107 protein-coding genes (2 of these 107 only partly in view) are annotated in these 114760 nt (G+C 67.6%); 56 read left to right on the top strand and 51 right to left on the bottom strand.

Translation table 11 applies throughout. From position 1 onward, the window contains the following. Positions 1–41, bottom strand: the 5' portion of a protein-coding gene (locus tag FHU31_RS27610) for a sensor histidine kinase (protein WP_167164051.1). It extends 1135 nt beyond the left edge of the window; only the first 41 of its 1176 coding nucleotides appear in the window; its start codon is at positions 39–41; its stop codon lies beyond the left edge, outside the window. Positions 42–67: 26 nt separating this feature from the next. Then, entirely contained in the window at positions 68–364 is a 297-nt protein-coding gene (locus FHU31_RS27605; RefSeq protein ID WP_167164049.1) for a DUF732 domain-containing protein, read from the bottom strand. Positions 365–469: 105 nt separating this feature from the next. Here FHU31_RS27605 and FHU31_RS27600 point away from each other — a divergent pair, with 105 nt between their 5' ends. Then, positions 470–1051 carry an HhH-GPD-type base excision DNA repair protein gene (locus FHU31_RS27600; RefSeq protein ID WP_090363491.1) on the top strand — a complete coding sequence of 194 codons (582 nt, stop codon included), beginning with the start codon at positions 470–472 and terminating at the stop codon, positions 1049–1051. 43 nt (positions 1052–1094) lie between these two features. Beyond that, complete coding sequence (locus FHU31_RS27595) at positions 1095–1244, top strand: DUF1059 domain-containing protein (RefSeq protein ID WP_167164047.1); 150 nt, start codon at positions 1095–1097, stop codon at positions 1242–1244. A 94-nt stretch (positions 1245–1338) separates the two neighbouring features. Here FHU31_RS27595 and FHU31_RS27590 read toward each other — a convergent pair whose 3' ends face one another. Together FHU31_RS27590 and FHU31_RS27585 are read right to left on the bottom strand one after the other, a co-directional pair. Then, positions 1339–2292, bottom strand: a complete 954-nt coding sequence (locus tag FHU31_RS27590; RefSeq protein ID WP_167164045.1) for an Rv1157c family protein — start codon at positions 2290–2292, stop codon at positions 1339–1341. A gap of 44 nt (positions 2293–2336) precedes the next feature. Beyond that, positions 2337–2954: a hypothetical protein gene (locus FHU31_RS27585; RefSeq protein ID WP_308204875.1), complete on the bottom strand. Its 618-nt coding sequence runs from the start codon at positions 2952–2954 to the stop codon at positions 2337–2339. A 143-nt stretch (positions 2955–3097) separates the two neighbouring features. Between FHU31_RS27585 and FHU31_RS27580 the strand changes: the two genes are divergently transcribed. After that, positions 3098–4363, top strand: a complete 1266-nt coding sequence (locus FHU31_RS27580) for a mannosyltransferase (protein WP_167164041.1) — start codon at positions 3098–3100, stop codon at positions 4361–4363. On the opposite strand, the gene FHU31_RS27575 is transcribed toward FHU31_RS27580, so the two are convergent. Then, a complete protein-coding gene (locus FHU31_RS27575; RefSeq protein ID WP_090363499.1) occupies positions 4308–4592 on the bottom strand; it encodes a 4a-hydroxytetrahydrobiopterin dehydratase in 285 nt (94 codons plus the stop codon). The two genes, FHU31_RS27580 and FHU31_RS27575, sit on opposite strands and share 56 nt — an antisense overlap. Positions 4593–4619: 27 nt before the next feature. Here FHU31_RS27575 and FHU31_RS27570 point away from each other — a divergent pair, with 27 nt between their 5' ends. Next, complete coding sequence (locus FHU31_RS27570; protein WP_167164039.1) at positions 4620–5027, top strand: (deoxy)nucleoside triphosphate pyrophosphohydrolase; 408 nt, start codon at positions 4620–4622, stop codon at positions 5025–5027. 7 nt (positions 5028–5034) lie between these two features. Here the strand turns inward: FHU31_RS27570 and FHU31_RS27565 are convergent, their stop codons facing one another. Together FHU31_RS27565 and FHU31_RS27560 are read right to left on the bottom strand one after the other, a co-directional pair. Then, complete coding sequence (locus FHU31_RS27565) at positions 5035–6165, bottom strand: PrpF domain-containing protein (RefSeq protein WP_167164037.1); 1131 nt, start codon at positions 6163–6165, stop codon at positions 5035–5037. Between the two features lie 142 nt (positions 6166–6307). After that, the gene (locus tag FHU31_RS27560) at positions 6308–7702 is read right to left on the bottom strand and encodes an SLC13 family permease (RefSeq protein ID WP_167164035.1); all 1395 of its coding nucleotides are present in this window, start codon (positions 7700–7702) and stop codon (positions 6308–6310) included. 198 nt (positions 7703–7900) lie between these two features. Here FHU31_RS27560 and FHU31_RS27555 point away from each other — a divergent pair, with 198 nt between their 5' ends. Beyond that, the gene (locus FHU31_RS27555) at positions 7901–8821 is read left to right on the top strand and encodes a LysR family transcriptional regulator (protein ID WP_167164033.1); all 921 of its coding nucleotides are present in this window, start codon (positions 7901–7903) and stop codon (positions 8819–8821) included. Between the two features lie 25 nt (positions 8822–8846). Here FHU31_RS27555 and FHU31_RS27550 read toward each other — a convergent pair whose 3' ends face one another. Together FHU31_RS27550 and FHU31_RS27545 are read right to left on the bottom strand one after the other, a co-directional pair. Continuing rightward, the gene (locus tag FHU31_RS27550) at positions 8847–9113 is read right to left on the bottom strand and encodes a hypothetical protein (protein WP_167164031.1); all 267 of its coding nucleotides are present in this window, start codon (positions 9111–9113) and stop codon (positions 8847–8849) included. Between the two features lie 71 nt (positions 9114–9184). Then, positions 9185–9346 (bottom strand): hypothetical protein, encoded by a 162-nt coding sequence (locus FHU31_RS27545; protein WP_167164029.1) that lies wholly within the window; start codon positions 9344–9346, stop codon positions 9185–9187. Between the two features lie 73 nt (positions 9347–9419). Between FHU31_RS27545 and typA the strand changes: the two genes are divergently transcribed. Continuing rightward, positions 9420–11321 (top strand): translational GTPase TypA, encoded by a 1902-nt coding sequence (typA, locus tag FHU31_RS27540; protein ID WP_167164027.1) that lies wholly within the window; start codon positions 9420–9422, stop codon positions 11319–11321. An 11-nt stretch (positions 11322–11332) separates the two neighbouring features. Here typA and FHU31_RS27535 read toward each other — a convergent pair whose 3' ends face one another. Continuing rightward, positions 11333–12658 (bottom strand): hypothetical protein, encoded by a 1326-nt coding sequence (locus tag FHU31_RS27535; RefSeq protein ID WP_167164025.1) that lies wholly within the window; start codon positions 12656–12658, stop codon positions 11333–11335. Positions 12659–13068: 410 nt separating this feature from the next. Between FHU31_RS27535 and FHU31_RS27530 the strand changes: the two genes are divergently transcribed. Beyond that, a complete protein-coding gene (locus FHU31_RS27530; protein WP_208411540.1) occupies positions 13069–14961 on the top strand; it encodes an ABC transporter family substrate-binding protein in 1893 nt (630 codons plus the stop codon). On the opposite strand, the gene FHU31_RS27525 is transcribed toward FHU31_RS27530, so the two are convergent. Further along, positions 14958–16205 (bottom strand): chloride channel protein, encoded by a 1248-nt coding sequence (locus tag FHU31_RS27525; protein WP_167164021.1) that lies wholly within the window; start codon positions 16203–16205, stop codon positions 14958–14960. The two genes, FHU31_RS27530 and FHU31_RS27525, sit on opposite strands and share 4 nt — an antisense overlap. A gap of 17 nt (positions 16206–16222) precedes the next feature. Between FHU31_RS27525 and mshB the strand changes: the two genes are divergently transcribed. Then, positions 16223–17098, top strand: a complete 876-nt coding sequence (gene mshB / locus FHU31_RS27520) for an N-acetyl-1-D-myo-inositol-2-amino-2-deoxy-alpha-D-glucopyranoside deacetylase (protein WP_167164019.1) — start codon at positions 16223–16225, stop codon at positions 17096–17098. Between the two features lie 202 nt (positions 17099–17300). Continuing rightward, positions 17301–17645 (top strand): hypothetical protein, encoded by a 345-nt coding sequence (locus FHU31_RS27515; RefSeq protein ID WP_208411490.1) that lies wholly within the window; start codon positions 17301–17303, stop codon positions 17643–17645. Here the strand turns inward: FHU31_RS27515 and FHU31_RS27510 are convergent. Beyond that, complete coding sequence (locus FHU31_RS27510) at positions 17642–18844, bottom strand: hypothetical protein (RefSeq protein WP_167164017.1); 1203 nt, start codon at positions 18842–18844, stop codon at positions 17642–17644. The genes FHU31_RS27515 and FHU31_RS27510 overlap by 4 nt on opposite strands. Before the next feature lie 184 nt (positions 18845–19028). On the opposite strand from FHU31_RS27510, the gene FHU31_RS27505 reads away from it, so the two are divergent. From FHU31_RS27505 to FHU31_RS27495, 3 genes are all read left to right on the top strand, one after another. Continuing rightward, a complete protein-coding gene (locus tag FHU31_RS27505; protein WP_167164015.1) occupies positions 19029–21599 on the top strand; it encodes a bifunctional FO biosynthesis protein CofGH in 2571 nt (856 codons plus the stop codon). Positions 21600–21683: 84 nt separating this feature from the next. Beyond that, positions 21684–22130, top strand: coding sequence for a DUF2231 domain-containing protein (locus FHU31_RS27500; RefSeq protein WP_167164014.1), 447 nt, complete (start codon positions 21684–21686; stop codon positions 22128–22130). Between the two features lie 91 nt (positions 22131–22221). Further along, positions 22222–22770 (top strand): YceI family protein, encoded by a 549-nt coding sequence (locus FHU31_RS27495; protein WP_167164012.1) that lies wholly within the window; start codon positions 22222–22224, stop codon positions 22768–22770. A gap of 61 nt (positions 22771–22831) precedes the next feature. Here the strand turns inward: FHU31_RS27495 and FHU31_RS27490 are convergent, their stop codons facing one another. Further along, positions 22832–24889, bottom strand: a complete 2058-nt coding sequence (locus tag FHU31_RS27490; RefSeq protein WP_167164010.1) for an NADPH-dependent 2,4-dienoyl-CoA reductase — start codon at positions 24887–24889, stop codon at positions 22832–22834. After that, positions 24847–25404 carry a PadR family transcriptional regulator gene (locus tag FHU31_RS27485; protein ID WP_167164008.1) on the bottom strand — a complete coding sequence of 186 codons (558 nt, stop codon included), beginning with the start codon at positions 25402–25404 and terminating at the stop codon, positions 24847–24849. The genes FHU31_RS27490 and FHU31_RS27485 overlap by 43 nt, the downstream gene beginning before the upstream one ends. Positions 25405–25647: 243 nt before the next feature. Between FHU31_RS27485 and fdxA the strand changes: the two genes are divergently transcribed. Together fdxA and dapC are read left to right on the top strand one after the other, a co-directional pair. Beyond that, positions 25648–25968: a ferredoxin gene (gene fdxA / locus FHU31_RS27480; RefSeq protein WP_090363523.1), complete on the top strand. Its 321-nt coding sequence runs from the start codon at positions 25648–25650 to the stop codon at positions 25966–25968. After that, positions 25965–27101, top strand: coding sequence for a succinyldiaminopimelate transaminase (gene dapC, locus FHU31_RS27475; RefSeq protein WP_167164006.1), 1137 nt, complete (start codon positions 25965–25967; stop codon positions 27099–27101). Before fdxA ends, dapC begins: the two co-directional genes overlap by 4 nt. A 56-nt stretch (positions 27102–27157) precedes the next feature. Here the strand turns inward: dapC and FHU31_RS27470 are convergent, their stop codons facing one another. Then, a complete protein-coding gene (locus tag FHU31_RS27470) occupies positions 27158–28081 on the bottom strand; it encodes a LysR family transcriptional regulator (RefSeq protein ID WP_167164004.1) in 924 nt (307 codons plus the stop codon). A 72-nt stretch (positions 28082–28153) separates the two neighbouring features. Here FHU31_RS27470 and FHU31_RS27465 point away from each other — a divergent pair, with 72 nt between their 5' ends. Next, entirely contained in the window at positions 28154–31585 is a 3432-nt protein-coding gene (locus tag FHU31_RS27465) for a bifunctional proline dehydrogenase/L-glutamate gamma-semialdehyde dehydrogenase (RefSeq protein ID WP_167164002.1), read from the top strand. Here FHU31_RS27465 and FHU31_RS27460 read toward each other — a convergent pair. Beyond that, positions 31582–32076 (bottom strand): Rv2253 family sensor-like surface protein, encoded by a 495-nt coding sequence (locus FHU31_RS27460; protein ID WP_167164000.1) that lies wholly within the window; start codon positions 32074–32076, stop codon positions 31582–31584. The two genes, FHU31_RS27465 and FHU31_RS27460, sit on opposite strands and share 4 nt — an antisense overlap. Positions 32077–32213: 137 nt before the next feature. On the opposite strand from FHU31_RS27460, the gene FHU31_RS27455 reads away from it, so the two are divergent. The 3 genes from FHU31_RS27455 (at position 32214) to FHU31_RS31920 (ending at position 35305) form a co-directional block, all read left to right on the top strand. Further along, the gene (locus FHU31_RS27455; protein ID WP_167163998.1) at positions 32214–33242 is read left to right on the top strand and encodes an alpha/beta fold hydrolase; all 1029 of its coding nucleotides are present in this window, start codon (positions 32214–32216) and stop codon (positions 33240–33242) included. Between the two features lie 79 nt (positions 33243–33321). After that, positions 33322–33975, top strand: coding sequence for a class I SAM-dependent methyltransferase (locus FHU31_RS27450; RefSeq protein WP_167163996.1), 654 nt, complete (start codon positions 33322–33324; stop codon positions 33973–33975). 19 nt (positions 33976–33994) lie between these two features. Further along, positions 33995–35305, top strand: a complete 1311-nt coding sequence (locus FHU31_RS31920; RefSeq protein ID WP_167163994.1) for a hypothetical protein — start codon at positions 33995–33997, stop codon at positions 35303–35305. A 2-nt stretch (positions 35306–35307) separates the two neighbouring features. On the opposite strand, the gene FHU31_RS27440 is transcribed toward FHU31_RS31920, so the two are convergent. Beyond that, positions 35308–35802: an NUDIX domain-containing protein gene (locus tag FHU31_RS27440; RefSeq protein ID WP_208411533.1), complete on the bottom strand. Its 495-nt coding sequence runs from the start codon at positions 35800–35802 to the stop codon at positions 35308–35310. 74 nt (positions 35803–35876) lie between these two features. Between FHU31_RS27440 and FHU31_RS27435 the strand changes: the two genes are divergently transcribed. From FHU31_RS27435 to FHU31_RS27425, 3 genes are read left to right on the top strand one after another with little or no spacing between them, the layout of a single operon-like run. After that, on the top strand, positions 35877–37277 hold the full coding sequence (locus FHU31_RS27435) for an acyl-CoA synthetase (RefSeq protein ID WP_167163990.1): 1401 nt from the start codon (positions 35877–35879) through the stop codon (positions 37275–37277). After that, a complete protein-coding gene (locus FHU31_RS27430; protein WP_167163988.1) occupies positions 37274–37621 on the top strand; it encodes a VOC family protein in 348 nt (115 codons plus the stop codon). The genes FHU31_RS27435 and FHU31_RS27430 overlap by 4 nt, the downstream gene beginning before the upstream one ends. 44 nt (positions 37622–37665) lie before the next feature. Next, entirely contained in the window at positions 37666–38910 is a 1245-nt protein-coding gene (locus FHU31_RS27425; RefSeq protein ID WP_167163986.1) for a glycoside hydrolase family 27 protein, read from the top strand. Positions 38911–39000: 90 nt separating this feature from the next. On the opposite strand, the gene dapD is transcribed toward FHU31_RS27425, so the two are convergent. Next, positions 39001–39945 carry a 2,3,4,5-tetrahydropyridine-2,6-dicarboxylate N-succinyltransferase gene (gene dapD / locus FHU31_RS27420; protein ID WP_167163984.1) on the bottom strand — a complete coding sequence of 315 codons (945 nt, stop codon included), beginning with the start codon at positions 39943–39945 and terminating at the stop codon, positions 39001–39003. A 34-nt stretch (positions 39946–39979) separates the two neighbouring features. On the opposite strand from dapD, the gene dapE reads away from it, so the two are divergent. Together dapE and FHU31_RS27410 are read left to right on the top strand one after the other, a co-directional pair. Beyond that, positions 39980–41047 carry a succinyl-diaminopimelate desuccinylase gene (gene dapE / locus FHU31_RS27415; RefSeq protein ID WP_167163982.1) on the top strand — a complete coding sequence of 356 codons (1068 nt, stop codon included), beginning with the start codon at positions 39980–39982 and terminating at the stop codon, positions 41045–41047. Positions 41048–41126: 79 nt separating this feature from the next. After that, the gene (locus FHU31_RS27410) at positions 41127–42674 is read left to right on the top strand and encodes an ABC-F family ATP-binding cassette domain-containing protein (protein WP_167163980.1); all 1548 of its coding nucleotides are present in this window, start codon (positions 41127–41129) and stop codon (positions 42672–42674) included. Positions 42675–43176: 502 nt separating this feature from the next. On the opposite strand, the gene FHU31_RS27405 is transcribed toward FHU31_RS27410, so the two are convergent. From FHU31_RS27405 to FHU31_RS27380, 6 genes are all read right to left on the bottom strand, one after another. Next, complete coding sequence (locus FHU31_RS27405) at positions 43177–44172, bottom strand: ESX-1 system-associated protein (protein WP_167163978.1); 996 nt, start codon at positions 44170–44172, stop codon at positions 43177–43179. 183 nt (positions 44173–44355) lie between these two features. Then, the gene (locus FHU31_RS27400; RefSeq protein ID WP_167163976.1) at positions 44356–45513 is read right to left on the bottom strand and encodes an EspK C-terminal domain-containing protein; all 1158 of its coding nucleotides are present in this window, start codon (positions 45511–45513) and stop codon (positions 44356–44358) included. Positions 45514–46679: 1166 nt separating this feature from the next. Next, positions 46680–47666 carry an ESX-1 system-associated protein gene (locus FHU31_RS27395; protein WP_167163974.1) on the bottom strand — a complete coding sequence of 329 codons (987 nt, stop codon included), beginning with the start codon at positions 47664–47666 and terminating at the stop codon, positions 46680–46682. A gap of 128 nt (positions 47667–47794) precedes the next feature. Next, complete coding sequence (locus tag FHU31_RS27390; protein ID WP_167163972.1) at positions 47795–48562, bottom strand: hypothetical protein; 768 nt, start codon at positions 48560–48562, stop codon at positions 47795–47797. Positions 48563–48883: 321 nt separating this feature from the next. Next, positions 48884–49636, bottom strand: a complete 753-nt coding sequence (locus FHU31_RS27385; protein WP_167163970.1) for a type VII secretion target — start codon at positions 49634–49636, stop codon at positions 48884–48886. 9 nt (positions 49637–49645) lie between these two features. Then, positions 49646–50818: a hypothetical protein gene (locus FHU31_RS27380; RefSeq protein WP_167163968.1), complete on the bottom strand. Its 1173-nt coding sequence runs from the start codon at positions 50816–50818 to the stop codon at positions 49646–49648. Positions 50819–50865: 47 nt separating this feature from the next. Here FHU31_RS27380 and FHU31_RS27375 point away from each other — a divergent pair, with 47 nt between their 5' ends. The 7 genes from FHU31_RS27375 to FHU31_RS27345 all read left to right on the top strand — a co-directional run bounded on the left by FHU31_RS27375 (position 50866) and on the right by FHU31_RS27345 (position 56430). Beyond that, positions 50866–51429, top strand: a complete 564-nt coding sequence (locus tag FHU31_RS27375) for a cytokinin riboside 5'-monophosphate phosphoribohydrolase (RefSeq protein ID WP_167163966.1) — start codon at positions 50866–50868, stop codon at positions 51427–51429. A gap of 11 nt (positions 51430–51440) precedes the next feature. After that, positions 51441–53213 (top strand): long-chain-acyl-CoA synthetase FadD6, encoded by a 1773-nt coding sequence (gene fadD6 / locus FHU31_RS27370; protein WP_167163963.1) that lies wholly within the window; start codon positions 51441–51443, stop codon positions 53211–53213. Positions 53214–53330: 117 nt separating this feature from the next. Next, positions 53331–54161 (top strand): dihydropteroate synthase, encoded by an 831-nt coding sequence (gene folP, locus FHU31_RS27365; protein ID WP_208411489.1) that lies wholly within the window; start codon positions 53331–53333, stop codon positions 54159–54161. Beyond that, positions 54158–55099: a glucosyl-3-phosphoglycerate synthase gene (locus tag FHU31_RS27360; protein WP_090363563.1), complete on the top strand. Its 942-nt coding sequence runs from the start codon at positions 54158–54160 to the stop codon at positions 55097–55099. Before folP ends, FHU31_RS27360 begins: the two co-directional genes overlap by 4 nt. 73 nt (positions 55100–55172) lie before the next feature. Beyond that, the gene (locus FHU31_RS27355) at positions 55173–55526 is read left to right on the top strand and encodes a DivIVA domain-containing protein (protein ID WP_167163959.1); all 354 of its coding nucleotides are present in this window, start codon (positions 55173–55175) and stop codon (positions 55524–55526) included. Continuing rightward, positions 55523–56107, top strand: coding sequence for a DNA-3-methyladenine glycosylase I (locus FHU31_RS27350; RefSeq protein ID WP_167163957.1), 585 nt, complete (start codon positions 55523–55525; stop codon positions 56105–56107). Before FHU31_RS27355 ends, FHU31_RS27350 begins: the two co-directional genes overlap by 4 nt. 155 nt (positions 56108–56262) lie before the next feature. Further along, positions 56263–56430 carry a DUF3117 domain-containing protein gene (locus FHU31_RS27345; protein ID WP_003406247.1) on the top strand — a complete coding sequence of 56 codons (168 nt, stop codon included), beginning with the start codon at positions 56263–56265 and terminating at the stop codon, positions 56428–56430. A 34-nt stretch (positions 56431–56464) separates the two neighbouring features. Here FHU31_RS27345 and glgA read toward each other — a convergent pair whose 3' ends face one another. Next, complete coding sequence (glgA, locus tag FHU31_RS27340) at positions 56465–57667, bottom strand: glycogen synthase (protein ID WP_167163955.1); 1203 nt, start codon at positions 57665–57667, stop codon at positions 56465–56467. A gap of 142 nt (positions 57668–57809) precedes the next feature. On the opposite strand from glgA, the gene glgC reads away from it, so the two are divergent. Both glgC and FHU31_RS27330 read left to right on the top strand, forming a co-directional pair. After that, positions 57810–59024, top strand: coding sequence for a glucose-1-phosphate adenylyltransferase (glgC, locus tag FHU31_RS27335; RefSeq protein ID WP_090363567.1), 1215 nt, complete (start codon positions 57810–57812; stop codon positions 59022–59024). Between the two features lie 41 nt (positions 59025–59065). Next, entirely contained in the window at positions 59066–60253 is a 1188-nt protein-coding gene (locus tag FHU31_RS27330) for a diguanylate cyclase domain-containing protein (protein WP_167163953.1), read from the top strand. A 15-nt stretch (positions 60254–60268) separates the two neighbouring features. Here the strand turns inward: FHU31_RS27330 and FHU31_RS27325 are convergent, their stop codons facing one another. From FHU31_RS27325 to FHU31_RS27295, 7 genes are all read right to left on the bottom strand, one after another. Then, positions 60269–60862 carry a DUF4126 domain-containing protein gene (locus tag FHU31_RS27325; protein ID WP_167163951.1) on the bottom strand — a complete coding sequence of 198 codons (594 nt, stop codon included), beginning with the start codon at positions 60860–60862 and terminating at the stop codon, positions 60269–60271. 57 nt (positions 60863–60919) lie between these two features. Next, positions 60920–61117 (bottom strand): hypothetical protein, encoded by a 198-nt coding sequence (locus tag FHU31_RS27320; protein ID WP_167163949.1) that lies wholly within the window; start codon positions 61115–61117, stop codon positions 60920–60922. Between the two features lie 40 nt (positions 61118–61157). Further along, positions 61158–61832, bottom strand: coding sequence for a methyltransferase family protein (locus tag FHU31_RS27315; RefSeq protein ID WP_167163947.1), 675 nt, complete (start codon positions 61830–61832; stop codon positions 61158–61160). Between the two features lie 10 nt (positions 61833–61842). Continuing rightward, positions 61843–63468, bottom strand: coding sequence for an ABC transporter permease (locus FHU31_RS27310; protein WP_167163945.1), 1626 nt, complete (start codon positions 63466–63468; stop codon positions 61843–61845). A 29-nt stretch (positions 63469–63497) separates the two neighbouring features. Further along, positions 63498–64394: an ABC transporter ATP-binding protein gene (locus FHU31_RS27305; protein WP_167163943.1), complete on the bottom strand. Its 897-nt coding sequence runs from the start codon at positions 64392–64394 to the stop codon at positions 63498–63500. Continuing rightward, positions 64391–65050, bottom strand: coding sequence for a TetR/AcrR family transcriptional regulator (locus FHU31_RS27300; protein WP_167163941.1), 660 nt, complete (start codon positions 65048–65050; stop codon positions 64391–64393). The genes FHU31_RS27305 and FHU31_RS27300 overlap by 4 nt, the downstream gene beginning before the upstream one ends. Before the next feature lie 143 nt (positions 65051–65193). Then, positions 65194–65844 carry an O-methyltransferase gene (locus tag FHU31_RS27295; RefSeq protein WP_090363576.1) on the bottom strand — a complete coding sequence of 217 codons (651 nt, stop codon included), beginning with the start codon at positions 65842–65844 and terminating at the stop codon, positions 65194–65196. Positions 65845–66021: 177 nt separating this feature from the next. Between FHU31_RS27295 and sigE the strand changes: the two genes are divergently transcribed. The 4 genes from sigE to tatB all read left to right on the top strand — a co-directional run bounded on the left by sigE (position 66022) and on the right by tatB (position 69229). Continuing rightward, positions 66022–66786, top strand: a complete 765-nt coding sequence (gene sigE / locus FHU31_RS27290) for an RNA polymerase sigma factor SigE (RefSeq protein ID WP_167163939.1) — start codon at positions 66022–66024, stop codon at positions 66784–66786. Between the two features lie 88 nt (positions 66787–66874). Next, positions 66875–67270 (top strand): anti-sigma E factor RseA, encoded by a 396-nt coding sequence (rseA, locus tag FHU31_RS27285; RefSeq protein WP_167163938.1) that lies wholly within the window; start codon positions 66875–66877, stop codon positions 67268–67270. Between the two features lie 63 nt (positions 67271–67333). Next, on the top strand, positions 67334–68827 hold the full coding sequence (gene htrA, locus FHU31_RS27280) for a serine protease HtrA (RefSeq protein ID WP_167163937.1): 1494 nt from the start codon (positions 67334–67336) through the stop codon (positions 68825–68827). Positions 68828–68830: 3 nt separating this feature from the next. After that, the gene (tatB, locus tag FHU31_RS27275; protein WP_167163936.1) at positions 68831–69229 is read left to right on the top strand and encodes a Sec-independent protein translocase protein TatB; all 399 of its coding nucleotides are present in this window, start codon (positions 68831–68833) and stop codon (positions 69227–69229) included. A gap of 10 nt (positions 69230–69239) precedes the next feature. On the opposite strand, the gene FHU31_RS27270 is transcribed toward tatB, so the two are convergent. The 4 genes from FHU31_RS27270 to FHU31_RS27255 form a co-directional block, all read right to left on the bottom strand. Further along, on the bottom strand, positions 69240–70382 hold the full coding sequence (locus FHU31_RS27270) for an Mrp/NBP35 family ATP-binding protein (RefSeq protein ID WP_090363583.1): 1143 nt from the start codon (positions 70380–70382) through the stop codon (positions 69240–69242). A gap of 54 nt (positions 70383–70436) precedes the next feature. Further along, positions 70437–71687 carry a lytic transglycosylase domain-containing protein gene (locus tag FHU31_RS27265; protein WP_263988060.1) on the bottom strand — a complete coding sequence of 417 codons (1251 nt, stop codon included), beginning with the start codon at positions 71685–71687 and terminating at the stop codon, positions 70437–70439. Positions 71688–71771: 84 nt separating this feature from the next. After that, a complete protein-coding gene (locus FHU31_RS27260; protein WP_167163935.1) occupies positions 71772–72341 on the bottom strand; it encodes a DUF1003 domain-containing protein in 570 nt (189 codons plus the stop codon). Next, complete coding sequence (locus FHU31_RS27255) at positions 72338–73624, bottom strand: magnesium transporter MgtE N-terminal domain-containing protein (RefSeq protein WP_090363589.1); 1287 nt, start codon at positions 73622–73624, stop codon at positions 72338–72340. Before FHU31_RS27255 ends, FHU31_RS27260 begins: the two co-directional genes overlap by 4 nt. 25 nt (positions 73625–73649) lie before the next feature. Between FHU31_RS27255 and FHU31_RS27250 the strand changes: the two genes are divergently transcribed. Next, positions 73650–74615 carry an HpcH/HpaI aldolase/citrate lyase family protein gene (locus FHU31_RS27250; protein WP_167163934.1) on the top strand — a complete coding sequence of 322 codons (966 nt, stop codon included), beginning with the start codon at positions 73650–73652 and terminating at the stop codon, positions 74613–74615. Here FHU31_RS27250 and FHU31_RS27245 read toward each other — a convergent pair. Together FHU31_RS27245 and FHU31_RS27240 are read right to left on the bottom strand one after the other, a co-directional pair. After that, a complete protein-coding gene (locus FHU31_RS27245; protein ID WP_167163933.1) occupies positions 74612–75046 on the bottom strand; it encodes a DUF4190 domain-containing protein in 435 nt (144 codons plus the stop codon). The two genes, FHU31_RS27250 and FHU31_RS27245, sit on opposite strands and share 4 nt — an antisense overlap. Before the next feature lie 9 nt (positions 75047–75055). After that, a complete protein-coding gene (locus FHU31_RS27240) occupies positions 75056–75691 on the bottom strand; it encodes a DUF4190 domain-containing protein (protein ID WP_167163931.1) in 636 nt (211 codons plus the stop codon). 142 nt (positions 75692–75833) lie between these two features. Here FHU31_RS27240 and FHU31_RS27235 point away from each other — a divergent pair, with 142 nt between their 5' ends. The 6 genes from FHU31_RS27235 (at position 75834) to FHU31_RS27210 (ending at position 81321) form a co-directional block, all read left to right on the top strand. Next, positions 75834–76346, top strand: a complete 513-nt coding sequence (locus FHU31_RS27235) for a YflT domain-containing protein (protein WP_167163929.1) — start codon at positions 75834–75836, stop codon at positions 76344–76346. 123 nt (positions 76347–76469) lie between these two features. Further along, positions 76470–77837 carry an ABC transporter substrate-binding protein gene (locus FHU31_RS27230; RefSeq protein WP_208411487.1) on the top strand — a complete coding sequence of 456 codons (1368 nt, stop codon included), beginning with the start codon at positions 76470–76472 and terminating at the stop codon, positions 77835–77837. Further along, positions 77834–78724 carry a carbohydrate ABC transporter permease gene (locus FHU31_RS27225; RefSeq protein WP_167163926.1) on the top strand — a complete coding sequence of 297 codons (891 nt, stop codon included), beginning with the start codon at positions 77834–77836 and terminating at the stop codon, positions 78722–78724. Before FHU31_RS27230 ends, FHU31_RS27225 begins: the two co-directional genes overlap by 4 nt. Beyond that, positions 78721–79557: a carbohydrate ABC transporter permease gene (locus tag FHU31_RS27220; protein WP_167163924.1), complete on the top strand. Its 837-nt coding sequence runs from the start codon at positions 78721–78723 to the stop codon at positions 79555–79557. Before FHU31_RS27225 ends, FHU31_RS27220 begins: the two co-directional genes overlap by 4 nt. A 4-nt stretch (positions 79558–79561) precedes the next feature. Beyond that, complete coding sequence (locus tag FHU31_RS27215) at positions 79562–80731, top strand: ABC transporter ATP-binding protein (RefSeq protein ID WP_167163922.1); 1170 nt, start codon at positions 79562–79564, stop codon at positions 80729–80731. Beyond that, positions 80728–81321, top strand: coding sequence for a suppressor of fused domain protein (locus FHU31_RS27210; RefSeq protein WP_167163920.1), 594 nt, complete (start codon positions 80728–80730; stop codon positions 81319–81321). The genes FHU31_RS27215 and FHU31_RS27210 overlap by 4 nt, the downstream gene beginning before the upstream one ends. A gap of 18 nt (positions 81322–81339) precedes the next feature. On the opposite strand, the gene corA is transcribed toward FHU31_RS27210, so the two are convergent. Further along, positions 81340–82449 (bottom strand): magnesium/cobalt transporter CorA, encoded by a 1110-nt coding sequence (gene corA, locus FHU31_RS27205; protein WP_167163918.1) that lies wholly within the window; start codon positions 82447–82449, stop codon positions 81340–81342. Between the two features lie 212 nt (positions 82450–82661). On the opposite strand from corA, the gene FHU31_RS27200 reads away from it, so the two are divergent. Further along, positions 82662–83831, top strand: coding sequence for an NAD(P)-dependent malic enzyme (locus FHU31_RS27200; RefSeq protein ID WP_167163916.1), 1170 nt, complete (start codon positions 82662–82664; stop codon positions 83829–83831). 8 nt (positions 83832–83839) lie between these two features. Further along, the gene (locus FHU31_RS27195) at positions 83840–84679 is read left to right on the top strand and encodes a glycine betaine ABC transporter substrate-binding protein (protein WP_263988061.1); all 840 of its coding nucleotides are present in this window, start codon (positions 83840–83842) and stop codon (positions 84677–84679) included. On the opposite strand, the gene FHU31_RS27190 is transcribed toward FHU31_RS27195, so the two are convergent. Beyond that, complete coding sequence (locus FHU31_RS27190; protein WP_167163914.1) at positions 84676–85500, bottom strand: SDR family NAD(P)-dependent oxidoreductase; 825 nt, start codon at positions 85498–85500, stop codon at positions 84676–84678. The genes FHU31_RS27195 and FHU31_RS27190 overlap by 4 nt on opposite strands. Positions 85501–85604: 104 nt before the next feature. Between FHU31_RS27190 and FHU31_RS27185 the strand changes: the two genes are divergently transcribed. Then, positions 85605–85970, top strand: a complete 366-nt coding sequence (locus FHU31_RS27185; RefSeq protein WP_167163912.1) for a DUF732 domain-containing protein — start codon at positions 85605–85607, stop codon at positions 85968–85970. 65 nt (positions 85971–86035) lie between these two features. Here FHU31_RS27185 and FHU31_RS27180 read toward each other — a convergent pair whose 3' ends face one another. Together FHU31_RS27180 and FHU31_RS27175 are read right to left on the bottom strand one after the other, a co-directional pair. Then, on the bottom strand, positions 86036–89755 hold the full coding sequence (locus tag FHU31_RS27180; protein WP_263988062.1) for a multifunctional oxoglutarate decarboxylase/oxoglutarate dehydrogenase thiamine pyrophosphate-binding subunit/dihydrolipoyllysine-residue succinyltransferase subunit: 3720 nt from the start codon (positions 89753–89755) through the stop codon (positions 86036–86038). Between the two features lie 207 nt (positions 89756–89962). Then, complete coding sequence (locus FHU31_RS27175; protein WP_167163908.1) at positions 89963–90715, bottom strand: hypothetical protein; 753 nt, start codon at positions 90713–90715, stop codon at positions 89963–89965. A gap of 155 nt (positions 90716–90870) precedes the next feature. Here FHU31_RS27175 and FHU31_RS27170 point away from each other — a divergent pair, with 155 nt between their 5' ends. The 5 genes from FHU31_RS27170 (at position 90871) to FHU31_RS27150 (ending at position 95853) form a co-directional block, all read left to right on the top strand. Then, complete coding sequence (locus tag FHU31_RS27170; RefSeq protein WP_167163906.1) at positions 90871–92124, top strand: multidrug effflux MFS transporter; 1254 nt, start codon at positions 90871–90873, stop codon at positions 92122–92124. A 53-nt stretch (positions 92125–92177) separates the two neighbouring features. Next, complete coding sequence (locus tag FHU31_RS27165; RefSeq protein ID WP_167163904.1) at positions 92178–94124, top strand: MFS transporter; 1947 nt, start codon at positions 92178–92180, stop codon at positions 94122–94124. A 78-nt stretch (positions 94125–94202) separates the two neighbouring features. Further along, on the top strand, positions 94203–94631 hold the full coding sequence (locus tag FHU31_RS27160) for a helix-turn-helix domain-containing protein (protein ID WP_167163903.1): 429 nt from the start codon (positions 94203–94205) through the stop codon (positions 94629–94631). After that, complete coding sequence (locus tag FHU31_RS27155; protein ID WP_167163901.1) at positions 94628–95479, top strand: alpha/beta fold hydrolase; 852 nt, start codon at positions 94628–94630, stop codon at positions 95477–95479. The genes FHU31_RS27160 and FHU31_RS27155 overlap by 4 nt, the downstream gene beginning before the upstream one ends. Beyond that, on the top strand, positions 95476–95853 hold the full coding sequence (locus FHU31_RS27150) for a hypothetical protein (RefSeq protein WP_167163899.1): 378 nt from the start codon (positions 95476–95478) through the stop codon (positions 95851–95853). The genes FHU31_RS27155 and FHU31_RS27150 overlap by 4 nt, the downstream gene beginning before the upstream one ends. A gap of 60 nt (positions 95854–95913) precedes the next feature. Here FHU31_RS27150 and FHU31_RS27145 read toward each other — a convergent pair whose 3' ends face one another. The 3 genes from FHU31_RS27145 to FHU31_RS27135 are packed head-to-tail and all read right to left on the bottom strand — an operon-like array spanning position 95914 to position 101169. Continuing rightward, entirely contained in the window at positions 95914–97128 is a 1215-nt protein-coding gene (locus FHU31_RS27145) for an HNH endonuclease signature motif containing protein (RefSeq protein WP_167163896.1), read from the bottom strand. Between the two features lie 36 nt (positions 97129–97164). Further along, positions 97165–100572: a TM0106 family RecB-like putative nuclease gene (locus FHU31_RS27140; RefSeq protein WP_167163894.1), complete on the bottom strand. Its 3408-nt coding sequence runs from the start codon at positions 100570–100572 to the stop codon at positions 97165–97167. A 54-nt stretch (positions 100573–100626) separates the two neighbouring features. Beyond that, positions 100627–101169 carry an LppP/LprE family lipoprotein gene (locus FHU31_RS27135; RefSeq protein WP_167164396.1) on the bottom strand — a complete coding sequence of 181 codons (543 nt, stop codon included), beginning with the start codon at positions 101167–101169 and terminating at the stop codon, positions 100627–100629. A gap of 128 nt (positions 101170–101297) precedes the next feature. Here FHU31_RS27135 and FHU31_RS27130 point away from each other — a divergent pair, with 128 nt between their 5' ends. The 3 genes from FHU31_RS27130 to FHU31_RS27120 are packed head-to-tail and all read left to right on the top strand — an operon-like array spanning position 101298 to position 104882. After that, positions 101298–102989 carry a DEAD/DEAH box helicase gene (locus FHU31_RS27130; RefSeq protein WP_167163892.1) on the top strand — a complete coding sequence of 564 codons (1692 nt, stop codon included), beginning with the start codon at positions 101298–101300 and terminating at the stop codon, positions 102987–102989. Further along, positions 102986–104125, top strand: a complete 1140-nt coding sequence (locus tag FHU31_RS27125) for an acyltransferase family protein (RefSeq protein WP_167164394.1) — start codon at positions 102986–102988, stop codon at positions 104123–104125. Before FHU31_RS27130 ends, FHU31_RS27125 begins: the two co-directional genes overlap by 4 nt. 43 nt (positions 104126–104168) lie before the next feature. Beyond that, a complete protein-coding gene (locus FHU31_RS27120) occupies positions 104169–104882 on the top strand; it encodes a siderophore-interacting protein (RefSeq protein ID WP_167163890.1) in 714 nt (237 codons plus the stop codon). Here the strand turns inward: FHU31_RS27120 and FHU31_RS27115 are convergent. Next, the gene (locus FHU31_RS27115; protein ID WP_167163888.1) at positions 104854–105444 is read right to left on the bottom strand and encodes a TetR/AcrR family transcriptional regulator; all 591 of its coding nucleotides are present in this window, start codon (positions 105442–105444) and stop codon (positions 104854–104856) included. The two genes, FHU31_RS27120 and FHU31_RS27115, sit on opposite strands and share 29 nt — an antisense overlap. A gap of 1 nt (position 105445) precedes the next feature. Continuing rightward, on the bottom strand, positions 105446–106711 hold the full coding sequence (locus tag FHU31_RS27110; RefSeq protein WP_167163886.1) for a cytochrome P450: 1266 nt from the start codon (positions 106709–106711) through the stop codon (positions 105446–105448). Positions 106712–106829: 118 nt separating this feature from the next. Between FHU31_RS27110 and FHU31_RS27105 the strand changes: the two genes are divergently transcribed. Next, positions 106830–107438 carry an LGFP repeat-containing protein gene (locus FHU31_RS27105; RefSeq protein ID WP_167163884.1) on the top strand — a complete coding sequence of 203 codons (609 nt, stop codon included), beginning with the start codon at positions 106830–106832 and terminating at the stop codon, positions 107436–107438. A gap of 24 nt (positions 107439–107462) precedes the next feature. Here the strand turns inward: FHU31_RS27105 and FHU31_RS27100 are convergent, their stop codons facing one another. Then, positions 107463–107846 (bottom strand): STAS domain-containing protein, encoded by a 384-nt coding sequence (locus FHU31_RS27100; protein ID WP_167163881.1) that lies wholly within the window; start codon positions 107844–107846, stop codon positions 107463–107465. Positions 107847–107980: 134 nt separating this feature from the next. Here FHU31_RS27100 and FHU31_RS27095 point away from each other — a divergent pair, with 134 nt between their 5' ends. Further along, on the top strand, positions 107981–108544 hold the full coding sequence (locus FHU31_RS27095) for a YdcF family protein (RefSeq protein WP_167163879.1): 564 nt from the start codon (positions 107981–107983) through the stop codon (positions 108542–108544). Between the two features lie 66 nt (positions 108545–108610). Here the strand turns inward: FHU31_RS27095 and FHU31_RS27090 are convergent, their stop codons facing one another. The 3 genes in view from FHU31_RS27090 to FHU31_RS27080 are tightly spaced (at most 36 nt apart) and all read right to left on the bottom strand, a layout consistent with a single transcriptional unit that may run on beyond the window. Continuing rightward, the gene (locus tag FHU31_RS27090; RefSeq protein WP_167163877.1) at positions 108611–110953 is read right to left on the bottom strand and encodes an arylsulfatase; all 2343 of its coding nucleotides are present in this window, start codon (positions 110951–110953) and stop codon (positions 108611–108613) included. Between the two features lie 2 nt (positions 110954–110955). Then, positions 110956–112320: an FAD-binding oxidoreductase gene (locus FHU31_RS27085; RefSeq protein WP_167163875.1), complete on the bottom strand. Its 1365-nt coding sequence runs from the start codon at positions 112318–112320 to the stop codon at positions 110956–110958. A 36-nt stretch (positions 112321–112356) separates the two neighbouring features. Beyond that, positions 112357–114760: the 3' portion of a LuxR C-terminal-related transcriptional regulator gene (locus tag FHU31_RS27080; RefSeq protein ID WP_167163873.1), read on the bottom strand. 233 nt of this gene lie beyond the right edge of the window; only the last 2404 of its 2637 coding nucleotides appear in the window; the start codon falls outside the window, past its right edge; it ends in the stop codon at positions 112357–112359.

The raw sequence follows: 114760 nt of genomic DNA, 5'->3' as shown, positions 1-114760 counted from the left end.
GCCATGGCGACGGCCAGCGCGAGAGCTACTTGGCCGGACATCTTGCGGCCACCCTAAACCGGTCCGGCTATTGAACCGGGCAGGCGTACTTCCTGGCCACGTCCATGACCCGTTCCTGCGCCCCGGGGCCGATGACGCCCTGCGTGGCCAGTTCCAAACCGATGTAGCCCGGTATGCCGCCGATGCATGCCTGGTGGGCGACGCGCCATGCGGTGTCGGGATTCAGGTTGTAGCCGTTGCGTTGCAGGCCTTGCATGTAGTCGTCGAACGCCGGGGTGCCCTGGTCGGGGATCGCGCCGGCGGGGGCGGCCAGGGCGATCGTGGTGCCCAGTGCGGCAAGAAGGGGTGCAACCACTCGTTTCATGTCCGTCTCCCCACGGGCGTACCACCGGTTTGTCGTCTACACGTTCGCACACAGGACTGACACAGACTTCGGGAATGCCCACCGGACTCGCCTTAAACTGGCCAGATGCCCACCTTGCAGTTGGTCCAAGACCCCGAGGCCGACGCTCTGCTCGAGTCCAATCCGTTCGCACTGCTTGTCGGGATGCTTCTCGATCAGCAGATCCCCATGGAGACGGCGTTCGCCGGGCCGAAGAAGATCGCGGACCGGATCGGTGGCGTCGATGCGCGCCAGATCGCCGAGTACAACCCGGACGAGTTCGTCGCGCTGTGCTCGCAAACCCCGGCCATCCACCGCTTTCCGGGATCGATGTCGAAGCGGGTGCAGACCCTGGCGCAGGCGATCGTCGACGACTACGACGGTGACGTGACCGCGCTGTGGACCGCCGGTGACCCCGACGGTGCCGAGGTGCTGCGCCGGCTCAAGCGGCTGCCCGGCTTCGGTGAGCAGAAGGCCAAGATCTTCCTGGCCCTGCTCGGCAAGCAGTACGGCGTGACACCGGCCGGCTGGCGGGCCGCGGCAGGGGATTACGGCAAGGCGGGCACGCACATGTCGGTGGCCGACGTGGTGGATCCCGGGTCACTGCAGGAAGTCCGGGCCTACAAGAAGAAGATGAAAGCGGCGGCCAAGGCCGCGAAGCAGGCCTGACACGCACTCGATGGCGCTCGCATGCGTATGAGATGGTGATCACATGGCGAAGACGCATCTGAATTGCCCCTGCGGCGAAGCGATTACCGGCACCGATGAGAACGATCTGGTGGAAAAGGCTCAGGAACATCTGGCGCAGGCTCATCCCGGTCGTGAGTACGACCGGGAGATGATCCTGTTCATGGCGTACTGAGCGGGACGCTAACCCGACGACGGTGCACCCAGATCGCTTATCGGGCCGGATTTGCGATCTGTGTGCACCGTCGCGGTTCGGGTGAGCTACGGGCTTAGGGCACCACCGTCGAGCCGATGGTGGGCATGAACTGGCACTGCTTCTCTGTCGTGGTCACCTGACCGAAGATCGTCGACATGATGCTGCCTGACCCGGTGTCGGCGACGACGGTCAAGGTGGTCGGCCCCTCGGGGTTCATATCCGGGCGGGGCTTGAGCGTTGCGGTCCCGGACTTCCCGGTGGACAGATTCACCCACGTGACGTTCAGCGGCAGCTTCTGCTCGGCTGCGGGACCAGGAGTGCCGACCGCGGTGAAGACGTACGCGGTCTGACCCGGGCCGGGCCCGGGCGTCGGGATCGCCGCCGGACCGGCCACCGAGATCGCGGTGGCGAGCACGTTGCCGCCGTTGGCGAGGCAGCCGTTACTGATCGACGGGTACATGAAGTCCTGCTTGGTGGCGGCGTCCGGGCTCAGCAGACCCGTCGGCGCCGGTGCGGGTGCCGGCGCGGGGCCAGGTGCCGGGGCCGGAACGGCGTCCGGCGCAGGGGCTGGTGCGGCGGCCAGCGGGGCGGCATCGGGAGCGGGTGCGGGTGCCGGTGCGGGTGCGGGCAGCGCGGCGGCCTCGGGTGCGGGTCCGACGGCATGCGCCGGGTCCACCCCCGCGGGCAGGTGAGCTTCCGGTCCGGCGCCCGCCGCGGGCACGTGTGCCTGCGGGTCGGAGGCGAACTGGTTGACCGCGGTGGCCATATTCTTCGAATCGTCAGGTGCCGCCGCGTTTCCTGCGAACGCGGCGGCCGCGGCCATGAGCATCGATGCGGCACCCTGCGGATCGGCGGCAGCTTGCTGGATCGCCGGTCCGAGCGTCTCCATCGCAGGCAACCCGGGCGCCTGCAGATTGTTGATCGGCAATGGTGCGGGCACCGCGGGATCCGCTGAGGCGACGCCGCTGCCCAGCACCACCAGCGTTGTCGCGGCGGTACTGCTCAGCAGTGTCCGGATCGATGTCATGACTTCCCCCTGGATATGTGTGGTGACGGCTGGTCAGCTCCCGATCACGGCAGCGCGGACAATGCCGTCGTCGGCAGCAGCATCGGCATGAGGCCGGCGGCCCCCGGCAGTGCGGAGGCCGCGGCAGGTGCCGCGGCGGCAGCCGGCGCGCCGAGTGCGGCCGGCGCTGCGGTCGCAGCCTTGGGCAGCAATCCGGCCAACGGCGACCCGGCGGGCAGCAGCGAGGCGAGATCACCCGGGAAGGCCAACTGCTTGGGCAGTTCAAGCCCGCCCACCTGCGGCAGATTCACATCGGCCTGGGGCAACAGCACGTTGCCGGTGGGCGCGGGTGCTGCCGCTGCCGCGAGGGGTGCCGCGGCGGTGGCCGCCGAGGCCGGGCTGACGGCCGGCAACTGCGGCAGGGTGAGGTTGGCGCTCGCTGCCGGTGCCGCTGCGGGAGCGGCAGCCGGTGCGGCCGCGGCGGGCACGGCGGATGCCGCCCCGCCCCCGGACAACGCCGAAGCCAGACCCTGGATCAGCTGGGGAGCCATCGCGAGCTGGTTGGCGAACGGCAGCGCCGGTGCGGCCGGGGCGGCCGGTGCGACCGGGGCCGGTAGCACCGGGTCGGCGCCGGCAACCGGGCTGAGCGCGAGCGCGGTCACCGCACCCGCGCCAGCGATCATGCTGGTAATAAACAGTTTTCTGGTAGCTGGCATGGTTCTCCCCAATTCGTTGGCGGCGGGTCTGAATCCGAAAGTAGCCCGTTACTGGTGTTACTCAAGTGACACGTGTGGCGGTTATTCAACCGTTACGGAGGTGTGTGCCGATGGTGACCGCAATCGCCCATCTGAATCGGGCTGGCTACAGTCGAGCCGTAGACACCACCTCTTCGCGCGCCCCGAGTGCGCCACGCACCCGTCTGGCGCCGGTCTTGTTCGCGCTCAGCATCGCGGCGCGACTGGCGTGGACCTACCTGGTGCCGAACGGCGCGAACTTCGTCGATCTGCACGTCTACGTGGGCGGCGCCGGTGCGCTCGACCACCCCGGCACGCTGTACTCCTACGTCTACGCAGACCAGACACCGGACTTTCCGCTGCCGTTCACCTATCCGCCGTTCGCCGCGGTGGTGTTCTATCCGCTGCATCTGCTGCCGTTCGGCCTGGTGGCCTTCTTCTGGCAGGTCGGCATCGTCGCCGCGCTGTACGGCGTGGTGTCGCTGAGCCTGCGGTTGCTGGGCCGCGCGAATGCCCGCACGGCGATGCTGTGGACGGCCGCCGGGATCTGGACGGAGCCGCTACGCAGCACCTTCGACTACGGGCAGATCAATGTGCTGCTGGTCCTGGCCGTGCTCTACGCGGTGTACAGCTCGCGCTGGTGGGTGTCGGGTCTACTCGTCGGACTGGCCGCCGGGGTGAAGCTGACCCCGGCCGTCTCGGGCCTGTACTTCCTGGGCGTGCGACGCTTCGGGGCGGCGGCCTTCTCCGCGGTGGTGTTCGCCGCGACGGTCGCGGTGTCGATTGTGGTGGTGGGCGGGCAGGGGCGGTACTACTTCACCGACCTGCTCGGCGATGCCGGCCGGATCGGCCCGATCGGTACCTCGTTCAACCAATCGGTGCGGGGCGCGATCTCCCGGATCCTCGGGCACGACGCCGGGTATGGACCGGTGGTGGTCGCGATCCTGTTGGTGGCCGCGGTCCTGGCGGTGCTGGCCTGGCGGGCGGTGGACGGCGGCACCGACCGGCTCGCCGGGATCGTGATCGTGCAGCTGTTCGGCCTGCTGCTGTCACCGATTTCGTGGACCCACCACTGGGTGTGGCTGATCCCGCTGATGATCTGGCTGCTGCACGGCCCGCTGCGCGAGCGCCGTGGCGCGCGCATTCTGGGTTGGGGCTGGCTGGTCTTGACGCTGATCGGGCTGCCCTGGCTGCTCAGCTTCGCGCAGCCGACCATCTGGGAGATCAGCCGGCCGTGGTACCTGGCCTGGGCGGGCCTGATCTACCCCGTGGCCACCCTGGCCACGCTGACGTGGATGGCCGCTACTGGCCGAGGATCCGGTCGATATCGGCCGCCATCGCCAGATCCTTCTCGGTGATCCCGCCGGCGGAATGCGTCACCAAAGCGAAAGTCACTGTCCGCCAACGAATATCGATATCAGGATGATGGTCGGCTTGTTCGGCGAATTCGGCCACCCGCCGGACCGCCTCGATTCCGTCGAGAAACGCGCCGAACTTGACCGACCGGTGTAGCGCGCCCGACGCCCGTTCCCAGCCGGGCAGGTCGGCCAGCGCGGCATCAACTTGCTCGTTCGTCAACACAGCCATGCCACTGACGGTATACCGTCTGTGGCGATGCATGAGCAGATTGTCGTTGCGGGGGCACTCATTTCGGAGGACGGCCTGCTGGTCGCGCAACGTGCCCGCCCGGCCGAGCTGGCCGGGTTGTGGGAACTGCCCGGCGGTAAGGTCGCGCCGGGCGAGTCCGACGCCGAGGCGCTGTCTCGCGAACTGCACGAAGAACTCGGGATCCGGGTGAGCGTCGGGGCGCGCATCGGTCCCGATGTCGCGCTGACCAACGGTATGACGCTGCGGGCCTACCGGGTCACGCACACCGACGGTAGCCCGCAACCACACGACCACCGAGCGTTGCGCTGGGTGCGCGCCACCGATCTCGACGATCTGCCCTGGGTGCCGGCCGACCGGGCCTGGGTGCCGGATCTGCTGGCGGCGCTGCGGAGTACTCGGGCCCGCCCGTGCTGATGCGGTGTCACACACCTGCGCCGACGAGCGCCGGCGCGGCGACGAAAAGCTCTGCCGCGGCGATCTTTCGGGCTGCACGGTGCAGGGTCACTGCTGTCAACGCACCGTCTGCGGCTCTGGTGAGGTCGACGTGTAGCACCCCGGCGGCGGTGCCCAGCCGAAGTGAATCGGCCACCGGCATGCGCATACCTTGTGAGACGGTGCTACCGGGGATCGTCGACGCCGCGGCGACGGCGACGGCGGAAGTGAGCCCGATGGCGGGGTGCGGGGCGAGCATGGACACCATGCGCACAGAGATGTCGTACTCGTCCGCGCACACCTCGGTGCCGGCACTCGTGCGGTAGTTCCTCGGTGGGCCCACCACACCGACTTTCGGAATGGCGTGACTGATCGGCTCGCCAAACCTGCTCAATCCCATCAGCAGCGAGGCCTTTTGGCGAAGCGCCACCAACAAATCCATCCGATCGGCGATGGCGTCGTTGTCCTCGGTGCCGGTCAAGCCGAGGTCGGCCGCGTCGAACAGAGCCGCCGGGGCGCCGGCCACCAGCATCGTTGCGGTGTACCTACCGCCGGCGACCGGGACGTCGTCGACGGCGTGACCGGTGCGCAGCACGCCCGCCGGATCGGCGTCCAAGCCGGTGAAGGACAGACCCACCGGCACCCCGAGCGCATTGGTGCCGGGTACACATGCGGTCCCTTCACTCGGGATCACCCCGCCGGGGGTGGCGATCTCCGCGGTGAGGACGGCGCCGGTGTTCTCATTGCGCATCCGGATCTCGGTCGTCGTGTCGTGGACGGCGACGAGGCCGGACTGCAAGGCGTAGAGACCGATCGCGGTGGCGCAATTGCCGCAGTTGCTTCCCCATTCGACCCGTCGATCACCGATCGCCACCTGGGCGAAGAGGTAGTCGATGTCGATGCCGGGCAACTGCGAGCGGCGCACGATGGCCGCCTTCGATGTTGTCGAACTTCCGCCACCGACCCCGTCGAGTTGGCGGGGATCGCCGGATCCGAAGGCCGAGGTGAGCAGTGTGTCGAGGCCGCCGGCGTCGGTCAGCAGGGGGTCGACATCCACGGCGTTGAACAGCCAGCACTTGCTGGTTCCGCCCCGCATCCAGGTGCCACGAAGAGTGAGCATGTCTGATCAGGCCTTTCCACACGAGAAGTGAGGTGTGCTTCCACTGTGAGCGCTCCGAGCATGTAGCACAATCACGCATTGCCGGATAGGGCTTAACTTCTGCTAAAGCCAGCTCGCTGACCGCGCCGCGGCGAATGCGTGCTCAGAACAACGCGGGTCCGACTACCAGGACGAGCCAGCACAGAGCCGGGGCCAGGGCGACGACGATGCCGGCGTTGAGCAACAGCTGGCGGTAGAACCTCGGTCGGGCAATCCCCTGGGCGTTGGCCAGTACCAGCGCACCGTTCGTGGAGAACGGTGAGACGTCGACGACGGTGGCCGAAATCGCCAGTGCGGCAACGACACCGACGACCGGTAGCGCTCCGGTGTGCAGCAGGGGAAGGGCCATCGGGATGATGGCGGTGAGTAGGGCGGTGGAGGAGGCGAACGCCGAGGTGACGCCGATGACGTAGCAGAGGACGGCGGCAACCAGCAAGGGTGCACCGATGGTCATGGACATCTCGGCGAGGTGGTCGATGGTGCCGATCTCCTGCAGTACCGAGATGTAGGTGATCATGCCGGCGACGAGCAGCACGGTGGACCAGCTGATGCCGGCAATCGCCTCGTTCTGCTTGGACAGGTCGGTGAAGGCCAGGACGGCGCCCGCTGCGATGGAGATGAAGCTGATCGGCAGGTGGAATACCAGCACCAGCACCAGCACCACGCCGATGAGAGCCAGCGTGAGCTTCTGTACGCGGGTCACCGGAGTGGGCATCGCGTCCAGGAGGACGCCGGTGCGCGCCGGTCGGGTGAGCAGTCCGGTGCCGGTGCTTCCCGAGCCCCCGACGATGGCAGTGCCGCGCGGGTCATGGCTTGTGGACACACCTGCGGACCCGAGGTCGTCGTGATCGAATCCTTCCGGGGTACCGGTGGCGCTGAACTCCAGGTGGCGGACCCGGGCCAACGCGGCATATCCGACGACGGTCAGGACCGACAGCAGCAGGTTGATGCCGTAGCTGGCGAAGAAAAGGGTCCAGGGGTTGATGCTCAGGCCGCTCTTCTCGACGATGTCGCGAACCAGCACGCCGGAGACCGAGATCGGGGAGAACGCCCCGGCGTGGGCTCCGTTGATCGTCATGATGCCCATCACCAGCGGGCTCATCTTGGTTCGCGCGGCGAACGACATCGCCGCCGGAGAGATCAACGCCACTGCCGCCGGGCTGAACGTGCCGAGGGCAGTCAGGACCGAGGCGCAGAAGAAGAACACCCACGGCACCACGGTGACGCGGCCGCGCACCCCGCGGATGCAGGCGTTGACCAGCAGGTCGATCGTGCCGTTGCGTTTGGCCATACCGAAGAAGTAGGTGACACCGACGATGGTGAGCGCGATCGAACTGGGGAACTCGGCGAGGAGTTCCTTGTCGTCATAGCCGAGCATGAAGTACCCGACGCCGAAGGCGCCGATGAACCCGAGAATGCCGATGTTGATGGGAAAAAATGTGGCGATGACGAACATCGCCACCAAGGCGATCAGCGGTAGTACTTCGACAGAGGTCATCGTTGGTCTCTCAGTTCCGGAGAAGGTCGCGCTGCGCGCGAACCGATCACCGTTCCGCGCTTCGGCGGGAGCTGTGACGGTTGCGGATCACACCCTTCGTTGATCATTACCTAGATCACACTAAGAAGGCGTTGACTTAACGACAATATCGACTATGTACAGTAGGGTTAATTTTCTCTTAAGCCATGTTGGAGTGTTGTGCTCGATACCAATCGGATGTTCACGTTGCGTGAGGTTGCCGCCCACGGATCCATCACCGCTGCCGCGGAGGCTCTGGGATACACGACGTCCGCCGTCTCACAACAGATCGCCAAGCTCGAAAAGGAGGCGGGGCAACCCCTTCTCGAGCGCCACGCCCGGGGTGTCGCGCTGACCGATGCCGGCCGGTCGGTGGTCCGGCACACGGAGCGCATCCTGGTCGAACTGCATGCCGCGGACGCCGAGCTGGCCGAGATCCGGGGCCTCCGAGCGGGTGTCCTGGCCCTCGGCACCTTTCCCACCGCCGGCTCGTCGCTGCTGCCCCTGGTGGTCAAGGAGTTCAAGACGCGCCACCCCGGGGTTGAACTGAAGGTGTTCAGCGGCCGTTTCGACCGGCTCGTCGATGCGCTACGCCGGCGGGAGACCGAACTGTCCCTGCTCTGGGACTACGAGTGGAACCGGATCAACGACCCGACCCTGACCTACCACCACCTGATGAACGATCCGACGATGCTGCTGGTGTCCGAACATCACCGGCTCGCCGATCGTGATGCGATCAGCATCGGCGAACTCCGTGACGAGTCCTGGGTCGTGCGCGCCGAAGACCATCCGGTCGCACAGACGTTGGAAAAGCTTTGTCAGCAAGGCGGATTCACGCCACGCACCAGTGTGTTCGCCCATGATTACGGCGAAGTGCAGGCCATGGTCGCGGTTCAACTGGGCGTGGCGATCGCCCCCCGGCTGGCGGTCCTCAATCCGCGGCCCGACGTGCGCTCGATTCGCCTCGCCACGCGTCCGCCCCAACGCCGGATACTCATCGCGCATCTCGCCGAGCGACGGTTGAGTCCCGCCGCGCACGAGGCCATCGCGGTGAGCGCCGCAGCGGCACGCCAATTAGAGGAAGGCTTCGCCGCCGGTTGACCCGCGGCGCCGGGCACTCACACCGCTAGTAACGGAGTCGGTCGCCGACCACCCGCACCTCACCGCCAGGGTGCTGTGCGGCGTATATCGGATGGATCAGCGTCTGATGCCGGCATTGCGGGCAGGACCTCTGCGGGGCGTTTGCCGAGGAGAAGGTCAGATGGTGACATGCCGCACACCGGACGACGAACGCGCCGCCGATCCAGTTGAGCAAACCGAGGTAGATCGCTGCTGTCGTCGCCAGCGCCAGCACCACGATCAGCGCTACGGTGAGTGCCTCGTAAACCGTCATGATCGACACCTCCAACCATCGGTGACGGATACTTCAAAGGTACGCCCGCCGGGACTGGAAAATGCAGGTCATTACGACTTTCTGGCATGTTTGAAGACTTTCTCCAGTTCCTTGCCAGAAGCACCCGCGTGCGCGGCCTTGCGCACCTTGTGCAACACCAACGGGCACCGCTTGCAGCGCGGCTTGCTGCGGCAGCACTTCTTCTTGGCCTTGACCGAGGTCAGGTTCTTCACACTTGCCTTCCCACCACCACCGCGGCATCCGCCGTTTTCGTGATCCGGTACTCACACTGCGACAATCGTCGTCGTGGATTCTCGCCCGAACTTTCGCAACGTAGCCATCGTCGCGCACGTCGACCACGGTAAAACCACCCTGGTCGACGCCATGCTGCGGCAGTCGGGTGCGTTGACCCACCGCGGAGACGACTCGACCGAACGCATCATGGACTCCGGTGACCTGGAAAAGGAAAAGGGCATCACCATCCTGGCCAAGAACACCGCGGTGCACCGGCACAACGCGGATGGCACGGTCACGGTCATCAACGTCATCGACACCCCCGGCCACGCTGATTTCGGCGGTGAGGTCGAGCGCGGTCTGTCGATGGTCGACGGTGTGCTGCTGCTCGTCGACGCCTCCGAAGGCCCCCTGCCGCAGACCCGGTTCGTGCTGCGCAAGGCGCTGTCGGCGCATCTGCCGGTGATCCTGGTGGTCAACAAGACCGACCGCCCCGACGCCCGCATCGCCGCAGTGGTCGAGGAGAGCCACGATCTGCTGCTCGACGTCGCCTCCGACCTGGACGAGGAAGCCCAGGCTTCCGCCGAGAAGGCACTCGACCTCCCGACGCTTTACGCATCGGGTCGGGCGGGCATCGCCAGCACCACCGAACCCGCCAACGGTGAGGTGCCCGACGGTGACAACCTGGACCCGCTGTTCGACGTGCTGATGGAGCACATCCCGGCCCCGGCCGGTGACCCGGAGGCCCCGCTGCAGGCGCTGGTGACCAACCTCGACGCGTCGGCCTTCCTGGGTCGCCTCGCGCTGGTCCGGATCTACAACGGCAAGCTGAAGAAGGGCCAGCAGGTGGCCTGGATGCGCGAGGTCGACGGCACCCCCGTCATCACCAGCGCCAAGGTCACCGAACTGCTGATCACCGAGGGCGTCGAGCGGACCGCCACCACCGAGGCGGGCGCCGGCGATATCGTCGCCGTCGCGGGTATGCCCGAGATCATGATCGGCGACACCCTGGCCGATCCGGACCACGCACACGCCCTGCCGCGGATCACGGTCGACGAGCCCGCCATCTCGGTGACCATCGGCACCAACAGTTCACCGCTGGCCGGCAAGGTCTCCGGTCACAAGCTGACCGCCCGGATGGTGAAGAGCCGGCTGGACTCCGAGCTCATCGGTAACGTCTCGATCCGCGTCGTCGACATCGGCCGCCCGGACGCGTGGGAGGTGCAGGGCCGCGGTGAGCTGGCGCTGGCCATCCTGGTCGAGCAGATGCGCCGGGAAGGTTTCGAGCTGACCGTCGGCAAGCCGCAGGTGGTCACCAAGACCGTCGACGGCAAGCTGCACGAGCCGTTCGAAGCGCTCACCATCGACTGTCCCGACGAGTTCCTCGGCGCCATCACCCAGCTGATGGCCGCCCGCAAGGGCCGGATGGAGCAGATGGCCAACCACGCCGCGGGATGGGTCCGGATGGACTTCATCGTGCCCAGCCGTGGCCTGATCGGCTTCCGCACCGACTTCCTGACGCTCACCCGCGGCACCGGTATCGCCAATGCGGTGTTCGACGGTTACCGGCCGTGGGCGGGCGAGATCCGGGCCCGGCACACCGGGTCGCTGGTCAGCGACCGCACCGGCTCGGTCACCCCCTTCGCGATGATCCAGCTCGCCGACCGCGGCACCTTCTTCGTCGAACCGGGCGAGGACACCTACGAGGGCCAGGTTGTCGGTATCAACCCGCGCGCCGAGGATCTCGATATCAACATCACCCGCGAGAAGAAGCTCACCAACATGCGCTCCTCGACCGCCGATGTGATGGAGACACTGGCCCGACCCATGGATCTCACCCTGGAGCAGGCCATGGAGTTCTGCGCCGAGGACGAGTGCGTCGAGGTGACCCCCGAGGTCGTGCGGGTGCGCAAGGTCGAGCTGACCGCCAGCCTGCGGGCCCGCGCCAAGTCACGCGCGAAGCAGCAGGGCTGACGGCCCACTCGCTACTCGCCGGCGTCCGCTGAGGACGCAGAAGACGCTGAGGACGCAGAAGACGCAGAAGACGCTGAAGCGCCGGCCTTCGCGTCGCTGCTGTCGCCGGCTGCGGATGTGGTGGCGCCCGGCGTCGTGGTCGTGACCGCGGCCGGGGTCTCTTTCTGAGCGCTGTCGGCGGCCTTCTCGGACGCCTTGGTGTCGGAAGTCTTTTCGCCGGCCTTCTCGCCCGGGGTCACCTTGTTGCCGTCGCTGAGGTCGGTGGCACCGTTGGCTTTGACGTCGGGCTTGGCTTTGACGTCGGGCTTGGCTTTGACGTCGGGCTTGGTGGTGTCGGCTGCGGCGGTGTCGGGGACCTTCTCTGTCACAGCGGTGTCCGACTTCGCTTCGGTCGCCGCCGGTTCGGCGTCCTTGACCGCAGGGGCGGCCTCGGCAACCTTCGTGCTCTCGCCGGTGGGCGCCGACTTGACGTCCAGGGTCACCGTGTCGGCGGTGACGGCTGGAACCTCGTTGGCGGCTGCGGTTTTCAGCGCGGTGGCGCCGGAAGTGGCGGTGGCGGTGGCGGGTGGTGCCATCGCGTCGGCGATCGTCTTGCGGGCGCTGAGGATGCCGGAGATGACGCCGTTGATCAGGCCCACGGTGCCGGTGCTCGGGTCACCGTTGAGCGCGCCGCCGATGACGGTGGCGGGTGCGGTGAGCACGGTTGTCAGCACCGCTCCCAGGTCGCCGGTGGTGACACCGTCGTAAAGCCCTTGTGCCACAGTGCCGATCGAGTTCACCACGGCCGTGACCATGCTGAGGACCGGGAGTCCGACACCGATCAGGACCGCCGACGGTAGCGCTTCGACCACCCGGGCGAAGGTCTTCACCATGTTGACCGGGATCTCCAGGGTGTTGAGAAGTGGGAAGGCGACGCCGATCAACGGGTTGATCACCAGCCCGCTCCACAAGGTGTTGATCGCGTCATCGATCTGACCGGCGCGCAGTTGTGTCCCGGCCGTGTCGAGTGTGGGCCGAATCTGGGACACCGCGTACTTGACGCCGCTGATCAGATTGGGCGGTACCTGGGCCAGGATGTCGAGATTGGCCTTGGTGTTGCTGACGAACTGGTCGAAGATGGGCAGACCCTCGTTCCAGGCCTGGGATCCGACGGTCCGCACATCGGTCCAGGTGTCCTGGAGTAGTTGCGTGTACGCGCCGATCACCGGGTTCGCGGCCAGGGTCACGGCCGGCAGATGGACTTCCGGAGGCGGAGCAGTTATCGGGGTGATGGCGATGGCGCCGGCACTCACCAACGCGAGGCCGGTTGTCACATAGGGGCGCAATGCGAGTTGCAACGTTCTCTCCCTCGACTCGATTGTGATGTCGGTCACTCCGACCGGGCTGACCGTAGTCCTGGTGGCGACAGGGGAGAGCAATTTGGTAAAACACGTTTCAATTTAAATATGTCGGTCCCTGCTATTTGTTTGCTCGCATTTCATGGGGCGGAATTTCAGCGAGCGCAGAAGAAAGCGGAGAAAATTGTCCATATCACCTATCTCTTTACATAGATGCAGCTAGGTGATGTAAAAATCCCGATATGGGGGCTGGCTGTGATGTTGCTGTGTCGTATTGTCGGCGAGTGGGTAGCTAATAATTTGGCGGCTAATGCCGAACTTTTTGAATACTACGACCTCTAGTAGAAAAAGTACCCGCGCGGCGTCTCGGGCACACGTTGGCGGTGTCGCGGGCGGTTGTCGATACCCTGTTGGGCGTGCCGACCAACCCACGATGTTTTCGCGCTGTCGCCGGCGCCCTGGTCGGAACGTCGTTGGTGCTGGCCGGCTGCACGGTGAGCCCGCCCCCGGCACCGCAAAGCACCGAGACCAGTCAGTCGACACCACCGCCGCCGGCCAAGGCGATGCAGATCATCATGGCCATCGACTCGATCGGCCCGGGCTTCAACCCGCATCTGCTCTCGGATCAATCGCCGGTGAACGCGGCTATCTCGGCTCTGGTGCTGCCGAGTTCCTTCCGGCCGATCCCGGATCCTGCCGCGCCGACCGGTTCGCGCTGGGAGCTCGACACCAGCCTGCTGCTGTCGGCCGAGGTGACCAACGAGGAGCCGTTCACCGTCACCTACCGGATCAAACCGGAGGCGTCCTGGACCGACAACGCGCCCATCGCCGCCGACGACTACTGGTATCTGTGGCGTCAGATGGTCAGTCAGCCCGGCGTGGTCGACCCGGCCGGTTACGACCTGATCACCGGGGTGCAGTCGGTGGAGGGCGGCAAGACCGCGGTCGTCACCTTCTCCCAGCCGTACCCGGCCTGGCGGGAGTTGTTCAACGACCTGCTGCCCGCCCACATCGTCAAGGACGTGCCGGGCGGATTCGGGGCCGGGTTGGTGCGCACCATGCCGGTCACCGGCGGCCAGTTCCGGGTGGACAGCATCGATCCGCAACGCGACGAGATCCTGCTGGCCCGCAACGACCGTTACTGGGGCCCGCCCGCGGCGCCCGACCAGATCCTGTTCCGGCGTGGGGGAGCGGTTGCGGCTCTTGCCGATTCGATCCGCAACGGCGACACCCAGGTGGCGCAGGTACACGGCGGTCAGGCGGCCTTCGCGCAGCTGTCGGCGATCCCGGACGTGCGGACCGCGCGAATCGTGACGCCCCGGGTGATGCAGTTGACGCTGCGCGCGCAACAGCCCGCACTCGCCGACCCGCACGTGCGCAAGGCGATCTTCGGGCTGCTCGACGTCGACCTGCTGGCTGCCGTGGGCGCCGGATCGGACAACACCGTCACGCTCGCTCAAGCCCAGGTGCGCTCACCGTCGGACCCCGGGTACGTGCCGACCGCGCCGCCGGCGATGCCCCGGGAGGCCGCCCTGCAACTCCTGGCCGACGCCGGATACCAGGTCGAGCCGGTGACATCGACGCCCCCGTCGACGCCGGGTGTCCCACCGCCGGACGACTCCCGAGGTCAGATCACCAAGGACGGCCAGCCGCTGACCTTCGTGATCGGCGTGGCCGCCAACGATCCCACGTCGTTGGCCGTGGCCAACACCGCTGCCGACCAGTTGCGCAGTGTGGGCATCGCGGCCTCGGTATCGGCGCTCGACCCGGTTGTGCTGTACGGGGATGCGTTGGCCAACAACAAGGTCGACGCGATTGTCGGATGGCACCAGGCCGGCGGTGACCTCGCCACCGCACTGGCCTCCCGCTACGGCTGCCCGGCCCTGGAGGCGACGGCCGTGTCGACCGCGACGCCGTCCCCGAGCGTCACGACCACGACGTCCCCGGCGCAGACGGCGACGACGACCCCCAGCCCCGCCCCGCCCGCGCCCACCCCGACACCGACCGCCACCACGCCGGTGCCCAGCAGCACCGGCGAGCTGGTGACGGTGCCGAGTAACCTCACCGGCGTCTGCGACCGCAGCATCCAGCCGCGTATCGAAGCGGCTCTCGCCGGCACCGAGGAAATCGCCAAGGTGATCGACGCCGTCGAGCCGCGACTGTGGAACCTGTCGACGGTGTTGCCGATCCTGCAGGACACCACCATCGTCGCCGCCGGCCCGCGGGTGCGCGGCGTCAGTCTTTCCGGCGCGGTCCCGGTCGGGATCGTCGGCGACGCCGGGAAATGGGTGAAACAGCCCTAACGTTCGGGGTGCACGCGCTTCCAGAGCGCGTGCGCGGTGAACGCGGAGATCGCGAACACCAGGACCAGCCATTCCGGCGGGCGGGCCAGCTCCCATACGAACAACGCGGCGAACAGTGGTGCCCGTTGGGTGATCGCCAGTACGCCCGCCGCGCAGGTCAGGGCCGCGGCCGGCACGTTCAGCGCGGCGCCGGCGTATTCGTTGAGGGTAAGCGCGACAAGGGATCCCGCCGCGGCCCCGGTGGCCAGCGCAGGGGTGATCAGGCCGCCGACTGCGCCCGCGCGCAGGAACAGCGCCGTGAGGACCGGTTTGAGCAGCAAGATGACCGCAGCCGCCGACAAGGTCAATGAACTGTTCACGCTGACGGTGAGAATGCTGCGGCCGTTGCCCGGCAGTTCGGGATACCAGATCGAGCAGATGCCGGTCAGCAGTCCGGCGGCGGCGATACCGGGAATCAGCAGCCACGACGCGGAGGGCACCTTGGGCCGCGCGGTGGCCATCAGCCGTTCGAACGCGATCCCGATCCCGACTGCCACCGGCGCGATGGCCAGGGCCAGCAGGACGAACCGATACGACACGTCGGCTGACGGCCAGGTGAGCGAATGCTCGAAATGGGTGACGGGCGCGGCGACGGCCACCGCCAGGCTGGAGGTGATCAGCGCCGTGCCGACGACGCGGGGGTGCCAGCTGCGCATGAGGATGGTGATGGTGAACAGCGCGCCACCCAGCGGCACGCTGTAGACCGCCGCGAGGCCGGCGCCGGCAGCCGACGCCAGCACAATCTCGCGGTCATGTTCGGTCAGGGACCACCGCCCGGTGGCGCAGTCGCCGAAGACGGCGGCGAGCTGCCGAGGCGCGCCTTCGCGCCCGAGTGAGGCGCCGGACCCGACGATCAGCACCTGCAGGACGGCGTCGATGGCCAGCGGCACCCGGGCCAGCGGGCGGTGCGCGGTGATGGACCCGGTGAGCGAGGGAACCGGCGCGCGGCGGCGGAGCAGCCACCAGCCGAGGCCGGCGAGCGCGCCGCCGATCATCGGGCCGGTCGCCCGACGAATGTGGTCGGCCGCGCCGACGCCGGTCAGCAGGGTGCCCAGGTGATAGTGGTAGGTCAGGTGCTCGACCCAGTGCAGCAGCAGGGTGGTGGCCGCACCCGCGGCGCCCGCGAGCACGCCGACGGCCACGACCGCGCAACCGAACTCGAGAAGGTGCCGCTCATCGGTGCTCCTCGCATCCGCCGCCGCCACACGGTAAATCTAGGGGAGTGCAAACACCTCGGCTGCTCTTCGTGCATGCCCACCCCGATGACGAGTCCCTGACCACCGGAGCGACCATCGCCCATTACGCGGCACAGGGCGCCGCCGTGCGCGTGGTGACCTGCACGCTGGGTGAGGAGGGTGAGGTGATCGGCGATCGTTGGACCCAGCTCGCCGTCGACGCGGCCGATCAGCTGGGCGGCTACCGCATCGCGGAACTGACGACGGCGCTGGCCGCCCTGGGCGCCGGCGAGCCGATCTTTCTCGGCGGCGCCGGGCGCTGGCGCGATTCCGGGATGCCGGGCACCCCGGCCCGGCACCGCCAGCGGTTCGTCGACGCCGATATCGCCGAGCCCGTCGCGGCTTTGGTCGCGATCATCCGGGACCTGCGCCCGCACGTCGTCGTGAGCTACGACCCCAACGGCGGGTACGGGCACCCCGACCACATCCGCGCACATAAAGTCACCACGGCCGCCGTCGCCGCTGCGGGTGGTGACGGCCATCCGGGCGAGCCGTGGGAGGTACCGAAGTTCTACTGGACGGTGATGGCGGAATCGGGCATCGCCGACGGCCTCGCCGATATCGGCGACCCACCTGCGGACTGGATCCAGATCAAGCCGTCGGACATCACGTTCGGTTACCCCGACGAGAAGGTCGACGCCGTGATCGACGCCGCGGCACATCTGCCCGCGAAGGCCGCGGCGTTGCGTGCCCACGCCACCCAGGTCAGCGTCGCCGCGGACGGACGTTCGCTGGCGCTGTCGAACCTGGTCGCGCTCCCGCTGTGGGGGATCGAGCATTACGTGCTGGTCAAAGGGGCGGCGGGCGAGCGCGATGAGCGTGGTGTGGAAACCGATCTGCTGGCCGGACTGAAACTCGGATAGCGGCCGGGCCGGCGTGCCCGGGGCGGTACGCTGCCCCAATGGACCCGGACTTGGATCCCAATCTGCAGCACCAGCAGGACCGCGCCGACAATTTCCAGTGGGTGGTCGGTTCGCTTGTCGCGCTGCTCGACAGCATTCCCACCTGACGGGGTTCGACCTGACGGACGACGAACCCGACGGACCGGCCTGGGTGCCGCCCGTCATGATCTCGTTGCTGTGCCTCGGCGGTGTGTCGTCCGCAGTGCTCGCAGCCTTTCTGTTGCCCTGGCGCGTCGGCGGTGCGCCCTTTCCGGCGAGCGTGTTGGCCAGCGGTGCCTGCAACGCCGCCCTGGTCTGGGCCGCGTTGCAGTGGACGTCCTCGACGCGGGTGGGTGCGCTGCCGTTGTGGTGCTGGCTGGCCACCATCGGATCGCTGACACTGGGTGGCCCGGGTGGCGACATCGTGTTCGCGACGACGGCATCCGGTGCGCTGCTGCTGCTCCTGTTGATCGTCGTCGGCACGCTTCCACCCGTGCTGGTGTTGCGGCGGTACGCCAGGTCGCGTTAGTCCGCGTCGGTGTTCGCGTGGGTGTCGGCCTTCGGGGTCGACGCGCGCTGATCGCGTTTCTTCTTCTTGGGCTCGGCTTTTTTGGGCTCGGCCTTCTTCGGGTCCGGCTTGCCGGTGTCGGCTTTCTCGGTATCAGATTTGGTGGCGTCGGACTTGGTGGTGTCCGGTGTGGTGTCGGTGCCGCCGGCTTTGGTTTCGGGCTTGGCGTCCGGCTTGGTGGTATCAGGGGTGGCCTCGGTCGACTCCGGCTTCTGATCGTCGGCCTTGACCACATCGGGTTTGGTCGTCGGCGGGGTGGCCGGAGTTTCGTTGTCGGCGGCCGGCTCGGGGGCCGATTCCGGTTCGGTTGACGGCGTCTTGACCGGGTCCGGCGTCGCGGTCTCCTGGTGTGTCAGGGGCTCCGCCCCGGCGGCGGGCTTGCCGTCCTCGGCGGCTGTGGTCTTGTCACCGGTGTCACCTGAGCCGGTGCCGGTCGTTTCTTCCGCCGCGGTCACCGGTGTTCCGGTGGTGGCCGTGTCGGCGGTTGCCGACGCCAGTGCGGTCCGGGCCGCCGCCGTCTTGGCCGCCGTCGCGGCGAAGGGGAGCGGTGGCAGCGGGGGCAGCCAGCTCAGCGCCCAGTTGATCTCTGCCTGGATGAAGCCCTTGCCTGCGTTGATGCTGTCGTTGATGACGTTGCCGACGGCCTGGACCAGGTTGACGTACCCGCCGATGACGTACGCGGTGTTGTAGACGGCGCTGGTGACGATCGGCCGGATCAGGTTGTAGTAGACGATGCCGATCTGCGGAGCGAAGATATTCGCGACCGGGATCCAGCCGACGGCGTATTGGGCGAGGTCCACGCCGTAGTCGACCCAACCGATGAGCCAGTCGTAGCCGTTGATGATGGCGTTGCTCAGCCCGGGTAAACCCAGCGCAGCGGCAGCCGGCGCCACCGCGGCGGGCGCGACCGCGGAGGCGAGCGCCGGGGCGCCCGCGGACGGCGTGGCGGCGGCCGCCTTCTGCGTGACCTGCGACTTCGGGGCCAGCACGATCACGGGTGTGGGCGCCCACGTGGTCCTGGTCTCGGCGGCCAGGCGCACCTGGGCATGCACCGGGGCAGGGGCCGCCGTGGGCGGCGCGACCGAGGACGGGATGGCAATGGTGCCGGCGGCAAGGGCGGTCACGCCCGCCATCAGATACGAACGGACGGACACACCCATCGTGGCTCCTGTTCTTGCGGTCGCCTGTGCGGGTGAATTTACGCCAGAGTCAACGCAGGTTTATTGCATTGGGGCGACGCGTCGCAGCCGATCGCTGGGACTATGGTGGCCCCTATGCCAGGGGCAGTGGTTTCAGATTGTGGGACGCGCGGATGATTCGCGGCGACGCACTGGTTACAGGGGAGTGGCTCTGAACCCGCAGCACGGCTCCGATCTACCCAGTCCGGTGATCCCGCCGAAGCCCAGTACGTCCGCGTTGCGCCGTGTGTTGCGCCGTGCCCGCGACGGTGTGGCCCTCAATGTCGACGAAGCAGCCGTGGCGATGACCGCCCGAGGCGACGATCTGGCAGACCTGTGCGCCAGTGCCGCGCGGGTACGAGATGCCGGCCTGGAGTCGGCGGGCCGGCGCGGCCCCGAGGGGCGACTACCGGTCAGCTACTCCCGCAAGGTCTTCATCCCGGTCACCCATCTGTGCCGCGATACCTGCCACTACTGCACCTTCGTCACCGTGCCCGGCCGGCTACGCGCCCAGGGCAAAGGGATGTTCATGGAGCCCGACGAGATTCTCGACGTGGCCCGACGCGGTGCAGAGGTGGGCTGCAAGGAAGCGCTTTTCACCCTCGGCGATCGGCCGGAAGCCCGCTGGGACGAGGCCAAGCAGTGGCTCGACGAACGCGGTTATGACTCCACCCTGGATTATGTCCGCGCGATGGCCATCCGGGTCCTGGAGGAGACCGGCCTGCTGCCGCACCTCAATCCGGGGGTGATGAGCTGGACCGAGCTGTCCCGGCTCAAGCCGGTGGCCCCGTCGATGGGCATGATGCTGGAGACCACGTCGCGGCGGCTGTATGAAACCAAGGGGCTGGCGCATTACGGCAGCCCCGACAAGGACCCCGTCGTACGGTTGCGCACCCTCGACGATGCGGGCCGGTTGTCCATCCCGTTCACCACCGGCCTGCTGGTCGGTATCGGCGAGACCTTGGCCGAACGGGCCGAGACCATGCACGCGATCCGGCGCTCGCACAAGGAGTTCGGGCACGTTCAGGAAGTGATCGTGCAGAACTTCCGGGCCAAGGACCACACCGCGATGGCCTCCGTGCCCGATACCGGGATCGACGATTTCCTGGCCACCGTCGCCGTGACCCGGCTGGTGCTCGGCCCGAAGATGCGCATCCAGGCTCCGCCGAACCTGGTGTCCCGCGACGAATGCCTGGCGCTGGTCGGTGCCGGAGTGGATGACTGGGGCGGAGTGTCGCCCTTGACTCCCGACCACGTCAACCCGGAACGGCCGTGGCCGGCCCTGGAGGACTTGGCCGAGGTCACTGCCGCTGCGGGTTATGAACTGGTGCAACGTCTTACCGCGCAGCCGTCCTACGTGCAGGCGGGTGCGGCATGGATCGATCCGCGGGTGCGCGGGCATGTGGACGCGCTGGCCGACCCCGAGACCGGGTGGGCGCGCGATGTCAACCCGGTGGGCCGGCCCTGGCAGGAACCCGATGAGGCGTCCGAGTCGTTGGGGCGCACCGATCTGCACACCGCCATCGACACCGAAGGTCGGCTGACGGAGACCCGCAGCGATCTGGGCAGCGCGTTCGGGGACTGGGAGTCCATCCGGGAGAAGGTGTCCGAGTTGGCGGCCCGCGCTCCGGAGCGCATCGACACCGATGTGCTGGCTGCCCTGCGTGCGGCCGAACGCAATCCTGGTGGCTGCAGCGACGACGAATACCTGGCCCTGGCCACCGCGGACGGCCCGGCGCTGGATGCGGTGGCCGCCCTTGCGGATTCGCTGCGCCGCGATGCCGTCGGCGACGACGTCACCTTCGTCGTCAACCGCAACATCAACTTCACCAACATCTGCTACACCGGCTGCCGGTTCTGCGCGTTCGCGCAGCGCAAGGGCGACGCCGACGCCTATTCGCTGTCCAGTGCGGAGGTCGCCGACCGGGCCTGGGAGGCACACGTCGCCGGGGCCACCGAGGTGTGCATGCAGGGCGGTATCGATCCGGAGTTGCCGGTGACGGGATACGCGGATCTGGTGCGGGCGGTCAAAGCCCGAGTGCCGTCGATGCATGTGCACGCCTTCTCACCGATGGAGATCGCCAACGGCGTCACCAGAAGTGGCCTGTCGGTGCGGGAGTGGCTGACGTCGTTGCGGGAGGCCGGGCTCGGGTCGATCCCGGGCACCGCCGCCGAGATCCTCGATGACGAGGTGCGCTGGGTGCTCACCAAGGGCAAGCTGCCGACGTCGGAGTGGATCGACGTGGTGACCACCGCGCACGAGGTGGGCCTGCGTTCCAGCTCGACGATGATGTACGGGCACGTGGACACGCCCAAGCACTGGGTGGGGCACCTCAACGTGCTGCGCGGTATCCAGGACCGCACCGGTGGGTTCACCGAGTTCGTGCCGCTGCCGTTCGTGCACCAGTCCTCGCCGCTGTATCTGGCCGGCGGCGCGCGGCCGGGCCCGACACACCGGGACAACCGGGCGGTGCACGCGCTGGCGCGGATCATGTTGCACGGCAGGATCTCGCACATCCAGACCTCGTGGGTGAAGCTGGGCGTCGAACGCACCCAGGTGATGCTGCAGGGTGGGGCCAACGATCTGGGTGGCACGTTGATGGAGGAGACCATCTCCCGAATGGCCGGCTCGGAGAACGGCTCGGCCAAGTCCGTCGAGGAACTGGTGGCCATCGCCGAAGGGATCGGTCGGCCGGCCCGACAGCGCACCACGACCTACGCACCGATGGCGGCCTAGTCCCTCTCGCGAGCGTGCGTGTCTGCACAGTGACACGCCGCAATTCGTGGCATTTTGCGCACGCTCGCGTGGGATCCTCCGGTCATGGACACGATCGCCGGACTTCCCGCCCACCCACTGTTCGTGCATGCCGTCGTCGTACTGGTGCCGTTGGTGGCGCTGCTGGAGATCCTCTGTGCGCTGTGGCCGGCCGCACGGGAACGACTGGTGTGGCTGGTGCTGGCACTGGCCGTGGTCACGGCGGCGTTGACGCCGCTGACCGTCGAAGCCGGGGAGGCGATGTACGACAGGTTCCCCCAACCCGCCGCCGTGCTGCAGGAGCATGCCGAACGCGGGGACTGGATGCCCTATGTGGCGGTGGCGTTGTTGGTGGTGGCGGCCTTGTTGGCGCTGCTGCACTGGTGGTCCGGCCACGGTCGCGGGGTGGCCGCGGTGGTGGCGGTACTGGCCGTGGTGGTCGGGCTCGCGGCGATCGCGGTGGTGATCAAAGTCGGGGATTCGGGGGCCCGTGCGGTGTGGGGTGTGGGGTAGTTCCTGCGCACCCGGAATGAATTCGGACCATAGTCCGTTTGCATCAGGTGAGGGTGCCGGGACGGCCGGCCCCAAAAGCAAGGAGACCTCAATGACTGCAGCTGTAGCCACCGACCTGACCGCCGGCACCTGGGCCCTCGATCCCGTGCACTCCTCGGTCAACTTCTCCGTGCGCCACCTGGTGGTGAGCAAGGTGCGCGGCACCTTCGACAACTTCACCGGCGCGATCGTCGTCGCCGAGGACGGCACCCCGTCGGTCACCGCGACCATCGACATCAACTCGGTCAACACCCGCAACGAGCAGCGCGACGCGCACCTGAAGGCCGCCGACTTCTTCGACGTCGAGCAGTTCCCGACGGCGACGTTCACCTCCACCGCGGTGCGGGCCGACGGTGACGACTACGTGCTCGACGGTGACTTCACCCTCAAGGGTGTCACCAAGCCGGTGTCGCTGAAGCTGGAGTTCAACGGCGTGAACCCGGGTATGGGCCACGGTGCCGTGGCCGGCTTCGAGGCGTCGGTGGTGTTGAACCGCAAGGACTTCGGGATCGCCTTCGACGCGCCGCTGGAGACCGGTGGGGCCGTCGTCGGTGACAAGGTCACCATCACCCTCGAGATCGAGGCGCTGAAGCAGGCCTGAGGCTTCGCAGTAGCTGACACAGACCGTCCCCGCTCGAACCCGAGCGGGGACGGTCTGCGCGCTACAGCCGCGCGGCCAGCTCCGTGCCCTGCCGGATGGCCCGCTTGGCATCGAGTTCGGCGGCGACGGCCGCACCACCGATCACGTACGGCTCGACGCCACGCGCACGCAACAGGTCCTCGAGGTCGCGCACCGACTCCTGACCGGCGCACACCACCACATTGTCGACGGTCAGGACCCGGGCATCGGAATGGTCCTTCCCGAAGCTGATGTGCAGCCCGTCGTCGTCGATACGTTCGTAGTTCACCCCGGAGAGTTGCTGTACGCCTTTGGCTTTGAGGGACGCCCGATGTACCCAGCCCGAGGTCTTACCGAGTCCTTTGCCCTGCGCACCCGTGGTGCGCTGCAGCAGATACACCTCACGCGCGGCGGGCAGGACGATCGGCGTGGCCAGAGAGCCGCGGACCGACGGCGCATCCTGGGGGTCCAGCGCACCCCACTCAGCCTTCCATTCTTTGACATTCAGGGTCGGTGATTCCTCGTTCACCAGAAACTCGCTCACGTCGAACCCGATCCCGCCGGCGCCGATCACGGCGACCCGTGTGCCGACGTGTTGTCCCGACAGGGCTTCGGCGTAGGACAACACCATCGGGTGATCGATGCCCGGGATGTCCGGTAGCCGCGGCGTCACCCCGGTGGCCAGCACGACGTCGTCGAAGGCCGTCAGATCGTCCACCGACGCGCGGACGCCGAGCCGCACGTCCACCGCGTGTACCTCCAGCATCCGGGTGTAGTACCGCAGCGTCTCGTTGAACTCTTCTTTGCCGGGAATCCTTCTGGCCAAGTCGAATTGGCCGCCGATGGCCGAACCGGACTCGAACAGGGTCACCCGGTGGCCCCGCTGCGCGGCGCTGACCGCCGCCGACAATCCGGCCGGGCCGGCGCCGACCACCGCCACCGACCGGGCGCTGCGGGTGGGACCGAGGTTCAGCACCGTCTCATGTCCCGCCCGCGGATTGAGCAGGCAGGACACGGTTTTGTGCACGAACGCGTGGTCCAGGCAGGCCTGGTTGCAGGCGATACACGTGTTGATCTGATCGGCCGCGTCCTCGGCGGCCTTGCGGACCCAGTCCGGGTCGGACAGCAGGGGACGGGCCATCGAGATCAACTGCACCTGGGTGTCGGCGAGGATCTGCTCGGCGGCCTGCGGCATGTTGATCCGGTTGGACGCGACCACCGGAATATGGACATGCTCGGCCAGTGCGCTACTGGTGGCCACGAACGCGCCGCTTGGCACCGAGGTGACGATGGTGGGTACCCGTGACTCGTGCCAACCGATACCGGTGTTGAGCAGCGTCGCGCCCGCCGCCTCGATTTCGGTTGCCAGCGCGACGATTTCATCCCAGGTCTGACCCTCCTCGACATAGTCGGCCAGCGAGATCCGGTAGACGATGATGAAGTCGGTACCGACCGCCTCGCGGACCCTGCGCACGATCTCGACCGGGAAGCGCCGCCGCTTCTCGGCGGTGCCGCCCCAGCCGTCCTTGCGCTTGTTGGTCCGCGGGGCGAGGAACTGATTGAGCAGGTACCCCTCACTGCCCATGATCTCCACGCCGTCGTATCCGGCGTCGCGCGCCAGCAGCGCGGCGCGCACGAAATCGGAGATCGTTCCGGAGACATCGCGCAGGGCGCGCGGGCGAAACGGATTGATGGGCGCCTTGATCGACGAGGCGCTGACCGAAAGAGGATGGTAGGCATAGCGTCCCGCATGAAGTAACTGCAGGGCGATCTTGGCGCCCTCGTCGTGCACCGCGCGGGTGATGGTGCGGTGCCGGCGGGTGTCGGCACCGGAGCGCATCTCGGCGGCGAACGGCAGCAACCAACCGGTGCGGTTGGGCGCGTAGCCGCCGGTGATGATGAGCCCGACGCCGCCGCGAGCCCGTTCGGCGAAGTACGCGGCCAGCTTCTCGGTGTCGCGGGCCCGGTCCTCCAGGCCGGTGTGCATCGAGCCCATCACCACCCGGTTGCGCAGCGTGGTGAAGCCGAGGTCCAACGGTGACAACAGGTTTGGGTAGTTCACAAAGCGCCTCCCAGCACCTCGAGTACTTCGGTGAGCCATTCGATCGCGCCTTCTTCGGCGCGCATGCCGCCGCGCAACACCAGGTATTGGTGCAGGGCCGTCCCGGTCAGGGCGGCGGGGTCGGGGAACTGACGTTTCTGGTATCCGCGGTAGGTGTCCAGCAGTGCGGCGCGCTCGGTACGTAACTCGACGGCCTGATCCCGGATGGCCCCGACATCCCCGAACGCGGCGGCGCGGATCTTGATGGCCAGATCGCGGGTGCGGTGGTCGGCCACCGTGCCGCCGCGCCCGGACAGTGGTGCGGCGATCCAGCGTCGGAGTTCGGCGTGGCCGTCGGCCGATACCGAATAGACCTTCTTGTCCGGCCGGCCGTGCTGCTCGACGATTTGTACGGACAACCAGCCGTCGCCTTCCATGCCCCGCAGGGTCCGGTAGATCTGCTGATGAGTGGCAGCCCAGAAATGCCCGATTGAGCGATCGAAGCGGCGGGCCAGTTCGTAGCCGGATCCAGCCTGCTCGCACAGCGCCACCAGGATCGCGTGTTGCAGGGCCACGGGACGCAGCGTATGCGGTACCGGCGGTCCTATGCAACAAGTTGCAATGACGTGACACTTGGGCCGTGTGGTGTCTAGTCGTGGGTATCTGCAACGGCTAGTGTCAGTAACCACCGCGACCTAGCGGGAAGTTAGGACACACTTAGAGGCGCGTGCAGGTGTCGGCACCGCATACTTGCCGCAGACTCGTAGAGTCCCAACAGACAAACCCGACCAGCAGCCCACTGGACAGGAGAGACATCAGTGACGTACGTCATTGCCGAGCCCTGCGTTGACGTCAAAGACAAGGCATGCATCGAGGAGTGCCCTGTCGACTGCATCTACGAGGGTGCCCGCATGTTGTACATCCACCCCGACGAGTGCGTCGACTGCGGCGCCTGCGAGCCGGTGTGCCCGGTCGAGGCGATCTACTACGAAGACGACGTACCGGACCAGTGGGGCGGCTACACCCAGAGCAACGCGGATTTCTTCGCCGAACTGGGTTCGCCCGGCGGTGCGTCGAAGGTCGGCCAGACCGACAATGATCCGCAGGTCATCAAGGACCTCGAGCCCAAGGGCGAGTGAGCGCGGCCCGTTCGCCCAAGTCCGCGGCGCTGCCGGTGTTCCCCTGGGACACCCTGGCCGACGCTGCGGCAACCGCACGGGCGCACCCTGACGGGATCGTCGACCTCTCCGTCGGGACTCCCGTGGACGATGTCGCGCCGGTGATTCGCGATGCGCTGGCCGCGGCCAGCGCATCGCCGGGCTACCCGGCCACCGCCGGCACCGCCACTTTGCGCGCCTCCGCCGTCGAGGCTTTGCTTCGCCGCTACGGCGTCACCGGCCTGGCCGAGTCCGCCGTGCTCCCCGTCATCGGCACCAAGGAACTGATCGCCTGGCTGCCGACCCTGCTGGGGCTCGGCGGCACCGACACGGTGGTCATCCCCGAGCTCGCCTACCCCACGTACGACGTGGGTGCCCGGCTGGCGGGTGCCCAGGTGCTGGCCGCTGATTCGCTGACCCAGCTGGGCCCGCTGAATCCGGCCCTGGTCTACCTCAACTCGCCGAGCAACCCCACCGGGCGGGTGCTTGGGGTCGATCACCTGCGCAAGGTGGTGAGCTGGGCGCGCGAACGCGGCGCGATCGTCGCCTCCGACGAGTGCTATCTGGGCCTGGCCTGGGACGCCGAAGCTGGCTCCGATGTCGCCGGCCGAGCGGCTCCGGTGAGTGTGCTGCACCCGTCGGTGTGCGACGGCGACCACACGGGCCTGCTGGCGGTGCACTCGTTGTCCAAGACCTCCTCGCTGGCCGGATACCGCGCCGGCTTCGTCGCCGGCGATCCCGCCCTGGTGGCCGAACTCCTCGAGGTCCGCAAACACGCCGGGATGATCGTCCCGACGCCGGTGCAGGCGGCGATGGTGGCCGCGCTGGACGACGACGCACACGCGGCCGAACAACGCGAGCGGTACGCCCGGCGTCGCGAACTACTGGCGACGGCGGTCCGCAAGGCCGGCTTCACCATCGACCATTCCGAGGCGGGCCTGTACCTGTGGGCCACCCGCGGCGAACCGTGCCGCGAGACGGTGGGCTGGCTGGCCCAGCGTGGCATCCTGGCCGCGCCCGGGGAGTTCTACGGCCCCGCCGGTGCCCAGCATGTGCGCATCGCGCTGACCGCCACCGACGAACGAATCGCCGCTGCGGTGCAGCGATTGAGCTAGAGCTGCGGTGCAGCGATTGAGCTAGAGCTGCGGTGCAGCGCTTGAGCTGAGCGCCCTCAGGTCACGTCGAGGTGCTCAGGCACCACCGAGGCCAGCGCCTTGCGGCACGCCACGATGGCCGGCGTATTGCTGAGGGCGGTCCTCGTCGCGGTGAAGACCGAACGGCGTCGCGGATCCACGTCCACGACGCGGACGTCCGGTCGGCGGCGCACCCGCATGAGGTCCGGCAGGATCGCCACCGCGTTCCCGTTCTCGATGAGGGCGATCTGCGCTTCGAGGTCGTCGGTCTCGAATCGGATGTCGGGCTCGAAACCGGCTTGCCGACAGAGCTGTTCGGCCCAGTGCCGCGACGCGGTGCCCTCGGGCTCCATGGTCCACGGCAGGTCGGCGGTGTCCTTGACCGACGTGATGCGCCGCCACGGGTCGCCCGTCGGTGGCACCGCCAGGCGGAGCAGATCGGTGGTCAGCGGTTCGCGGTGCAGGTCGGGATAGACGCGCGCGGCATGTCCCGGGTACTCCTCGGCGATCACCAGGTCGAACTCACGCATCCACGTCTCGTAGAGGGCCTGCTCGGGTTCGCGCTGGGACATGGTGACGCGTAACCGCGGATGGCGGGTGGCCAATTCGGTGAGCATCTGAGGCATGAAGGCGGATGCCGCTGATTGGAAGACGGCCAGCCGGACGGTGCCGGAGGCCTGGTCACTCTGCACGGCGATCTCGGAGGCGGCCAGTTCGAGTCGGGCCAAGATGACGGCGGTGTGCTCGACGAGCACCTCGGCGGCGGGGGTGAGCCGCAGCCGCCGGCCGACCTTCTCCAGGAGCGGGACACCGACTTCGCGCTCCAGTTGATTCAGCGCCTGAGACACCGACGACGGGCTCTGGTGCAGGGCCTCGGCCACCTCGGACAGCGTGCCTCGCAGGCTCAGCTCGTACAGCAACCGCAGCCGACGGGTGTCGAGGAGATCCGGTCGTTGATACATCAGTTCTACTTAAAGTTTCGTGTCAGAAAACATCGCTTTATTTTAAATGTCTGGTGCGCTCATGATGGGCGTATGGCACAGCTGAGCAGCGAAGAAAATCTGCTGACCGATGTCGTGGCCCAGGTCCGGAGCTGGCTTGACGACGCCGCGGGACAACCCGTCGCGCCCGCCGCGCGTCGCCTGGCCGATGTGCTGCGCGACCCCGGCGGCCTGGACTTCACCGTCGGATTCGTCGACCGCGTCATCCGGCCCGAAGACAACCGGGTTGCGGCGGCGAACCTGCGGGACCTCGCCCGCAACGCGCCCGGCTTCCTGCCGTGGCACCTGCGCCTGCTGGTCAAACTCGGTGCGCTGGTCTCGGTGATCGCGCCCGGTGTCGTCATTCCGGTCGCGCAGAAAGCCCTGCGCAGGATGGTCGGCCACCTCCTCGTCGACGCGACCGACGCGCGTCTCGGCCGTGCCATCGCGCGTATCCGGGAGCGCGGCGTCGCGTTGAACATCAATCTGCTGGGCGAGGCCGTGTTGGGTCAGCGGGAAGCCGCGCGGCGGCTGGCGGGCACCGAGCAACTCCTCGCACGCCCGGATGTCGACTACGTATCGATCAAGGTGTCGGCGACCGTACCGCCGCATTCACCGTGGGCGTTCAACGAGGCGGTCGACCATATCGAGCAGAGCCTGCTCCCACTGTTCAGCTATGCGGCCGCTTCGCCGGCCAAGAAGTTCATCAACCTCGACATGGAGGAGTACCGCGATCTGGATCTGACCATCGCGGTGTTCACCCGCCTTCTCGACCGCACCGAGATGCTCGATCTGGAGGCCGGGATCGTGCTGCAGGCCTATCTGCCCGATGCCCTGAGTGCGATGATCCGCCTTCAGGATTGGGCCCGTGCGCGTAGAGCGCGCGGAGGTGCCGGGATCAAAGTCCGTCTGGTCAAGGGCGCCAACCTGCCGATGGAACAGGTCGAAGCATCGCTGCACGACTGGCCGTTGGCGACCTGGTCGACCAAGCAGGACACCGACACCAACTACAAACGGGTGCTGGACTACGCACTGCACCCCGACCGTGCCGCCAATGTGCGACTCGGCGTCGCCGGTCACAATCTGTTCGACATCGCCTATGCGTGGACGCTGGCGGGGCGGCGCGGCGTCCGCGACCGGGTCGAGTTCGAAATGCTCCTCGGCATGGCCGAGGCGCAGGCCGAGGTGGTCCGGCGCACCGTCGGCAACCTGCTGCTCTACGTCCCGGTGGTGCATCCGAAGGACTTCGACGTCGCGATCGCCTACCTTGTGCGGCGTCTGGAAGAGGGTGCAAGTCAGCAGAACTTCATGTCCGCCGTGTTCGAATTGCACAGCGACAGTGCGTTGTTCGAGCGGGAGCGGGATCGCTTCCTGGCGTCGTTGGTGGGACTCGACGACGCGGTGCCCCTGCCGAACCGTCGACAGGACCGCCGCGTCGACGATCCGTGCGCCGCGGTGAATCCGGCCGGTTCGTTCGCCAACGTCGCCGACACCGACCCGGCGCTGCCCGGCAATCGCCTCTGGGGACGGGCGATCACGGATCGGATCGCGCAGTCGTCGGCAGGCACGGCACTCGTCGCCGAACACACCGTCCGCAGCGCCGCGTCACTCGATGCCGTGATCGCCGGCGGTGTCGCCGCAGGCGCCGGCTGGTCGGCGCGCTCGGGTGCCGAGCGTGCCGCCATCCTGCGACGTGCGGCCGGGACCTTGGAATCCTCTCGGGCGGTCCTGCTGGAAGTGATGGCCGCCGAATGCGGAAAGACCCTCGACCAGGGCGACCCCGAGGTCTCCGAGGCGATTGACTTCGCGAACTACTACGCCACGCTGGCTGAGCAGCTCGACACCGTCGACGGCGCCGTCGCGGTACCGGTCGGGCTGACCGTGGTCACGCCGCCGTGGAACTTCCCGGTCGCGATTCCCGCCGGCTCGGTCCTGGCGGCGCTGGCCGCGGGCAGCCCGGTGATCATCAAACCCGCCACCCAGGCCCGCCGGTGCGGATCCGTGATGGTGCAGGCGCTCTGGGAAGCCGGCGTGCCCGCCGATGTCCTGCAACTGGTGCACGTCGACGAGCGTGACCTCGGAACACGGCTGGTCTCCGACGACCGAGTGGGTCGAGTGATCCTCACCGGCGCCTTCGAGACGGCCGCCCTGTTCCGAAGGTTCCGGCCCGACCTGCCCCTGCTGGCCGAGACCAGCGGGAAGAACGCCATCGTGATCACCCCGCACGCCGATCTCGACCTGGCGGTGAAAGACCTGGTGTCCTCGGCCTTCGGGCACGCCGGCCAGAAGTGTTCGGCGGCCTCGCTGGGCATCCTGGTCGGCTCGGTGGCCCGGTCCGCGCGGTTCCGTGATCAGCTCGTCGACGCCGTCTCGTCGCTGAAGGTGGGTTACCCGAGCGACCCGACCGTGCAGATGGGCCCGATCATCGAGCCCGCGGCGGGGAAACTCCTGCGCGCGCTGACAGAGTTGGGGCCGGGGGAGCAGTGGCTGGTGGCGCCTCGCCGGCTCGACGACACCGGACGGCTGTGGTCTCCGGGGGTCAAGACCGGTGTTCGGCGCGGCTCGGAGTTCCACCTCACCGAGTACTTCGGCCCGGTGCTCGGGCTCATCGCGGCCGACGACCTGGACGACGCGATCGCGATCCAGAACGAGGTCGACTACGGACTGACGGCAGGACTGCACAGTCTGGACCGTGCCGAGGTCGAACACTGGATCGACCGGGTCCAGGCCGGAAACGCCTACGTGAACCGGTCCACCGTCGGCGCGATCGTGCGCCGTCAACCCTTCGGGGGGTGGAAGAAATCCGCGGTCGGTGCCGGGGCCAAGGCCGGCGGCCCGAACTACCTGTTCGGGCTGTGCGACTGGCGGTCCGCGCCGGCGGCGCGGGCCGGCGAGATCAGTCCGGCGGTCCGTCGGATTCTGGATGCGGCACAGCATTTCGCGCTGGAACCCGACGAGCTCGACGTCCTGGGCCGATCCTTCGCCTCGGATGCGCTGGCCTGGGCCCAGGAGTTCGGTGTCGCTCGCGACGTATCGGGCCTGATGGCGGAAACGAACGTGTTCCGGTATCTGCCGCTGCCCGTGACGGTGCGCGCGGAGGACGAGGACACCGCTGCCCTGATGCGGGTGGTCGGCGCAGGAATTCTGGCCGGCAGTGCGGTGACCGTCTCGACACCGACACCACTGGACCCCGCGATCGCCGAGGCCCTCGAGGGGGCGGGCGTCACCTGCCGTGTACACGATGCGGTGGCGTGGTCGAATGTGCTGCGCGACAACGCTCCTGCCCGTGTCCGGCTGCTCGGCGGACGTCGCGGGGAGTTCGCCCGCGCCAGCGACGGCAGGGTCGATATCGCGCTCTACGCCCAACCCGTGGTCGAAGCCGGACGGATCGAGCTGCTGACGTTCCTGCGCGAGCAGGCGGTCGCGGTCACCGCCCACCGGTTCGGCTCGCCGACCCCGCTCGCGCAGGGGCTGTTCCGGGACTAAGGCGCGGGGAACGCGGCCACCGGCATCAGCACGTTGCCCCGGCAGGCGTCACTGAGGATGTCGGTGTACCAATTGCCGCGCAGCGAGCCGTCGGGTTGCGGGGTGTAGGTCACCCAGGAGGTGGCCGGGCTGTAGACGCGGGGATATGCGTCGCCGCGGAAACACTCCCACTGCCAGTCGTAGCTGAACGTCCACTTCGTGCCGTCCCAGGTGTATCGCTGGGGTTGCGGGATGGTCGGATTCGACGGAGCCGGGCCGTCGATGACGGTCGCCACGCACACGCTGCCGCAGGCCGTCGAGAAGGTGTAGACCGCGCCGAAGTCCGGCTCGGCCTGCCGTGCCGCGAGGCTGGTGCCGTTCTTCTGCGAGGCGTAGCTGACCACTTGATAGCGGCCGTTCAACGGCTGACCGGCGGCCGCCGCCATCGGAACCGAACACAGACATGCCACCAGGGCGAGCGTCACCGCGATGCACACGCGACGGACAGTCATCTCCGCTTCCTGTTTCTCTCAAGCTCCGACGAGCTCACGGTAGGGGTGGGCACCGACAACTCAGCGATCCCACAGCGCGTCGGCGTCAATTAGTGATCGCATCGTGATGCGGCGGTGGCCGTCGTACGCTCAGGTCGATGTCTGCGATCCGCTTCCTGCCGCGGGGCGCCCGGCGCGTGGCGTACGAGCTCCGCGGGAGCGGGCCGCCTCTGGTCGCCCCGGCATGGTGGGTCAGTCACCTCGAACTCGACTGGCAACACCCTGGCGTGCGGCAATTCTGGGAGGGCGTCGCCGAGGACTTCACCCTGGTCCGCTACGACCGGCTCGGCGCCGGCATGTCCGACCGCGCCGTGCACGAGGCCGATCTCACCCTCGAGGCTGAGGTCGAGGTCGTGCGTGCACTTCTCGACGAACTCGGGTTCGACCGCGTGTCACTGCTGGGCGGCTCCTCGGGCAGTTGCACCGCGGTGGCGTTCGCCGCGGCTTATCCGGAACGGGTGCAACGGCTGGTGTTGTACGGCTCCTACCCCCAGGGGGACGTGCTGACCCCGCCCGGGGTGGCGGACGCGATCGTCACGGCCGTCGGTGCGCATTGGGGCCTGGGCTCACGCGTGCTCAGCGATATCTTCCTCGGTGGCGCCGACGCGGCAGAACACGCACGTTTCGCCCAGGTGCAGCGTGAGTCTGCCAGCGCGGAGACCGCCGCGGCCCTGCTGCGTCTGGTCTACAGCCTCGACGTCCGCGCCCGGCTTCCGCTCATCCGGGTGCCGACGACGGTCGTGCACCGCCGCGATGACCGTGCCGTGCCGTATCAGCTCGGGCGTGCGGTCGCGGCCGCGATCGACGGTGCGGAATTCATGCCATTGCAAGGTGATTCACACTTCCCATGGATCGGCGACATCGATTCGGTGATCCGCGCCTGCCGCCGTGCGCTCGCGCCCCAACCGCTACCGGCACACAAGGTGGACGGGCCGGTGCTGCTGTCCGGTCGTGAGCGCGAGGTGCTCGACTGGGTGGCCCGCGGTCTCGGTGACCGCGAGATTGCCGAGCAGCTGCGGCTCAGCCCGCACACCGTGCACCGCCACGTCGCGAACATCCGCCGCAAACTCGGTAGCCCGTCGCGCACGGCCGCCGTCGCCGAGGCTGCTCGGCTCGGGCTGCTGTAATGGCCGGAACCGGCCATCGCCGAAAGATGGCCGGATAGCGCGATGCGTGCGCGGCGCGTGCGCTCGTAGATTTCGCCATATGACCGAGCTCATCTGTGTTGACTCGCGCCCGGCGCACTCGTTGTGGCTGCGCATCATGTCCGTGTTGTATGACCCGTTTCTCTGGGCCGGTGAGATCGTCGGGATGCGGCGCCGCCGGCGCACCTTGCTGGCCCAGGCCTACGGGCGCGTCCTCGAAATCGGCGCGGGCACCGGACTGAACGTCGCGCACTATCCCGATGCGCTCGACGAGCTCGTGCTCACCGAACCGGAACCTGGGATGCGCCGCAAACTCGTTCGGCGCCTTGATCGCAACGGCCGTCAGGCGGTCATCTCCGGTGCCTCCGCCGAGCGTCTGCCGTTCGCCGGCGAGTCCGTGGACACGGTGGTGGCGACGCTGGTCCTGTGCACCGTCGAACAGCCGGAGCGAGCCCTCCGCGAGATCGCGCGCGTGCTACGCCCGGGCGGACAATTGCTGTTCATCGAGCACATCCGGTCGGGTTGGTGGCCGTTGGCGTTGTGCCAGAACGTCTTTGCGCGGTCCTGGCGCAGCTTCGCCGGCGGTTGTGTCTGCAACCGGCCCACCGTCGAGTTGATGCGGGCCGCCGGATTCACCGTCGACGCCGACGATGCCGTGTGGAGCGGGATGCCCGCGATCGTCCATCCGCTCGCCGTCGGCCGGGCCACCAAATAACACTTCAGGAGGGAATTCCATGGCCAGACACCGCAAGTCGGTATCACCGTATCTGCGAGGTGGGATCGCCGGCGCAGCGATCATCGGGTCCGGCTACCTGTTGGCCGCGACCAACGCGGCAGTCGCCCAAGCCGAGCCGGAAAGCGCTGCTTCGGTATGCGTTCCGGGAGCGTCGGGCTGCCCGGGCGGGGCGGGTGAGCAGGCGACTGTCGCCATTGCGGGCCCCCACCTGGTGCTCATCGGCAACGGCACTGCCTCCCACCCCAACGGCGGCCTGCTGTTCGGCAACGGTTACAGCCCGGACCCGGCCACCTGCGGTACGCAATGCAATGGCGGCAGCGGCGGATGGTTCGCCGGCAATGGCGGCAACGGGGCGAACAGCGGTCGCGGGGGTAACGCCGGGCTGTTCGGAAACGGCGGGCGCGGCGGCGACGGTACCAGCATGGGCATCAACGCCGGCAACGGTGGACGGGGCGGTCTGCTGGCCGGCAGCGGCGGTGACGGCGGAACCGGCGCACTCGGCGGCGGCAGGGGTGGCGACGGGGGACATGGCGGCCTGTTCGGTGGGGGCGGCGGAAACGGCGGCATCGGTGGCACGGGGTCGATCGGCAGCAACGGTGGCGACGGCGGCGCCGGTGGTGACGCCGGCCTGTTCGGCAGCACGGGAGGTAACGGGGGCGACGCCGGCCGGGGCATCAACAGCAACGGCGGCGCCGGCGGTGCCGGTGGCAACGGCGGACTGGTCCACAGCGGCGGCCATGGTGGTGCCGGGGGTAACGGGGGCGCGAACGGCGCCGGTGGCCAGGGCGGTGGCGGCGGCAACGCCGGAGCGGTGGCCGGCGACGGCGGGCGCGGCGGCGCCGGCGGGAATGCCGGAAGCGGCCAGGGTCTCAATGGCGGCCAGGGCGGAGCGGGTGGCGACGCCGGTACCCGCGGCAACGGTGGCGCCGGCGGACAGGGTGGCTTCGGCGGAAGCAGCACCACCGTTCACGGCGGCCTGGGCGGCAATGGCGGCAACGGTGGACGCGGCGGACTCGCCGGTGGCGCAGGCGGATCCGGCGGTGCCGGTGGCGGGGTCACCGCCGGTATCGGTGGTGGGGGCGGCAATGGCGGGCACGCCGGTGCCGGCGGCGTCACCGGCGGCACCGGGGGCTCCGGTGGCAAAGGTGGGTCGAGCACTTCCGGGCCGGGCGGGGGTGGCGGCTTCGGGGGCAACGGCGGGTCGGGCGCGCACCGGCCAGGCGAGACGGGCCGGACTCCCAATCCGCCCAACGGCGGGGCCGGTGGAGATGGCGGCGCCGGCGGTGCGGGTGGCGGTCGGCGGCCGTAGCCCTACTCGCGGCGCAGCTTCAGTAGCAGCCACGCCGCCAGGGTCTGTGCGTCGGTGACCACGCCGTCGCGGATCATCTGATCGATCTGCCCGGCGGTGAACCACTCGCTGTGCATGTCCTGCTCTTCATGCTCGCGCTCGTGGTCGCCTTCGGTGATGCCGGTGGCCAGGTACGCCCAGCCGCGCTGGCTGCTCATCCCGGGCGCGACGTCGAGTTGGCCCAGGACCTGCCACGATGTGGCACGCAGACCGGTCTCTTCCCGCAGTTCCTGCGCGGCCAGCTCGGCGGGCTCCGGCTCGTCACCGCTGAGACTGCCCGGTGCGGTGCCCTGGACAAATTCCCAGCGCCGCAACCGGATTGGGTAGCGATACTGCTCCACCATGCGGTAGCGGTCACCGTCGTGCGCGATCACCAGCGCATACGTCGGCTTGTCGATCACACCGTAGATGCCGAGGGTGCCGTCGGGGCGGCGGATATCGTCCTCCCGGACCACCATCCAGTTGTTGCGGTACACCTCACGACTGGCCAGTCTTTCGATCGGGTCCACCGGCCCAGAGTAGCCTCACCAGCGTGTTGTTGACTTCCCTGGACCCCGCCGCCGTGGCCGCCGGACATGACCTCGCCGACGCGGTGCGCATCGACGGTGTGGCGCTGAGCCGCAGTGACCTCGTGGGGGCGGCCACCTCGGTCGCCGAACGGGTATCCGTCGCGCGGCGCGTCGCCATCCTGGCCACTCCGACCGTCCCCACCGTGCTGGCGGTCACCGGCTGTCTCATCGCCGGTGTGCCGTTCGTGCCCGTGCCCGCCGATGTCGGCGCCACCGAACGCACGCATATCCTCGCCGACTCCGGCGCTCAGGCGTGGTTGGGGGAGCAACCCGCCGAAGCCGAAGGGCTGCCGCATATTCCGGTCCGGCTCCACGCACGGTCCTGGCACCGCTACGCCGAACCGTCGCCGGATTCGCCCGCGATGATCATGTACACCTCCGGTACCACCGGGCTGCCCAAAGGTGTGCTGATCAGCCGCCGGGCCATCGCCGCCGATATCGACGCTCTCGCCGCGGCCTGGCAGTGGACCGCCGAGGACACCCTGGTGCACGGGCTGCCGTTGTTCCACGTGCACGGTCTGGTGCTGGGGCTGCTCGGTTCGCTGCGCATCGGAAACCGATTTGTGCACACCGGAAAACCCACTCCCCAGGCGTATGCAGAGGCCGGCGGCTCGATGTACTTCGGGGTGCCCACGGTGTGGTCGCGGGTGGTCGGAGACGAGGCGTCGGCGCGCGTGTTGGCGTCGGCCCGGCTGCTGGTGTCGGGTAGTGCGCCGCTGCCGGTGCCCGTGTTCGACGAACTGGTGCGGCTCACCGGACACGCGCCGGTCGAGCGGTACGGCAGCACCGAATCGTTGATCACCATCAGCACCGTGGTCGACGGGGAACGCCGGCCCGGCTGGGTGGGGCTGCCCTTGCCGGGCGTGCAGACGCGGTTGGTCGATGAGGACGGTGCGCCGGTGCCGCACGACGGCGAAACCATCGGGAACCTGCAGATCAAGAGCCCCACCGTGTTCAGCGGCTATCTCAACCGGCCCGACGCGACCGCGGAGGCGTTCGACGCCGACGGCTGGTACCGCACCGGGGATGTCGCGGTGATCGATGCCGGGGGGATGCACCGCATCGTCGGGCGGGAATCGGTCGACTTGATCAAGACGGGCGGTTTCCGGGTCGGTGCCGGCGAGATTGAAACGGTGCTACTCGGGTACCCGGGTGTGGCCGAGGTGGCCGTGGTCGGGGTGCCCGATGACGACCTGGGTCAGCGGATCGTGGCCTTCGTGGTCGGGTCCGTCGTCGCGGACGAGGTGATCGACTTTGTGGCACAGCAACTCTCGGTGCACAAACGCCCGCGTGAGGTCCGTGTGGTCGACGCGCTGCCCCGCAACGCGATGGGCAAGGTACTCAAGAAGGAGCTGATGACATGACCCTCAGGTTCTCCGAGATCTGCATCGATGCGCGCGACCCCGAAGCGCTGGGTGCGTGGTGGTCGCGGGTGCTGGATTGGCCGCACCACACCGACGCCGACGGTGACGTGGTGCTGACCCCGCCACCCGGAGCCGGGCCGATCTGGCTGTTCCTGGCCGTGCCCGAAGACAAATCGGTGAAGAACCGGCTGCACCTGGACTTCACCCCGGAGGATCAGGACGCCGAAGTCGAACGACTTCTCGAACTCGGCGCCCGCCATGTCGACATCGGACAGGGCGAGCAGAGCTGGGTGGTGCTGGCCGACCCGGAAGGCAACGAGTTCTGCATCCTGGCTGCCGAATAGCCTCTGCACATCCGGCTCCCAGGCTGGGCTGCCACCATGGCCCGATGCGTGCACTGGCCTGGTTGGCGACCTGTGCCCTGGTGCTCGCCGGGTGCGCGTCGGCCCCACCGCCGAAGTCGCTCACTCCGCCGATGGGGTGGAATTCCTGGAATTCCGGGATCGAGCTGACCGAGCAGAGTGTGCACCAGATCGTCGACGCCATGGTGTCCTCCGGGATGCGCGACGCCGGGTACCGCTACGTCAACCTCGACGCCGGCTGGGCCGCGCCGACCCGTGACAGCGACGGTCACCTGCAGCCCGACCCGGACCGGTTTCCGCACGGGATCGCCGCGCTGGCGCGCTACGTCCACGACCGCGGGATGCTGCTCGGTATCTATCACAGCCCGTTCAACCAGGGCTGCGGACAGGATCCGCGGATCGGCGGGGCGGGCCATGAGCACGCCGATGCTCAGACATTCGCCGACTGGGGTGTGGACTATCTGAAGTACGACTGGTGCCGGCTGGCCGCCGGGCATGACGATCAGGTCGCGTACTTCACGGCCATGCGCGACGCGCTCCATGCCACCGGGCGGAACATCGTCTACAGCATCAACCCGAACAGCTCGGGTAATCCGCGTGCGGGCATGGAGTACGACTGGTCACATGTCTCCGATGTCACCCGGAACGCTGTCGATCTGGTTCCGGCATGGGGCGATGCCGCGCTGTGGTCATCGGGGCTGGCCGGTGTGGATCAGGCGTTCACCGAAGCCGGCGCGGCCGCCTCGCCCAGCGGGCCGTCGCACATCAACGATCCGGACATGATGGTGATCGGTTTGGGCTGGAATGAGTTCGTGGTCGGGCATCCGACCATGGCGCTCGGGCCGCAGCGTGCCGATCTGACCGATGACGAGCAGCAGACCCATTTCTCGCTGTGGGCGCTGTTGGCGGCACCATTGTTGGCGGGCAATGATATTCGTTCGATGTCGCCGCGGACGGCCGCCATCTTGACCAACCGCGAGGTGATCGCCGTCGACCAGGATCCGCTTGTCGTACAGGGGCATCCGCTAGCGGGTGATCCGCGAGTGCTGGTCAAACCGCTCAGCGGTGGCGCTGTCGCGGTCGGGCTGTTCAACCAGTCCGGCGACACCGTCACCCTGCACGCTTCGCTGAGCGCGATCGGGCTAGCGGACGGCACGTGTCATACCGTGCGAGATCTGTGGCGGCACAACGACGCTACGACCGACGGCGATCTCTCGGCGTCGGTGCCGAGACATGGGGTGGCGCTGCTGCGGGTGAGCCCGGGGTGCTAGCCAGTGGTGGCCGCCGTTTTCTGCCTGAGGGTTGTGCTCGACGGGATTCGACGACCCTGCGGTAGAAAACGGCGAGCGGCGGGCCCCAAGCTAGTTGGCGTGCAACGCCTCGTTCAACGTGATGCCGGTGCCGTCGCGCTTGACGACCTCGACCGCACCCGAGAGCGAGTTGCGGCGGAACAGCAGGTTGCTGCCGCCGGAGAGGTCCTTGGCCTTGACCGTCTGGCCGTCCGCCGTGGTGACCTTGGTTCCCGCGGTGATGTACAGCCCGGCCTCGATGACGCTGTCGTCGCCCAGTGAGATACCCAGCCCGGCATTCGCACCCAGCAGGCAGCGCTTGCCCACCGAGATGACTTCCTTGCCGCCACCGGACAGCGTGCCCATGATCGACGCGCCACCACCGACGTCGGACCCGTCGCCGACGACGACACCGGCGGAGATACGGCCCTCGACCATCGAGGTGCCCAATGTGCCCGCATTGAAGTTCACGAAGCCCTCGTGCATGACCGTGGTGCCCTCGGCCAGGTGCGCTCCGAGCCGGACCCGGTCGGCGTCGGCGATGCGGACACCCTTGGGTAGCACGTAGTCGACCATCCGCGGGAACTTGTCGACGCCGTACACCGTCACGGCGCCGCGGCGGCGCAGCTTGGCGCGAACCAGTTCGAAGCCGTCGACCGAAGCCGGGCCGAAGTTCGTCCACACCACATTGGTGAGCAGCCCGAAGATGCCGTCGAGGTTGGCCTCATGCGGCTTGGTCAGCCGATGGGAGAGCAGGTGCAGCCGCAGGTACGCGTCGTACGTGTCGACGGGTGCGTCATCCAGCGAGGCGATCGTGGTGCGCACCGCAACGACCTCGACATCACGGTCGGTGTCCGGCCCGGTGAGATCGGCCAGGTTGTCGGTGAGCTCGGCGACCGACAGTCTCGTCGTCCCGGATGCCCCGTCACCAGTCAGTTCGGGAGCGGGAAACCAGGTGTCCAGAACGGTTCCGTCGGCGGCGATGGTGGCCAGGCCGAAGCCAGATGCAGCAGTCACGTTGGCCTAGGTTACTGGACTAGCCTCGAGCCTTGTGAGCCTAGATCTTCGTGCTGATCCGATCGCGCTGACCGCCGCACTGGTGGACATTCCCAGCGAGTCGCGCCATGAGCAGCGCATCGCCGACGAGATCGAGGCCGCCTTGCGCGCTCAGGCGCCGTGGTTCGAGGTCATTCGCAATGGTGACGCGGTGCTGGCGCGGACCCATCTGGGGCGGCCGTCGCGGGTCATGCTGGCCGGGCACATCGATACCGTGCCTGCCGCCGACAACCTGCCCAGCCGCGTCGTCGACGGCCTGATGTACGGCTGTGGGACCTCGGACATGAAGTCCGGCGATGCGGTATTTCTCCATCTGGCCGCGACCCTCAGCGAGCCCAGCCACGACATCACCTTGGTCATGTACGACTGCGAGGAGATCGAGTCCAGCGCGAACGGACTGGGCCGTATCGAACGTGAACTGCCCGACTGGCTGGCCGCCGACGTCGCGATCCTGGGTGAACCGTCGGGCGGATTCATCGAAGCCGGCTGCCAGGGCACCATCCGTGTTGTGGTCAGCGCGACGGGCACACGCGCGCACAGTGCCCGCTCCTGGTTTGGAGACAACGCTATTCACAAGCTCGGCGCGGTGCTGGAGCGGCTGCGGGCGTATCAGGCTCGCAGTGTCGACATCGACGGTTGCGTCTACCGGGAGGGGCTGTCGGCGGTGCGCATCGGTGGCGGGATCGCGGGCAACGTCATACCCGACGCGGCGTCGGTGACGGTGAACTTCCGGTTTGCGCCGGATCGCAGCATCGAGCAGGCGGTCACACACGTCCGTGAGGTGTTCGACGGGCTGGACGTGGCGCTGGAGGTTACCGATGCAGCGGCCGGCGCGTTGCCCGGCTTGGCCAATCCGGCGGCGGCGTCGCTGGTGGCGGCTGCCGGCGGTCAGGTCCGGGCCAAGTACGGCTGGACGGACGTGTCGCGGTTCGCCGCGCTGGGAATAGCGGCCGTCAACTACGGTCCGGGCGACCCGAACCTGGCGCACAAGGTCGACGAGCATGTCAACATCGCGGCCATCACCGCGACCACCGAGACATTGCGGGCATATTTAACCGCTTGATCGGCTGGGTACTATGACTTTCGTGCTGTGAATCGATGACACCCAGGTAGTCCCTTGCCGTCATCTTTGGAGTTCGCGCATGTCAATTGTCTGTTCTCATCTTTCGTTCGGCTGGCCCGATGACGCCCCGGTGTTCACCGATCTGTCCTTCTCGGTCGGTGAAGGCCGCACTGGGCTGGTTGCCCCCAACGGCGCTGGTAAGAGCACGCTGCTGCGTCTGATCGCGGGGGTATTGCCGCCCACCTCGGGCTCTGTTGCCGTCGATGGTGTGGTGGGCTACCTGCCCCAGGAGTTGCCGTTCCTGGCCGATCATTCGGTGGCCGATGTCCTGGGCGTCACCGCGATTCTGGCGGCACTCGATGCCTTGGCCGCCGGCGATGCGAGCGAGGCGGTATTCGCCGCGATCGGCGACGACTGGGATATCGAGGAACGGTTGCGGGCACAGGTGGGGGATCTCGAACTGGACCGCCCGCTGAGCACGCTGTCGGGTGGACAGGTGGTATCGCTCGGGCTGGCTGCCCAACTGTTGAAGCGCCCGGACGTGCTGCTGCTCGACGAGCCGACCAACAACCTGGATTCCTCAGCACGACAACGGCTTTACTCTTCGTTGGACGGGTTCGGTGGCGCGCTGGTCGTCGTCAGTCATGATCGTGAGCTGTTGGACCGGATGGACGCGATCGCCGAGTTGCGCGCCGGTGAGGTGTCGATGTTCGGCGGCGGATTCACTGCCTACGAGTCGGCCGTCGCTGACGCGCAGCGGGTGGCCGAGGGCAATCTGCGCAACGCCGAGCAGCTGCTTAAGCGGGAGAAACGCCAGATGCAGGAGGCGCGCGAGCGCGCAGACCGGCGAGCCTCGAACGCCGCGCGCAACACCAAGGATGCGGGTTTGCCGAAAATCCTTGCCGGAAAACGGAAACGCAGTGCTGAAGAGTCGGCGGGGCGTTCGGACGATGTACACAGTCGACGGGTGGACGGTGCGCGGTCACGGCTGGATGAGGCTGAGCGGGCGGTGCGTGACGACGATGTGCTGGCGCTGGATCTGCCCGCTACGGAGGTGCCTGCCGGTCGGGTGCTGTTCTCGGAGTTCGGGTTACGATCTGCGGTCTTTGACGGGGTGTCGTTGGATATCCGTGGTCCCGAGCGGATTGCGCTGACGGGCCCGAACGGATCGGGGAAATCGATGCTGCTGAGGTTGGTGGTGGCGGGCGCCCAGGTGCCGGTCGCCTATTTGTCGCAGCGCTTGGATCTGCTGGATCCGTCGTCGACGGTCTTGGAGTCGTTGACGGCCTTTGCGCCGGCGATGTCGGTGACGCGACGGCGTCATCTCTTGGCGCAGTTCCTGTTCCGCGGTGACATGGTGGATCTGCCGGTGAGCGTACTGTCCGGGGGCGAACGATTGCGGGCAACACTGGCGTGCGTACTGTTCGCCGAACCTGCGCCGCAGCTTCTGCTGCTCGATGAACCGACCAACAACCTCGACCTGGTCAGCGTCGGGCAATTGGAGTCCGCGTTGAACGCCTACCGCGGTGCTTTCGTCGTGGTCAGCCACGACGGGCGGTTCCTGGACAATATCGCGCTGCAGCGGAGATTGGTGTTGGAAGCTGGGACGCTTACGCCTTCGCGGTGACGTCAGCCTGGGCTTCGGTGAGTAGGTCGTACTGGTGTAGCAAGTAGAGCCGTTCGGCATTGGCTGCTTGTTGGTCCGTGGTTTCGGCGGCATTATGGGCGCGGTGGAGCGCGAGGTCGGCTGAGTGTGTGCGTAGAGCGCAAAGGCGTTGAGGTATAAACACTGGCAATAACTGTGTTTGTTGCTAGTGTGACCATCCTGGCTACGTGGTTGTACTGAGTCACGGCCGGACAAGATAGTCTTGCTGCTTGATGAACTGATCTGAGCAGTCCTTTGCTTTGCCACTGGCAGCATTCGCTGCACCTCCGGTCCAAGTCCCGCCCGTGAACGTGTCGCTACTCTCGTGAGCCCAGGGTTTAGCTGCGCCGATTGTCAGCTGTTGGAGCTTGTTAGTGCATTCAGTCCCGCTGCCATACAGTGCATCTTGGCTGGCAGTTGGGCCAGCCATCGGGGTCGAGGAGACGGCTGGCGTATGGGCCTGTCGGTTTTTCAATATCCATGCTTAACCACCAGCAGCGGCGCAAGCACTGACTATCATCGGCGCTGTCAATCTGGATGTGTCGTAGAGATTTTCATCTGGTCTAGTGAACGTCGGAAAGCTCAGTACGTATGCGCGCATGTACTGGGCGGCGAGCGTGGAGAAGTCTTCAAGTGCGCTGTTAGAACTTTGGCGACCAAGTTCGTTCAACTTTTCAGCAAAGCTCTCGAGTACGGGCTTTAGGGCTGTGGCAGAAGCTCGAAGCTCGGGTGTCCACTGGCTCGCGGGAATGTTGGCATCTGTCCCTTTCCATGCAGCTACTTCGGGTGTTGCGTTGAACGCGTCGACCGCTTGTCTGAGATCCGAACACACCAAGTTCGGGGTCGTCAAAAATCGCACTGGCCTATTTGAATTGCCCAGCGGCGAAACGGATGTGGGAGGTTGTGCGGGTTCCACCAGCGGCGCGCGCGCTGCGGCTGATCCGTACGTAATGGCCTGGCAGATATGACTAAGAACCTCGGCTGCACCTACCGCAGTTAGGGCTAGCTGATTGTCTGGCGCCGTGTATACGGGTACATGATCCGCGTACGCCTCAGCATATGCAATGAACTGCTCATAGAGTTCGCGCATAACGCGATGCGTCGTTACCTTCATTAGGGGTGCGGTTTGTTCTGCAGCGCTGCGCATTGCATCTGCGACCGCAAGGTATTGGGTGCGAACGTCTTGACTCCAGACAGTAGCCGGGATTGACGGATCCCTCTCTTTCCATCCGTTGGCTTCCGCGTCTGCGAGCGTGTTCAGAATCGGCATCCACGGCGCACACGACGGATCCTCGGTGATCACCGACACCGGCCCGGTGTCATTCGCACTCGCGAAATCTGATGCCGGTGCACCGCTCGTCGTGGGCGCGGCGGTTGGCTTGTCAGACCCGCCGCTGCTCTTTGTGCAGGACACGGCGACGACGGCGGTCACCGCGATGACCGCGACCAGGGCTACAGCGCCGATGATCCATTTCGCCATGCCGCGCTTGGGTGCGGGCGGTGGTGTCTGCGGCCATCCTTGTTGGGGATTCCATTGCGGGCCTGGCGCATTGCCGCGGTATCCACCGGGGCCGGGAGGGCCCCAGGGACCGCTGGGTGGTAGGGGAGGCTGGGTCACAGAACGCTCCTGTAATCGGACACGTGGATTGGGTGGCCCGGTTCCTTACGTCTTCGCTGTGACGTCGGCCTGGGCTTCGGTGAGCAGGTCGTACTGATGGAGCCAGTAGAGCCAGTCGGTGATGGCTGCCCGCTGGTCGGCGGTTTCGGCGGCGTTGTGGGCGCGATAGAGCGCGAGGTCGGCTGAGTGTGCGGCATAGAGCGCAAAGGCGTTGAGGTGAGCGATCTCTCGTCCAGCGGCCGCGCTCATCAGGGGTTGCATCACGTCGAACCACAGCGTGAAGGTCTCGTTGGCGGGAGGTGCGCTGTCTGCTTGTGCGGGTGGGAGTTGGGCGATGAGATCCGGGTCCTTGACGGCAGCGAGTTTGGTTGCGGCGTCGGGGAAGCCGATCTGCAGTCGGTCGCGACCGGTCATCTTTCCGCTCGGCGGGATGTCGTCGTCCTCGAGAAGGATCTTGTGCGCACCGGGGTCGATACCTTCGAGGTGGGTCGTGGTGCCGATCACCGCGCGCAGTGTCGTTTCGTGTGCTTGGGCCCAAGCCGTCAGTGCGGCAACGGGATAGGTAGCCCAGCGGGCACGTTCAGCAGCGGGGATGGCGGTGTCGGCGCTGACCATCTTGACCTGCTCGGGCAGTTTCACACCGTCTGGTATGTAGGCGATGCCGTAGCTGTTGGCGACGATGATCGTATCGTCGGCGGTGAGAGCGACCAGCCAGAAGAAGCCGATGTCATTGGGGCGCGACATATCTGGTGCATTGAGGGCGGCGGCGATGCGGCGGGCCACGCTCAAGGGGTCGCTTCCACCGGTCTTGCGCTTCAGCGCGCCGGCCGCTGCGGATGCGGCTACCAGATCGCGTTCGGCGCGGGCCGCGGACACCGGAATCGGAGCTGCTGCGGCACCTCCGCCTTGGGCGGAGGACGTCGCTGCGGGAATGACCGGGGGTCCTGCTGTGGGTGGTACCGGTGCGGCCGGTGGCGGGGTGGCCGGTGCGCCTAGTGGCATCGGAGGAGTCGGCGAGGCCGGTGCGGACGAGGGCGCGGACGGCGGCGCGACATTGCCGCTGGGCACAGTGGGATGCGTGGCGGCGGGTGCCGTCGGCGAACTGGTGGCGGTCTGCTCGATCGGCGCGGCGGGCGGGGAGAATGGGGTGGCGGGTGTCGCGTTGCCCAGCGGAGCAGACGGCGGCTGGACCGGTGCCTGCATGCCAGTGGGCTTGGGACCCGTTGCGCCGCTCAGTGAGTCGGGCTTAGGCGCTTGGGTGCCCTGCGGGCCTTGGGCGCCTTGGCCGGTCTGAGGGGTGGTCGGGCCGCTGGGACTTCCGGTGCCGCTGGTGGAGGACAGGGGTGAGGTTGGGGATCCGCCGGAACCGGCTGGGGTGCCGGGAGTGCCGCCGCCGAGGGAGGGGGCCGACGTGCCGCCATTCGGGCCCGCGATTCCGGTGTTTGCATTAACCGGCGGGATTCTCGCGGGTGTCGATGTTGCAGGCGCCGGATTCGGCCCAGCAGGAAGTGGCGGCGCAGGCTGGTCGGCGACTGGCAGTGTTGAGCTGCGCGTTGCGGGAGGTTGTGGTGTCGAGGACTCACCTGGCGACGATGGCGGAACTGCAACGGCAGGACTGTCTCCCGCCGCTAAACCGCCGCTCCGCCGGGCTGCGCGGTCGTGCGCGGTTAGTTCGGAAGGTTTGTCGGGCGGCTGGGGGCTTGTGGGCCCTCCCGTAGCAGCGAGTCGGTCTCCGGGAGGTAGCGCATTTCCGCGTGTGGATGGCGACCAGGCTGCGGGAGCGTCTGCAGGCACCGTTGCTTCTTGCGTTGCGGGCGGCGGGGGACCCAGCTTTTGAGAGAGCAGTTGTTCGAGTGCGCTTGGCGGTGGCTTCCAGGACTCAACCGTCGGAACTTGCGCTGCGGTAGCTGCAATTGCAGTAACAATTAGTGCGTGATAGACGCTGATGACGTTGTCTATAGCTGTCTTTCGCGCATCTGGGTCGTCGGAATCAGATTCGATCTTTTGTATCAGTCGCTGAGCTTCATGTACGTGCTCCGTTATCGTCTCTTTGGCTTGCGCGACCATGCCAGCGACGTGTCTGTTCCAAGTTGACGCGGCCACGAGATGGGCTTGTTGCTCTCGATAGTGATCTGAGCAGATACCGGCAGTGGCGTTCGCCGAGTTTGCAGCTCCGCCGCTCCAAGTACCCCCCTGGAAGGTGTCACTGCGTTGCTGAGCCCACGGGTTTGCAGATTGAAACGTTAAGTTTTGTAGTGCGCGAGTGCAGTCGGCACTAGCGCCATACAACTTGTCCTCGTCTGCCTCTGGCCATCCGTCACTCCCAAGCAGCCGATCCGCATATGGGCCATCAGGTTTTGGCTTGCTCATCAGGACGGGCCTTCTGCCTTGCAAGCGCTCGTTAGTATTCCTGAAAGGTGAAGGGTGGCGTTGTACAGATGATTATCGGCTACCGTGTAGCTGGGTATCGCCTTAGCGATTGCTCTTCTATAGACAACAGTCAGTGTGGCAAAGTCTTGTGCCACCGAATTCGGGATTTGCTCACCAATCTGTTGTAGTCGATCTGCGGACGTATTCATGATCGGGATCACGTCATCGTTGGCTTTTCTCTGCTCAGGCGACCACTTTCCTGCAGGGATGTTTGGATCAAGAGCGACCCATGCTGCAGTTGCTGCTCGAAAGTCATTCGTTGCTGCTATCCAGTCGTTGCAGTTGGAAATGTAGCTTTGCAAGAACACAGATGGTTTGGATGACTCGTTGACTGGAGCGATGTTTGACGGCATCGGACCAGCAGGAACGAGTGGTGCTCGGGCGGCGGCGGCTCCATACGAGATGGCCTGGCAAATGTCAGTGAGGGATGTTGATATCGCCACCGCTGTCATGGCCAGTTGATCGTCGGCGGGGGTGTACGTCGGAATTCTGTCGGCGTATGCCCTCGCATAGGCTGCATATTGCTCGTAAAGTTCGCGCATAACGCGATGCGTTGTGACTTTTGTCAGCTGCATGACTTGATCCGCCGCGTTGCGCATCGCCTCGCCCGCCGCGGCGTACTGAGCCTGCACCGTCGGGCTCCAGAGCGTTGCAGGAATATTGGGATCTCGGTTGACCCATTCACCTTCTGCGTCAGCCAGTGTGTTGTTGATCGGTATCCACGGCGCACACGACGGATCCTCGGTGATCACCGACACCGGCCCGGTGTCATTCGCACTCGCGAAATCGGACGTCGGTGCACCGCTAGTAGGCGCGGCGGTTGGCTTGTCTGACCCGCCGCTGCTCTTGGTGCAGGACACGGCGACGACGGCGGTCACCGCGATGACCGCGACTAGGGCCACCGCGCCGATGATCCATTTCGCCAAGCCGCGCTTCGGTGCGGGCGGTGGTGTCTGCGGCCATCCTTGTTGGGGATTCCATTGCGGGCCTGGCGCATTGCCGGGGTAGCCACCGGGAGGACCCCAGGGACCGCTGGGTGGTGGGGGAGGCTGAGTCACAGAACACTCTCCGGCGATTGGCGCGATGACGCATGACGGTGGGCATCCCCGCGGACGGCGTCGGGTGCCCGTTCGGACGGGGTGGCCCCCGGCGCGGCACCGGCCGCGGGCCCGCCGGATTCCTCCTCGGAGTCTTCGCGCCGGTGCCTACCCTCGCGGTCCTTTTCTTCCTCCGGCTTGTCGTCCGGCTTCTCGGAACCGGCCTTGCCTGCGACCTGGCTGACCTGTTCGGCGACCTGCTGCACGCCTTGCATCGCGGTCTGCGGCAACGACCCCGCCATTCCCATCACCTGCTGGGGAACCTGCGCCGCCTGGCTCGCGATCTGCATCGGGATCTGCATCATCTGGCCGAGCTGACCGGCGCCCTGGGACGCCGCACCGGATGCCGACCCGCCCGCACCGGCAGCCACTCCGGACGCGGCGCTGGCGGCACCACCACCTCCACCAGTGCCACCACCGCTGCCGGAACCACCAACCTGAGACGAGAGCTTGCTGTGCAACTGCGCATCGGTCGCCGCGTAGCGCTCGGCGACAGTCTTGATGTTCTGTGCGAACTGATTGGTCTCGGCCTTCAACAGCGGCAACCCGGAGACGATCGGGGCCAGAAACTGCGGGGCCACGGCCGCAATGGCCATCGACAAGGGATCGGACCCGCTGGGTGTGTAGCCCGCCGGCGCCTGCGGGATGGCATTGGACGCATTCAGGAAGTTATCCCCCGCGCGGGACAACGCAGTCGTATCGACCTTCAGGTTTTCAGGCGCCATGACCGCCCGATTCCTCGGCCGTGGCGCAGCCCCCCGAAACCCCCGCGGCTCGGTGTGGCCCCATGGGCTCAACCAGCATCGACAATCCCCTCCGCATACCTCAGCTAAAACCCTACCCAACGCTGAAATGGTGGAAGTGCGGATATTTGGGAGCGGTCCTGGCCGTCACCAAGTTGCTGCCACAACGTGACGCGCCGCATTGGTTAGTCATACGAAGCGACGAGGGTCGTCGGCAAAGAACGTGATGCGTTTGCTGAGACGTCTGTGCCTCTGTCGAAGCTCCTGCTGAACACCGGAGAGCATCTATTGCCGTGGCAATGCTCAATCTGCCTGCGGATGAGTGGCCGCAGGACGCTGCTTCGGAGCGGGAGCCTCCATCGGCGCACGCTCGGACGGGGTCGACGCCCCGGCCTCGCCATGCTGCTCGGATTCGTCACGATCTTTTTCGCGATCGTCTTTGGGCTTGTCCGCCAGACGACGGGCGTCCTTCTCATCCTTGTCCTCGGAACGGCCACCAACATCCGAGGCTGCCTGCGATGCCTGCTGCACACCCTGCATGATCTGTTGCGGAATCTGCTGCAACCCTTGGGCGAGACCTTGCAGCGGTTGGGCTATCGACTGCGCCATCTGCCCCACCTGCTGACCGACCTGGCCCAGCACTTGCCCCATCTGGCCCATCATGTCTGCGCCGGCGCCCGCAGAGCCGGCGCCCGCAGGTCCGGCGGCCGCGGAACTACCGCCTCGGCCGGGGGAGTCCTTGCCCTCCAACACGTCCGCCGCGGCTTTGAACCGTTCGGCACCGTCTTCGTCGCCGCGGGCGTACGCCTGTGCCGCCTTCTGCAGCAGATCCGAAATGGTGCTGGCGGTCGCCGATGTCACCCCGAAGCTGTCCTGCCGACCGTTCAGTACGCCGGCCAACGCGGTGCTGACGGCCGATGCGATGGGCCCATGGCTGGTCTCGACACCGTTTCCGTCCGCATCGCCCAGCCCGGACAAACCCGCGGCGACATCGGAGTGAGCCTGCGAGAAATGCAACACCCCGTCCGTCTGGACATCAAACGGGTCCGTGGTCATCTGCCAATCCTATTGGGGTGCCTCATCGTGGTCGGGCACCAATTCCTCGACCTGACGTGCCGCGTCGGCCGCGGCCGCACCGAACCCGAGTTGCTCCCACTCCTCGGCCACCCCGGCCAACCCGATCGCGTCGTGCGCGGCCAACGCCCGCGCGTGCGACGCTGTCACCCGCGCGAAGACGCATTCGACCGGCAGGCCGTCAAGGGACGACACCGCCCGGGCGTCTCCGCACCGCACCGCATCGTGCACCGCGCGCAACGCCACGGCGGACTGCCCGCTGCGTTCGGCCGCGCGGAAGGCCTCCCTTGCCGCTCCGACGGCGCCGAGGGAATCCTTGCGCGCCCAGCAGGTCCAGGCTCGGGCCAGGGCGAGCTCCGGCGCAAACAGCATCGACTTCAATCCGTGCCGGGATTCAGCCCGCCCCAAGGCTTTTGCCGCGGCCACCGTCGAACCTTGCTGGCCGAGAGTCTGCGCCAGCAACATCCACGCCAGCGGGGTCCACGAATAGCCGGTCGGCGCCAAACTGTCTGCAGCGGAACGTAACAAGCCGACGGCGTCATCCAGATCGCCGCGGAAGGTGGACACTTCCGCGATCAGCAGCTGCCCGATCGCGTGCCCGGGTCCAGTCTCGGCGCACAACTCGTGAGCCAGTGACTCGGCCCCGTCCAGGTCACCGCGGAACACGGCTGCTAGGACCTGCCCGTAGCCGGAGGTGTAGCGCAGCAGTCCGGGATGCCCGGCCGCGACAGCACGATTCGCCAACTCGTCCACCGGCCCGAACTCACCCATCCGCGCATGCGCCAGCGCCGCGGCCGACGCGGCCCAGCCGACCGCCTGATCGGTGGCGGTGGCGGAGGTCAGCACTGACGCCGACAGTTCCCGCGCTCGATGCAGATCCCCGGCGTTCATCGCGAATGTGCCCAGCAGTGCGTCCACCGTCGCATCGGAGGACACCCGTCCGCGCAGAGCCCGCAGGAACGCTGTCGCCCGCTCGGGCTCATTGAGCATCCAGAACTGGTTGGCTGCCCGCGGCAACGCCCATGCGAGCAGGTCGGTCTCGCTCAACGTGGTGGGGTCCACCGCCGCGAGCACCTCGTCGGCGTCCCGCCCGCGGCCCTCCCAGGCGAGCACCTGAGCCCGCGCCAATCGCTCCGTCAAAGAGTCGGCGGGACCATCGGGCACAGCCGCAGTGTAGGGCGGGCGCCGGACCGTCGGTAACGTTTTGCCTCGTGGCCGAATCCCCTTCCTGGGCGGTGTGCGTGTACTGCGCCTCCGGCCCTAAGCACCCGGAACTGCTCAAACTCGCCTCCGACGTGGGGCATGCGATCGCCGACCGCGGCTGGACGCTGGTCTCCGGCGGGGGCAACGTCTCGGCCATGGGGGCGGTCGCCGACGCCGCGCGCCAGCACAACGGCCGCACCATCGGCGTCATCCCCAAGGCGCTGGTGCACCGCGAACTCGCCGATGTCGAGGCGGACGAGCTGATCGTCACCGACACCATGCGGGAGCGCAAACAGGTCATGGAGGACCGGGCGGACGCGTTCATCGCCCTGCCCGGCGGTATCGGCACACTCGAAGAATTTTTCGAGGCGTGGACCGCTGGCTACCTCGGCATGCACCACAAGCCGATCGTCATGCTGGATCCGCTCGGCCACTACGACGGCCTGCTGACCTGGCTGCGCAGCCTGGTCGACACCGGATACGTGGGCGCCACCGCCCTGGACCGCTTGGTGGTGGTTAACAACGTCGATGCGGCGATGGCCGCATGTGCTCCCGGTGAGATCCCTCACTAGGGTTGACGCTCATGAGTGACGACACATCCCGCACCAACGTCGGACTGCTTGACATCGCCACGCAGCTACCAGGATTTTTGGCCGACGCCCCCGCCATCGTGCGCGGGCTGGTGACCGGGTTCGGTGCGCGGCCGACGGCCAAGACATCCATCGGCAAGGTCTTCCAAGACCGCGCCGCCCAACACGCAGACAAGGTCTTCCTCAAATTCGAGGACCAGCAGATCACCTACCGGCAGGCCAACGAGACCGTCAACCGGTACGCCGCCGTGCTGGCCGCCAAAGGCGTGGGGCACGGCGACGTCGTCGGAATCATGCTGCGCAACTCACCGGACGCGGTGCTGCTGATGCTGGCCACCGTCAAATGCGGTGCGGTCGCCGGCATGCTCAACTACCACCAGCGCGGCAACGTGCTCGCACACAGCTTCGGCCTGCTCAACGCGAAGGCCGTCGTCGCCGAGAACGATCTCATCGACCCGATCGGGGAGAGCGGTGCCGAGCCCGAGGGCCTGCTGACCGTCGACGACCTGCGGCAGCTGGCGCTCACCGCACCCACCACCAACCCGGCCATCACCTCCGCGGTGCTGGCCAAGGACAAGGCCTTCTACATCTTCACCTCGGGCACCACGGGTCTGCCCAAGGCCAGCGTGATGACCCACTACCGCTGGCTGCGAGCCCTCGCCGGGTTCGGTGGTCTCGGACTGCGCCTGAACAGCAGTGACACCCTGTACTGCTGCCTGCCGCTCTATCACAACAACGCGCTGACGGTGGCCACCGGATCGGCGATCAACGCCGGCGCGGCCCTCGCTCTGGGCAAGTCCTTCTCGGCGTCGCGGTTCTGGGATGACGTCATCCGCTACGACGCCACCGCGTTCGTCTACATCGGCGAGATCTGCGGCTACCTGCTCAACCAGCCGCCCAAGCCGACCGACCGGGCACACAAGATCCGCGTCATCGTCGGCAACGGACTACGCCCGGCCATCTGGGATCACTTCACCGAACGGTTCGCCATCCCGCGGGTGTGCGAGTTCTACGCCGCGAGTGAAGGCAACACCGCGTTCGTCAACGTCTTCAACGTCGACAAGACCACCGGCATCTGCCCCAGCCCGGTCGCGTTCGTCGAATACGACCTGGACACCGGCGAGCCCGCCCGCGGCTCCGATGGCCGACTTCGCAAGGTCAAGCGTGGCCAGCCGGGTCTGCTGCTGAGCAAGGTGTCCAGCCTCCAGCCGTTCGACGGCTACACCGACAAGTCGGCCAGCGAGAAGAAGCTGGTCCGCGATGCCTTCAAGGACGGCGACGTCTGGTTCAACACCGGTGACCTGATGCGGTCGCAGGGCTTCGGCCACGCCGCGTTCGCCGACCGGCTCGGTGACACGTTCCGCTGGAAGGGCGAGAACGTCGCCACCACCCAGGTGGAAGCCGCGATCTCCGCCGACGCGCAGATCGAGGAGGCGACGGTGTTCGGCGTGGAGGTGCCCGGCTGCGGTGGGCGCGCCGGCATGGTCGCCGTGCAGCTCAAGGAGGGTGTCGAGTTCGACGGCGCCGCCCTGGCCAAGGCCGCGTTCGCGGACCTGCCGGTCTACGCGGTGCCGTTGTTCGCGCGGCTGGTCAAGGAACTCGCGCACACCTCGACGTTCAAGAGCCAGAAGGTCGAGCTGCGCAAACAGGGCTACGGCCCCGATATCGCCGACCCGATCTACGTCCTGGCCGGCCGCGACGAAGGCTATGTGCCGTTCTACGACGGCTACACCGACGAGGTCAGGGACGGCAAACGCCCCAAGTAGTGGCGATTTCCGCGCTGACGTTCGGCCAGCGGACGCGAGCGCGCCGAAATCGCCGAACGCTAGCCTGGTGACGTGCAGTCGACGTTTCTCGGCAGACCGGTCGCCGGCGACCGGGCCATGATCATGGCCATCGTCAACCGCACCCCAGACTCCTTCTACGACCGCGGGGCCACCTTCGACGACCAGGCGGCGAAAGACGCGGTGCATCGCGTCATCGCCGACGGCGCCGACGTCATCGACGTGGGTGGGGTGAAAGCGGGCCCCGGCAGCACCGTCGACGCCGACGAGGAGATCGCCCGCGTCGTGCCGTTCATCGAATGGCTGCGTGGCGCGTACCCGAATCAACTGATCAGCGTCGACACCTGGCGGGCCAGTGTGGCCAAGCAGGCCTGCGCGGCCGGAGCCGACCTCATCAACGACACCTGGGCCGGGGCGGACCCCGGCCTGCCGGAGGTTGCCGCGGAGTTCGGGGCGGGGCTGGTCTGCTCACACACCGGCGGCGCAACGCCGCGAACCAGGCCGTTCCGGGTGAACTACGGCATCAGTGAGCGCGGCGTGGTGGACGCGGTGATCGCCGAGGTGACGGCGGCGGCCGAACACGCGGTGGCGGTCGGCGTCGCAAAAGACGCGATTCTGATCGATCCGACGCACGATTTCGGCAAAAACACTTACCACGGCCTTAGTTTGTTGCGTCAGGTAAAAGATCTTGTAAATACGGGATGGCCGGTCCTGATGGCCCTGAGTAACAAGGATTTTGTCGGGGAGACTCTGGGTGTGGGCCTCACAGAGCGCCTGGAGGGCACACTGGCAGCGACCGCCCTGGCGGCCGCCGACGGTGCCGCGATGTTCCGGGTGCATGAGGTGGGACCCACTCGGCGCGTACTGGAAATGGTCGCGTCGATCAAAGGGGAGCGTCCACCGACGCGGACCGTGAGGGGACTGGCATGACCTTGACGCCCGACCTGGCCACCGGAATCACCGGCCACCAATGGCTCACCGATCACAGCTGGAGTCGACCCATGTGGACGATTGCCGAACTGGAGGCCGCCAAAGCCGGCCGCACGGTCTCGGTGGTGCTACCGGCTCTGAACGAGGAGGACACCGTCGGCTCGGTGGTCGAAACCATCGCGCCGCTGTTGGGCGGGTTGATCGACGAGCTGATCGTGCTGGACTCCGGGTCCACCGACGACACCGAGATCCGGGCCGTTGCGGCAGGAGCGCGGGTGATCAGCCGGGAAACCGCGCTGCCGGAGGTCGAACCGCAGCCGGGCAAGGGTGAGGTGTTGTGGCGCTCGCTGGCCGCTGCCACCGGCGACATCATCGCGTTCGTCGACTCCGACCTGATCGATCCCGACCCGATGTTCGTGCCCAAGCTGCTGGGGCCACTGCTCACCGCCGACGGGGTGCACCTGGTCAAGGGCTTCTACCGGCGCCCCCTCAAGGTCAGCGGCGCCGAGGACGCCAACGGCGGTGGCCGTGTCACCGAGCTGGTCGCCCGGCCGCTGCTGGCCGCGTTGCGCCCGGAGCTGACGTGCCTGCTGCAGCCACTGGGCGGCGAATACGCCGGCACCCGCGAACTGCTGACCTCGGTGCCGTTCGCGCCGGGCTACGGGGTGGAGATCGGCCTGCTGGTCGACACTTACGACAAACTGGGCCTGGACGCCATCGCCCAGGTCAATCTGGGGGTGCGCACACACCGCAACCGCCCGCTCACCGAGCTCGCCGCGATGAGCCGGCAGGTGATCGCCACCCTGTTGTCGCGCTGCGGCATCCCCGACTCAGGTGTGGGGCTGACCCAGTTCTTCGCCGACGGCGACGACTACACGGCGCGCACGTCCTCGGTGTCCCTGGAGGACAGGCCGCCGATGAACACGCTGCGACCCTGACAAGGTTGTCAGTGCCGGCCCGTTCCCGCCCGGTCGCTCCGCTCCCGCCCACCCGTTAGGGCAAAATCGAGGCGTGACCCTGATCCTGCTGTACCTGGTCGTGCTCGTCCTCGTCGGCGTGGTGTTGTTTGCCCTGGGCAGTGTGCTGTTCGGTCGCGGTGAATCGCTGCCGCCGCTTCCGCGGGGCACCACCGCGACCGTGCTGCCGGCGTCGGGGGTGACCGGCGCCGACGTCGACGCGGTCAAGCTGACACAGACCTTCCGTGGCTACAAGACCAGTGAGGTCGACTGGGTGCTCGAGCGGTTGGGTGCCGAACTCGATCTGGTGCGCGGCGAATTGGCCGCGGTCCGGGCCGCGCATGGGATCGCCGAGGAGCGCGAACCTGCCGAGCATGAGGCGGCGCACGCCCGCGCCGAGGAATCATGAGCGATCTGCCCCACGAGGACGGGCGCATCCGGTGTGGCTGGGCGCCAACGGATTCCAAGCCCGACTCGGTGCTCTATCGCGAGTATCACGACACCGAATGGGGGCAGCCGGTACGTGATTCGGCCGCGCTGTTCGAGAGGGTCAGCTTGGAGGCCTTCCAAAGTGGGCTGTCCTGGCTGGTCATCTTGCGCAAGCGGGACAACTTCCGCCGAGCGTTCAAGAAGTTCGACGTGGCGAAGGTGGCGCGCTTCACCGAACGCGATGTCGAGCGTCTGCTGACCGACGAGGGCATCGTGCGTAACCGAGCCAAAATCGAGGCGACCATCGCCAACGCCCGGGCGGTCGCCGACCTCGATATCGAGTTGGCCGATCTGCTGTGGTCGTTTGCGCCGGAGTCGCGCACGAGGCCCGCGGATATGTCCTCGGTGCCCGCCGTCACCCCCGAGTCCAAGGCAATGGCCAAGGAACTCAAGCGCCGCGGGTTCCGGTTCGTCGGGCCGACGACGGCCTACGCACTGATGCAGGCGACCGGCATGGTGGACGACCATATCGCCTCCTGCTGGGTGTCCACAGCCACCTGAACTGGTCTCGGTCTGGTGCCATCGCCGGGTCTTTTCACACCGACGCGGTTGGATAGGGAACAATAGGGTGAGTTCAGTACCAAAACTTGGGCCGGCTGCTGCCGGCCACGAACGGGTCCGCCCACGCGGGCCGGCTCACGCGGAGGGAGCACACGATGGCGGCGATGAAGCCCCGGACCGGTGACGGTCCACTGGAAGCGACCAAAGAGGGGCGCGGCATCGTGATGCGAGTACCACTGGAGGGCGGTGGACGACTTGTCGTCGAACTCACCCCGGATGAGGCCGCCGCCCTGGGCGACGAACTCAAAGGCGTGACGAGCTAGACCCCCGCCAGGCCGCGGCGCTGACCCCGAGGGTTCAGCGCTGCACCTTGCGGTAGATCTCCAGGGTCTGCTCGGCGATGTGAGCCCAGGAGAACTCCTCGATACACCGCTGCCGTCCCGCGGCGCCATACTCGCGTGCCCGCTTGGGGTCGGCCACCAGGGTGTTGACCGCGTCGGCGAGTCGCCGTTCGAAGAATGCGGTGTCCTGCGGGTCGTAGTGCACCAGCAGGCCGGTGCGGTGGTCGGCGACCACCTCGGGGATGCCGCCCACATCGGAGGCCACCACGGCCGTCGCACACGCCATCGCTTCGAGGTTCACGATGCCCAGTGGCTCGTACACCGACGGGCAGACAAAAACCGATGCCGCGGACAGTATTTCGCGGATCTTGCCGATCGGCAGCATCTCGCGTACCCAGAACACCCCGGTGCGGCCGGCGGCGAGTTCCTGGACAGCGGTACTGATCTCGGCGGCGATCTCCGGCGTGTCCGGCGCACCGGCACATAACACCAGTTGCACGTCCGGGGCGAAGTCGTGGGCCGCGGCGACCAGATGGGCGACGCCCTTCTGCCGGGTGATGCGGCCGACGAACGCGACGATCGGCTTGGACAGGTCGACGCCGAGTTCGGCCAGCACCGACCCCTCCGGGTCGGGCGCTCCGGCGGAACCGCTCCCTACGCTCGCGACCGGGTACCAGACCGTCGTGTCGATCCCGTTGCGCACCACATGCACCCGGCTGGGATCCAGCGCCGGGTAGGTGGCCAGCACATCGTTACGCATCCCGGAGCTGACGGCGATCACCGCGTCGGCGGCCTCGATCGCGGTCTTCTCCACCCAGGACGACACCCGGTAGCCGCCCCCGAGCTGTTCGGCCTTCCACGGTCGCAACGGTTCCAGCGAGTGCGCCGTCAGCACGTGCGGGACGCCGTGCAGCAGCGCGGCCAGATGCCCGGCCATCCCGGTGTACCAGGTGTGCGAATGCACGACCGTCGCAGCCTGTCCGGGTAGGCCGGCGTTGTTCGCCATCACCAGATCCGCCGACAGCGTCGACAGCGCGGCATTGGCCGACGTGAGCGCCGGGTCGGGCTGCGCCACGATGGCGGTGTCGCGTGGTGCACCCATGCAGTGCACATCGACCTCGCACAGGTGCCTGAGTTGGGTGACGAGTTCGGTGACGTGTACGCCGGCGCCGCCGTACACCTCAGGTGGATACTCCCGTGTCATCATCGCCACGCGCATGGTGTGCACGGTAGTGGGCCACGGTTCGGCGCGCATGATTGCGGTCAACGTTTATGGGGAATAACGAATTGTCTTGACCGACATGCATCAAAAGGGGGCGATTGGCTGGCCCTGGTGCAATATCGCCGATAGGTTGACAAGCATGAGGGAAGCGCCACACGTGCTGGGCATCGTCCTGGCGGGCGGAGAGGGGAAACGGCTATACCCGTTGACAGCCGACCGGGCCAAACCGGCGGTGCCCTTCGGTGGCTCGTACCGGCTCATCGATTTCGTACTCTCCAACCTGGTCAACGCCAGGTTCCTGCGGATTTGTGTTCTCACGCAATACAAGTCGCATTCACTTGATCGTCATATATCGCAGAATTGGCGGTTGTCCGGGTTGGCCGGTGAGTACATCACCCCCGTGCCCGCCCAGCAACGGCTCGGCCCCCGGTGGTACACGGGCTCCGGCGACGCCATCCTGCAATCGCTGAACCTCATCTACGACGAGGATCCGGACTATGTGGTCGTGTTCGGCGCCGACCACATCTACCGGATGGATCCCGAGCAGATGCTGCGCTTCCACATCGAAAGCGGGGCGGGTGCCACCGTCGCCGGCATCCGGGTCCCGCGTGCGGAGGCGTCGGCCTTCGGTTGCATCGATGCCGACGAGTCGGGGCGCATACGCGAGTTCGTGGAGAAACCGGCCGACCCGCCGGGTACGCCGGACGACCCGGAGCAGACCTTCGTGTCGATGGGCAACTACATCTTCACCACCAAGGTGCTGATCGACGCCATCCGCGCCGATGCCGAGGACGACCACTCCGATCACGACATGGGCGGCGACATCATCCCGCGCCTGGTGTCCGACGGGATGGCCGCGGTCTACGACTTCAATGACAACGAGGTGCCCGGAGCCACCGAGCGGGACCACGGCTATTGGCGTGACGTCGGCACCCTGGATGCGTTCTACGACGCCCATATGGACCTGGTGTCGGTGCACCCCATCTTCAATCTGTACAACAAGCGCTGGCCGATCCGCGGGGGCTCGGAGAACCTGGCCCCGGCGAAGTTCGTCAACGGCGGGTCGGCCCAGGAATCCGTCGTCGGCGCGGGCAGCATCATTTCGGCGGCCTCGGTGCGTAATTCGGTGCTGTCGTCCAACGTCGCCATCGACGACGGCGCCATCGTCGAGGGCAGCGTGCTGATGCCCGGGGTGCGGATCGGACGCGGCGCCGTGGTCCGTCGCGCGATCCTGGACAAGAACGTCGTCGTCGGGCCGGGCGAGATGGTCGGGGTGGACCTGGACAAGGACCGCGAGCGTTTCTCGATCAGCTCCGGGGGAGTCGTCGCCGTGGGCAAGGGTGTCTGGATCTGACGGCTTTGGAGTCGCCGTTCTTCGACGCGATATGCCGTAGCGTGCGGGCTGCCCTGGAGTGCCGGGATGCGTTGATCTGTGGCGATGACACCGCGATTCCCCGCGCTCTCTGGCCGCCCTCGGGTACCCCGCTGCTCATCGAGGACGCGCGCGTCCTCGACCATCCGGCGATGAGTGTCTTCCCGGACGCCCGGTTCGTCGCGGCGGTCCCGGTACACCGCGGTGCTGAGCTGGTCGGGGCACTGTGGGTCACCGATCCCCACCCGCGTGCCCTCACCGCCGGGCTCCGTGCGCAACTCGAAGACTTCGGTCTGTTGGCATCGCTGCACCTGCAGCAGGAGAGCGACACCGCGTTGTATCGACTGGTGGCGGATCACTCGGCCGACACGCTCATCCGGGGCAGCCTCGACGGGATCCGCAGGTACGTGTCACCTTCGATCCGAACGCTGCTCGGCTACGACGCGCACGAGCTGGTGGGCAAGCGCGCCAGCGAGATCACCCATCCCGACGACGTCGAGGGGTTCGGACGGCAGATGCTGGCCATGCGCGACGGCCGCATCGACAGCTTCGTCACCGAACATCGGATGCGTCACACGAATGGCTCCTGGGTGTGGCTGGAAGCGTTCGTCAGGGTCACCCACGATCCGGCCACCGGTCTGCGCGACGGCTATGTGGTGTCGGTACGGGACACCTCACGTCGCAAGGAGCTCGAAACCGAGCTGGTTCACCACGCCTACCACGACGGCCTGACCGGACTGCCGAATCGTGCACTGCTGTACGAGCGGTTGACCGCACACATCGAACGTGCGGGGGACGGTAACGGCTTCGCCGTGCTCTGCGTCGATCTCGACGGATTCAAACAGATCAATGACGCATTCGGTCACGAGGTGGGTGACCGGGTGCTGGCGGCGATCGGCGGCCGGCTGGTGGCGTGCGTGGGTCCCGCGGACACCGTGGCGCGACGGGGTGGCGACGAGTTCGTCATCATCCACGTCGCAGATCCGCCGTTGCTCGATTCGGCTGTCGTGCTGGCGCAAGAGGTCATCGACGTGGCTTCCGCCCCGATGACGATCGCGGACTGGTCCGGCAGTGTGGGCCTGAGCATCGGGATCGCCGCTGCCGTGGGTTCGATCGCCGGGGGTGAGGACATCCTGCGTGCCGCGGACCGAGCCATGTACGAGGCAAAGGCGTGCGGGAGCAACGGTTATCGCATCGCCGAATCCCGCTGACCACGGGAGCGCGAATCAGCGGATGTCGGCGGCGTTCTTGCGCCGGCGCCGCCACCGCCACACCTGGATGATCGCCACGGCCACCGCGACCAATGCCACCAGAACCAACGCCGGCACCAGGATGGCGCTGAACACCAGCCCGACGCTGACGACATCCTCGGCGGTACTGAGCACGGGGGCGGCCATCCCGGCCGAGCCGATGTTGGCGACCGGCCGCACGGCGGATTTCGTCAGCGACACGATCAGCGCGGTGACCACACCGATGACCACTGCCACCCATTGACCCGAACCGGCGAGCGCGCCGGGGTCGGTCACTGCAGCGGTCTGCGCCGCAGTGCCGGAGCCGAAGACGATGCCGCCGGACGTGGGCCGCACGAACGTCTGGATGGTGTCGTTGACCGAGTCCAGCGCCGGCACCTTGTCGGCGACGACCTCGATCACCAGCAGCACCGTGACGATCGCCAGCACCCAGCCGTTCTCCAGCCAGGACCAGCCGGCCGGCAGGCCCACCAGGTCCGTGAACCGCGACAAGAGACCGAGCGCCAGCAGTGGGATGTAGGCGTTCAGCCCCGCGGCCGTCGCCAGCCCGAATCCGGTGAGCAGCTCCACACCGTCAGTATGGCGCCCGGCGAGGCCGATTCAGTGCGAGGTGGACTCGGCAGATGCTCAGGTGCGCCGCCGTTTGTGGTCGTTGCTGCGGGGCCGGTCGTGCGGCGGGACCTTGGGGGTATTGCGCGGGGTGCGGCCCTTGCCCGCGACGGTGCTCAGTGCGCACCGGCAGCGCGGGCAGACCGGGTTTCCGGCCAGGTCGACCGTCCAGCTCTTGCCGGCACCTGGACATGGCATTGCGTGCGGGCTGGGCATGACCTGATCCTAGGTCGGCGGGGCGCTCGCCAGACATTCCTCACCAGACATAGGGCACCAGGCGATAGCGAACGGCGTCCATGTATGCGGGGTAGCCGGCCAGTTCGGTGCGCAGCAGGGACTCCTCATCGAGAATCCGCACCACCAGGATCGGCACCGCCAGGGCCGTGACGAGCACACCCCAGTAGGAGTCCAGGGCCAGCGGGGTGCCGAACATCATGATCAGTGCTCCCGAGTACATGGGATGGCGCACCGCCCCGTACAGGCCCGTCGAGACCAGTGGCTGCTCCTGCTCGACCCGGATACTCGCCCCGGCGAAGTTGTTCTGCAGCACGACCGCCTGGGCCAGCACCAGTCCCACCACCACCAGGACGTTGCCCAGGATGACCACCGCCGTCGGCACATGCGACCAGCCGAACCGGTGATCCAGCGCGCTCACCACCGTCATCACCACGACGGACGCGAACGTCGCCGTGATGATGACCTTCTGCACCGGCCGCGTCTCGGCAGTCGGGCCACCGTGCATCCGCCGGGCCAGGGTGGCCGGGTTCCTCACGGCGAGATAGACATTCGGCACCAACGTGGTGGCCATGAATACCGCGATGAAAACCCACGCCTGCCAATAGTTCAACGTGCCCGCCGGCAGGAACAACAGCACACCGAAGAACACCAGGCCGAAGAATCCGGAAACCAGGGCCTGCCACAACACCTTCATGACGCCCTCCTCAACGCAGATCACGACGGCGGAACGCGGCGCCCCCGACGGCGATCAGTGCCGTGTCGATCACCAGGAGCCACAGCAGCGGGGTGGCGGTGACGTCGCCGGGCCGCGGGATGTGGGCGAACGGTTCCAGATCGAGCAGCAGCTGCGGGAATCCCGACAGCGAACCGAGCAGGAACAGCGCGATGAAACCGATCAGCACACCCCAGGCCAACGGGGCGAATCGTGGGGCGAGTCCGAACCATGCGACGGTGACGGCCACGAGCAGCCACACCGCGGGCAGCTGCACTGCCGCGGCGGTGAGCACGGTGCCGAGCTTGCCGCCGATATCACCGGCCGTCGCCCCATACGTCACCCCTGCCACCACGCCCGCGAGCAGCAGGGCGCCGGCGGATCCGAGAAGGGCCGGCAGCAGATGACTCGCCAGCCAACGGGTTCGGCTCACCGAGCCGGACAGGACCGCCTCGGCGTGTTGGTCGGACTCCTCCTGATGCAGGCGCAGCGTCAGCGATATCGCGAACGCGGACGCGATCATGGCGAGCATGCTGAACGCCACCGCGACGAACGCCTCCTCCATGGCGGAGCTTCCGCCGAGTCGTACAACGACATCGCGCGCCACCGCACTGTTGCCGACCTCGTCGGCGATCCCGTGTACCACGCTGCCGATGATCAAGCCGTACAGGCACAGGCCGACGGTCCACAGCACCAGGGCGCCGCGGTCCAGGCGAAGCGCCAATCCGATCGGCCCGGTCAGGGTGGCCCCGGCCGTGGCCGGGCCCGGGCGCTCGGCGAACAGCCCGGCGCCCACGTCGCGGCGCGCCAGCAGCCGATAGGCCACGGCGACGAGCACGGCCGTGAGCGTCAGATGCAGGAGCAGCACCCACCACCGGTCACCGGCGAACGGCCGCACCTGCAGCGACCAACCCAGCGGTGACAGCCAACTGAGCAGACCGCCCTCGGGGCCCGACGCCTCTCCGACCGCGCGCAGGGTGAAGGCCGCGCCGAGGACGGAAAACGCTGCGCCACGGGCGAACCGGGCGCTCGATGACAACTGGGCGGTGACGGCCGCGACGGCGGTGAACACCAAGCCGGAAGCGGCGAGCGTGATACCGAAGGCGATCGAGCCGGCCGGCGGGATATCGAGGGTGAGCAGGCCGGCCGTGGCCAGGACGCCGGTGAGCACGGTGGCTGAACCGGTGAGCAGCAGTGCCGCCGTCAGCCCGGCGTAGCGCCCGACGACGGTGGAGTCCAGCAGTTCGGTGCGGCCGGATTCCTCGTCACCGCGGGTGTGCCGGATGACGGTGAGGATCACCGCCACGGCGATCAGCAGGTGGAACATCCCGGCTTTCCAGACACCCACCGCACCGACCGACTCGTTGTAGATGTTGCCGTAGAGCGCGCGCTGGGCGGGGCTGGCCATGATGGTGGCGGCGAACGCGGCACGATCGGCGGCGGTGGGGTACACAGTCTCGGTGCTGCCGACATAGACGGTGGCGACCGGTAGGGACAGCAACAGCATCCACAGCGGGAGTACCAGCCGGTCCCGGCGCAGGTAAAGGCGCAGCAGACCTGAGGTTCCGGTGAAGTTCGAGGACCGGACGGGCGCGCGGTGCCGCGTGGCCGTGGTCATGCGCGATCCGCCTTCGGCTTCTCGCTGGCTCATGAGTGCACCACGTCATAGTGCTGCAGGAAGAGGTCTTCCAGGGTGGGCGGCTGACTCACCAGACTGCGCACTCCGGCGTCGCCGAGCGCCTTGATCACCTGCCCGATGCTCTCGCTGTCGACGTGCGCGCGCAGCGTGGTGCCGTCGAGGCTGATGTCCTCGACACCCGGGATGCGGCTGAGATCGCCGGGATTGCCGATCATCTCGGCGATGATCGAGGTGCGGGACAGGTGCCGCATCGAGTCCAGCGTGCCGGTCTCGACGGTGCGTCCGGCCCGGATGATGGTGAGCCGGTCGCACAGGGCCTCGGTTTCGGCCAGGATGTGGCTGGACAGCAGCACGGTCGTCCCACGGTCGTTGGCCTCGCGCACACACTGCTGAAAGATGTTCTCCATCAAGGGGTCCAGACCGCTGCTGGGTTCGTCGAGCAGTAACAGCCGGGCATGGGAGGCGAACGCGGAAATCAGCGAGACCTTCTGCCGGTTGCCCTTTGAGTAGGTGCGGGCCTTCTTCGTCGGGTCCAGAGCGAACCGTTCGATCAGTTCGGCGCGTCGGCCGGTGTCGATATCGCCGCGCATCCGGGCCAGCAGATCGATGGTCTCACCGCCGGTGAGTGACGGCCAGAGCGTCACATCACCGGGCACGTAAGCGATATCGCGGTGTAGTTCGACGGCGTCGGCCCACGGGTCGCCACCGAGTAGCCGCACGGTGCCGCCATCTGCGCGAACCAGACCGAGCAGGGCGCGGATGGTGGTGGACTTACCGGCCCCGTTCGGGCCGAGGAAGCCGTGCACCTCACCGGTGGCGACGGTGAGATCGAGTCCGTCCAGGGCGCGGGCGGCGCCGAAACTCTTGACCAGACCCTGTATTTCGATGGCGTTCTGCGTCATCATTCGTTTCCTTCCGGAGATGTGGCGATGGGCAGTCCCTGTTCGTCCTGTGCGACGAACGCGTCGTACATGGTGGAGTCGGTGAGCAGGCCCTGGGTGTAGACCTCGAGGGCCGGCAGCACCATCTCCTGGGCGTAGTCGTGCAGAACCGTCCGCAGGTCGGTCGGGTTCTCGTGCAGTTGGAGATACATCAGGAATGCGCCGCCGCCGGCCATGGCCAGGAATCGGGCGCGCGCCTTCGGGTTACGGCTCGGCTTGACGGTGCCGGCCCGAACGCCCTCCTCCATGTACTGCTCGGTGTTGTCGAGCATCCTGCGCCACAACTTGTTCGACAGTTCGCCGCCGCTCTGCATGGCGCGCACCAGGTAGGCCATCGCGGGCGCGAACGACTCGATCTCGGCCATCTGGGCGAACCAACTCGCCGGGTCGGTGCTCTGGATGGATTCGGTCTTGGCTTCCAGGATCGACTCGGCGACGTAGTCGTCGCACGCCTGGCGCAGCTTGTCCTTGGAACCGAAGTGATGGATCACCAGGCCGGGGCTGACACCCGCCGCGGTGGCGATGGCCCGCACGCTGGTGCCGAAGCCGTGCTGACCGAACTGGTCGATCGCGGCGTCGCGGATTCGGGCCGCCGCGGTCAGATCGTCGACTGAACGCATGTTCAGTACGCTAAACGCGTGTTTAGTGTTCGGTCAAGAGGCGAGTACGTCAGGAATTGGTAAAGATCACGCGAGATTGCCGTTACTGCGCAGAAGTGCGAGAGGGGGACGCAACAACCGCAATCTCGCGGGCGCGGAGAAGGTCAGTCGCGCGCGGCGGCGAGCAGCCCGTCGCCCAACGGCACGAGCACCGGGGTGAAGCGTTCGTCCTCGGCGATCAGCCGGGCCGCCTCACGTACGGCGCTCACCTCGGCATCGTTGGCGGTGGCATCGCCGGCCCGGCCGCCGAGTGCGGCGCGGTGCACGACGACCGCCCCGCCCGGGCGCAGCAGCCGCACGGCCTCGGCCACGTAGACCGGCTGATCCGTCGGCGCGGCATCGATGAACACCAGGTCGTAGGACTCGTCGGCCAGCCGGGTCAGCACTTCCTGAGCGCGACCGGCAATCAGCCGGGTGCGCGACGGCCCCACCCCGGCCTCGACGAAGGCCTGCTTGGCCAGGCGCTGGTACTCGGGCTCGATATCGATCGTGGTGAGCACACCGTCCTCGCGCATACCGGCCAGCAGCCACAATCCGCTCACGCCCGCCCCGGTCCCGACCTCGACGACCGCCTTCGCGCCGGTCAGCCGGGCCAGCACGCTGAGCAGGGCTCCGACCGCCGGGGTGACGGCTCCGGCGCCGCTGTCGACGGCGCGTTCCCGGGCCGCCGCGGTGACGTTGTCCTCCGTGATCGAGCCCTCGGCGTGCGAGACGATCGCGTGAGCACGCTGTGCGGCGTCGTCGGTGGTGGCCATGCCCGCAGCGTAGAGCGAAGACGCACGGCCCCGCGCATCGACACGCCCGCCCCGGAAATCAGGATCACCCCGAATTTCGGCAGGTTTTGCCTGGTGGGGTATCGGGTATCCCGCTTTCTCAGGAATTAATCAGTTTTCTCCTATGCCTACCTCACACCGGTCAGCGACGGTACTTGCATGAACATCGGCGGGAGCTGGCACTCGGGGAATAGCGATATCCAGAGTCGCGTTGCCAAAGGCACCGAGCAATCGGCCGAAACGGCTGGTTGCCTCACCGATACGGAGGATCCGACGAACACCACCACGCGCCTGGCCACCCCGGTCTCGATGCCCCATTTGGAGCAGTACGCGGATGCCGATTGGGTGGAGCCGTCCGAGGAGCTGACCGGAACGGCGGTGTTCGACGCCACCGGTGACAAAGCAGCCATGCCATCGTGGGACGAGCTCGTTCGTCAGCACGCCGACCGCGTCTACCGGCTGGCCTACCGCCTGTCGGGTAACCAGCAGGACGCCGAGGATCTGACCCAGGAGACCTTCATCCGGGTGTTCCGTTCGGTGCAGAACTACCAGCCGGGCACGTTCGAGGGCTGGCTGCACCGCATCACCACGAACCTGTTCCTGGACATGGTGCGCCGCCGCACTCGCATCCGCATGGAGGCGCTGCCCGAGGACTACGACCGCGTGCCGGCCGAGGATCCCAACCCCGAGCAGATCTTCCATGATTCGCGGCTGGGCCCGGATCTGCAGGCGGCCCTGGACTCGCTGCCGCCGGAATTCCGCGCGGCGGTCGTCCTGTGCGATATCGAAGGTCTGTCCTACGAGGAGATCGGCGCCACCCTGGGCGTCAAGCTCGGCACGGTGCGCAGCCGCATCCACCGCGGACGGCAGGCGCTGCGCGAGCATCTGGCCAAGCACTCCGACACGCTGCCGACCTCCGCCTGAGCGTCGTAGGTGTGGGGCTCAGCTTCCCGCGCTACATTCAAAAGAACAGTGTGCGTGTGAAGCGCGGTGGCCAGAGAGGAGCTGGGTGATGGTCGACCCCGGGGATGTGTTCCGCCGCGCCTTCTCCTGGTTGCCCACCCAGTTCGCGTCGCAGAGCAGTGAGCCCGTCGGTCCGCGCCGCTTCCGGTCCACCGAACACCTGTCGACCGAGGCCATCGCCGCGTTCGTCGACGGTGAGCTGCGGATGACGGCTCACCTGCGTGCCGGCCATCACCTCTCGCTGTGCCCGCAGTGTGCCGGCGAAGTCGACGCCCAGCGTCAGGCCCGAAGTGCGCTGCGGGACTCGTGCCCGATTGCCATCCCGAGTGCGCTCCTGGGCTTGTTGTCCCAGATCCCGGAGGAGAATCCGAGGGAAGTGTCCGCCGAGCAGACGGCTCGGGAGTTGGCGGAAGAGTCGGCTCGGACCCGCCGCAAGCGCCGGTAGATTCATGCACAGACAAACAGTGACGCGCGCCCTCGGTGCGCTGGAGCGGAAAGTGATGCCCGCGTGACCAATCAGGACCCCTCCGGCGACCGGCCCCGGCTGGCACCGCGCCCGGTCTCGCGCCCCCCGGTCGATCCGGCGGCGCAGCGCGCTTTCGGCCGGCCCGCCGGTTTCGACGGCTCCTTCCTCGCCACGGACCAGTATCGAGACCAGGGCGAGTACACGCCGAAGGACCAGGCGCCCGACAAGGTGCTGGCCGAAGCGTTCGGACGGCCCTATCCCGGCGTCGACTCACTGCAGCGGCATCCGGCCGATGCGGGCGCGCTGGAAGCAGAACGTGCGGGCGAGGACGGCGCCGCGGCGCCGGACCCGTGGCGGGACCCCGCTGCCGGTGCGGCACTCGGTGCGCCCGCGGTGACCCAGACCGCCCCCGTGACGGTGACGGCCCCGCAGGGCAAGCTCGGCGTGCGCGATGTGCTGTTCGGCGGTCGGGTGTCCTTTGTGGCGCTGGCCACCCTCGCCATCGTGGCGCTGGTCATCGGTATCGCCGGCGGCTGGGTGGGTCGCAAGACCGCCGAGGTCGTCGAGGCGTTCACCACGTCCAAGGTCACCCTGCAAACCAACGACAACCCGCAGATGCCGGCCGGACGGTTCGCGAAAGTCGCTGCTGCCGTGGCCGATTCCGTGGTGACCATCGAGGCGGTCAGCGACCAGGAGGGCTCCCAGGGCTCCGGCGTCGTGGTTGACGGCCGCGGTTACATCGTCACCAACAATCACGTCATCTCCGAGGCGGCGACCAACCCGAGCAAGTTCAAGATCTCCGTCGTCTTCAACGACGGCAAGGAGGTGCCCGCCAACCTCGTCGGGCGCGATCCCAAGACCGATCTCGCCGTGCTCAAGGTCGACAACGTCGACAATCTGACCGTCGCGAACATGGGCGACTCGGACAAGCTTCAGGTCGGTGAGGAAGTGATCGCCGCCGGTGCCCCGCTCGGCCTGCGCAGCACGGTCACCCAGGGCATCATCAGCGCCCTGCACCGGCCCGTCCCGCTGTCCGGCGAAGGGTCGGACACCGACACCGTCATCGACGGTGTGCAGACCGACGCCTCGATCAACCACGGCAACTCCGGTGGCCCACTGATCAACATGGACTCCCAGGTCATCGGTATCAACACGGCCGGCAAATCGCTGTCCGACAGCGCCAGCGGCCTCGGCTTCGCCATCCCGGTCAACGAGGTCAAGGACGTCGTGCAGGCGCTGATCCAGGCCGGCAAGATCTCGCATCCGACGCTGGGCCTGAGCGCCCGGTCGGTGAGCAATGACGTCGCCTCGGGTGCCCAGGTGGCGAACGTCAAGGCGGGCGGGCCGGCCGAGAAGGCCGGCATCCTGGAGAACGACGTCGTGGTGAAGGTCGGCGGCCGCACGGTCGCCGACGCCGACGAGTTCGTCGTCGCGACGCGCCAGCTCAAGATCGGGCAGGAAGCGCCCATCGAGGTGGTCCGCGACGGCAGGCATGTGACGTTGATGGTCACGCCCACCGCCGACAACCCGACGTAACCGATGTTCGCGAACGTCGGCTGGGGCGAGATGCTGATCCTGGTGATCGCCGGACTGGTGATCCTGGGTCCCGAACGGCTGCCCGGTGCCATCCGATGGACCGCGGGCACGCTCAAACAGGCCCGTGAATACCTCAGCGGGGCGACCAGCCAACTCCGCGAGGACCTGGGGCCGGAGTTCGACGATCTGCGCGAACCGCTCTCCGAACTGCAGAAGCTGCGCGGGATGACGCCGCGTGCGGCGCTGACCAAGCACCTGCTCGACGGCGATGACTCGTTCCTGACGGGCAATTTCGACAAGCCCACCAAGCCGGTGTCACCCGACGGGCCCACGCCCGTGGAAAGTCCCGAGCAGCCCCCGGCCGAACCGGGCGTCACCAGGTTCGACAGCGACGCCACTTAGCGCCCGGCGTTTACCGCCCGGCGGGGTCCAGCCCCAACGACATGCCGGCGAGCCCGCGCTTGCGTGCCCCCAGGGCGTCGGCGACCTTGCGCAATTCCTTACCGGCCGCCGAATCCGGGGCCGTGAGCACCAGCGGCACGCCACTGTCGCCCGCGGCCACCAGCGCCGGGTCGAGCGGTATCTGGCCCAGCAGCGGCACATCGGCCCCCACCGAACGCGTCAGTGAGTCGGCCACCTGTCGGCCACCGCCCTCACCGAAGATCTGCATGACCGTTCCGTCGGGCAGGGTCAGCCCGGCCATGTTCTCCACGACGCCCACGATCCGCTGCCGCGTCTGCAGGGCGATCGCACCGGCCCGTTCGGCGACCTCGGCGGCCGCCGACTGGGGCGTGGTGACCACCAGGATCTCGGCGCCGGGGATCAGCTGAGACACCGAGATCGCGATATCGCCGGTGCCGGGCGGCAGATCCAGCAGCAGCACGTCCAGGTCGCCCCAGTACACGTCGGCCAGGAACTGCTGCAGCGCGCGGTGCAGCATCGGTCCGCGCCACACCACCGGGGTGTTGCCCTGGGTGAACATGGCGATCGAGATGACCTTCACCTCGTGGGCGATCGGCGGCAGGATCATCGAATCGACCTGTGTGGGCCGGTCCACGACGCCCATCATGCGGGGCACCGAATGGCCGTAGATATCGGCGTCCAGCAGGCCCACCGAGAGCCCGCGCGCGGCCAGTGCGGCGGCCAGGTTGACCGTCACGCTGGACTTGCCGACGCCACCCTTGCCGGACGCGACGGCGTACACCCGGGTCAGCGAGTTGGGCTGGGCGAACGGGATGACCGGTTCGCGGGAGTCGCCGCGCAGCAGCTTGCGCAGTTCTGCGCGCTGCTCGTCGTCCATCACATCGAGGGTGACCTTGACCGCACCCGTGCCCGGCACATCGGTCACCGCCGCGGTGACGCGGTCGATGATCTCGGTCTTCTTCGGGCAGGCAGACGTGGTCAGGTACACCTCGACGTGCACACCGGCAGCATCATCGATGGTGACGTTCTTGACCATGCCGACCTCGGTGATCGGACGGCGCAGTTCGGGGTCGACGACCTTGCCCAGCGCGGCGCGAACCGCGGCTGACAGATCGTTGTTCGTCGCAGACATCACCTGCGAGTCTAGGCCGCATACCGGCGGCCTCTGGACCGGGTCGCTGCCGGGTCAGTTGGCAGGCCCGGGAGCCGGACCCAGCGGAACGGGTGCGGCCGGGGGTGCGGGCGGCGGCGCGAAGGGGTTGAACACCGGCGCGGGAGGCGCAGGCGGCGGCGCGAACGGGTTGAACACCGGTGGCGGAGCGGCCGGATCGAGCCCGGCCGGCGGCGCTGCGGGTTCGGGTTCCGGCAGGTTCTGGCCGATGCAGAACACCGCGCAGTTCTGTTGCGGTGCCACCGCCTGTCCAGGTCCGGGCGCGGTCGGCAACTGGCTGGCGACGTCGGTGCGACCCACATCGAAGATCGGCGTCAGGGCCAACGGATCGCCCGCGGGCAAGCTGATGGCGTTCAGGGGCAGGCCGGGCCCGATGCCCTCCGGATTGCTGTCCAGGTGGGCATCGCCCAGCGGCGGCACCGGTCCGGTGATGGGGGGCAGGTTCACCGGCACCACACCGGTGGCGTAGGCGCGCGCCCACCCGAGCACGTTCTGGGCGTAGGCGACGGAATTGTTGTAGCGCAGGATCGCCGTCATGGCCTGGTTCGGATCGCGCATGTTCAACCCGCCACCACACAGGTAGCGTGCCGCGGCCAGGGTCGCGTCGAACACGTTCTGCACGTCGGCTTTTCCGTCGCCGTTGCCGTCGACGGCGTAGCGCGCCCACGTGCCGGGCAGGAACTGCATCGGTCCCATGGCGCGCGCGAAGGTGACCCGGTCGTTGCTGCGGCTCTGCACGATGATCTCGTTGCCGGGCAGCGTGCCGTCCAGTGCGGGGCCGTAGATCGGCCGCACCGCGGTGCCGTTGATATCGGTGGAGCCGCCGTTGGCGTGCATCGACTCGATACGTCCGATACCGGCCAGGATGTTCCAGCTCATCCCGCAGCCCGGTTCCGCGGCGGCCATCATGCGTTCGGCGTTGCGGTAGGCGTTCAGCACGATCGCCGGGATGCGGAGGCTGCCGGGCGAACTGATGACGACGGCGGGTGGGGGAGCGGACAGCGCCGCGCCGCCGATGCGGAACGGCCGGGGTGTCTTGTAGGCCGCCACGATGGACGCCCCGGAATCGTCGGGTGCGACGGGGCCGACGGCTGCCAGCGTGGTGACCGTGGTGTCGCGTACCGGTTTCACCGAGGGGGCCGAGGCTCCCACGCTCATGGCCAGGACGACAGGCGTGAGCACCGCGATACCGAATACGGGCTTGCCGACGGCTCTGCCTGCTCGGCGCCGCGCTGCCTCAAGGGCGGCGCCTCCCCCTTTGAACACTCAACCGTCCTCGTTGTGCGGTACCCGACTGGTTGTGAACCAAGTCACCATACCCACTGGGTGTGGCGTGTGGTGCGGCAATGGTCAGCTATTGCTGTCGGCAACGATCTCGGCGGGCTCGGTGGTCTCGGCGTCGACCGGGGGTGGGGCCTGTTTGCTCTTCTTCTTGCCCTTGGGCGGCACCAGTTCGATGAGCATGTCGCGCAGGTCTTCCAGCTCGTGGCGCAGATAGTCGCGGGTGGCCACCTCGCCGACCGCCAGACGCAGTGCGGCCAGCTCACGGGCCAGGAACTCGGTGTCGGCCTTGGTCTGCTCGGCGCGGCGGCGGTCCTCTTCCAGGGCCACCCGGTCCCGGTTTTCCTGTCGGTTCTGGGCGAGCAGGATCAGCGGGGCGGCGTAGGCGGCCTGGGTGGAGAACGCCAGGTTGAGCAGGATGAACGGGTACGGGTCCCACTGCAGCTTGACGGCGAAGAGGTTCAGCGCGATCCATACGATGACGAAGACGGTCTGGATGGCCAGGTAGCGGCCGGTGCCCAGGAACCGGGCGAACGATTCGCCGAACCGCCCCGCCGCCTCGACGTCGAACTGTGGCGTCAGTCGCCACCGCGATATCCGCGGGGTGTCGATGCGCTGACGGGTCGACGGGTCGCTCATGTCGCGGCCCCCAGCTCCGGCTCTTCGGAGCGCACGCGCCAGTCGTGCGGCAGCAGGTGGTCGAGCACGTCGTCGACCGACACCGCGCCCAGCAGGTGGCTCTCCTCGTCCACCACGGGCCCGCACACCAGGTTGTAGGCGGCGAAGTACCGCGTCACGGCGTTCAGCGACGTCTCCGGGGTCAAGCTGGGCAGATCTTTGTCGACGATGCCGCTGACCAGCGTGGCCGGCGGCTCGCGCAGCAGCCGCTGCAGGTGCACACAGCCCAGGTAGCGGCCGGTCGGGGTGGCGGTCGGTGGGCGCACGACGAAAGCCAGGGAGGCCAGTGCGGGGGTCAGGTCGGGATCGCGGATCCGGGCCAGCGCCTCGGCCACGGTGGTGTCCGGGGCCAGCACGACCGGATCGGAGGTCATCAGACCGCCGGCGGTGTCGGGGGAGTGCTTGAGCAGCCGGCGCACGGGCTCGGAATCCTCCGGGTCCATCCGGGCCAGCAGGATCTCGGCGCGGGTGGCGTCCAGCTCGCCGAGCAGGTCGGCGGCGTCGTCGGGGTCCATCTCTTCGAGCACGTCGGCGGCGCGCTCGGTGTCCATCTGGTCCAGCAGCTCGGCCTGCTCGCTCTCGGGCAGCTCCTGCAGGATGTCGGCCAGTCGCTCGTCGCCCAGGGCGGCGACCACCTCGTAGCGGCGTTTGGGGGGCAGGTCGCGGATGGCGTCGGCCACCTCGATGGGCCGCTGGCCCTCGAACTGCGCCAGCAGCTGCGCCACGCCCTGGCCGGGCAGGTTCAGTGCCGCCGGGGTGAGGCCGGTGACGTTCTGCCAATCGACGATGTGCATGGCGGTGCGGCGGCCGAGTCTGCGGTGCTGGCGTACTGCGACCTTGGTCACCATCCAGTCCCGGGAGCGCACCTGCTCGATACCGAGGTCGACCACGACGACGTCGGTGCCGCTGAGCATTTCGAGCTCCGGATCGTTGACCCGGACCCGGGTGTCGAGCACCTGGCCCAGGACCAGAACCTCGCCGGGACGCTGCGCGAACCGGCGGAGCGAGACGTTGCCGGTACTGAGTGTCACCGCATTCGGCTCGATCGCCGTCACCCTCAGGATAGGGACGAAAATTCTTCTGCGCGTGAGCAATTCGACGACCAGTCCGAGGACTCGGGGTTGTTGGCGCACGACGCTGATGCTCACCACCACATCGCGGACGCGGCCAATGGACTCGCCGTCCGGGCCGAGCACCACCATCCCCGCAAGTCGGGCCGTATAGACCCGGTTGACCGCCGCCATGAGGGCAAGCGTAGAGACTGACGGTGTGGACAACCTCTATCGCCCCCGCCGAACGTGCCTCTCGGTTCCGGGTAGTAGCGACAAGATGATTCAGAAGGCCAAGTCTCTGGGCGCCGACCTGGTATTCCTCGACCTCGAGGATGCGGTGGCCGCCGACGCCAAGGCCGCCGCCCGAACCCGGGTCGCGGCCGCGCTGGCCGAGCCGGGCTGGTCCGGGCAGTTGCGGGGTGTGCGGGTCAACGACTGGACCACGCCCTGGACCCACGCCGACGTCATCGAGGTGGTCACCGAAGTGGCACGAGCGGGTTCGGTTCTCGACATCGTGGTGCTGCCCAAGGTGACCGACGCCTCGCACGTGCGCGCACTGGATCTGTTGCTGACCCAACTGGAACTGACCCACGGACTTCCCGTGGGCCGCATCGGCATCGAGGCCCAGATCGAGAACGCGGCCGGGTTGACCCATGTGAACGAGATCGCCGCCGCGCCGCGGGTACAGGCCCTCGTACTCGGTCCGGCGGACATGATGGCCAGCCTCAACATGCGCACCCTCGTGGTGGGGGAGCAGCCCGAGGGCTATGACGTGGGCGACGCCCACCACCACGTGCTGATGACGATCCTGGTCGCGGCCCGTACCCACGGCATCAACGCCATCGACGGGCCGTATCTGAAGGTGCGCGACACCGAGGCGTTCCGCCGGATCGCCGGGCGCGTCGCTGCCCTCGGCTACGACGGCAAGTGGGTGTTGCACCCGGATCAGATCGCGGCGGGCAATGAGGTGTTCAGCCCCCGGCAGGACGATTACGACCACGCGGAGCTGATCCTGGAAGCCTACGACTGGCACACCTCGCAGGCGGGCGGCGCACGGGGCGCGGTGATGCTCGGTGACGAGATGATCGACGAGGCCAGTCGCAAGATGGCGCTGGTGATCGCGGGCAAGGGCCGGGCGGCGGGGATGGCGCGGGCAGGAGCCCCGTTCCAGCCGCCGAATTAGACCAGCGAGAAGCCGCTGGCGATGAACCCGATCCACAGCAGCATGTAGAACACCAGCCCGGCGGTGGCCAGGCCGCCGATGATGGCACCGGCCAGCGCCAAGCCCCAGCCGTCCTGGCCGGTGCGGCGCGTCTCGCGCATGGCGACCACACCGAGGATGAGCCCGGCCACCGAGGGCAGTCCGCAGAACACCAACCCGCCCAGCGAGATGATCAGCGCCGCGATCGCCTTACCGTTGGTGCCCGTCGGCTTCTGCCGGTACGGGTCGTACCCGGGGTAGGGACCGGGATACGGGTACGGCCCGGCCTGCGGGTAACCCGGCGGTGGGTAGGGCCCCGGGTACACGGGCGGCGGCAGACCCGGGTCGGTCGGGTAGTCCACCGGGGTGAACGGATCCGGCGGCCGGTAGGGATCGGGCGGAGGGGTGGTCATGCCCGGTGCTCAGAACAGGGTGACGGCGAAGATCATGCTGAGCACCAGTGACACCGCACCCACCGCGATACCCGCGATGGCCAGCCCCTGCCCGCCCTGGCGGGTCTGTTTGATCTGGTTGAGTGCCACGATGCCGAGCACGATCCCGATGATCGAGCCGATCCCGCACAGCACACCGATCGCCGAGGCGACCAGCGAGCCGATCGCGAGCGGGTTCGTCTCGGTGGCCGGCGCACCGTACGGTGCGCCGTAACCCGCGGGCGGGTAGCCCGGCGCGGCGCCATAGGGCGGTGGCGGCGGGGCGCCGTAAGGCGGTGGGGTCCCGTACTGCGCCCCGGGGTAGCCGGGTGCGCCGAAACCGGGCGGTGGGGGCGGATACCCGCCGGGCTGATAGGTCGGCGGCGCGTCATAACCCTGCTGCGGGTAGAGCGGCTGCTGATAGCTGGGCGGCGCGCCGTAGCCCGCAGGTGGGCCGTAGCCCGGGTAGTCCGGAGCCGTCGGCGGCGGGACGGGCTCGGGGGCCCACGCGAGCGGCGGCGCCTCATAGGCGCCCGACTGAGGTTCGGCCGCGGAACCCGGATCCGGCGTTGTCTCAGAAGCTCCCGACGATGCTGTCGCACCCTCGTCCTGGCCCGGTACTGTCATGCCCACAACGTAGCGTATGTGCTGGTCCCCGCGGTGCCGGTGCATCGCGCCGTCGGGCGGCGGCCGAGTCTCGGTGTCCGCTCGCACGTACCGATAGGTTGGTAGGCGGCACCCTGCAAACGCGCATGAAGGAGAACTCACGATGAGCGGTCCACTGCAGCCCGGCCGGACGCCCGGTGGCACTCCCGCCGGCCGTGGCCCCGCGCCTTTGCCCACTCCGCCCAAGGGTTGGCCCATCGGGTCCTATCCGACGTACGCCGAAGCCCAGCGCGCCGTGGATTACCTCTCCGATCAAGAGTTCCCGGTACAGCAGGTCACCATCGTCGGTGTCGACCTCATGCAGGTCGAGCGGGTGACGGGCCGGCTGACCTGGCCGAAGGTGATCGGCGGCGGGGTCCTCTCCGGTGCGTGGCTGGGTTTGTTCATCGGCCTGATCCTCGGTTTCTTCAGCCCCAGTCCCTGGGGGGCGCTCGTGACCGGGCTGATCGCCGGTGTGTTCTTCGGCCTCATCACCTCGGCGATTCCGTACGCGATGGCCCGCGGCACAAGGGATTTCAGCTCCACGATGCAACTGGTCGCCGGCCGCTACGACGTGCTGTGCGAGCCCGCCAGTGCCGAGCAGGGCCGGGATCTGCTGGCGCGCTTGACGATCTGAGTGGGCAACGCGCCGCGGAAACGGTTGCATATCACGTCTGAATAGCTCTACGGTTTGCCCGCGGGAGGTTCCCGACAAGACGGGAGGCCGGTAGTGCGGGCACGACGACTGTGCGCTGCGGTGATGGCCGCGCTCACGGCCGGGTCGGTGGTCTCGGCATGTGGCGCCAAGAATGACGGCATCGTCGTCAGCTACTACACCCCGGCAAGCGAGATGGCCACCTTCACCGCGGTCGCCAAACGGTGCAACGAACAACTCGGCGGGCGCTTCACCATCAAGCAGGTGTCCTTGCCCAAAGCCGCCGACGACCAGCGATTGCAGCTGGCACGACGGCTCACCGGGAACGACAAATCGCTCGATGTGATGGCACTCGACGTGGTGTGGACCGCCGAATTCGCCGAAGCCGGTTGGGTGTTGCCGTTGTCGGATGATCCCGCGGGCCAGGCCGTTGCCGATGCGGAGGGCAATACGCTGCCCGGTCCGCTGGCCACGTCGCGTTGGCAGGACAAACTTTACGCCGCCCCGATTACCACGAACACCCAATTACTTTGGTACCGAGCAGATTTGATGAATGAACCACCGGTCACCTGGGACGCCATGGTGGCCGAGGCCACCCGCCTGCACAACGAGGGCGGGCCGAGCTGGATCGCCGTGCAGGCCAAGCAGTACGAAGGTCTGGTGGTGTGGTTCAACACGTTGCTGCAGAGCGCGGGCGGGCAGGTGCTCTCCGACGACGGCAAGACCGTCACGCTCACCGATACCCCCGAACACCGCGCCGCCACGGTGAAGGCGTTGTCCATCATCAAATCGGTTGCCACCGCGCCGGGTGCGGACCCGTCGATCACCCAGACCGATGAGGGCACCGCGCGGCTGGCCCTCGAACAGGGCAAAGCTGCTCTGGAGGTCAACTGGCCGTTCGTGCTGCCGTCCATGCTGGAGAACGCCACCAAGGGCGGGGTGAGCTTCCTGCCGCTGAGTGAGGATCCGGCGATGAAGGGTGCCATCAACGACGTCGGCACCTTCTCGCCGACCGATGAGCAGTTCGACATCGCCTACGACGCCAGTAAGAAGGTGTTCGGTTTCGCGCCCTACCCCGCGGTCACGCCGGGGGAGCAGGCCCGGGTGACCCTCGGCGGCCTCAACCTCGCCGTCGGGCGCAACACACAGCACAAGGCCGAGGCGTTCGAGGCCATCCGCTGCCTGCGCAGCGTGGACAACCAGCGCTACACCTCGGTGGAGGGTGGGTTGCCCGCGGTGCGGACATCGCTGTACGACGATCCCGAGTTCCAGAAGAAGTACCCGCAGTACGAGATCATCCGCCAGCAACTCACCAACGCCGCCGTGCGGCCGGCCACGCCGGTCTACCAGTCGGTGTCGACGCGCATCTCGGCCACGCTTGCGCCGATCACCGCCATCGATCCGGAACGCACCGCCGATGAACTGGCTCGCCAGGTGCAGCAGGCGATCGACGGTAAGGGGCTCATCCCATGACCTCCGTCGATGACCGCGCCTCGCAGCGCCGGCTCGCCTACTGGCTGATCAGCCCGGCCGTCGTCCTGATGCTGGTGGTGACGGCCTATCCGATCGCCTACGCGGTGTGGCTGAGCCTGCAGCGCTACAACCTGGCCGCACCCGAGGACACGAAGTTCGTCGGGATCGACAACTACGTCACCATCCTCACCGACCGGTACTGGTGGACGGCGTTCGTCGTCACGCTGGCGATCACGGTGGTCTCGGTCGCCATCGAGTTCGTGCTCGGCATGGCGCTGGCCCTGGTGATGCACCGGACCATCTTCGGCAAGGGCGTCGTGCGCACCGCGATCCTGGTGCCGTACGGCATCGTGACCGTCGCCGCGTCCTACAGCTGGTACTACGCCTGGACACCGGGCACCGGCTATCTGGCCAACCTGTTGCCCACCGGGACCGCCCCGCTCACCGAGCAGATCCCGTCGTTGGCCGTCGTGGTCCTGGCCGAGGTGTGGAAGACGACGCCGTTCATGGCGCTGCTGCTACTGGCCGGCCTGGCCCTGGTGCCCCAGGATCTGCTCAACGCCGCCCAGGTCGACGGCGCCGGCGGCTGGAAGCGTCTGACGAAGGTGACCATCCCGCTGATCAAACCGGCGATCCTGGTGGCGCTGCTGTTCCGGACCCTGGACGCGTTCCGGATCTTCGACAACATCTACGTGCTGACGGGCGGGGCCAACGACACCGGCTCGGTGTCGATCCTGGGCTACGACAACCTGTTCAAGGCGTTCAACCTCGGGCTCGGGTCGGCGATCAGCGTGCTGATCTTCTTGTCGGTCGCCGTCATCGCGTTCATCTACATCAAGATCTTCGGCGCGGCGGCGCCCGGCGCTGACGAGGAAGGTGCCCGATGAGCGAGCGGGTCAGTCCCGGCCGGGCGACCGGCTGGGCCGTGGTGAACGTCCTGGTGGTGCTCTACGCGCTCATCCCGGTGCTGTGGATCCTGTCGCTGTCGCTCAAGCCGACGTCAACGGTCAAGGACGGCAAGTTCATTCCGTCGGAGATCACCTTCGACAACTACAAGGGCATCTTCACCGGCGACATCTTCAGCTCGGCGCTGATCAACTCGATCGGGATCGGTCTGATCACCACGGTGATCGCGGTGACCATCGGTGGAATGGCGGCCTACGCCATTGCCCGGCTGGCGTTCCCGGGTAAGCGGGTGCTGGTCGGCGTGGCACTGCTGATCGCGATGTTCCCGCAGATCTCGCTGGTGACACCGATCTTCAACATCGAGCGCCGGATCGGGCTGTTCGACACCTGGCCCGGGCTGATCATCCCTTACATCACCTTCGCGCTGCCGCTGGCGATCTACACGATGAGCGCGTTCTTCAAAGAGATCCCCTGGGATCTGGAGAAGGCCGCCAAGATGGACGGCGCCACCCCGGGTGAGGCGTTCCGCAAGGTCATTGCACCGCTGGCCGCACCGGGCATCGTCACCGCGGCGATCCTGGTGTTCATCTTCGCCTGGAACGACCTGCTGTTGGCGCTGTCGCTGACGGCCACCCCGCGGGCCATCACCGCGCCGGTGGCGATCGCCAACTTCACCGGCAGTTCGCAATTCGAGGAACCCACCGGGTCCATCGCCGCCGGGGCGATGGTCATCACGGTGCCCATCATCATCTTTGTTCTGATTTTCCAGCGACGGATCGTGGCCGGGTTGACCTCCGGTGCGGTGAAGGGGTAGCTCCATGGCCGAGATCGTTTTGGACCACGTCACCAAGAGTTACGCCAATGGGGCTGTGGCAGTGCAGGATCTGTCGCTGACCATCAACGACGGCGAGTTCCTGATCCTGGTGGGGCCGTCCGGGTGCGGGAAGTCGACCACGCTCAACATGATCGCGGGCCTGGAGGACATCAGCTCCGGCGAACTGCGCATCGGCGGTGAGCGGGTCAACGACAAGCAGCCCAAGGACCGCGATATCGCGATGGTGTTCCAGTCCTATGCGCTCTACCCGCACATGACCGTGCGGCAGAACATCGCGTTCCCGCTCACCTTGGCCAAGCTGCCGAAGGCCGAGATCGCGGCGAAGGTGGAGGAGACCGCGAAGATCCTCGATCTGACCGCACTTCTGGATCGGCGTCCGGCGCAGCTCTCCGGTGGTCAGCGGCAGCGGGTGGCGATGGGCCGCGCGATCGTGCGCAGCCCCAAGGCCTTCCTGATGGACGAGCCGCTCTCGAACCTGGACGCCAAGCTGCGTGTGCAGATGCGTACCGAGATCGCGCGTCTGCAGAGCCGGCTGGGCACCACCACCGTCTATGTCACCCACGACCAGACCGAGGCGATGACGCTCGGGGACCGGGTGGTGGTGATGCTGGCCGGCGTCGTCCAGCAGATCGGCACACCCGACGAGCTCTACAACAGCCCGGTGAACCTGTTCGTCGCGGGATTCATCGGTTCCCCCGCGATGAACTTCTTCCCGGCCACCCTCACCGATGTCGGGCTGCGGTTGCCGTTCGGCGAGGTGCCGTTGCCCGTGGAGGGTCCGGTGACGCATGCGGCCCTGGCCCAGAAGCAGGTGGCCGAGCTCATCGTCGGGGTGCGCCCCGAACATTTCGACGACGCCGCCGCGATCGATTCCTATGCCCGGATCCGGGCGCACGTCTTCGAGGTGACGGTGGATCTGGTCGAGTCGCTGGGCGCCGAGAAGTACCTGCATTTCCGCACCGAGGGTGAGGGTGCCCGGGCGGCGCAGCTCGCTCAGTTGGCCGCGGAGTCCGGGACCGGCGAAAACGAGTTCGTGGCACGGGTTTCGGCGTCGTCTCAGGTGAAGGCGGGGCAGAAGGCGGAGTTGGCACTGGATGTCTCCAAGCTGATGATCTTCGACGCGGCGACCGGCGCCAACCTGTCCATCGCGTGACCAGCCCGCTAGCCGCGGTCCGCGCGCATCTGAGCGCGCACTTCACCGGTGCCGGCGTGCTCGGTGACCCGTCGGAAGCCAGCATCACCTTCCTCGGTGCCGACCGGATCGATGTACTGCGCTTCGGTCCCGATGGTGACCGGGTGAATCACTTTGTGTCGCTGGGCTGTTCCCGGCAGGCCATGGCGGACCCGACGGATTTCCTGGCCGACCCCGAGATCGGCCCGCGCGCGGAGGTGGTGGTGTCCCTGCGGGCGCCCACCCCGACGGGGTTGGCGAAATCCGTTGCCGTACTGGCCGCCGCACCTGCCGTCGAAGGTCTGGTGCTGGACGCCGATGCCCTGGTGGACCTCAGCGCTCCCCTTTTCGAGGGGGCCCCCTTCACCGCGTTTCTGTTGGGGCCCGGCGAGATCAGCGATCTGGTGCTACCCGAACCGATGGCGCCGGTGCGGTTCCTGGCCGCGACCCCGATCACCCCGACCGAGGCGGCCTGGGTGCGTCTGAAGGGTGCCGAGGCCATGCGCGAGGCGTGGCGCACCGACGGGGTCGATGTTCTCGACGCCCACCGGCGCGCGTCCTCGCCGTCCTGAGCTGCGTCGACGGGGGACTCAGAGCCAGTTGTTGCGGCGGAAGGTGCGGTGCAGCACCAGACACACCGTCGCCATCACCAGCAGCACCATCGGATAGCCGAACGTCCAATGCAGTTCGGGCATGTTGTCGAAGTTCATCCCGTAGATGCCGGCCATCGCGGTGGGCACGGCGGCGATCGCCACCCAGGCCGAGATCTTGCGCATATCGGTGTTCTGCTGCATCCCCACTTTGCCCAGGGCGGCCTGGACCAGCGAGCTGAGCACCTCGTCATAGCTGGCGATCCGGTCCGCGGCCTGGATGTTGTGGTCGACGACGTCGCGGATGTAGCGCCGGACCTCCTTGGAGATCAGGTCGTTGTGGTCGCTGCCGAGTCGTTGCAGGGCGAGGTTCAGCGGGCCGACGGCTCGGCGCATCTCGACCACTTCCCGCTTGAGCAGGTAGATGTGCTCGATATCGGTCTCGCTGGTGGGGGAGAAGACGTTCTCCTCCATCGCATCGATATCGAGTTCGACGAGGTCGGTGACTTCGAGGTAGTGGTCCACGACGTGATCGGCGATCGCATGCAGGACGGCGTAGGGGCCCAGCGCGCAGTTGGCGGGTGTGCTGTCCATGCGCTTGCGCACCCCGGCCAGGCCGCCGTGATCGCCGTGCCGGACCGTCACCACGAAGTCCGGGCCCACGAAGACCATGATCTCGCCGGTTTCGACGATCTCCCGGGCCTTGGCCACCGACTCGTGCTCGACGTACATGATCGTCTTGAGAACCAGGAACAGGGTGTTGTCGTAGCGCTCCAGCTTGGGACGTTGGTGCGCGTGCACCGCATCCTCGACCGCCAGTTCGTGCAGGCCGAACACATCGGCCACCGCCTGCATCTGGTGCCCATCGGGCTCGTGCAGGCCGACCCAGACGAACGCCTGGCAGTTACCCTGCGCCTCCAGTTCGCGCACCTTGGTCAGCGCGGCGGCGTGGGTGTACTTGCCGGGCAGCCGGACACCGTCGACGTACACGCCGCAGTCAACCATCGCGCGCGCGACCGGTACGTGAATGGAACGTGCGTCGGGAGCCGAAACCGCCTTGCGTACCCCTGGGCGTAGCAGGGACGGCGGCAACGCGCGGAATGAGGGCATCGCAAACCTCCGTGTCAGAGCGCGTAGTCCCAGTGGGGAACCGATGGAATGCTACGCGGCGCGGGTGTCCGATACCCGTCATCGGAAGCTGGCTACTCGCTGGGAACCTACCCGTGGGTAGCCTGTTTCTCGACGTAAAGCGCATTTTTCGGTCTTCTCACGAGGGGGGAACCTGCCCGTGTGAGTTCCGGGGGTGAGTTACCGTGGTCGCCGTGGCCGAATTGGTGCGAACCCCGCAAGTAGTTATCGACGATGCCGAGATCTTCGCCGCCCATGAGGGCGGAAAGCTCTCGGTCGCGTTGAACGAGCCGCTGGACACCCAGCGCGCCCTGTCCATCGCCTATACCCCGGGCGTCGCGCAGGTCAGCCGCGCGATCGCCGCGGATGTGACCCTGGCGAAGAAATACACCTGGGCCAATCGCCTGGTCGCCGTCGTCAGCGACGGCAGCGCCGTGCTCGGCCTCGGTGACATCGGACCCGCCGCCTCGCTGCCCGTCATGGAGGGCAAGAGCGCGCTGTTCAAGACGTTCGGTGGGCTCGACTCCATCCCGATCGTGCTGGACACCAAGGATCCCGACGAGATCGTGGAGACCCTGATCCGGCTGCGCCCGACCTTCGGTGCGGTCAACCTCGAGGACATCTCCGCGCCGCGTTGCTTCGAGATCGAGCGCCGGGTCATCGAGGCCCTGGACTGCCCCGTCATGCACGACGATCAGCACGGCACCGCCATCGTGGTCCTCGCGGCGCTGCTGGGTGCGGTCAAGGCGCTCGACCGGGACATCCACGATCTGAAGGTCGTGGTGTCCGGTGCGGGTGCGGCCGGCGTCGCGTGCACGAACATCCTGCTCAACAGCGGCATCACGGATATCGTCGTGCTGGACAGCAAGGGCATCGTCGCATCCGATCGCAGCGACCTGAATTCCTTCAAGGCCGAGTTGGCGCAACGGACCAACCCCCGCGGTCTCACCGGTGGGGCGGCCGAGGCGCTCAGCGGCGCCGACGTCTTCCTGGGTGTGTCGGCAGGTCTGGTTCCCGAGGAGCTCATCGCGACGATGGCGCCCGGTGGCATCGTGTTCGCACTGTCCAACCCGGATCCCGAGATCCACCCGGACGCGGCCCGTAAGTATGCCGCCGTCGTCGCGACCGGCCGCAGTGACTTCCCCAACCAGATCAACAACGTGCTGGCCTTCCCCGGGGTGTTCCGGGGTGCGCTCGACGCGGGTGCGCGGCGTATCACCGAGGAGATGAAAGTCGCTGCGGCGCACGCCATCTTCTCGGTCGTCGGTGACGATCTCGCCGTCGACCACATCGTGCCGAGTGCGTTGGACCCGCGGGTGGGCCCGGCGGTGGCCGCCGCGGTAGCGGAAGCTTCCGGAGTCTGAGTCGGCTCGTGCACCGGTTCGCGGTGGCGCTGGTGGCCGCTGTGGCAGTGGTGGTCGCCGGCTGCTCGGCGCCCCCGCCGCCGCGGTCGGTGGCCGTCGGCGCCCAGCACGACGCCGAGTCGTCCCTGTTGGCGCATCTGTACGCCGCGGCACTGCGCTTCTACGGCAGTCCCGCGCACGTCGAGGTGACCCAGGATCCGGTGGGGGGCCTCGATTCCGGTGACATCGACGTCACCGCCGGACTGACCGGCGTCCTGCTCGCCAGATTCGAGCCGGATGCGCCGGCGCGGTCGCAGGCGCAGGTCTACCGCTCGATGGTGGCCGCGCTCCCGGAGGGGCTGGCGGCCGGCGACTTTGCGGACACCACCTCGGACAAGCCGCTGCCCGCGGTGACCGATCGCACCGCACGGGAGTGGGGTGCCACCGACACCGTGGCGCTGCTGAAGCGGTGCGCCACGCTGCGGATCGGCTACCGCGCAGGGCGGCCGGGGCCCACGTCGCTGGCCGGCTGCGCGCTACCCGAGGCGCGTGAATTCCCGGATGACCACGCGCTTTTCGCCGCCCTGCGGGACGGCAAGATCGACGTGGCCTGGACCTCAGCGGCGGCTCCGGACGTCCCGGAACAGGTGACGAAGCTGTCGGACCGCACCGCGTTGGTGCGAGCGGAGAATGTCGTGCCGGTCTACCGGCGCAACACCTTGAGCGACCCGCAGGTGCGGTCGATCAACGAGCTGGCCGGAGTGCTCGACACCGATGCGCTGGCGCAGATGCGCGCCGAGGTCGCCGCGGGGCAGGACCCGGGTGCGGTGGCCGCTGCGTATCTGGACGCGCACCCGCTGGGGCGTTAGCGCGGCAGCATCCGGCCCATCATCCCGGCGAACAGCCGCTGGTAGCCGGAACCGGTGATCCGCACCAGGACGTCGAGAACCTTGGCGTCCGCGCCGACGAGCACCCGCGCCCGGTTCTTGTGGACCGCCTCGAGGATGATCCGGGCGGCCTTCTCCGGGGTGGTCTTCGCGAGCTTCTTGTCGAACATCTTGGCCAGCTGATCGGCGTCCAGGCCGTCGGCGGCGCCGGCATTGCGGGCGATGGCGGTCTTGATACCGCCGGGGTGCACGGCGGTGACCTTCACCGGGTGCTTGGCCAGGATCATCTCCTGCCGCAACGCCTCGGTGAACCCACGCACCGCGAACTTCGCCGAATTGTAGGCGGCCTGACCGGGTACCGAGAAGATGCCGAACAGGCTGGACACGTTGACGATGTGGCCGTCACCGGAGGCGATCAGATGCGGGAGGAACGACTTGGTGCCGTTGACGACACCCCAGAAATCGACGTCCATGACGCGCTCGATGTCCTTGTAGGAGCTGACCTCGACGTCGCCGGTGAACGCGATGCCCGCGTTGTTGTAGATCTGGTGGACGGCGCCGAAGTGCTCCTTGACCGCGGTCGCGTACTGCTCGAAGGCTTCGCGCTCGGTGACGTCGAGCCGATCGGCCTTGACCGGGGCGCCGATCGCCTTCAGACGTTCCTCGGTGACCGCCAAGCCCTCCAGGTCGACATCGCTGATGGCCAGCTTGGCGCCGGAGCGACCCAGCTCGACGGCCAGCGCCTGACCGATCCCCGACCCGGCGCCGGTCACGACGGCGACCTTTCCGGCAAAGCCCTCCATGGACACTCCTCGCGTAGGCGGTTGACTGGCGTCGAGCTTAGCCGGAACGCCCGATACCGCAGGTATCGGGTAACGCGCACAGGTTCGGCAGCGATACTTACACCATGAACCGAACCCGGATTGCCGCCCTGGCGGCACCGCTGGCCGCTGGCGCTCTCGCGCTGTCCATGGCCGCACCTGCCCAAGCCGACGACGGTGTCGACTCCTTCGTCTCGACGCTCGGCTCGTCCGGTCTGGGCGATATCGACCCGGCCACTGCCGCACAGGTCGGCCAGTCGGTATGCCCGATGCTGGCCGAGCCCGGGCAGCAGGCCGCCGACGCCGCCGCCCATGTGGCCGACACGCTGGGACAGCCGCTGGGACCGGCCACCATGTTCACCGGTCTGGCGATCCAGGCGTTCTGCCCGGGCGCGGTGGCCGCGCTGGCCAACGGGAACTCACCACTGCCATTCGGGCTGCCCGGCTTCTGATCCGTTCAACGCAGAAATGCGCGAGATCCCTCAGCGGAATCTCGCGCATTTCTGCATTCGGCGTCCTACGGGGCGAACGACTGGTCGATGATCTCCTGCTGCTCGACGGCGTGCACCTTCGAGCTACCCGACGACGGGGCGCTCATGGCCCGCCGCGAGATCCGCTTGATCCCGGACAGCTTGTCCGGCAACAACTCCGGCAGCGACAGCCCGAACGTCGGCCACGCACCCTGATTGGCCGGCTCCTCCTGTACCCAGAAGAACTGCTGTGCATTCGGGTACTGGTCGAGCGTCGCGTTCAGCCTGCGCTTGGGCAGCGGGTAGAGCTGCTCGATCCGCACGATCGCGATATCGTCGCGCTGCTCCTTGGCCTTCCGCGCGACCAGCTCGTAGTAGATCTTGCCGCTGGTCAGCAGTACCCGTGTGACCTTCGAACGGTCGCCGATACCGTCCTCGTAAGCGGGCTCTTCAAGCACCGAGCGGAACTTGATCTCGGTGAAGTCCTTGATATCGCTGACCGCCGCCTTGTTGCGCAGCATCGACTTCGGCGTGAAGACGATGAGCGGACGGTGGATGCCGTCCAGGGCGTGCCGGCGCAACAGGTGGAAGTAGTTGGCCGGGGTGGACGGCATCGCGACGGTCATCGAACCCTCCGCGCACACCTGCAGGAACCGCTCGATGCGACCCGAGGTGTGGTCGGGGCCCTGGCCCTCATGACCGTGCGGCAGCAGCAGCACGACGTCGGAGAGCTGACCCCACTTGGCCTCGCCCGAGGAGATGAACTCGTCGATGATGGACTGCGCACCGTTGACGAAATCGCCGAACTGGGCTTCCCACAACACGATGGCGTCGGGGTCGCCCACCGAGTAGCCGTATTCGAAACCGACCGCCGCGAACTCGGACAACGCCGAGTTGTACACCAGGAACTTGCCGCCGGTCGGATTGCCGTCGACGTCCACGGTCAGCAGGTCCAGGGGGGTGAACTCGGCACCGGTCTTGCGATCCACGATCACCGCGTGGCGCTGGGTGAACGTGCCGCGCTGGACGTCCTGACCGGTAAGCCGGACCGTCTTGCCTTCGGCGACAAGGGTTCCCAGCGCCAGTAGTTCACCGAACGCCCAGTCGACCTTGCCCTCGTAGGCCATCTCCCGGCGCTTGTCGAGGACGGGCTGCACCCGCGGGTGCACGTTGAACCCCTCCGGCGCGGACAGATGGGCGTCGCCGATCCGGGCCAGCAGCGACTTGTCGACCGCGGTGTTCAGCCCCTTCGGGGTGAGCTGGTCGGATTCGACCGACTCGCTCGGCTCGATGGTGTGCTTCTCCAGCTCGCGCACCTCGTTGAAGACGCGTTCCAGCTGGCCCTGGTAGTCGCGCAGGGCATCCTCGGCCTCTTTGATCGAGATGTCGCCACGACCGATCAGTGCTTCGGTGTAGGTCTTGCGGACGCCGCGCTTGTGGTCGATCACGTCGTACATCTCGGGCTGCGTCATCGAGGGGTCATCGCCTTCGTTGTGCCCGCGGCGGCGGTAGCACAGCATGTCGATGATGACGTCCTTCTTGAACTGCTGGCGGAACTCCATGGCCAGCCGGGCCACCCACACGCAGGCTTCCGGGTCGTCACCGTTGACGTGGAAGATCGGTGCGCCAACCATTTTCGCGACGTCGGTGCAGTACTCGCTGGAGCGCGAGTCCTGCGGCGAGGTGGTGAAGCCGATCTGGTTGTTGACGATGATGTGGATGGTGCCGCCGGTGCGGTACCCGCGCAGCAGCGCCAGGTTCAGCGTCTCGGCCACCACGCCCTGACCCGCGAACGCGGCGTCGCCGTGCAGCATCATCGGCACCACGGAGAACTTCTCGGAGCCGCCGTCTGCCCCTTCTGCGGAGTCCAGCAGGTCCTGCTTGGCGCGCACCAGGCCCTCGAGCACCGGGTCGACGGCCTCGAGGTGGCTGGGGTTGGCGACCAGCGAGACCTCGATGTCGTTGTCCCCGAACATCTGGATGTAGGTGCCGCTCGCGCCGAGGTGGTACTTCACGTCACCGGAACCGTGCGCCTGCGACGGATTCAGGTTGCCCTCGAACTCGCTGAAGATCTGCACGTAGGGCTTGCCGACGATGTTGGCCAGCACGTTGAGCCGGCCGCGGTGCGGCATGCCGATGACCACCTCGTCGAGCCCGTGCTCGGCGGCCTGGTCGATGGCGGCGTCCATCATCGGGATGACGGTCTCGGCGCCTTCCAGTGAGAAGCGCTTCTGCCCAACGTATTTGGTCTGGAGGAAGGTCTCGAACGCTTCGGCGGCGTTGAGCTTGCTCAGGATGTACTTCTGCTCGGCGACGGTCGCCTTCTCGTGCCTGACCTCGATCCGCTCCTGCAACCACTTCTGCTGCTCGGGCTCCAGGATGTGGGTGTACTCGACACCGACGTGGCGGCAGTAGGCGTCGCGCAGCACCGACAGCACATCGCGCAGTTTCTTGTACTCCTTGCCGGCGAACCCGTCGACCTTGAACTCGCGGTCCAGGTCCCACAGGGTCAGGCCGTGGGTGAGCACGTCCAGGTCGGGGTGGCTGCGGAACCGGGTCTTGTCCAGGCGCAGCGGGTCGATATCGGCCATCAGGTGACCGCGGTTGCGGTAGGCGGCGATCAGCTCGATGATGCGGGCGTTCTTGTCGGCGATCGAGTCCGGGTTGTCGATACGCCAGCGCACCGGCTCGTAGGGGATGCCCAGTTCGCGGAAGATCTCGTCGAAGAAGTCGTCGTCGAGCAGCAGCTGGTGGATGGTGCGCAGGAAGTCGCCGGATTCCGCACCCTGGATGATGCGGTGGTCGTATGTCGACGTCAGCGTGATGAGCTTGCCGATACCCAGATCGGCGATGCGTTCCGGGCTGGCACCCTGGAATTCGGCGGGGTACTCCATGGCGCCGGCGCCGATGATCGCGCCCTGGCCGCTCATCAGCCGCGGCACCGAGTGCACGGTGCCGATGGTGCCCGGGTTGGTCAGCGAGATCGTCACGCCCGCGAAGTCCTCGGCGGTGAGCTTGCCGTCGCGGGCGCGCCGCACGATGTCCTCGTAGGCGGCGATGAACTGGCCGAATTGCATTGTCTCGCAACGCTTGATGGCCGCCACGACGAGCTGGCGCTTGCCGTCCTTGCCCTGCAGGTCGATGGCCAGGCCCAGGTTCGTATGCGCGGGTGTGACGACACTCGGCTTACCGTCCACCTCGGCGAAGTGCCGGTTCAGGTTCGGGAACTTCTTGACGGCCTGCACGATCGCGTATCCCAGCAGGTGGGTGAAGCTGATCTTGCCGCCGCGGGTGCGCTTGAGATGGTTGTTGATGACCACGCGGTTGTCGATCATCAGCTTGGCCGGGATGGCCCGCACGCTGGTGGCGGTGGGGACCTCCAACGAGGCGTTCATGTTCTTCACCACGGCCGCGGCGGCGCCGCGCAGCACCGAGACCTCGGAGTCCTCGGCGGGCTTTGCCTGTGCGGCGGCGGGAGAGGCCTTGGCCGGGGCCGGGGCGGCGGGAGAAGCCGGGGCCGGGGCCGCGGCCTTGGTGGGTGCAGCCTTCGCCGGCGCCGGCGCCGGTGAAGGGGCGGCCGCAGCGGCGGGAGCGGGGCGGGCGGCGGCACCGTTGGTGGCGACCGTCTCGGTCACCGGTTCGGGCGAGTAGTCGACGAGGAATTCATGCCAACTGGGGTCTACCGAGGAGGGATCTTCGCGGAACTTGCGATACATCTCCTCGACCAGCCACTCGTTCTGTCCGAAGGGGGATGGGGAACTGGTCACGGCAGTTCTTCGCCTCGATTCCATCTGTCACGGCGGGCGTGTGTGACGAGCCCACCACGTGTGTGCGGATATCCGCGCTCGGCCGCAACAAGGCTATCGCTTCCGGTCGCGGCGCGACCAGGCACATCGGGCTGACGTACCAGGCCGGTGACCCGAGCTGACATATGGCCGGTTATGTCAGTGGCATGTGGGTCGATATGTCCGGTTCTACGGACGCGGCGCGGGCAGAACGAGCAAGGTGGACGGCCAGCGCGGCGGCGGATTACCGAATGCCCGGCTGGCGTTGCCGATGATCTTCTTACCCATCAGCCGGTTGCCCACCCCGCCGACGACGGCACCGATGCCGACCGGCAGCAGTTTTCCGAAGGCGATCGCGCCGCGCTTGAGCGTGTACTTCTTCACGAAGAACCGCAGCAGCCTGTTGTTCAGCTGGGACACCGCGGGCAACGGCAGTGTCGCGGCACCGTCGGACAGCCAGGCGCCGCTGGTGCGCCCGCTGCCCAGCAGGTCGGCCACCGCATGCTTGCTGTCATCGCCGACCAGCACCGCCAGCACCAGGGCGCGGCGCCGTTCCCGATGCTCGGCCGGGATGCCGTGTGCCTCGGCCACTGCCAGGACGAAGACGGCGGTCGCCTCCAGGAACACCACGGTCTCGCCTGCCACCGCGGACAGGGCGGCCAGCGTGCCGATACCGGGGAACGCCGCGGCCGACCCGACCGCCGCGCCGCTGGCCATCACCGCGGCCAGGTAGTGCTTCTCCAGGCTGGTGATGATCTCGGCGGGGGTGGCGTCGGGCTTCTTGTCGCGCAGGCGGCGGACGTAGGCGGTGACCGCGGGCGCCTGCAACCGGGTGCTGCGTTCCAGGAGTTGGGAAAGGGCCTTGGCGGCTGCGCTGGGATCCTCGTCGACGCCGTCACGGGTGGCCGGAAGCCGGCTCGTGGTGTTGGACCGAGCGTTCATCGCTGTGTCTCCTGTGCAGATCCCGTGCCCTGTATGCACAACAAGGCTAACTTCTCGTCAACGACCGATGCCGAAGCGTCGGTGCCCGAACGTGACGGCAGTCACTGTTCGCCCAGCGCGGAAGAAAAAACGGACGTGCGGCGCTGCCTCTGACCGTGGCAACATCCGTGAGCGTGGAAGCGATCCAAGCCCCCAGCCGCATCCGGATCATCACGGTGCTGGGGCTGCTGATCGCGCTCGGCCCGCTCACCATCGATATGTACCTGCCTGCCCTGCCGCGCATCGCCGGAGACTTGTCGGTGTCCTCCTCGGTGGTGCAGCTGACCCTGACCGGGACCCTGGCCGGGCTGGCCCTGGGCCAGCTGGTGGTCGGATCGTTGTCGGATTCGCTGGGCCGGCGCCGGCCGCTGATGGCCGGGATCGTGCTGCACATGGTCGCGTCCCTGATATGCCTGTTCGCGCCGAATATCGTCGTGCTGGGGCTCGGCCGCGGGCTGCAGGGCGTCGGAGCGGCAGCCGCATCGGTCGTCGCGATCGCCGTGGTCGGTGATCTGTACACGGGTACCGCCGCGGCCACGGTGATGTCGCGGCTGATGCTCGTGCTCGGTGTGGCGCCGGTGATCGCGCCGTCCCTGGGGGCTGTCGTGCTACTCAAGGCCTCCTGGCACTGGGTGTTCGCCGCACTGGTGGTGCTGGCCGGCGCCCTTCTGCTGATGGCCGCGCTGGCACTGCCCGAGACCCTGCCGGTATCACATCGGCGTCCGCTGCACGTGCGCAATATCCTCGCGACCTACGGTGAGCTGCTGCGTGACGTGCGGTTCGTCATCCTGGTTCTGGTCGCCGCCCTCGGCATGGCCGGACTGTTCGGCTATATCGCCGCGGCGCCGTTCGTGCTGCAGGGGCGCTACGGGCTGGACCAGCAGACCTTCGCGCTGGTGTTCGCCGCCGGGGCGGTCGCACTAATCGGCGCGACTCAGGCCAACGTGCTGCTGCTCAAGCGGTTCACGCCGCAGACCATCACGGTGTCGGCCCTGACCGTGTCGGCGGTCACCGCAGCGGTGTTCGTCGCGCTGGCGCTCGGCCACGTCGGGGGACTGTGGGGCTTCCTGGTACCGATCTGGCTGATCCTTGCCGCCATGGGTCTGGTCATCCCGAACGCGCCCGCGGTGGCACTGTCCAGACATTCCGACGCGGCGGGGACGGCGGCCGCGCTGTTGGGTGCGGCCCAGTTCGGACTGGGGGCTGCCGTGGCGCCACTGGTCGGGGTGCTCGGCAACAACGAGTTCGCGCTCGCACTGGTGATGGTCGTCGGTTCGAGTGTCGCACTCTTCGCGCTGCTGGCGGTCGGGTCCGCCACCGCGGAGTCCGAGGATGTGCCGGCCGGCGAGCCTGTCGCCGACGCGGCGTAAGTTGTCGGCAGTACGGCGCATCGGTCGCGCCGCCTCTTCGACACCCCGAGTAGATGCCCGAAATCCTGACTGAGCAACGCGTGCGCCCGGCCAACCCCTGGCACGCCCTGTGGGCGATGTTGGTCGGGTTCTTCATGATCCTCGTCGACTCGACGATCGTCGCCGTGGCCAACAAACGCGTCATGGAGGCGCTGTCGACCGACTACGACGGTGTCATCTGGGTGACCAGCGCCTATCTGCTGGCCTACGCCGTACCGCTGTTGGTGGCCGGCCGGCTCGGTGACCGGTTCGGCCCCAAGAACCTTTACCTGCTGGGGCTGGGGGTCTTCACCCTGGCTTCGCTGTGGTGCGGCCTGTCCGGGTCGATCGAGATGCTGATCGCCGCGCGGGTGGTGCAGGGTGTCGGGGCGGCATTGCTGACGCCGCAGACCCTGTCGACGATCACCCGCATCTTCCCGCCGGACCGCCGCGGTGTGGCGATGAGTGTGTGGGGTGCCACCGCCGGGGTGGCCACCCTGGTCGGGCCGCTGGCCGGGGGCGTCCTGGTCGACGGGCTGGGCTGGCAGTGGATCTTCTTCGTCAACGTGCCGATCGGTGTGCTCGGCTTGGCGCTGGCGGTATGGCTGGTTCCGGTATTACCCACCAAGAAGCACAGTTTCGACGTGCTGGGCGTCGCGCTGTCCGGTATCGCGATGTTCCTCATCGTGTTCGGACTGCAAGAGGGGCAGTCGCACCACTGGGCGCCGTGGATCTGGGCCACCATCGTCGCGGGCACGGGGTTCATGGCCGCATTCGTCTACTGGCAGGCCGTCAACCCGCGCGAGCCGCTGATCCCGCTGACGATCTTCCGGGACCGCGACTTCACCCTGTCGAATGTCGGCATCGCCGTGATCGGCTTCACGGTGACCGCGATGATCCTGCCGGTCATGTTCTATGCGCCCGCGGTGTGCGGGTTGTCCTACACCCGGTCGGCATTGCTCACCGCACCGATGGCCATCGCGACGGGTGTGCTGGCACCGGTCGTGGGGCGCATCGTCGACCGGGCGCATCCCGCGCCGATCATCGGGTTCGGTTTCGCGGCCATGGCGATCGGGCTGACCTGGTTGTCGATCGAGTTGACGCCCAGCACACCCATCTGGCGGTTGCTGCTCCCGCTGACGGTGATGGGAGCGGGGATGGCATTCATCTGGTCACCGCTGGCGGCCACCGCGACCCGCAACCTGCCGCCCCACCTCGCCGGCGCCGGGTCGGGCGTCTACAACACCACCCGTCAGGTCGGCTCGGTGCTCGGCAGTGCCGGGATGGCGGCGTTCATGACCTCGCGGATCGGGGCCGAGATGCCGGCAGGCGGCGCCGCACCCGCCGGTGCCGAGGGGCAGGCCACCGTGCTGCCGGACTTCCTGCGTGAGCCGTTCTCGGCGGCGCTGTCCCAGTCGCTGTTGCTGCCCGCATTCGTGGCGTTGTTCGGGGTGGTCGCCGCGCTGTTCCTGCGCGGCAGCGTCGGCGCGCCACGGTTGGTCACCGGTCTGCCCGCGCCGCGACTCCCGGCCCCGCCGCCCCAGCATTCCGTGGACGAGCACTGGCACGACGAGGACGACTACATCGAGTACACGGTGGACTGGGCTGAGCCGGCCGTCCGCAGCACCGGCGCCGACGCGCCGACTGACCTGCTCCCCGTCGTCGACGGTATGGCGGATGAGTCGATGACCGAGCCGCTGTATGCCCATGTCGAACACCCGCTGCCCGCGCCCGCCGACACCTGGCAGCACGCCGAACCGGAACCGGAACCAGAACCGGAAACCGATCGCGCGTGGCGCAGCATCCTCGACGATCTGCTCGCGGACCGTCCGGTGGACCAGATCGCGCACCCGCACAACGGTTTCCACGCTGATCAGGGCGGCTGGCTCCAGCCCTTACCGCCGTCCGACGATGAGGCCGATGCGCCATCGGAGGGCAGGCATTCGCGCCCCAGTCGAGGCAGGCACTCCCGCGACGAGTGACGGCCGGTCACCTCCGAATATGTCCCTATCATTCCCTATTGGTGGTCACAAAAGGGAACGATGAGGTAGTTTGTGACGATGAGTGTTGCCGTGTACTCGGCCGAACAGGTGGCCGACATTCTCGGGCTGCACGTGCGGACCGTGCGTGGGTATATCCGAGACGGCCGCCTGCCGGCCGCGCGGGTCGGCAAGCAGTACCGGATCGCCGAGCAGGATTTGCGGGCCTTCGCCGGCGTGATAGGCGATAAACCGACCAGGAGCCCGGATGCGCACGTATCAACCGTCGTGCACATCAATGATGTCGACCGCCTCACGATGGATCGGATCACGACCCACCTGACCGCTGCAGCGGTCGGCAACTCAAGCCACTCCACAGGGCAGCTCAGCGTCCACTCTACGTATGACGAATCTGCTTGCCGTCTCACCGTCTTCGTCGTCGGCGATCTGGAATCGACCTCAGTTGCCCTTGGCTTGATAGGCGCGTTGACACGTCAGGCCGAGATGTGAAAACCGAGGTCTACCGCTCACTATCGGGCCAGCGGGCAGTCGAGAGCCGCTACCGCGAGCACCTTCAGCGCTGGACCGTTCCGCTGCGACAGCGCACCGTCGCCACACGCGAGGGCGAGACCTTCGTCGTGGACTGCGGACCCACCGAGGCGCCACCGGTCGTATTGCTGCATGGCGCGGGAAGCAACAGCGCGATCTGGCACGCTGACGCGCCGCGCTGGTCACTGACCCACAGGCTGTACATGGTCGACGTCATTGGCGAGCCCGGATTGAGCGCACCATCTCGACCGCCACGAAGCTCCGACGCCTATGCACTGTGGCTCGACGACGTCCTCGATGGGTTGGGCGTCGACACAGCTGCCCTGGTAGGGGTGTCGTTGGGTGGTTGGCTGGCAACCGATTACGCGATCCGCCGGACCGGCCGCGTCCAACGACTGGCGCTGCGCGCCCCGGGCGGTATCGGCCGCCAACGCTACGGTGCCGTGTTCGCCGCACTGGCCCTCATGCCATTCGGAGACCGCGGTACGCGTCTTGCCCTTCGGATCGTGCTTGGACCGGGCAACATCCCCGATCCCGTCATCGACTACATGCTTGCGATCCACCGCAACTACCGTCCCCGCCACGACACGCTGCCCGTCTTCTCCGACACGGACCTGAAGTCCATCACCGCACCACTTTTCGTCGCGCTGGGTGCACGCGACCGCATGATCAGCTCGCGCGACACCGCCGCGCGCTTGACACGCCTACAGCCCACGGCATCAATCAAAGTCCTCGCCGATGTGGGCCACGGCACCGTCGATGACGGCGATGAACTTCACACGTTTCTGAGTCAAGGCGCGAAACCGTGAAGCCCACCCAAGACTCGTCGGCCTTCCGCGATCGACTACGCCGCGACCTTCGCGCCGCGCTCAAATCGCGCCAATCCGAGATGATCTCAACGCTGCGAACCATGATCGCCGCGATCGATAATGCCGAAGCCGTTCACCCAGGGCCGAAATCACCACAATCCACTGACGGCACCATCGCCCATTCCTCGCCGGGAGTCGGATCAACTGAAGCGCCAAGACGTGAGCTGGGCATGTCGGATATCCAGGTCATCGTTGGAGACCTCATTTGCGAATACGAGACACACGGCGAGCAATACCGCTCGATGCGCCAACACGATGCCGCCGAACGCCTTCAACGTAAAGCGGACATCCTGCGCACCTACCTCGCTACATGACAGCAGGGTTCAACGGGTGTGAGCGCGTCCGACGCCGGTTTCTCGGTTGACGTCGCACATCTAGTTGACCCCTGGTGGTGGTTCGAAGGGTTGGTACCACCACCATTGGGCGCGTTCGCCGGTCGGTCCGGGGTAGGGCGGGACCACGGGTGCCGGTGTGGTGGGTGGGCGGGCCAAGGTTCCGCCGTGGAGTTTTCGGCCGTCGCTGTCGGTGACGACCAGCCGCTCGGCTGGGCCGGTGAGGGTGAGGCCGCCGCGGTGATGCAGCCGGTGGTGGAACGGGCAGAGCAGGACCAGGTTGGACAGTTCGGTGGGGCCGCCGTCTTCCCAATGCTGGAGGTGGTGGGCGTGCAGTCCGCGGGTGGCGGCGCAGCCAGGCACCACACAGCAGCGGTCGCGGTGCTCGAGTGCGCGGCGCAGGCGGCGGTTGATGGTGCGGGTGGTCCGGCCGGCGCCGATCGGTTGGCCGTGGCGTGCGAACCACACTTCGCAGGTGGTGTCGCAGAGCAGGTACTGGCGTTCATCCTCGGACAGCAGCGGACCCAGGTGTAGTGCGGCGGCGGGCTTGTCGAGGTCGAGGTGCACGACCACGGTGGTGTGCTGGCCGTGTGGGCGCCGGGCCACGTCGGTGTCCCAGCCGGCCTCGACCAGGCTCATGAACGCATCCACCCGAGTCGGGAACGGAGTGCTGTCTTCGGTGTCGGCGGGGTGTTCGGCGATCAACGCGTCGTGGTGGGACTGCACGGCCGCATCGAATGTCGCGGCCTCCAGACGGGGTAGCCGGATCCGGTAGGTGGTGTACCGGTCCCCGGTGGAGGTTTTCGTGACCTCCGGTCCTGATTCGGGCGGTGGCTCGGGATCGGGTCGCGGTGCCATCGTGATTGCGGTGCGCAGCTGGCTGACCGTGGCCACCGACGCCAGTTCGGCGTAATGCGCATCGGAGCCCTCGGCGGCACGTTCGGCGATCACCCCGACCTGATCCAGCGACAACCGCCCCTCACGCAGGGCTTCGGCGCAGCGCGGGAACTCCTGCAACCGTCGTGCCACCGCGACGACGGTCTCGGCGTTACGCGGGGCGACCCCGGTTTTCCACGCCACCAACGCCGACAGGGAACGGACACCGGTCAGGCCACATAGCTCCTCGCGCTCCAACTCGGCCACGATCTGCACCAGGCGCCCGTCGATCGCGTTGCGCTGCCCGCACAACTCGGCGATCTCGTCGAACAACACCTCCAGCCGCTGTCCGGCGGCCAAAGATGTTGCGGTACTGGACATGAACCCATCATCGCAGAGGGGTCCGACAAGTCAGGGTCAGCTGGTGAGCGCCAGGAACGCACCGAGTTCGATCAGCCGGTCGGGGGTGACGGGCAGGTAGTCGGTCAGATGTGCCGATCGCACGAGGAATGCGGTGTACTTGGCCCTGCTGACTGCCACGTTGAGTCGATTCCTGTTGAACAGGAACGACACTCCGCGAGGGGCCTCCTCGGCCGAGGAGGTCGCCATGGAGACGAAGACGACCGGCGCTTGCCGCCCCTGGAATTTGTCGACGGTGCCCACTTCGACCTCGGTCAGGCCTGCCGCGTCCAGCGCGCGGCGCAACGTCACCACCTGCGCGTTGTAGGGGGTGACGCCGAGTACGTGGTGTGCGGCCAGCGCGACCGTGCCGTGCTCATCGGTCCACGGGGTCCCCAGTAGCGCGGTGATCTCGGCGACGATCGCCTGTGCTTCCTCTGGGCTGTCGGTGGAGTTGCCGTCGTGATCGACGGTCAGCACCCGTACGCCCGGCGCCACGCCCTCGAGATACCTTGCACCGCTGACCTCTTCGCGTGCTCGAAGGCGGCCGTCATAGGACAATCGGGAGATGGGTCCGCACACGGCGGGGTGCATCCGGAACGAGTAGTCGAGGAAGTAGCCTCGCTCCTCGGGCAGCGTGTGATGCCCGTCGACCAGCCAGCCCAATGCGGAACCGTCGACCGGCTCGGGATGGGTACCCTGACTGACCTGCGGCAGCTGCTGCGGGTCGCCCAGCAGCATCAGATTGCGGGCCGACGGGGCCACGGCGATGGTGTTGGCCAGACTGTACTGACCGGCCTCTTCGATGACCAGAAGGTCCAGTGCCCGCCTCGGGATCTTGTTGGCATTGGCGAAGTCCCACCCCGTTCCGCCCACGACACAGCCCTCGTTGTTCGCGATGAAACCTGCGAACTCGGGGTTGGTCAGCGCGGTCCAGCCGGAGTTCGCCGTGTTGACCTTCTTGCCCACCCGTGCACCGACGACCCCGGCGGCGATGACATCGCGGAACAGGTTCTCCACCACGGCGTGTGATTGGGCCACCACGCCGACGCGCCAGCCATGCCCGTTGACCAACCGTTCGATGACCTTGGCGGAGGTGAACGTCTTGCCGGTGCCGGGCGGGCCGTGCACGGCCAGGTACGACGAGTCCAGGGCCAGCAGCGCGGTGCCCATATCCGCGGCCACGTCGCCGGTGCGAGGCAGCGGCCCACCGCCGACCAGGCGCGGTGCACGGCGCAGCAGGATGTCGGTGACGGCATCGGCGGGCAGCTCGGGTAGTCCCGCTCCGACCGCCGCCGCGGTATCGGCGATCGACTCCTGCAGCGGTGTGGTGTTGATCGGCGGACCGGGTGTCAGCGCAAAGGGCAACTGATCGAAGGTGCTGCCGCCCTTCGGTTCCCGCTCACAGATCACGACCGCCGTCGGAACCTCAGGGTCGTCGCATTCGAGCACCGCGACCGATCCGAACGCGCGGCGGTCGGGATCATCGGCCAGGCCCACGGGTGCCGGCGGGTCGTAGAGCGCGTACATGTCGTGCGCGAGTCCGCCATTGGCGAGTTCGCCGGTCAGTCGGACGTGACGTTGGGGCTTGCGCGCCTTGGGCGGCTGGTGCCAGTCGTTGACGACTTCGGCTCGTTCGGCGACGAAAACATCACTGTTGTCCGACCATTCGTCGACCGGATTGTTGACGCGGTCGAAGTGCGCCCACCAGAACGGTTTGTCCTCGCGTTTGTGGAATCCGCGGGCGGCGGCCACCATCGCGACGGCGGTCTGCTCGGGGGTGCGTTCCTCGATACCGTCGCCCGCGAACTTCATCAGGGTGCGATCGAGCGCGTCGGCGACCTCGACTTCGTCCTGAGCCGCCTTGTCCCGCAACGGTTGCGGTCCGCGGGGCGGGACCGATGATTCGATGGCCCGGGCCACCAGCCAGTCGCGCAACCGGCGCGTGGAGCGGCAGTCGTAGCGGTTGTAGTCCTCGATCTCCTTGAGCACGTTGGCTGCCTCGTCGGCATCGCCCTCGTCGCGCAGGGCGCAGTACCGGGCGTATTGGGTGATGGAGTCGGCGGCATTGGTCACCTCGCCGTCGCGCAGCTCGTCACCCATGTACAGCGGTTCGAGGTACTTGATGCTGTAACTCTCGGTGCCGACCCGAATGCTCTTACGCACCAACGGGTACAGGTCGACCAGAATCCCGTTGCGCAGCAGGTCGTCCACCTCGTTCTCGCCGACGCCGTACCGGCCGGCCAGCCGCAGCAGGGTGCTCTTCTCATACGCCGCATAGTGATAGATGTGCATCTTCGGATAGCGCTTCAACCGCTTGCGCACCATCGCCAGGAAATCGACGAGTGCCCGGCGTTCGGCTTCCCGGTCGTGCGCCCAGAAAGGGGTGAACTCGTCGGCGACGGTCAGCACGCCCCACAGGTACTCCAGGCCCCAGTCGCGGCCGTTGACCGTCCACAGCGGATCGCCCTCGAAATCGAAGAACAGGTCGCCCTTGTCGGCGTCGGGCAGCACCATCAGCGGCTGCGCGTCGACGACCTCGAACGGTGGTTTGCCGTCGATCCGCTCGGCGATCTGCAGTCGCGCCTGTGCGGTCAGCGCCGTCACGGTGCGCTTGGACAGTTCGGGCACCGCGCCCTCGTGGGCGGCCAACTGGTGCACCGTGCCGATGCCGGCGTCGATCAGCCGGGCCCGCTGGCTGGTGCGCATCCCGGCGACCAGCAGGAGGTCATCGGTCTCCTTCACCTGCACGCTGCACTCGGGGCAGCGGAAACAGGCGCGCACCCGCTCGTCCGCCCAGGACACCGGTGCGTCGCCGGCCAGATGCTCGTCGAGCAACCGCTGCAGGGCCGCGCGCCGCGGCAGGTAGACCGGCAGCAGTTCGTCGACCTGGTACCGCGACACCGCGCCGTCGCCGAGCACCAGCTCCACCTCGGCAGCCACCGGGACACCGGCGGTGGTCAGGGCGTCGGCATAGGCGGCCAGCTGCAGCAGCGCCTCCACCTTCACCGACCGGGACAGTTTGGTATCCCGGAGCCGGTAGCGCTGCCCGGCCGGACCAGTCTCGAGGTGCAGGAAGTCGGCGAACCCGGCGAACCGGCCGTCGAACATCGCCGCCTGATAGATCGCGGGTGCCCGGCGCTGCACCGCGGCCATGGTCTGCTCGGCCGCGGCGGTGAGACCCGCGACCGTGTAGGGCGGCCGGCCGATCACGGTGACCGCGTCCTCGGCGCGCAGTTCCTGCAGGTGGCGCTGCTCGTGGTCGTGGCCGAGCGCGGCGGTGCGGGCCAGCAGTTCGTCGGCGGCCGACACCTTCGGGCCACGGCCCAGTTGCGCGTCGAACGAACGCAGCAGCGCGTACTCACACCGGGCCGCGGCCGCGAGGTCGGAGGCGCTGTAGATCACACGATCGTCGGCCACGAACACGCACCCAGGCTAGGGGAGACGGCCGACAACCTCGACGACGACAGTGCCGACGACTCAGTGCCCGGTGTTGCCGATCAGCTCGACGCCGTTGCCGTTCCAGCGGAATCGCACCACGCTGTCCAGGCCGGGCGTGCCGTTGCTGAACTTCAGGGCGACGGTGTCGCCGGTGCTGGCGGTCTCGTCGATGCCGTTGAAGCCGTAGGTGTCGGGCACCCCGGTGGGGATGAACTTGCCGAGGTGGAACATCACGGCCCGGGTGCTGGCGTTCGGCGCGTTGGTGTTGGCCTTGACGATCACCACCGACAGCGGCGCGCACTCGTTGTAATTGCCGGCCAGGGGCTCCGGGCTCCATGCCTGATTGCTGCGCGGATCGCGGGGAAGTTCGGACACCGCCTTGACGATCTCGGGGGCGGCCAGGTTCACCGCGCAGGGATCGGGGGCGGGAGCCGCCGTCGTCGGGGTGACGATGGGTGCAGGCGCGGCCACAGACGGAACGGGGGCCTGCCCGGTGCTGGCTTCCGGTGTCTTGGAGACCGTCGAATCGCTCGATCCACAGCTCGTCAGAAGGGGTCCCGATGTGACTGTCACCGCCAGCATCGCCCCCAGCACCACCCTCCGCACAACACCGAACCGTACCTGTCTTTTCGACGTGCCGAGGCGAGCGGAGCGTCGGGAATCCGGCTCTGCCAGGCAGGGCGGCGCGCACGCTCTAGACTGCTCGTGAAATGACTTCCCCTGATGACGGCGCGACCGACGCCGAGACGACCTTCGCTGACCTGCAGATTCACCCGGCGGTGCTGCAGGCCGTCAAAGACGTCGGCTATGAGTCGCCGTCGGCGATCCAGGCCGCGACCATTCCGCCGATGCTGGCCGGGTCCGATGTCGTGGGCCTGGCCCAGACCGGCACCGGGAAGACCGCGGCGTTCGCGATCCCGATCCTGTCCAAGATCGACCCGACCAGCAAGCACACCCAGGCACTGGTGCTGGCGCCGACGCGTGAGCTTGCGCTGCAGGTGGCGGAGGCTTTCGGACGCTATGGCGCGCACCTGCCCGGCATCAATGTGCTGCCGATCTACGGCGGTTCCTCCTATGGTCCGCAGCTGGCCGGGCTCAAGCGCGGTGCGCAGATCGTCGTCGGCACGCCGGGGCGCGTGATCGACCATCTGGAGAAGGGTCGCCTGGACCTCTCGCACCTGGACTACCTGGTGCTCGACGAGGCCGACGAGATGCTGCAGATGGGCTTCGCCGAGGACGTCGAGCGGATCCTGGCCGACACCCCCGAGTACAAGCAGGTGGCGCTGTTCTCGGCCACCATGCCGCCGGCCATCCGCAAGATCACCAGCAAGTACCTGCAGGATGCCGTCGAAGTGGCGGTCAAGACGAAGACGGCCACCGCGGAGAACATCACCCAGCGGTTCATCCAGGTGGACGGCCGGCGCAAGATGGACGCGCTGACGCGGGTGCTCGAGGTCGAAGAGTTCGACGCGATGATCATCTTCGTCCGGACCAAGCAGGCCACCGAGGAGGTCGCCGAGAAGCTACGCGCGCGCGGATTCTCCGCGGCCGCCATCAACGGTGACATCGCCCAGGCGCAGCGTGAGCGGACCATCGCCAATCTCAAGGCGGGCGGCGCCAAGGGCATCGACATCCTGGTGGCCACCGATGTGGCGGCGCGCGGCCTGGACGTCGACCGCATCACCTACGTGCTCAACTACGACATCCCGCACGACCCGGAGTCCTATGTGCACCGCATCGGCCGTACCGGCCGGGCGGGCCGCTCGGGTACGGCACTGCTGTTCGTCTCGCCCCGCGAACGTCATCTGCTGAAGTCGATCGAGCGGATCAGCCGGCAGAAGCTCATCGAGATCGAACTGCCCAGCGTCGACGACGTCAACGCCCAGCGGGTGGCCAAGTTCAACGATTCGATCAGTGACGCACTCAACGCGCCGGGCATCGAGCTGTTCCGCAGGCTCATCGAGGACTACGAGCGTGACCACGATGTGCCGATCGCCGATATCGCCGCCGCGCTGGCGCTGGAGTCGCGTGACGGCGAAGCCTTCCTGATGACCGAGCCGCCGCCGGAGAAGCGGCGCGAGCGCGAGGACCGCGGGCCGCGCGAGGACGGGCCCGGGCACAAGAAGCACAGCACGCGCAGCGATCTGGCGACCTACCGCATCGCGGTGGGCAAGCGGCACAAGGTCGCGCCCGGCGCCATCGTCGGTGCCATCGCCAACGAGGGCGGTCTGCACCGCAGCGATTTCGGCCACATCTCCATCCGGGTCGACCACTCGCTGGTGGAACTGCCGGCCAAATTGCCGGGCAAGGTGTTCAAAGCCCTTGAGAACACCCGCATTCAGGGTGTGTTGATCAACCTGCAACCCGATCGCCCGCAGAAGCCACGACGCAAGGATTCCTGACGCTGCGACCGGAGACATGCGAACAGGGCGGCCTGGAGTCGGTCACTTCGGTGGATCGCGTCGCGTCGCTCACCGGTGTGCGGGCGCTCGCGGCGTTGCTGGTAGTGCTCACCCATGCGGCGTACACCACCGGCAAGTACAACCAGGGCTATGTGGGCCTGTTGTTGTCCCGTGCCGAGATCGGTGTGCCGATCTTCTTCGTGCTGTCGGGTTATCTGCTGTTCAAACCCTGGGTCGACAGGGCGGCCGCCGGGGCCGTCGCGCCGTCAGTGCGCCGCTACGCCTGGCACCGGGTGCGCCGCATCATGCCGGCGTACGTCGTCACGGTGCTGGCCGCCTACGCCATCTATCACTTTCGCGAGGCCGGGCCGAATCCCGGCCATAACTGGACCGGTCTGCTGCGCAATCTGACGCTGACCCAGATCTACACCGACAACTACCTGTTCTCCTATCTGCACCAAGGGCTGACCCAGATGTGGAGCCTGGCGGTCGAGGCGGCGTTCTACGTCGCGCTGCCTCTGCTGGCCTGGCTGTTGCTGGTGGTGCTGTGCCGGCGGCGCTGGCGGCCGGGACTGCTGATCGCCGGGTTGTTCGGGCTGCTCGCCGTCAACCCGGCGTGGCTGGCGCTGGTGCACACCACGCAGGGGCTGCCGGACGGCGCCCGCTTGTGGCTGCCGACCTATCTGCCCTGGTTCCTCGGCGGCATGCTGCTGGCGGTGCTGCAGGCGATCGGGGCGCGGGCCTACGCGATGGTGTGTATCCCGTTGGCTCTGGTCAGCTACCTCATCGTGGCCACCCCGATTGCCGGTGAACCCACCACGTCGCCGGCCAAGCTGTCCGAGGCACTGGTCAAGACCGCCTTCTACGCGGTGATCGCCACGCTTGTGGTCGCACCCCTGGCGTTGGGAGATCACGGTTGGTACTCACGGCTGCTGGGCAGCAGACCGATGGTGTTCCTCGGTGAGATCTCCTACGAGATCTTCCTCATCCACCTGGTCGTGATGGAGCTGGTGATGGTGGAGATCCTGGGCTACCCGGTCTACACCGGCCCGATGTGGTGGCTGTTCTTCTGGACGATGGCGGTGACCATCCCGCTGGCGTGGCTTCTGCACCGCGCCACCCGAGTGCGAGGATAGGGTATCCTTACCTAAGTACTGAACACTCGTCGAGGGGGATGCATTGTCCGAGCAGAAGCCGTCTCGCGGATTGTCCGGCGCGCTCGTCAAACTGTGGCGCGGCGGGGACTACGAACTCACGGTGACCGGCCGGACCGAGATCACGGCGCACTTCCTGCGCCTGCACTTCGCCGCCGCGCAGCTGCTCGCCGACCGGCCCATCCACCCGACGATGTGGATCCGCGGCTGGTTTCCCGACGGCGCCAAATCGCATCAGCGTGGCTACACCCTGGTCAATCCCGATCCGGTCGCCGGCACCGTGGACATCGACTTCGCCCTGCATGACGGGCTGGCCACGCGGTGGGCCACCGAGGCCGCACCGGGCGACGTCCTGGAGGTGACCGTGCTGGGCAGCGATTTCGTGCTGCCCGCACCGGCGCCGGAGGGCTACGTCATCGTCGGCGACACCGCCTCGCTACCGGCGATCAACTCGCTTCTAGAAGCCATCGGCGACGCACCGGCCCGGGTGTTCCTGGAGTCTGCACACGAGGATGACCGTGAGCTGCCGGTGGCACGCCCCGGCGTGACCTGGGTGGACCGTAAGAACGCGGGGGAGGCGCTCGTCGACGCGGTGGCCGCGGCGGCATTCGACGCCTCCGCGCACTTCGGTTGGGTGGCCTGCGACAACCGCACCACCCGTGCGGTGGCCAAGGTGCTGCGGGAGGACTACAAGATCCCGAAGCGCTCGCTCAAGGCGCGCGCCTACTGGGCTGCCTGACCGGTTGCTCGGGCCTGACCACGGGCACCACGAAGGATTCCAGCATCGTGCGCTCCTCCTCGGCGTCGCGGCCGGGAAACAGCAACAGCGACACCAGGATCCGGATCACCCAGCGGGCCCTCGCCTCGACTCCGGTCGTGTCGCCCAGTGTCGCCAGGAAGCCCTGCGCCAAGGCCGCGATCACCTCGGATTGCGCGGCCATATCGCCGCCGATGGGGCGGTGGGTGCTGGCGAACCAGGACGCCAGGGCGGGAGTGTCGCGGACGCGTTGCACGGCGGCGAGCATCCCCGCGATCAGTCGTTCGTCCGGATCGGTCAGGCCGACAAGCTGCTCGCCGATCGCGCCGAACACCCGGTGCGTCTCACGGTGGACGTACGCGGTGTACAGCACATCGCGATTCTCGAAGTAGCGGTACAGCGTCGCGCGCGAACAGCCTGCGGCCGTGGCGATGTCGTTCATCCCCACGGTCGCCGCGTCCCGCCGGGTGAACAGCTCGTCGGCGGCGTCGAGAATGCGTTCGGCCGCCACCTCGGTGCGACGCTCGGCCAGCCAGTCCGCCATCTCAGATCGATACCCCGGGTCGCTGCGCTCCAGCCCGCCGCCCCACCGTGAAAGGCACCGACAGCGGCCGGCGCACGTAACTGCCACCGGCCCAGACGATATCGTCCTCGTCCACGGTGAATTCCGGTATGCGGGTGAGCAATTCCTCGAGTGCGACCCGGGACTGCATCCGCGCCGCGGCGGCGCCCAGGCAGTGGTGCGCGCCGTGGCTGAACGTGAGGATGTTGCGCGGTCGGCGAGTCACGTCCAGTTCGGCGGCGTCGGGTCCGTACTGCCGCTCGTCCCGGTTGCCCGAACCGTACAAGAGCAACACCTTGCGGTCGGCAGGAATGGTGGTGTCGCCGATCGTGACGTCGCGGGTGACGGTGCGGGCCAGGCCCTGTACCGGCGAGGTCAGCCGCAGGAATTCGTCGACGGCATCGGGGATCAGCTCCGGTTGCCGGGCGAGCAGCCGTCGTTGATCGGGCCGCCGGTGCAGCAGTTGCACTGAGCCGCCAAGCATCCCGGTGGTGGTGTCGTTGCCGCCGGTGACCATCGTGAAGGTGAACGCCAGAATGGACAGCACCCCGGCGATGTCACCGTCGGCACCGATACCCGCGGCCACCAGGTGCGAGACCGTGTCATCCTCCGGTTCGACCCGGCGCCGTTCGATGAGGGCGGTGAAGTACGCCATCATCGAACCGAGTGCCTCGCCGAGTGTCTCCAGCGCGCCGGTGATCCCGCCCTCGGCGGTGTTGGCCGCCACGATGGCCTCGGTCCAGCCGTCGAACTGGTCGCGGTCCTCCTCCGGCACGCCGAGGTAGTGCGCGACCACCATCGACGGCAACGGCTTGAACAGTTCGGTGACGATGTCGCCGCCGCCGTTCGAACGCAACCCCTCGATGCGCTCGACGACGAACTGGCGGACCTTGGGTTCCACGGCCTCGACCTGCCGCGGGGTGAAGCCGCGGGACACCAGCTTGCGGAACTCGGTGTGCGCTGGCGGGTCCTGCATGACCATCGGCGGATTATCCTGCAGCCCAATCATTTCCAGCTCGCCGTAGTTGACGGTGAGCCCCCGCGCCGAGGAGAACGTCTCGTGGTCGCGGGCCGCCGTGAAGATGTCGGCGTGCCGGGACAGCACGTAATAGTCGTGCTCGGGATTGTCCGGAATGACGTGGTGGACCGGGTCGTGGTCGCGCAGTGCGGCGTACAGCGCGAACGGGTCGGCCCAGGTGTCCGCGCCGGCAAGCTGGAAGCGAGGCGCGTGAGACACATCGAGTGACATGTCTTATGTGTATGACAGATGGATGTAGGTGTCAATGGTCCTGGGGCAACAAGATCTGTGACACCCAAGTAGCTTGGTAGTCGATCCGCCCAGGCCGGCAGACCCGAGAGAGGAATCCATGGGGACGACCGCATACCGCCGTGCCGCGTGCGCCGCCGGCGGCGTGGCTGCCGTCGCGCTGATGACCCTGGTCTACAGCAACGGCGACAACGTCGGGGCGTCCGTACCGCCTCAGGTGGGATTGGTCGCCACGTCCGAGGCCCCGGTGCCGCCCACCGAGGTGAAACTGATCGGGGACAGGGACGTCGAGGTCACGCTGACCGGCCCCATCGCGGTCAGGTACGCCTCGGCCACCCCGAGTCAGAAGGACGCTCTCGGCCTGGCACTGACGGGCGACCACAACGCCGGAACGCGTGACAGCGGGGTGGTGTTCCAGCAGTTTCAGGGCGGCGTGATCGTGGCCAAGAACGGTGACGACGGCACGCCCGCGTACCTCACCTGGGGCAAGATCCGGGAGGCGTGGAATGTCCAGCGCGACCCGGACGGCGTGCCCGCGATCACGGGCGAGAACGGGTCGGCAGGTCCGCTGGGCGTCCCGACCAGCGACGAAAACGCCGACGACGGGCTTCTCGTCACGACGTTCGAGCACGGCAGGATTTCCTTCGATCCCCAGACCGGTCAGGTCGAGGTGACGGTCAACGGCAAGGTCGTGCCGACCGGGCTGTAGACGCCGGGTAAAGAGTCGCCGCGCTCAGCTCGTGACGGCGCTCAGCGCCTCATCCAGCGTGGGCCGCATGTTCAGGACGTCGGCGAAGCCGATCAGATCGAGCGGCCGGCTGGTGGCGGGTCCGTCGGCGACCACTGCCAGCGGTGTGGTGGCCGGGAGCTTGTCGTGCGCCGCTATCAGCACACCCATGCCGGTCGACGCCAGGAACGTGACGGCACTGAGGTCCACCACGATGGCCTGCGGTGCGCCCGTCATGGCTGAGGTGAGCGCTGCCTCCAGCTGCGGGGACGTGATCATGTCGACCGTTCCCGACACCTCGATGACGGTGACGGCCCCGACCCGGCGCTCGACGATTTCGCACGTGTTCGCCGCGGAAGTCGCCCTGGCGTCCGAATCTTGCTGGCTCATCGGCCCCTCCGTCTTGTCCACTCGTGGTGTCTTTGGAGTGTTCCACACCGCAGTTGACGTAACACCGGCGCGCGTCGGTGCGACGAACCCTTAGTGGCGCTAACGTCAAATAGTGACGAGGGGAATCTACGGTGATGCGTAGCCGGATTGTGGCGGTGGTGCTGGCACTTGCGGGTCTGTGGGGTGGTATCGCTCCGGTGGCCCAGGCGGCACCCGCGCCGGGGGGTAAGGACTTCTCCAAGCCGGCGATCGTGATCCTCGGCTACGGCCTCACACCGCAGGGTGACATGCGCCCGATCCTGCGGCGCCGTGTCCTCACCGGTCTGGCGGTGGCCCAGATGTTCCCGCAGTCACCGATCATCGTCACCGGCGGCAACCCGAAGAACGGAAAGACCGAAGCCGGCACGATGAGCTTCCTGCTGAAGACGCTCGGCTTTCCGGCCGACCGGATCATCAAGGAGGACAAGGCCAACAGCACCGTCCAGAACGCGCAGTTCTCGGTGCCGCTGGCCAAACAGGCCGGCACGTCGGGCATCATCCTGGTGACGTCGTCGACCCATCAGGACCGGGCCGACGGGAACTTCGTCGACGCCGGTGGCAACCTGCTGGCCACGGTGAGCTTTCCGGACGGATCACCGCAGACCAACATCGTGCAGTTCGTGCACGATGTGCTCAGCCCGCTGGTCCCGATCAGCTGACGCCGGGGCCCTCACGGCACCCGGCGATACCCGCACCCGAAATCAGGGCGTGCGACGTCGCAGGTGTCAATCCCGTCTGAAGGCGGTATCGACCACGGCGCCGTCGTCATGTGTGTCGCGGCCGGTGAAATCGAGGACGACCTCGTCGAATCCGCCGCCGGTGAAGGGGAACGGCGAGGTGTACGCAGCCGATACCGAGTAGGTGACACCGCGGCCCGCCGAGACGGTTTGCATGATGTCCAGCCCGGTCATCCGCACCTGGGTCGCCGTCCCCGCTGGCTGTCCGTCGACCAGTAATGCGACATCGCCGACCATGTCCATGGTGCCCTCGACCGCGCCGGTGCGGGAGTAACGCACCTCGAAGAGTCTGCGTCCCAACGGAATCGGTTGCGCCGAGGTGACCTTCTGCTCCTGCCCGCCCGCGTTGCACACATAGTGCAGATGCCCATCCGCCAGGAACAGCACCTGCCCGCCCGTGCGGTTGCCCTGGGAGAACAGCACCCCCTCGGCGCCCGGTCGCTCGAGCGATACCGCCGCCTGCAACGTGAACGACCTGCCACGCACCAACCCGCGAAACGCCGTGTGCCCGGCCGGAGTGCCCGGGTAGAACACCGCCCGAGACGCGGGCTCGCCGATCGTGGCGGCCGCGCGCAGCACGATCTCCTGCACGCTCAGGTCGGTCAACGGATAGGCCCGGAATTGCAGGGCCTGCTCGTGCCAGAGTGCCTGCAAGTCGGCCAGTTTGTCGGGATGTTGCGCGGACAGGTCATGGATCTGGCTGCGGTCGGTCTCGATGTGGAACAGCTCCCAGCGATCCCGGTCGAATGCCGCCCAGCCGCGCGGTCCGGCCGCGGTGGGCGGATGCACGGTGCCCGCGAACCAGCCGTCGTGCCAGATGCCGCGGGTACCCATCATCGAGTAGAACTGGGTGTGCTTACCGGTGCCGGAAACGGTATCCCGCAGTGCGCCAGCGAAACTCGTACCCTCCAACGGCGTCTGTTCGATACCGTTGACGGTGGTGATGTCGCCGATGCCGAGCAGGTCATACACCGTCGGGGTGACATCGCTGACATGGGCGTAGTGGTCGCGGACCGCGCCGTGGGCGGACAGTTGGGCCGGCCAGGAGACGATGCACGGGTCGGCGATCCCGCCCTCGTGCGAGGCGTACCGCTTGAACAGCTTGTACGGCGTGTTGAACGCCATGGCCCAGCCGTTCGAGTAGTTCATCGCCGTGGCCGGGCCGCCGAGTTCGCCGAACAGGCGTAGGCCGTCCTCGGTGGTGTGGGATCCGCCGAGCATCGGTACCGATTCGTCCAGGGTGCCGTTCGGGCCGCCTTCGCCGCTGGCCCCGTTGTCGGACATGACGACCACGAGGGTGTTGTCGAGTTGGCCGGTGTCCTCCAGGTGGTCCAGGATCCGGCCGATCTGCGCATCGGTGTAGGACAAGAACCCGGCGAACACCTCGGCCATCCGGCAGGACACCCGTTTGTCGTCCTCGGACAACGAATCCCACGGCCGGACATTCTCATTGTCCGGCCAGGGAATTCCGTCCGGGCTGGTGGCGTCGGCGTACGGATTCATCGGGGACAGCTCGGTGTCCGGCGGGAGCAGGCCGAGGGCCTTCTGGTTGGCCAGGGCGATCTCGCGGTAGCGCTCGTAGCCCATATCGAAGTTGCCGGAGTACCGGTCGGCCCACTCGGGGGCGACCTGATGGGGGGAGTGGCCGGCGCCCGGGCACAGATACATGAACCACGGCTTGTCGGGTGCGGCCGCACGGTGATCGCGAAGGAACCCGATGGCGTTGTCGGCCAGGTCTTTGGACAGGTGATAGCCCTGCTCCGGGCTGGCCGGCGGATCGATCGGGTCGTTGTCCCGGACCAGGGTGGGGTACCACTGGTCGGTCATCCCGTCGAGAAATCCGTAGAACCGGTCGAATCCGCGGCGCAGTGGCCAGTACCGTCGGGAGCCCGCGGCCTGGCAGTCCTCGATGGGCGCCAGATGCCATTTCCCGACGGCGTAGGTCGACCAGCCGCGCTCGGAGAGCACCTCGGACAGCAGCGCCGACTCCGCGGGGATGCGGCCATGGTGTCCGGGGAAGCCGTCGGCCAGGTTGAGCACCGACGCCACCCCGACGCTGGTGGGGTTGCGGCCCGTCAACAATGCGGCCCGGGTGGGGGAACACAGTGCGGTGGTGTGGAATTGGGTCAACCGGACTCCGCGGTCGGCGATCCGGCGTAGATTCGGCATGTCGACCAGGCCGCCGTAGCAGTCCCAGGTGGCGATCCCGGTGTCATCCCACAGCAGGTACAGCACATTGGGTGCCCCCGCGGGAGCCTGCGCCCCGCGATAGGGCGACCAATCCGGGGTGGAGTCCCGGACATCGGTGGCGACGATTCCCTCGAAGGACATGGTTAGATCCCCGCTCCCGGGTTGAGGATGCCGGCGGGGTCCAGGGCATCCTTGATCCGCCGATTGAGTTCCATTGCCTCCGGCCCGATCTGCCCCGCCAGCCAGGGGCGCTTGAGCCGGCCCACACCGTGTTCACCGGTGATGGTGCCGCCCAATGCGACGGCAAGATCCATGATCTCGCCGAACGCGAGTTCGGCGCGCTGCGCCATATCGGTATCGGCGGGATCGAACACGATCAGCGGATGCGTGTTGCCGTCGCCGGCATGGGCGATCACCGAGATCAACACCTCACGCTGCGCCGCGATCTTCGCGATCCCGGAGACCAGATCGGCCAGCGCCGGCAGCGGCACGCCGACATCCTCAAGGAGCAGTGAGCCTTTGGCCTCTACCGCCGGGATCGCGTACCGCCGGGCGGCCACGAACGCCTCGCCCTCCTCCGGATCGGATGTCGAGAAGACCTCGGTGGCGCCGTTGTCGGTGAAGACCTGTGCCATGAACTCGGCGTCCGCCCCACCCGCCGGGCCACGCTCGTCCGAAGCGGCCACCATCATCGCCGCAGCGTTGCGGTCCAGCCCCATCTTCAGCTTGTCCTCGACGGCGTTGATGGCGACCGAGTCCATGAACTCGAGCATCGACGGCCGGATCTTGCCGGTGATCGTCACCACCGCCCGGGCCGCGGCCTCCACCGAGTCGAAGGACGCCACCACCGTGCACGGGCTGTGCTGGGCGGGAAGCAGTTTCAGCGTCACCTCGGTGATGACACCGAGCGTGCCCTCGCTGCCGACGAACAACTTGGTCAGGCTCAGGCCGGCGACGTCCTTGAGCCGTGGGCCGCCGAGCCGCACGGCGGTGCCGTCGGCCAGCACCACCTGCAGGCCGAGCACGTAATCGGTGGTGACACCGTATTTCACACAGCACAGGCCACCGGCGTTGGTGGCGATGTTGCCGCCGATACTGCAGATCTCGAACGACGACGGATCCGGCGGGTACCACAGCCCGTGGGCCGCGACCGCCTTCTTCACCTCGGCGTTGAGCAGCCCCGGTTGTGCGACGGCGGTCCGGGTGGCGGTGTCGACGGTGATATCGCGCATCCGCTCGGTGGACAGCACGATGGCGCCGTCGAGTGCGGTGGCGCCACCGGAGAGCCCCGTGCCCGCGCCCCGCGGGATCACCGCGATCTGATGGCCGGTGGCCCAGCGCAGTACCGCCTGCACCTCTTCGGTGCGGGTCGGCCGGACCACGGCCAATGCGGTCCCGGCGTGAGGATCGGCGGCACGGTCCTGCCGGTAGGAGGCGACGATATCGGGATCGGTGACCACGGTGCCCTCGGGCAATGCCGCGATCAGGCTGTCCAGGGTGGAACTCACCGGGCCAGTGTATGGCCGGCGCCACCGCTGGGGGTTTTACTCCGTGCGCCGCCGCTTACGCCACAGCTCGGCCAGTTCCTCGCGGGTGGTCGTGCCGGTCTTGTGCATGGCCCGGTACACGTGGCCTTCGACCGTGCGCGCGGACAGGTGCAGCCGTTCGGCGATCGCCTTGGTGGGCAGCGGCACCGCGACCAGCGCCACGACCTCGCATTCGCGTGCGGTGAGCGGGAACGGGTCGGCGGCCTGCAGCAGCGCCGGGGTGACCACCCCGCTCTGCGCTGCCAGCGCTTCGGCGCGCACCGAGCAGCTCAAGGCCGAACCGCGCCGGTCGTGGGCGCGGTGTGAGATCGCCGCGTGCGCGGCGGCGTCCATCGCCGCAGCCAGATCGCCCATCGCCTCGAATTCCTCTGACACCGCGCTCAATTCGGTGGCATCGTCATTGTGCAGCGCGGCGGCGAATCGGGCGGCCAGGCCGGCTCGGGGACCTTCGGTCACCGCGGCCAGCTCGGCCAACCTGGCGCGATGGGAGTGCGCACCGAACTGCGTGGCCAATTGCAGGCACATCACCTCGGCGGCGAACTGGCCCTTGGCCGCCGCGGTGTCCGCGGCTGCCGACAAGATGTTCGCGGCCTCGCTCACCACACCCTGACCCGCCGCGACCCAGGCCCTACCGATACTGCGCTCGTAGTCCAGGGACCGGAACGGGCGCTGCTGGGCGTCGATCTCGTCGAGGATCGCGGTGGCCTCGGCGCTTCGACCCTGCATCGCGAGCGCGGTGGCACGCACGACGTTGTACCGGTAGCCCCACCCGGTGGAGTGGTTGGTGGCAAACGCCACGGCCGCCTGGTTCAGCAGGCTGCAGGCCTCGTGCAATCTGCCGGTCCCCAGCGCCGCCCGGCCGGCGATCGCCGCGCCGAGTGCGTGGGCGGCCCCGGGCAGTTCCGCAGATTGCTCGCGGACGCGCTCGGCCACGGGCCACACGTCGCTGAGCCGGCCCGCCAGGAGCAGAGCACTGAGCTCGGCATCGGCGATGTTGAACCGCATAGGGGGCGCATCGTGGGCGCGCACAGTGGCGGTGTAGCCGGTCTCTGCCGCTTTCAGCGCCTCGGACGTGCGGCCCGCGTCGCCGGTGACGGCGGTCAGTGCGAAGGCCGTCTCGGCGCCGACCACGCCCGGCAGTTCGGCCAGGTTCAGGACCTTGGCCGCCTCCAGTGCGGCCTCGGGTTGGTCGGTGGCGAACCAGTAGATGACCAGAAAGGCGTCGATCCAGCTGCGGCCCTCGGGTCCGACCGACACCGCATCGATATGGGCCTTGGCGCAGTCCGGCCGGCTCAGCGCCCACAGCAGGTTGGTGGCCCGCAGATAGGCGAATCTCGCGCGGTCGCGGTCATCCCAGTTCTGCGCTGTCAGCGCGGCAAGAGCGGTCTCGGCCTCCTCACCCTGAAAGGACCACGACAACGCGTGGGCGTGCAGGAAGTGCGCGTCGGCCCCGGCTCCGCCGGCGATGGCGGCCCGCGCGAGCCGGTCCGCCAGACCCAGATCGGCCAGCCAGATCGCCCCGCGCGCCGCGTGCACGAACAGGTCGGCATCGGGCGGCAGGTCGGAATCCAGGCTGAGGCTGGCGCGGCGCACCACCACGCGCGTCGTGTCGCGATCGGGTCCGGCCGCCAGTTCGGTCGCCACCAGGCCACGCAGCCGCCGCAACGTCGTCGACGGCGCCCGCATCCGGCGTATCTCGCCGTACAGCGGATGCGAAATCCGAACCTGCACACCGGAATCGCTGTGATCCACGGTGATCAGCCCGCGAACGTTGGCATCCTCCACCGATTCGCGGTCGGTGATGCGCTGCAGTGCCGCCAGCTCGATGGGTTCCCCGACCGCCAGCGCATCGACGACCTTGCCGACGGCCGGTGGCAGATCGCCGAACCGGGAATCGATGAGTTCCACCAGGCTGCTGGGCAGCACCGGTTTACCGTCCCACTGCCAGCACCCGCCGCGGAGCTCCAGGCGGCCGTCGGCGAGTTCCTGCTCGACGATGTTGCGCAGGTACAGCGCGTTGCCGCGGGTGAGCTTCCACAGCCGGGTGGCCGCGTCGGGATCGACCGGTCCGTTCAGCGTGGCGGCGAGCAGTTCCGCTGATTCCTGGGGTGCCAGCGGCTGCACGTCGAGCCTGTCGAAGGCCAGGTTGTCGGCGCCCGTCTGCGCGGCTCGACCGGGGTCCTTCCAGATCTCCCGCACACTGTCGGGCACCCCGGACCCGTCCCGCCCGTCGCGCACCGTCAGCACCAGTTTGGCCGCCCGGCGCTGGACGATCTGATGCAGCACGAACACCGACAGGTCGTCGAGCAGGTGGGCGTCGTCCACCGCGATGACGACGGGACGTCCCGCCGGCGACGCGGTGACCGCGTCGATCACGCTCCGGACCAACTTGAGTCGGTCA

Origin of the sequence: Mycolicibacterium fluoranthenivorans, assembly GCF_011758805.1 — a bacterium.
In the GTDB taxonomy this organism is placed as follows: domain Bacteria; phylum Actinomycetota; class Actinomycetes; order Mycobacteriales; family Mycobacteriaceae; genus Mycobacterium; species Mycobacterium fluoranthenivorans.
The sequence above is the reverse complement of the archived record's forward strand: the minus strand, read 5'-3'. Positions and strand labels throughout refer to the sequence as shown.

Coding starts and splice junctions, on each gene's coding strand:
- FHU31_RS27605 (WP_167164049.1), bottom strand. CDS start 364: ATGAAACGAGTGGTTGCACCCCTTCTTGCCGCACTGGGCACCACGATC.
- FHU31_RS27600 (WP_090363491.1), top strand. CDS start 470: ATGCCCACCTTGCAGTTGGTCCAAGACCCCGAGGCCGACGCTCTGCTC.
- FHU31_RS27595 (WP_167164047.1), top strand. CDS start 1,095: ATGGCGAAGACGCATCTGAATTGCCCCTGCGGCGAAGCGATTACCGGC.
- FHU31_RS27590 (WP_167164045.1), bottom strand. CDS start 2,292: ATGACATCGATCCGGACACTGCTGAGCAGTACCGCCGCGACAACGCTG.
- FHU31_RS27585 (WP_308204875.1), bottom strand. CDS start 2,954: ATGATCGCTGGCGCGGGTGCGGTGACCGCGCTCGCGCTCAGCCCGGTT.
- FHU31_RS27580 (WP_167164041.1), top strand. CDS start 3,098: ATGGTGACCGCAATCGCCCATCTGAATCGGGCTGGCTACAGTCGAGCC.
- FHU31_RS27575 (WP_090363499.1), bottom strand. CDS start 4,592: ATGGCTGTGTTGACGAACGAGCAAGTTGATGCCGCGCTGGCCGACCTG.
- FHU31_RS27570 (WP_167164039.1), top strand. CDS start 4,620: ATGCATGAGCAGATTGTCGTTGCGGGGGCACTCATTTCGGAGGACGGC.
- FHU31_RS27565 (WP_167164037.1), bottom strand. CDS start 6,165: ATGCTCACTCTTCGTGGCACCTGGATGCGGGGCGGAACCAGCAAGTGC.
- FHU31_RS27560 (WP_167164035.1), bottom strand. CDS start 7,702: ATGACCTCTGTCGAAGTACTACCGCTGATCGCCTTGGTGGCGATGTTC.
- FHU31_RS27550 (WP_167164031.1), bottom strand. CDS start 9,113: ATGACGGTTTACGAGGCACTCACCGTAGCGCTGATCGTGGTGCTGGCG.
- FHU31_RS27515 (WP_208411490.1), top strand. CDS start 17,301: ATGATCTCGTTGCTGTGCCTCGGCGGTGTGTCGTCCGCAGTGCTCGCA.
- FHU31_RS27510 (WP_167164017.1), bottom strand. CDS start 18,844: ATGGGTGTGTCCGTCCGTTCGTATCTGATGGCGGGCGTGACCGCCCTT.
- FHU31_RS27500 (WP_167164014.1), top strand. CDS start 21,684: ATGGACACGATCGCCGGACTTCCCGCCCACCCACTGTTCGTGCATGCC.
- FHU31_RS27495 (WP_167164012.1), top strand. CDS start 22,222: ATGACTGCAGCTGTAGCCACCGACCTGACCGCCGGCACCTGGGCCCTC.
- FHU31_RS27490 (WP_167164010.1), bottom strand. CDS start 24,889: ATGGCTCACCGAAGTACTCGAGGTGCTGGGAGGCGCTTTGTGAACTAC.
- FHU31_RS27470 (WP_167164004.1), bottom strand. CDS start 28,081: ATGTATCAACGACCGGATCTCCTCGACACCCGTCGGCTGCGGTTGCTG.
- FHU31_RS27465 (WP_167164002.1), top strand. CDS start 28,154: ATGGCACAGCTGAGCAGCGAAGAAAATCTGCTGACCGATGTCGTGGCC.
- FHU31_RS27460 (WP_167164000.1), bottom strand. CDS start 32,076: ATGACTGTCCGTCGCGTGTGCATCGCGGTGACGCTCGCCCTGGTGGCA.
- FHU31_RS27455 (WP_167163998.1), top strand. CDS start 32,214: ATGTCTGCGATCCGCTTCCTGCCGCGGGGCGCCCGGCGCGTGGCGTAC.
- FHU31_RS27450 (WP_167163996.1), top strand. CDS start 33,322: ATGACCGAGCTCATCTGTGTTGACTCGCGCCCGGCGCACTCGTTGTGG.
- FHU31_RS31920 (WP_167163994.1), top strand. CDS start 33,995: ATGGCCAGACACCGCAAGTCGGTATCACCGTATCTGCGAGGTGGGATC.
- FHU31_RS27440 (WP_208411533.1), bottom strand. CDS start 35,802: ATGGTGGTCCGGGAGGACGATATCCGCCGCCCCGACGGCACCCTCGGC.
- FHU31_RS27430 (WP_167163988.1), top strand. CDS start 37,274: ATGACCCTCAGGTTCTCCGAGATCTGCATCGATGCGCGCGACCCCGAA.
- FHU31_RS27425 (WP_167163986.1), top strand. CDS start 37,666: ATGCGTGCACTGGCCTGGTTGGCGACCTGTGCCCTGGTGCTCGCCGGG.
- FHU31_RS27410 (WP_167163980.1), top strand. CDS start 41,127: ATGTCAATTGTCTGTTCTCATCTTTCGTTCGGCTGGCCCGATGACGCC.
- FHU31_RS27405 (WP_167163978.1), bottom strand. CDS start 44,172: ATGGCGAAATGGATCATCGGCGCTGTAGCCCTGGTCGCGGTCATCGCG.
- FHU31_RS27400 (WP_167163976.1), bottom strand. CDS start 45,513: ATGCAGGCACCGGTCCAGCCGCCGTCTGCTCCGCTGGGCAACGCGACA.
- FHU31_RS27390 (WP_167163972.1), bottom strand. CDS start 48,562: ATGGCGCCTGAAAACCTGAAGGTCGATACGACTGCGTTGTCCCGCGCG.
- FHU31_RS27385 (WP_167163970.1), bottom strand. CDS start 49,636: ATGACCACGGACCCGTTTGATGTCCAGACGGACGGGGTGTTGCATTTC.
- fadD6 (WP_167163963.1), top strand. CDS start 51,441: ATGAGTGACGACACATCCCGCACCAACGTCGGACTGCTTGACATCGCC.
- folP (WP_208411489.1), top strand. CDS start 53,331: ATGATCATGGCCATCGTCAACCGCACCCCAGACTCCTTCTACGACCGC.
- FHU31_RS27360 (WP_090363563.1), top strand. CDS start 54,158: ATGACCTTGACGCCCGACCTGGCCACCGGAATCACCGGCCACCAATGG.
- FHU31_RS27350 (WP_167163957.1), top strand. CDS start 55,523: ATGAGCGATCTGCCCCACGAGGACGGGCGCATCCGGTGTGGCTGGGCG.
- FHU31_RS27345 (WP_003406247.1), top strand. CDS start 56,263: ATGGCGGCGATGAAGCCCCGGACCGGTGACGGTCCACTGGAAGCGACC.
- glgA (WP_167163955.1), bottom strand. CDS start 57,667: ATGCGCGTGGCGATGATGACACGGGAGTATCCACCTGAGGTGTACGGC.
- glgC (WP_090363567.1), top strand. CDS start 57,810: ATGAGGGAAGCGCCACACGTGCTGGGCATCGTCCTGGCGGGCGGAGAG.
- FHU31_RS27320 (WP_167163949.1), bottom strand. CDS start 61,117: ATGCCCAGCCCGCACGCAATGCCATGTCCAGGTGCCGGCAAGAGCTGG.
- FHU31_RS27315 (WP_167163947.1), bottom strand. CDS start 61,832: ATGAAGGTGTTGTGGCAGGCCCTGGTTTCCGGATTCTTCGGCCTGGTG.
- FHU31_RS27310 (WP_167163945.1), bottom strand. CDS start 63,468: ATGACCACGGCCACGCGGCACCGCGCGCCCGTCCGGTCCTCGAACTTC.
- FHU31_RS27305 (WP_167163943.1), bottom strand. CDS start 64,394: ATGATGACGCAGAACGCCATCGAAATACAGGGTCTGGTCAAGAGTTTC.
- FHU31_RS27300 (WP_167163941.1), bottom strand. CDS start 65,050: ATGCGTTCAGTCGACGATCTGACCGCGGCGGCCCGAATCCGCGACGCC.
- FHU31_RS27295 (WP_090363576.1), bottom strand. CDS start 65,844: ATGGCCACCACCGACGACGCCGCACAGCGTGCTCACGCGATCGTCTCG.
- sigE (WP_167163939.1), top strand. CDS start 66,022: ATGAACATCGGCGGGAGCTGGCACTCGGGGAATAGCGATATCCAGAGT.
- rseA (WP_167163938.1), top strand. CDS start 66,875: ATGGTCGACCCCGGGGATGTGTTCCGCCGCGCCTTCTCCTGGTTGCCC.
- tatB (WP_167163936.1), top strand. CDS start 68,831: ATGTTCGCGAACGTCGGCTGGGGCGAGATGCTGATCCTGGTGATCGCC.
- FHU31_RS27270 (WP_090363583.1), bottom strand. CDS start 70,382: ATGTCTGCGACGAACAACGATCTGTCAGCCGCGGTTCGCGCCGCGCTG.
- FHU31_RS27260 (WP_167163935.1), bottom strand. CDS start 72,341: ATGAGCGACCCGTCGACCCGTCAGCGCATCGACACCCCGCGGATATCG.
- FHU31_RS27255 (WP_090363589.1), bottom strand. CDS start 73,624: ATGGCGGCGGTCAACCGGGTCTATACGGCCCGACTTGCGGGGATGGTG.
- FHU31_RS27245 (WP_167163933.1), bottom strand. CDS start 75,046: ATGACCACCCCTCCGCCCGATCCCTACCGGCCGCCGGATCCGTTCACC.
- FHU31_RS27240 (WP_167163931.1), bottom strand. CDS start 75,691: ATGACAGTACCGGGCCAGGACGAGGGTGCGACAGCATCGTCGGGAGCT.
- FHU31_RS27235 (WP_167163929.1), top strand. CDS start 75,834: ATGAGCGGTCCACTGCAGCCCGGCCGGACGCCCGGTGGCACTCCCGCC.
- FHU31_RS27230 (WP_208411487.1), top strand. CDS start 76,470: ATGGCCGCGCTCACGGCCGGGTCGGTGGTCTCGGCATGTGGCGCCAAG.
- FHU31_RS27225 (WP_167163926.1), top strand. CDS start 77,834: ATGACCTCCGTCGATGACCGCGCCTCGCAGCGCCGGCTCGCCTACTGG.
- FHU31_RS27220 (WP_167163924.1), top strand. CDS start 78,721: ATGAGCGAGCGGGTCAGTCCCGGCCGGGCGACCGGCTGGGCCGTGGTG.
- FHU31_RS27215 (WP_167163922.1), top strand. CDS start 79,562: ATGGCCGAGATCGTTTTGGACCACGTCACCAAGAGTTACGCCAATGGG.
- corA (WP_167163918.1), bottom strand. CDS start 82,449: ATGCCCTCATTCCGCGCGTTGCCGCCGTCCCTGCTACGCCCAGGGGTA.
- FHU31_RS27190 (WP_167163914.1), bottom strand. CDS start 85,500: ATGGAGGGCTTTGCCGGAAAGGTCGCCGTCGTGACCGGCGCCGGGTCG.
- FHU31_RS27185 (WP_167163912.1), top strand. CDS start 85,605: ATGAACCGAACCCGGATTGCCGCCCTGGCGGCACCGCTGGCCGCTGGC.
- FHU31_RS27175 (WP_167163908.1), bottom strand. CDS start 90,715: ATGAACGCTCGGTCCAACACCACGAGCCGGCTTCCGGCCACCCGTGAC.
- FHU31_RS27165 (WP_167163904.1), top strand. CDS start 92,178: ATGCCCGAAATCCTGACTGAGCAACGCGTGCGCCCGGCCAACCCCTGG.
- FHU31_RS27160 (WP_167163903.1), top strand. CDS start 94,203: ATGAGTGTTGCCGTGTACTCGGCCGAACAGGTGGCCGACATTCTCGGG.
- FHU31_RS27145 (WP_167163896.1), bottom strand. CDS start 97,128: ATGTCCAGTACCGCAACATCTTTGGCCGCCGGACAGCGGCTGGAGGTG.
- FHU31_RS27135 (WP_167164396.1), bottom strand. CDS start 101,169: ATGCTGGCGGTGACAGTCACATCGGGACCCCTTCTGACGAGCTGTGGA.
- FHU31_RS27130 (WP_167163892.1), top strand. CDS start 101,298: ATGACTTCCCCTGATGACGGCGCGACCGACGCCGAGACGACCTTCGCT.
- FHU31_RS27115 (WP_167163888.1), bottom strand. CDS start 105,444: ATGGCGGACTGGCTGGCCGAGCGTCGCACCGAGGTGGCGGCCGAACGC.
- FHU31_RS27110 (WP_167163886.1), bottom strand. CDS start 106,711: ATGTCACTCGATGTGTCTCACGCGCCTCGCTTCCAGCTTGCCGGCGCG.
- FHU31_RS27105 (WP_167163884.1), top strand. CDS start 106,830: ATGGGGACGACCGCATACCGCCGTGCCGCGTGCGCCGCCGGCGGCGTG.
- FHU31_RS27100 (WP_167163881.1), bottom strand. CDS start 107,846: ATGAGCCAGCAAGATTCGGACGCCAGGGCGACTTCCGCGGCGAACACG.
- FHU31_RS27095 (WP_167163879.1), top strand. CDS start 107,981: ATGCGTAGCCGGATTGTGGCGGTGGTGCTGGCACTTGCGGGTCTGTGG.
- FHU31_RS27090 (WP_167163877.1), bottom strand. CDS start 110,953: ATGTCCTTCGAGGGAATCGTCGCCACCGATGTCCGGGACTCCACCCCG.